The sequence below is a fragment of the Chryseobacterium gleum genome (assembly GCF_900636535.1).
GTDB lineage: Bacteria > Bacteroidota > Bacteroidia > Flavobacteriales > Weeksellaceae > Chryseobacterium > Chryseobacterium gleum.
Genome location: NZ_LR134289.1, coordinates 3422672 through 3538014, shown reverse-complemented (window position 1 = coordinate 3538014; position 115343 = coordinate 3422672). Strand labels below are relative to the sequence as shown.

General features: G+C 36.5%; 104 protein-coding genes and 5 tRNA genes (1 of these 109 cut by a window edge). 74 read left to right on the top strand and 35 right to left on the bottom strand.

The window, feature by feature from the left end; genetic code table 11:
• Positions 1-111: 111 nt before the first annotated feature.
• The 3 genes from EL165_RS16065 to EL165_RS16055 all read right to left on the bottom strand — a co-directional run bounded on the left by EL165_RS16065 (position 112) and on the right by EL165_RS16055 (position 3873).
• Positions 112-771, bottom strand: coding sequence for a hypothetical protein (locus EL165_RS16065; RefSeq protein WP_002982076.1), 660 nt, complete (start codon positions 769-771; stop codon positions 112-114).
• Positions 772-820: 49 nt separating this feature from the next.
• Positions 821-3067: a TonB-dependent receptor gene (locus EL165_RS16060; RefSeq protein WP_002982074.1), complete on the bottom strand. Its 2247-nt coding sequence runs from the start codon at positions 3065-3067 to the stop codon at positions 821-823.
• Positions 3068-3225: 158 nt separating this feature from the next.
• Complete coding sequence (locus EL165_RS16055; RefSeq protein ID WP_002982072.1) at positions 3226-3873, bottom strand: 4'-phosphopantetheinyl transferase family protein; 648 nt, start codon at positions 3871-3873, stop codon at positions 3226-3228.
• Between the two features lie 214 nt (positions 3874-4087).
• Here EL165_RS16055 and EL165_RS16050 point away from each other — a divergent pair, with 214 nt between their 5' ends.
• Entirely contained in the window at positions 4088-4591 is a 504-nt protein-coding gene (locus EL165_RS16050) for a superoxide dismutase family protein (protein WP_041461999.1), read from the top strand.
• Positions 4592-4646: 55 nt separating this feature from the next.
• On the opposite strand, the gene EL165_RS16045 is transcribed toward EL165_RS16050, so the two are convergent.
• Positions 4647-6776 carry a carboxy terminal-processing peptidase gene (locus EL165_RS16045; RefSeq protein WP_002982067.1) on the bottom strand — a complete coding sequence of 710 codons (2130 nt, stop codon included), beginning with the start codon at positions 6774-6776 and terminating at the stop codon, positions 4647-4649.
• A gap of 340 nt (positions 6777-7116) precedes the next feature.
• On the opposite strand from EL165_RS16045, the gene EL165_RS16040 reads away from it, so the two are divergent.
• On the top strand, positions 7117-7287 hold the full coding sequence (locus EL165_RS16040) for a lmo0937 family membrane protein (RefSeq protein WP_041461998.1): 171 nt from the start codon (positions 7117-7119) through the stop codon (positions 7285-7287).
• Positions 7288-7654: 367 nt separating this feature from the next.
• A complete protein-coding gene (gene surE, locus EL165_RS16035; protein WP_002982064.1) occupies positions 7655-8443 on the top strand; it encodes a 5'/3'-nucleotidase SurE in 789 nt (262 codons plus the stop codon).
• 53 nt (positions 8444-8496) lie between these two features.
• Here the strand turns inward: surE and EL165_RS16030 are convergent, their stop codons facing one another.
• From EL165_RS16030 to EL165_RS16020, 3 genes are read right to left on the bottom strand one after another with little or no spacing between them, the layout of a single operon-like run.
• Complete coding sequence (locus EL165_RS16030; RefSeq protein ID WP_002982062.1) at positions 8497-9900, bottom strand: radical SAM protein; 1404 nt, start codon at positions 9898-9900, stop codon at positions 8497-8499.
• Between the two features lie 10 nt (positions 9901-9910).
• A complete protein-coding gene (locus tag EL165_RS16025) occupies positions 9911-10147 on the bottom strand; it encodes a hypothetical protein (protein ID WP_002982061.1) in 237 nt (78 codons plus the stop codon).
• A complete protein-coding gene (locus EL165_RS16020) occupies positions 10144-10899 on the bottom strand; it encodes a prolipoprotein diacylglyceryl transferase (protein ID WP_002982060.1) in 756 nt (251 codons plus the stop codon). The genes EL165_RS16025 and EL165_RS16020 overlap by 4 nt, the downstream gene beginning before the upstream one ends.
• 61 nt (positions 10900-10960) lie before the next feature.
• Here EL165_RS16020 and EL165_RS16015 point away from each other — a divergent pair, with 61 nt between their 5' ends.
• Positions 10961-12001, top strand: coding sequence for a GMP reductase (locus EL165_RS16015; RefSeq protein ID WP_002982059.1), 1041 nt, complete (start codon positions 10961-10963; stop codon positions 11999-12001).
• Positions 12002-12040: 39 nt separating this feature from the next.
• Here EL165_RS16015 and EL165_RS16010 read toward each other — a convergent pair whose 3' ends face one another.
• The 5 genes from EL165_RS16010 to EL165_RS15990 form a co-directional block, all read right to left on the bottom strand.
• On the bottom strand, positions 12041-13360 hold the full coding sequence (locus EL165_RS16010) for a DUF6056 family protein (protein WP_002982058.1): 1320 nt from the start codon (positions 13358-13360) through the stop codon (positions 12041-12043).
• Positions 13361-13363: 3 nt separating this feature from the next.
• Positions 13364-14107 (bottom strand): 3-oxoacyl-[acyl-carrier-protein] reductase, encoded by a 744-nt coding sequence (gene fabG / locus EL165_RS16005; protein WP_041461954.1) that lies wholly within the window; start codon positions 14105-14107, stop codon positions 13364-13366.
• Positions 14108-14282: 175 nt separating this feature from the next.
• Positions 14283-15794 (bottom strand): WG repeat-containing protein, encoded by a 1512-nt coding sequence (locus EL165_RS16000; protein ID WP_126358661.1) that lies wholly within the window; start codon positions 15792-15794, stop codon positions 14283-14285.
• Positions 15795-15800: 6 nt separating this feature from the next.
• Complete coding sequence (rsmI, locus tag EL165_RS15995) at positions 15801-16475, bottom strand: 16S rRNA (cytidine(1402)-2'-O)-methyltransferase (protein WP_002982053.1); 675 nt, start codon at positions 16473-16475, stop codon at positions 15801-15803.
• Between the two features lie 2 nt (positions 16476-16477).
• Complete coding sequence (locus tag EL165_RS15990; RefSeq protein WP_002982052.1) at positions 16478-17944, bottom strand: ring-infected erythrocyte surface antigen domain-containing protein; 1467 nt, start codon at positions 17942-17944, stop codon at positions 16478-16480.
• A 61-nt stretch (positions 17945-18005) separates the two neighbouring features.
• On the opposite strand from EL165_RS15990, the gene EL165_RS15985 reads away from it, so the two are divergent.
• From EL165_RS15985 to EL165_RS15960, 6 genes are all read left to right on the top strand, one after another.
• Positions 18006-18593 (top strand): thymidine kinase, encoded by a 588-nt coding sequence (locus tag EL165_RS15985; RefSeq protein WP_002982051.1) that lies wholly within the window; start codon positions 18006-18008, stop codon positions 18591-18593.
• Positions 18594-18794: 201 nt separating this feature from the next.
• Positions 18795-21242 (top strand): bifunctional UDP-N-acetylmuramoyl-tripeptide:D-alanyl-D-alanine ligase/alanine racemase, encoded by a 2448-nt coding sequence (locus EL165_RS15980; protein WP_002982049.1) that lies wholly within the window; start codon positions 18795-18797, stop codon positions 21240-21242.
• 3 nt (positions 21243-21245) lie between these two features.
• A complete protein-coding gene (locus EL165_RS15975) occupies positions 21246-23405 on the top strand; it encodes a patatin-like phospholipase family protein (protein ID WP_002982048.1) in 2160 nt (719 codons plus the stop codon).
• A 4-nt stretch (positions 23406-23409) separates the two neighbouring features.
• A complete protein-coding gene (gene ybeY / locus EL165_RS15970; RefSeq protein ID WP_002982047.1) occupies positions 23410-23829 on the top strand; it encodes an rRNA maturation RNase YbeY in 420 nt (139 codons plus the stop codon).
• Positions 23830-23976: 147 nt separating this feature from the next.
• A complete protein-coding gene (gene mnmG, locus EL165_RS15965) occupies positions 23977-25839 on the top strand; it encodes a tRNA uridine-5-carboxymethylaminomethyl(34) synthesis enzyme MnmG (protein WP_002982046.1) in 1863 nt (620 codons plus the stop codon).
• A 113-nt stretch (positions 25840-25952) separates the two neighbouring features.
• Positions 25953-26774 carry a class I SAM-dependent methyltransferase gene (locus tag EL165_RS15960; RefSeq protein WP_002982044.1) on the top strand — a complete coding sequence of 274 codons (822 nt, stop codon included), beginning with the start codon at positions 25953-25955 and terminating at the stop codon, positions 26772-26774.
• Between the two features lie 1367 nt (positions 26775-28141).
• On the opposite strand, the gene EL165_RS15955 is transcribed toward EL165_RS15960, so the two are convergent.
• Positions 28142-29332 (bottom strand): phosphoglycerate kinase, encoded by a 1191-nt coding sequence (locus EL165_RS15955; protein ID WP_002982041.1) that lies wholly within the window; start codon positions 29330-29332, stop codon positions 28142-28144.
• Positions 29333-29976: 644 nt separating this feature from the next.
• Between EL165_RS15955 and rpiB the strand changes: the two genes are divergently transcribed.
• From rpiB to tsaB, 9 genes are all read left to right on the top strand, one after another.
• Positions 29977-30411, top strand: coding sequence for a ribose 5-phosphate isomerase B (rpiB, locus tag EL165_RS15950; RefSeq protein WP_002982040.1), 435 nt, complete (start codon positions 29977-29979; stop codon positions 30409-30411).
• 337 nt (positions 30412-30748) lie between these two features.
• A complete protein-coding gene (gene rnr, locus EL165_RS15945) occupies positions 30749-32902 on the top strand; it encodes a ribonuclease R (RefSeq protein WP_002982038.1) in 2154 nt (717 codons plus the stop codon).
• Between the two features lie 223 nt (positions 32903-33125).
• On the top strand, positions 33126-33413 hold the full coding sequence (locus tag EL165_RS15940) for a hypothetical protein (protein ID WP_041461953.1): 288 nt from the start codon (positions 33126-33128) through the stop codon (positions 33411-33413).
• A 279-nt stretch (positions 33414-33692) separates the two neighbouring features.
• Complete coding sequence (locus tag EL165_RS15935) at positions 33693-34379, top strand: LysE family translocator (protein WP_002982035.1); 687 nt, start codon at positions 33693-33695, stop codon at positions 34377-34379.
• The gene (locus tag EL165_RS15930; RefSeq protein WP_002982034.1) at positions 34376-35305 is read left to right on the top strand and encodes a S66 peptidase family protein; all 930 of its coding nucleotides are present in this window, start codon (positions 34376-34378) and stop codon (positions 35303-35305) included. Before EL165_RS15935 ends, EL165_RS15930 begins: the two co-directional genes overlap by 4 nt.
• Before the next feature lie 41 nt (positions 35306-35346).
• A complete protein-coding gene (locus EL165_RS15925) occupies positions 35347-35718 on the top strand; it encodes a YraN family protein (protein WP_041461997.1) in 372 nt (123 codons plus the stop codon).
• A 42-nt stretch (positions 35719-35760) separates the two neighbouring features.
• On the top strand, positions 35761-36156 hold the full coding sequence (locus EL165_RS15920; RefSeq protein ID WP_002982032.1) for a tautomerase family protein: 396 nt from the start codon (positions 35761-35763) through the stop codon (positions 36154-36156).
• An 11-nt stretch (positions 36157-36167) separates the two neighbouring features.
• Complete coding sequence (locus EL165_RS15915; RefSeq protein WP_002982031.1) at positions 36168-36917, top strand: SDR family NAD(P)-dependent oxidoreductase; 750 nt, start codon at positions 36168-36170, stop codon at positions 36915-36917.
• A gap of 81 nt (positions 36918-36998) precedes the next feature.
• The gene (tsaB, locus tag EL165_RS15910) at positions 36999-37679 is read left to right on the top strand and encodes a tRNA (adenosine(37)-N6)-threonylcarbamoyltransferase complex dimerization subunit type 1 TsaB (protein WP_002982030.1); all 681 of its coding nucleotides are present in this window, start codon (positions 36999-37001) and stop codon (positions 37677-37679) included.
• Between the two features lie 17 nt (positions 37680-37696).
• Here tsaB and porW read toward each other — a convergent pair whose 3' ends face one another.
• The 4 genes from porW to EL165_RS15890 form a co-directional block, all read right to left on the bottom strand.
• Entirely contained in the window at positions 37697-40270 is a 2574-nt protein-coding gene (porW, locus tag EL165_RS15905) for a type IX secretion system periplasmic lipoprotein PorW/SprE (RefSeq protein WP_002982028.1), read from the bottom strand.
• A gap of 148 nt (positions 40271-40418) precedes the next feature.
• The gene (locus EL165_RS15900) at positions 40419-40982 is read right to left on the bottom strand and encodes a Maf family protein (RefSeq protein ID WP_002982026.1); all 564 of its coding nucleotides are present in this window, start codon (positions 40980-40982) and stop codon (positions 40419-40421) included.
• Positions 40983-40990: 8 nt separating this feature from the next.
• On the bottom strand, positions 40991-41509 hold the full coding sequence (locus tag EL165_RS15895; protein ID WP_002982025.1) for a KdsC family phosphatase: 519 nt from the start codon (positions 41507-41509) through the stop codon (positions 40991-40993).
• Positions 41499-42248, bottom strand: coding sequence for a Rossmann-like and DUF2520 domain-containing protein (locus EL165_RS15890; protein WP_002982022.1), 750 nt, complete (start codon positions 42246-42248; stop codon positions 41499-41501). Before EL165_RS15890 ends, EL165_RS15895 begins: the two co-directional genes overlap by 11 nt.
• Before the next feature lie 182 nt (positions 42249-42430).
• On the opposite strand from EL165_RS15890, the gene EL165_RS15885 reads away from it, so the two are divergent.
• The 5 genes from EL165_RS15885 to lepA all read left to right on the top strand — a co-directional run bounded on the left by EL165_RS15885 (position 42431) and on the right by lepA (position 47091).
• Positions 42431-42982 carry an RNA polymerase sigma factor gene (locus EL165_RS15885; protein WP_002982020.1) on the top strand — a complete coding sequence of 184 codons (552 nt, stop codon included), beginning with the start codon at positions 42431-42433 and terminating at the stop codon, positions 42980-42982.
• Between the two features lie 17 nt (positions 42983-42999).
• Positions 43000-43542 (top strand): hypothetical protein, encoded by a 543-nt coding sequence (locus EL165_RS15880; protein ID WP_002982015.1) that lies wholly within the window; start codon positions 43000-43002, stop codon positions 43540-43542.
• A 6-nt stretch (positions 43543-43548) separates the two neighbouring features.
• Positions 43549-44061, top strand: a complete 513-nt coding sequence (locus EL165_RS15875; RefSeq protein WP_002982012.1) for a hypothetical protein — start codon at positions 43549-43551, stop codon at positions 44059-44061.
• Positions 44062-44157: 96 nt separating this feature from the next.
• Entirely contained in the window at positions 44158-45195 is a 1038-nt protein-coding gene (locus EL165_RS15870) for a glycine zipper 2TM domain-containing protein (RefSeq protein ID WP_002982009.1), read from the top strand.
• 99 nt (positions 45196-45294) lie between these two features.
• Positions 45295-47091 carry a translation elongation factor 4 gene (gene lepA, locus EL165_RS15865; RefSeq protein WP_002982007.1) on the top strand — a complete coding sequence of 599 codons (1797 nt, stop codon included), beginning with the start codon at positions 45295-45297 and terminating at the stop codon, positions 47089-47091.
• Positions 47092-47145: 54 nt separating this feature from the next.
• Here the strand turns inward: lepA and EL165_RS15860 are convergent, their stop codons facing one another.
• Positions 47146-47790 (bottom strand): DUF1579 domain-containing protein, encoded by a 645-nt coding sequence (locus tag EL165_RS15860; protein WP_002982005.1) that lies wholly within the window; start codon positions 47788-47790, stop codon positions 47146-47148.
• A gap of 124 nt (positions 47791-47914) precedes the next feature.
• Here EL165_RS15860 and EL165_RS15855 point away from each other — a divergent pair, with 124 nt between their 5' ends.
• The 17 genes from EL165_RS15855 (at position 47915) to EL165_RS15775 (ending at position 61208) form a co-directional block, all read left to right on the top strand.
• A complete protein-coding gene (locus tag EL165_RS15855; RefSeq protein ID WP_002982003.1) occupies positions 47915-48610 on the top strand; it encodes an NUDIX hydrolase in 696 nt (231 codons plus the stop codon).
• A 330-nt stretch (positions 48611-48940) separates the two neighbouring features.
• Positions 48941-49483: a riboflavin biosynthesis intermediates N-glycosidase gene (ybiA, locus tag EL165_RS15850; RefSeq protein ID WP_002982001.1), complete on the top strand. Its 543-nt coding sequence runs from the start codon at positions 48941-48943 to the stop codon at positions 49481-49483.
• Between the two features lie 28 nt (positions 49484-49511).
• Positions 49512-50066, top strand: coding sequence for a 2OG-Fe(II) oxygenase (locus EL165_RS15845; protein WP_002981999.1), 555 nt, complete (start codon positions 49512-49514; stop codon positions 50064-50066).
• Positions 50063-50467, top strand: a complete 405-nt coding sequence (locus EL165_RS15840; RefSeq protein ID WP_002981997.1) for a hypothetical protein — start codon at positions 50063-50065, stop codon at positions 50465-50467. The genes EL165_RS15845 and EL165_RS15840 overlap by 4 nt, the downstream gene beginning before the upstream one ends.
• 50 nt (positions 50468-50517) lie before the next feature.
• Positions 50518-50853, top strand: a complete 336-nt coding sequence (locus EL165_RS15835; protein WP_002981995.1) for a hypothetical protein — start codon at positions 50518-50520, stop codon at positions 50851-50853.
• A gap of 2 nt (positions 50854-50855) precedes the next feature.
• Positions 50856-51701 carry a hypothetical protein gene (locus EL165_RS15830; RefSeq protein WP_002981993.1) on the top strand — a complete coding sequence of 282 codons (846 nt, stop codon included), beginning with the start codon at positions 50856-50858 and terminating at the stop codon, positions 51699-51701.
• Positions 51702-51760: 59 nt separating this feature from the next.
• Positions 51761-52840, top strand: a complete 1080-nt coding sequence (locus EL165_RS15825) for an adenylosuccinate synthetase (protein ID WP_041461952.1) — start codon at positions 51761-51763, stop codon at positions 52838-52840.
• Between the two features lie 68 nt (positions 52841-52908).
• On the top strand, positions 52909-53247 hold the full coding sequence (locus tag EL165_RS15820) for a hypothetical protein (protein WP_002981990.1): 339 nt from the start codon (positions 52909-52911) through the stop codon (positions 53245-53247).
• 64 nt (positions 53248-53311) lie between these two features.
• Complete coding sequence (locus EL165_RS15815) at positions 53312-54127, top strand: TIGR02452 family protein (RefSeq protein WP_041461995.1); 816 nt, start codon at positions 53312-53314, stop codon at positions 54125-54127.
• Positions 54124-54756, top strand: a complete 633-nt coding sequence (locus EL165_RS15810) for a DUF4291 domain-containing protein (protein WP_002981985.1) — start codon at positions 54124-54126, stop codon at positions 54754-54756. The genes EL165_RS15815 and EL165_RS15810 overlap by 4 nt, the downstream gene beginning before the upstream one ends.
• A gap of 16 nt (positions 54757-54772) precedes the next feature.
• Positions 54773-55357, top strand: coding sequence for a hypothetical protein (locus EL165_RS15805; protein ID WP_002981983.1), 585 nt, complete (start codon positions 54773-54775; stop codon positions 55355-55357).
• Positions 55354-56040, top strand: a complete 687-nt coding sequence (locus EL165_RS15800; RefSeq protein WP_002981981.1) for an SIR2 family NAD-dependent protein deacylase — start codon at positions 55354-55356, stop codon at positions 56038-56040. The genes EL165_RS15805 and EL165_RS15800 overlap by 4 nt, the downstream gene beginning before the upstream one ends.
• On the top strand, positions 56040-56996 hold the full coding sequence (locus EL165_RS15795) for an ADP-ribosylglycohydrolase family protein (RefSeq protein ID WP_002981978.1): 957 nt from the start codon (positions 56040-56042) through the stop codon (positions 56994-56996). The genes EL165_RS15800 and EL165_RS15795 overlap by 1 nt, the downstream gene beginning before the upstream one ends.
• 91 nt (positions 56997-57087) lie before the next feature.
• Positions 57088-58059 (top strand): hypothetical protein, encoded by a 972-nt coding sequence (locus EL165_RS15790; protein ID WP_126358660.1) that lies wholly within the window; start codon positions 57088-57090, stop codon positions 58057-58059.
• Complete coding sequence (locus tag EL165_RS15785) at positions 58056-58598, top strand: RNA 2'-phosphotransferase (RefSeq protein WP_002981973.1); 543 nt, start codon at positions 58056-58058, stop codon at positions 58596-58598. The genes EL165_RS15790 and EL165_RS15785 overlap by 4 nt, the downstream gene beginning before the upstream one ends.
• Positions 58599-58600: 2 nt before the next feature.
• Positions 58601-59329 carry a metallophosphoesterase family protein gene (locus tag EL165_RS15780; RefSeq protein ID WP_002981971.1) on the top strand — a complete coding sequence of 243 codons (729 nt, stop codon included), beginning with the start codon at positions 58601-58603 and terminating at the stop codon, positions 59327-59329.
• Positions 59330-59483: 154 nt separating this feature from the next.
• The gene (locus tag EL165_RS15775; RefSeq protein WP_002981968.1) at positions 59484-61208 is read left to right on the top strand and encodes a M14 family metallopeptidase; all 1725 of its coding nucleotides are present in this window, start codon (positions 59484-59486) and stop codon (positions 61206-61208) included.
• Positions 61209-61267: 59 nt separating this feature from the next.
• Here the strand turns inward: EL165_RS15775 and EL165_RS15770 are convergent, their stop codons facing one another.
• On the bottom strand, positions 61268-62149 hold the full coding sequence (locus tag EL165_RS15770) for a cupin-like domain-containing protein (RefSeq protein WP_002981966.1): 882 nt from the start codon (positions 62147-62149) through the stop codon (positions 61268-61270).
• Positions 62150-62595: 446 nt separating this feature from the next.
• Here EL165_RS15770 and EL165_RS15765 point away from each other — a divergent pair, with 446 nt between their 5' ends.
• Positions 62596-65352, top strand: coding sequence for a Plug and carboxypeptidase regulatory-like domain-containing protein (locus EL165_RS15765; RefSeq protein ID WP_002981963.1), 2757 nt, complete (start codon positions 62596-62598; stop codon positions 65350-65352).
• Positions 65353-65407: 55 nt separating this feature from the next.
• Here EL165_RS15765 and EL165_RS15760 read toward each other — a convergent pair whose 3' ends face one another.
• Positions 65408-65905, bottom strand: coding sequence for a DinB family protein (locus EL165_RS15760; RefSeq protein ID WP_002981961.1), 498 nt, complete (start codon positions 65903-65905; stop codon positions 65408-65410).
• A gap of 180 nt (positions 65906-66085) precedes the next feature.
• Here EL165_RS15760 and EL165_RS15755 point away from each other — a divergent pair, with 180 nt between their 5' ends.
• The 9 genes from EL165_RS15755 (at position 66086) to EL165_RS15715 (ending at position 76130) form a co-directional block, all read left to right on the top strand.
• Positions 66086-66991 (top strand): GLPGLI family protein, encoded by a 906-nt coding sequence (locus tag EL165_RS15755; protein WP_002981959.1) that lies wholly within the window; start codon positions 66086-66088, stop codon positions 66989-66991.
• Between the two features lie 242 nt (positions 66992-67233).
• Complete coding sequence (locus tag EL165_RS15750) at positions 67234-67521, top strand: hypothetical protein (RefSeq protein ID WP_002981958.1); 288 nt, start codon at positions 67234-67236, stop codon at positions 67519-67521.
• A 176-nt stretch (positions 67522-67697) separates the two neighbouring features.
• On the top strand, positions 67698-67904 hold the full coding sequence (locus EL165_RS15745) for a FeoA family protein (RefSeq protein WP_050791170.1): 207 nt from the start codon (positions 67698-67700) through the stop codon (positions 67902-67904).
• Complete coding sequence (gene feoB / locus EL165_RS15740; RefSeq protein ID WP_002981956.1) at positions 67904-69937, top strand: ferrous iron transport protein B; 2034 nt, start codon at positions 67904-67906, stop codon at positions 69935-69937. The genes EL165_RS15745 and feoB overlap by 1 nt, the downstream gene beginning before the upstream one ends.
• 217 nt (positions 69938-70154) lie before the next feature.
• Complete coding sequence (locus tag EL165_RS15735) at positions 70155-71171, top strand: DUF4421 family protein (protein ID WP_002981954.1); 1017 nt, start codon at positions 70155-70157, stop codon at positions 71169-71171.
• Positions 71172-71234: 63 nt separating this feature from the next.
• On the top strand, positions 71235-72617 hold the full coding sequence (gene glmM / locus EL165_RS15730) for a phosphoglucosamine mutase (protein ID WP_002981953.1): 1383 nt from the start codon (positions 71235-71237) through the stop codon (positions 72615-72617).
• A gap of 49 nt (positions 72618-72666) precedes the next feature.
• Positions 72667-73248: a Crp/Fnr family transcriptional regulator gene (locus EL165_RS15725; protein ID WP_002981952.1), complete on the top strand. Its 582-nt coding sequence runs from the start codon at positions 72667-72669 to the stop codon at positions 73246-73248.
• Positions 73249-73571: 323 nt separating this feature from the next.
• Positions 73572-74540, top strand: a complete 969-nt coding sequence (locus EL165_RS15720) for a quinone oxidoreductase family protein (RefSeq protein WP_002981951.1) — start codon at positions 73572-73574, stop codon at positions 74538-74540.
• Positions 74541-74747: 207 nt separating this feature from the next.
• Positions 74748-76130: a tetratricopeptide repeat protein gene (locus EL165_RS15715; RefSeq protein ID WP_002981950.1), complete on the top strand. Its 1383-nt coding sequence runs from the start codon at positions 74748-74750 to the stop codon at positions 76128-76130.
• Between the two features lie 46 nt (positions 76131-76176).
• On the opposite strand, the gene EL165_RS15710 is transcribed toward EL165_RS15715, so the two are convergent.
• Genes EL165_RS15710 through EL165_RS15695 form a run of 4 tightly spaced genes read right to left on the bottom strand, consistent with a single transcriptional unit; the run spans position 76177 to position 79046 of the window.
• Positions 76177-77043, bottom strand: coding sequence for a hypothetical protein (locus EL165_RS15710; protein ID WP_002981949.1), 867 nt, complete (start codon positions 77041-77043; stop codon positions 76177-76179).
• Positions 77044-77091: 48 nt separating this feature from the next.
• On the bottom strand, positions 77092-77970 hold the full coding sequence (locus EL165_RS15705; RefSeq protein WP_002981948.1) for a DMT family transporter: 879 nt from the start codon (positions 77968-77970) through the stop codon (positions 77092-77094).
• Positions 77957-78610, bottom strand: coding sequence for a leucyl/phenylalanyl-tRNA--protein transferase (gene aat / locus EL165_RS15700; protein ID WP_002981946.1), 654 nt, complete (start codon positions 78608-78610; stop codon positions 77957-77959). The genes EL165_RS15705 and aat overlap by 14 nt, the downstream gene beginning before the upstream one ends.
• Positions 78611-78668: 58 nt before the next feature.
• Positions 78669-79046 (bottom strand): DUF3127 domain-containing protein, encoded by a 378-nt coding sequence (locus EL165_RS15695; protein WP_041461994.1) that lies wholly within the window; start codon positions 79044-79046, stop codon positions 78669-78671.
• Between the two features lie 179 nt (positions 79047-79225).
• Here EL165_RS15695 and EL165_RS15690 point away from each other — a divergent pair.
• The 5 genes from EL165_RS15690 to EL165_RS15670 all read left to right on the top strand — a co-directional run bounded on the left by EL165_RS15690 (position 79226) and on the right by EL165_RS15670 (position 79841).
• A tRNA-Leu gene (locus EL165_RS15690) sits at positions 79226-79307 on the top strand.
• A gap of 4 nt (positions 79308-79311) precedes the next feature.
• Positions 79312-79387 (top strand) — tRNA-Gly (locus EL165_RS15685).
• Between the two features lie 6 nt (positions 79388-79393).
• A tRNA-Leu gene (locus tag EL165_RS15680) sits at positions 79394-79477 on the top strand.
• Positions 79478-79597: 120 nt separating this feature from the next.
• Positions 79598-79679, top strand: a tRNA-Leu gene (locus tag EL165_RS15675).
• 78 nt (positions 79680-79757) lie between these two features.
• A tRNA-Leu gene (locus EL165_RS15670) sits at positions 79758-79841 on the top strand.
• Between the two features lie 84 nt (positions 79842-79925).
• Here the strand turns inward: EL165_RS15670 and EL165_RS15665 are convergent.
• Positions 79926-80555 carry a helix-turn-helix domain-containing protein gene (locus EL165_RS15665; protein ID WP_002981944.1) on the bottom strand — a complete coding sequence of 210 codons (630 nt, stop codon included), beginning with the start codon at positions 80553-80555 and terminating at the stop codon, positions 79926-79928.
• A gap of 121 nt (positions 80556-80676) precedes the next feature.
• On the opposite strand from EL165_RS15665, the gene EL165_RS15660 reads away from it, so the two are divergent.
• The 8 genes from EL165_RS15660 to EL165_RS15625 all read left to right on the top strand — a co-directional run bounded on the left by EL165_RS15660 (position 80677) and on the right by EL165_RS15625 (position 92087).
• Positions 80677-81072, top strand: a complete 396-nt coding sequence (locus EL165_RS15660) for a type III secretion system chaperone family protein (protein ID WP_002981943.1) — start codon at positions 80677-80679, stop codon at positions 81070-81072.
• Between the two features lie 19 nt (positions 81073-81091).
• Positions 81092-81793 carry a PspA/IM30 family protein gene (locus EL165_RS15655; RefSeq protein WP_002981942.1) on the top strand — a complete coding sequence of 234 codons (702 nt, stop codon included), beginning with the start codon at positions 81092-81094 and terminating at the stop codon, positions 81791-81793.
• A gap of 1 nt (position 81794) precedes the next feature.
• Positions 81795-82451: a hypothetical protein gene (locus EL165_RS15650; RefSeq protein WP_002981941.1), complete on the top strand. Its 657-nt coding sequence runs from the start codon at positions 81795-81797 to the stop codon at positions 82449-82451.
• 124 nt (positions 82452-82575) lie between these two features.
• Complete coding sequence (locus tag EL165_RS15645) at positions 82576-84597, top strand: flotillin family protein (RefSeq protein WP_002981940.1); 2022 nt, start codon at positions 82576-82578, stop codon at positions 84595-84597.
• Positions 84598-84742: 145 nt separating this feature from the next.
• On the top strand, positions 84743-89542 hold the full coding sequence (locus EL165_RS15640) for a DNA repair ATPase (RefSeq protein WP_002981938.1): 4800 nt from the start codon (positions 84743-84745) through the stop codon (positions 89540-89542).
• Between the two features lie 224 nt (positions 89543-89766).
• Positions 89767-90132 carry a hypothetical protein gene (locus EL165_RS15635; RefSeq protein WP_002981936.1) on the top strand — a complete coding sequence of 122 codons (366 nt, stop codon included), beginning with the start codon at positions 89767-89769 and terminating at the stop codon, positions 90130-90132.
• Positions 90133-90171: 39 nt separating this feature from the next.
• Positions 90172-91587 carry an aminotransferase-like domain-containing protein gene (locus EL165_RS15630; protein ID WP_002981934.1) on the top strand — a complete coding sequence of 472 codons (1416 nt, stop codon included), beginning with the start codon at positions 90172-90174 and terminating at the stop codon, positions 91585-91587.
• A 14-nt stretch (positions 91588-91601) separates the two neighbouring features.
• Complete coding sequence (locus tag EL165_RS15625; protein ID WP_002981932.1) at positions 91602-92087, top strand: GNAT family N-acetyltransferase; 486 nt, start codon at positions 91602-91604, stop codon at positions 92085-92087.
• 75 nt (positions 92088-92162) lie between these two features.
• Here the strand turns inward: EL165_RS15625 and EL165_RS15620 are convergent, their stop codons facing one another.
• The 6 genes from EL165_RS15620 to EL165_RS15595 all read right to left on the bottom strand — a co-directional run bounded on the left by EL165_RS15620 (position 92163) and on the right by EL165_RS15595 (position 101450).
• Complete coding sequence (locus EL165_RS15620; RefSeq protein WP_002981931.1) at positions 92163-94016, bottom strand: alkaline phosphatase family protein; 1854 nt, start codon at positions 94014-94016, stop codon at positions 92163-92165.
• 345 nt (positions 94017-94361) lie between these two features.
• Complete coding sequence (locus EL165_RS15615) at positions 94362-95030, bottom strand: HAD-IA family hydrolase (RefSeq protein WP_041461993.1); 669 nt, start codon at positions 95028-95030, stop codon at positions 94362-94364.
• A gap of 7 nt (positions 95031-95037) precedes the next feature.
• Positions 95038-96192 (bottom strand): TIGR03364 family FAD-dependent oxidoreductase, encoded by a 1155-nt coding sequence (locus EL165_RS15610; protein ID WP_002981926.1) that lies wholly within the window; start codon positions 96190-96192, stop codon positions 95038-95040.
• An 11-nt stretch (positions 96193-96203) separates the two neighbouring features.
• Complete coding sequence (locus tag EL165_RS15605) at positions 96204-97502, bottom strand: DUF5690 family protein (protein WP_002981925.1); 1299 nt, start codon at positions 97500-97502, stop codon at positions 96204-96206.
• 9 nt (positions 97503-97511) lie between these two features.
• Positions 97512-100337: a TonB-dependent receptor gene (locus EL165_RS15600; protein ID WP_002981923.1), complete on the bottom strand. Its 2826-nt coding sequence runs from the start codon at positions 100335-100337 to the stop codon at positions 97512-97514.
• Between the two features lie 543 nt (positions 100338-100880).
• Complete coding sequence (locus tag EL165_RS15595) at positions 100881-101450, bottom strand: helix-turn-helix domain-containing protein (protein WP_002981921.1); 570 nt, start codon at positions 101448-101450, stop codon at positions 100881-100883.
• Between the two features lie 236 nt (positions 101451-101686).
• Here EL165_RS15595 and EL165_RS15590 point away from each other — a divergent pair, with 236 nt between their 5' ends.
• The 10 genes from EL165_RS15590 (at position 101687) to EL165_RS15545 (ending at position 111080) form a co-directional block, all read left to right on the top strand.
• The gene (locus EL165_RS15590; protein WP_002981919.1) at positions 101687-102394 is read left to right on the top strand and encodes a response regulator transcription factor; all 708 of its coding nucleotides are present in this window, start codon (positions 101687-101689) and stop codon (positions 102392-102394) included.
• A 3-nt stretch (positions 102395-102397) separates the two neighbouring features.
• Positions 102398-103810 carry a sensor histidine kinase gene (locus tag EL165_RS15585; protein WP_002981917.1) on the top strand — a complete coding sequence of 471 codons (1413 nt, stop codon included), beginning with the start codon at positions 102398-102400 and terminating at the stop codon, positions 103808-103810.
• 225 nt (positions 103811-104035) lie between these two features.
• Positions 104036-104530: a hypothetical protein gene (locus tag EL165_RS15580; RefSeq protein ID WP_002981915.1), complete on the top strand. Its 495-nt coding sequence runs from the start codon at positions 104036-104038 to the stop codon at positions 104528-104530.
• A gap of 28 nt (positions 104531-104558) precedes the next feature.
• Positions 104559-105386, top strand: a complete 828-nt coding sequence (locus EL165_RS15575; protein WP_002981914.1) for a YoaK family protein — start codon at positions 104559-104561, stop codon at positions 105384-105386.
• A 314-nt stretch (positions 105387-105700) separates the two neighbouring features.
• Complete coding sequence (mutL, locus tag EL165_RS15570; RefSeq protein ID WP_002981911.1) at positions 105701-107494, top strand: DNA mismatch repair endonuclease MutL; 1794 nt, start codon at positions 105701-105703, stop codon at positions 107492-107494.
• A gap of 5 nt (positions 107495-107499) precedes the next feature.
• Entirely contained in the window at positions 107500-108228 is a 729-nt protein-coding gene (locus EL165_RS15565; protein ID WP_002981910.1) for a rhomboid family intramembrane serine protease, read from the top strand.
• A 9-nt stretch (positions 108229-108237) separates the two neighbouring features.
• Complete coding sequence (locus EL165_RS15560; RefSeq protein ID WP_041461950.1) at positions 108238-109227, top strand: endonuclease/exonuclease/phosphatase family protein; 990 nt, start codon at positions 108238-108240, stop codon at positions 109225-109227.
• A gap of 74 nt (positions 109228-109301) precedes the next feature.
• Positions 109302-110273, top strand: coding sequence for an endonuclease/exonuclease/phosphatase family protein (locus tag EL165_RS15555; protein WP_041461949.1), 972 nt, complete (start codon positions 109302-109304; stop codon positions 110271-110273).
• A 4-nt stretch (positions 110274-110277) separates the two neighbouring features.
• Positions 110278-110640: a hypothetical protein gene (locus EL165_RS15550; RefSeq protein WP_002981906.1), complete on the top strand. Its 363-nt coding sequence runs from the start codon at positions 110278-110280 to the stop codon at positions 110638-110640.
• A 29-nt stretch (positions 110641-110669) separates the two neighbouring features.
• Positions 110670-111080, top strand: coding sequence for a hypothetical protein (locus EL165_RS15545; protein ID WP_002981905.1), 411 nt, complete (start codon positions 110670-110672; stop codon positions 111078-111080).
• A 61-nt stretch (positions 111081-111141) separates the two neighbouring features.
• On the opposite strand, the gene EL165_RS15540 is transcribed toward EL165_RS15545, so the two are convergent.
• The 4 genes from EL165_RS15540 to ftsZ form a co-directional block, all read right to left on the bottom strand.
• Positions 111142-112656, bottom strand: coding sequence for a GH3 auxin-responsive promoter family protein (locus EL165_RS15540; protein WP_002981904.1), 1515 nt, complete (start codon positions 112654-112656; stop codon positions 111142-111144).
• A 105-nt stretch (positions 112657-112761) separates the two neighbouring features.
• A complete protein-coding gene (locus EL165_RS15535) occupies positions 112762-113172 on the bottom strand; it encodes a BrxA/BrxB family bacilliredoxin (protein WP_002981903.1) in 411 nt (136 codons plus the stop codon).
• 453 nt (positions 113173-113625) lie between these two features.
• Complete coding sequence (locus EL165_RS15530) at positions 113626-114072, bottom strand: GatB/YqeY domain-containing protein (RefSeq protein WP_002981902.1); 447 nt, start codon at positions 114070-114072, stop codon at positions 113626-113628.
• 87 nt (positions 114073-114159) lie between these two features.
• Positions 114160-115343: the 3' portion of a cell division protein FtsZ gene (ftsZ, locus tag EL165_RS15525; protein WP_002981900.1), read on the bottom strand. It continues 724 nt past the right edge of the window; the window shows 1184 of its 1908 coding nt (coding positions 725-1908); the start codon falls outside the window, past its right edge; it ends in the stop codon at positions 114160-114162.

The following is a 115343-nucleotide window of genomic DNA, read 5'->3' as shown; positions in this document are numbered from 1 at the left end:
TTTATTAAAGGTATCAAAAATTAATTCTTACCGAAGGGCTGATTTTCTTTTCTGAATGGTATAAAAAAACCTTCACGAATGAAGGTTGATTTTTTACGTAAAAAAAGAAAACTATTTTGCTTTTTCTGCAGGCAAGCTCAGGAAATAATCTGCTTCAGCTTTTCCCCAGTTAGGATCTAAAGCTGTTTTGGGTTTGTAGGCTTTAAATTTTGCCTGAGCATCTTTAAACATTTCCAGTCCTTTCGTTTTGCTTCCCCCGTACTGTTCAGGAGTAAAATAAGTATCTTCTGCCTTGATCAGCGCAATTCTTGGATTGGAAGGATCTAATTTCTCTGCAACATTAAGCTCTTCAGCAGCTCTTGCTCCGTCTGTCATATAACGCTGTGCAGGATTTACCATCATTCTCAGGGAATAAGACATTTTTCTCAGCAGATGAATTTCCGCATTATCAGTTCCGGCAAGATTCTGAGCCATTGAAAGATGTTTCTCCGCCTGATCAGCGATAACATCAAGCTCCTGCATTTTACCCTCTCTCATCAGGACTCTTCCTTTCTGAATTAAAGAAAAAGCTGCGTAGTATGCCGGAAGCCATCTCGTACTTTCTTTGCTTCCTATTCTCTGGAAGTCGTTAGACAGAGCCTGGAAATCTTCCGGTGTTTTACAGGTTTCAATTCTGGCGATTTTGTCAGACATTATTTTGTCGTAATCTGCCTGTGCAAAAGCAGTTAGACTCATAAAAGCTAAAGCAAAGCTTAAAAGGTATTTTTTCATGATTCAAATTTTAAAAGTTAGTGATGTTTATGGGTTCTAAGTTATGTTTTTATAAATTATTATTGATGGCATCGTCCGTTTTGTCTACTCCGAAGCTTATGAATGCTCCTATGAATACAAAAGTATTGACCGGTGGCACAATTGCAGAGCTTCTGGAACCATTTGCTGAAAAATTATAGCCATATACATTTTTTGATCCTAAAATATTACTGATACTCAGTACAAATACAGGAAAAGATTTCGCATCCTTTTTACCAATATTCGGAAGATAATTGATACTGAAATTCAATGCGTTGTAATCTTTTAATCTGCCTTCATTTCGGATAAAATTTACGGCTTCTCCATTTTTAAATGTAGAGGCAATATCATAATAAGGACGGCCTTTTGCATAGGTATAAGACAGGTTTACCCCTAATTTCCATTCCGGAATAAATCTTTTTGCCACTGCTGAAAGTGTATGTTCTGCAGCAAAACCTGGCTGCAGGCTCACAGGATAATTCAGGAAATCTCTTTTTGAATCCAGATACGAATAACTGATCCAGTAATCAATATTTTCAAATGTTTTCTTATTATCTCTCCAGAAAAACTCCAGTCCTTTTGCATATCCGTATCCATTATTGTTCAATGCAGTCTGGATCTGCTGATTCTGCTCTTTATCCTGGGTAATATTGAAGGTTTTGATCAACTGATCATATTTTTTGTAAAACGCTTCAAAACGTAATGTTCTGCCTTCTGATGCTCTCTGAACCTGAAAGATATAATGCTGAGATTTCTGGAAACCAAGATTTGCAGGGCCATTGATGTATTTACTTTCCGGATTCTGATAAAAAAGTCCGTAAGCTAACGAAGTGGTCCAGTCTTTTGCCAGACGGTATGCAATTGCAAAACGTGGTGCAATATTGCTTTTTCCTAAAAATGATGAATGTTCTGTTCTTACTCCAATTTTCGCTGACAAAGCATTGCTGAAGCCAAGATCTGTTTCAACAAATGCTGATGAGATCAAATCTTTATAATGCTTATTTACGGCCTCAAAATTCAGATTTTCATCGGTATTATTAAGTTCAAAACCTCCCCTTACCGCACTGATTCTGTTGATTTTTCTTTCAAGAACTGCTTTAAAATTCAGGTAATTTCCATCAGTCAGAAGCTGGCTCCTGTTGGACTCAACATCATTGGTTTCTGTAGAAAAATGAAGATCTGATCTGTTATAAGAGTAAGAACCACCCACATTCAGCAGATATTTTCCAAATTTTTGTTTAAAAGACAGATTATGAAAAGTGTTTTTGCCATTAAGCTTTACCAGGCTGAAATCGGAACCGGGTTCAAGACTTTCCGACTTCACACCCATTCTATTGGAATTGAACATTCCGTAATATTTAAAAAATCCTCCTGATTTGGTTTTAAATCTGAAATTCAGGTCTCCGTTAAAACCTTGTGGCGCTTCAACAAAATCTGTATTAAAATTAAAAACTTTCTGCATAAGGCTTAAAAGGGAATACCCTGCTGTAGCTCCGTAGGAATAGTTTTTATTGTCTGACAGCTTCTGAAATCCGGCATTCAGGAAAATAGGTGAAATCCCAACATTATAAGAAGTTTCATCCGGAAGATCCACACTTTCCAGCATCAATGCTCCTGAAAGGGCTTGGCCGTACAGCGCAGAATAACCACCACTTGAAAATATATTTCCTTTAAAAAGAGAGGTATTGAACTGATCTCTTCCTGCAATTCCCGGAACCGAATTGGAAAAATAATTGTTGATAAGACTTCCATCCATAAAAATTTTAGACTCCGTTCCTGTACCTCCTCTGATGAAAAGACCTTCCGTTCCTCCCACTTTTTGTACACCGGGAAGATAAGTCAGTGCTGAAGAAATCTGTCCATCCGCTCCTGCTGTGGTATAAATATCAATGGGAGTAAGCAGTGCTGTTGCTCTTTTCTTATCGCTGGCTTCAATAGATCCGGCAGAAACGACAACGGCATCAATTTCGCTGATTTGTTCTTTAAGGTCGACATTCAAAGAGACATCCTGATTTTCAATAGAGACTGGTCTTTCTACGTTTTCATATTTCGGATGGGTAAAAGTAATGATATGAGCTCCTTTTTCTGAAGTTTCAAATGTAAAATTACCTTGTGCATCAGTGGTTGTCCCGTCGTAAGTATCTTTAAGTGTTACATTTACTTCAGCGACTCCTTTGTTTTTGAAGGAAACTTTCCCCGATATTTTCACCTGAGAATATCCCATGATGGAAGCGATCAGGAAAAAAAGAACCAGTATGTTTTGTCCTTGTGTTTTCATTTTTATTGTTTTCTGGATCAAAAATAGCACAGTAAATGCCTTTCTGTAAAAAAATTGTTACCGAAAGGCATTCTTTTGCTACCGAATGGTAATTAATGAACCGGGATACAAATTTGTTTGTCTGTTATTGCTATTCTCAGAAATTTCTGCATCATCAGTTATAAAACAGCTTCTTCCCAATGTTTAAAGAGAGGGACAGCTCTTTTAATTTCCGGATCTGAAGAGGCAATATATCCGTGGTAGCCTTCATGAATAAAAATCTCTCTAGTAAAGAACTTTTCCCCTTCAATAACACATTCGTTATTGGCTATTTCGAAAGATTCCAAGGGAATCATCATTCCGGCTCCATGCGCTTTGATTACAGCCTCCTTTCTAGTCCAATAGGTGAAAAATCCTTTTATTTTATCCTCAGTATTTTGAATTTCAAGAAGTTCTCTTGCTGTCATCTGAAATATATAATCCTGATAACTGATCTTCGGATCATTGAATTCCACATCTATTCCCAAAGGATATTCTGCAATAGCACAGGCAACCAGATCTTTGGAATGCGATATATTAAAATGAAGTTGCTGGCCTTTCAGATAAGGTTTTTTGTTGGGAAGAATACCCACTTCTATATCAGCGATATTATAATAAGATTTCAATCCGTATTGTAAAAGAACTTTTCCCAATAAAGAAAGCTGCGCATCCTGCCATCTTCTGTATTTCAGGATTGCCTGTTGAGTTTCCGGAGAAAAACCGGACAGATATCTGTCCAGAAGAGCCTGATGCTTTTCTTCACTGATAAAGGTGTACAGAATGACCATTTTTATGCCTATAATAATTCAACGTTAAAAATAAGCTTTTTCCGGGCTGTTTTTAAAGCCGTTAACAATCTGATCATAAGTTGTATGAACCGGGATTGAAAGAGAAGGAATAAAGCTGTAATACGCAGCATCTTTTGAAAAAAGCCCGGAATCATAAAGCGCATTGGAAAATCTTTTTTATTTTTATAGTAAAATCACTTTAAATCATTTAAAAATGAAAGTACAAACATTAGCATTACTGGCAGGGTGTGCATTTTTAGCTGCATCATGCGGAACTACAAAAACGTACTCTATAAATGCCAAAAGCGGAACACAGACAGGAGGAACAGCAAAGTTTACCCAAAACGGAAATGAGGTAACGATGAAGCTGGATGTTACCAACCTTACTCCCGGAATTCATGCCGTACACATTCACGAAAAAGGAGACTGCTCTGCAGCAGACGGAACCTCTGCGGGCGGACACTGGAATCCTTCCAAGAATGATCATGGTAAATGGGGAGCTGAACATTTCCATATGGGAGATATAGGAAACCTGGTTGCTGATCAGAACGGGACTGCAACATTGACTTTCAAAACAGATAAATGGTGCTTAGGCTGTACAGATGAGTCTAAAAACATTATCGGTAAAGGCCTTATTGTACACGCAGCAGCAGATGACTTCCATACTCAGCCTACAGGAAATGCAGGAGGAAGAGTGGGATGTGTAGAAATTAAATAATTTACTTTATTCAATAAAAAACCGCTAATCAAAAAGATTAGCGGTTTTTTTATGTTTAGGATTTAGCTCCCATATCTGATACAATATTCATTGCTTCCTGCAGGTAAAGATCTTTTTTCAGATTCTTGATCCACATTTCAGATTTTTTCTTGAATGCTTCATCTTTTTTCTCTCTTTCAATCTCACTTGGATACATGATAAACTGGAGTCCGTTCTCAAATTTTGTCAAAGCCTTGAACTTTTCGATCTGAGATTTTCTGTTTTTCATCAGTTCGTTGAACTTCGTTATATTCAGCGTAATGTTCTCTTCTTTATCCAGTTTTTCTCTCCATTGAGCAGATTCTAATAACAACTGATAATTGCTGTTTTTAGCCATTCTGTCAGCACTTGCTTTTTCCAGGGCCTGAATATTGAAATAGTTCAGTTTCTGGAATTTTGTAGGGGAAATTTTATCCCATGCCAATGCATAATCATCATATCGCTCTCCTACCTCAGCGTAAGTAAAGAAATCTTTCATCTGAATGTCAGATACAATTCCTTTTCTCTGGGTAGATTCTCCTGTAATTCTGTAGAATTTCTGGATGGTCAGTTTTAAGGACCCGAAATCATCCTCTGTATTCAGGAATCTGTTCAGATCAACAAAAGTCTGAACGGTTCCTTTTCCGAAAGACTGAGGAGACCCGATGATCATTGCTCTTCCGTAATCCTGCATTACTCCAGCAAGGATTTCTGAAGCGGATGCGGAAAGTTCGTTTTGCATGATTACCAGCGGACCAGTCCAGATAGGCGTTTCATTTTTATTTTTAAGCGTCTGTATTTTTCCGTTTCCATCTTTTACCTGAACATAAGGACCAGCTTCCATGAAAAGGCCCATAATATCTCCTACTTCAGTTAAAGATCCTCCACCATTATTTCTAAGGTCAAGAATGATTCCTTCAATATTCTGCGCCTTAAGCTTAACAATCTCATTCTTAATGTCATCAGAAGCATTTCTTCCTTTTGCATTTTCAAAATCTGCATTAAAGCTTGGAAGGTTGATGAAACCATATTTTTTACCGTTCGGAGCATTAACAACAATACTTCTTGCAAAAGTATCCTCAATAGCAACCTCCTCACGGATCATGGTTACATCTTTAATGGTACCATCTTTTTTCTGAACCGTTAAGGTTACCGGAGTTCCTTTTTCTCCTCTGATCAGCCTTACTGCCTCATCAGAAAGCATTCCTACAACATTTACTGCATCTTCCTTCGGTTTGGATCTTACTTTCAGGATTTTATCACCTTCTGAAAGCTGTTTAGACTTCCATGCCGGTGCACCAATAGTAAGAGCTCCCAGGTAAAGGTTTCCTTTTTTCTCCTGAATCAATGCCCCGATACCGATTACTTTTCCGGTAAACTGGGTATCAAAGTCTTCTTTATCTTTTGGAGAATAGTAATTGGTATGTGGATCAAATACTTCTGTATATGCATTCATATACACCGTAAACCAATCCATTTTCTTTCTCTTTTTGAATCTGGTAAAGGTATCTTTTACAAGATCTTTTACTTCATCTGTAGCTTTTTTGATCTTTTCGTCCTGAGTAAGCACCTTCAGTTTGATGGTATCTTTCAGTTTGAATTTCTGAACAGAATCTTTCTTTTCTTTCTGCGCTTCTTCCTTACTGTTCATCGATTCAACTTCCTGAAGGATATTGTATTTGATGAATTTTTTCCACTCGTTATACTGTTCCTGTTTGTTGGCAGGTACTTTTTTCAGTTTTGGCTCAAGGGTAAGGGTTTCATCTTCCTGAAGATTGATCGGTTTACTGAAGATATCCTGTGTGATTTTATCGATTTCATCCACTCTCTGGTATAATCTGTCGATAGTAAGTTTGTAAAATGTCAGATCACCTTGTCCTATATAATCATCAAGCTTTGTTTCATGCTTGCTGAATTCGTCCATATCAGATTGCAGGAAATATCTTTTGGCCGGGTCTACCAATTCGAAATAATGCTTATAAACGTCCTTCGAATAGGCATCATTGATCGTTTTCGGGCTGTAATGCAGATAAGAAAGTGTGTTTTTTACGCTCACCATTATTGTCTGCATCTTTTCATCGTCATTCTTTGGCGAGTTGAAACAAAACATTAGACTGGTTAATGGAATCAGGAGTAAAAATTTATTCAGTTTGAAATTTTTCCACATAAACTGTCTTTATTTATTAATTTTTTTAAAATAAGTATAGTAATTAGTAGCAGTAAGTTTGGTACTGTTACAAATGATCAAATTTAATACCTTATTTACAAATATCGACAGTTTTGATCATTTTTATTTAAAGAGATTTGCAAATAATTAAAACAGTGTTAGTCATTTCCTGCTGTCAGGCAGTTTCAATTCAAAACCAGATGATGATATTTCTTTTTACGATGTTTTTTCGATTTTTTTTCATTAAAAATCACAAAACAGGTACCACAAAAATATGTTTTCAACCATAAAGGCATAAAATATGATGGTATTGATGTATACAAATTCAAAATATTACGTTATGAAAAGTTTACTATGGTTAGTCGCAGTTATCTGCATCGTCGTTTGGCTTTTAGGAATGTTAGGAATAGTTCCGGGTATGAGTACCGGCTATTTAATTCATGTCTTACTGGTTATTGCCATTGTTGTTATTCTTTATAACATTATTTCCGGCAGAAAACCACTTGATTAATTCTTTGCAAATCACTTAACAAAACATCTTTACAGGTGCTTTTCCACAGAATTCAAAACAGACTCCTGCTGGAAATGCATCTGTAAATTTTTAAGATCAACTTAAAAAATTCTGTCTTTTTCAAAGTAATTATTTATTTTATTACTTTTTCTGAACATTGTATTTTACCAATAATATTCGTTTCCAATCTTCTTTTGTATTCAAAAAAGATGAAACTCAATTTTGATTGTAAAGAAATCAATACTTCATCTGCTGTTTTATCGCGTCTTATTTTTACCTACATTTGATGTGTTGAAAATCTTTCTGTTCCATTCTGAAAATGAACAGACTCACAATACTATTTGAACAAAAAAATTAAAGATAATTTATGGAAAGACCACTTATCCTGGTGACTAATGATGATGGAATTACAGCTCCCGGTATCAGAAATCTAGTAAGTTTTATGAACGAAATCGGAGAAGTAGTTGTTGTAGCACCCAACTCTCCTCAAAGTGGAAAAGGCCACGCTATTACCATTAATTCTACCCTAAGCTACGAGGAAGTTAATCTGGAAGGTCCTCAAACTGATTTTTCATGCAGCGGAACTCCTGTAGACTGTGTAAAAATGGCTCTTGATAAAATTCTGAAAAGAAGACCTGATATTGTTGTTTCAGGAATCAATCATGGTGCAAACTCTTCTATTAATGTAATCTATTCAGGAACCATGTCTGCTGCAGTAGAAGCTGGTGTGGAAGGGATTCCTGCGATCGGATTTTCATTACTTGATTTCAGCTGGGAAGCAGATTTTACCCAGGCTAAAGAATTTATTCAGAATATCGTAAGAAGAACTCTGGAAAACCCAATGCCAAAAGGAATTGTACTGAATGTCAATATTCCAAAACTCCCGGCGGAAGAAATAAAAGGCGTAAAAGTCTGTAAACAGGCGCATGCAAAATGGGAAGAAAGCTTCGATGAGAGAATTAATCCTCATGGTAAAAAATATTACTGGCTAACCGGATATTTCAACAATATGGATGATTCTGAGGATGCTGACGAAACGGCATTGGCTAACGGATATATTTCGATTGTTCCGGTAAAGTTTGACCTTACAGCATATGAATACATGAAAACGCTGGAAGAGGTGATGACTTTTGAAAATGTAAAAGAGGTAAAATAACCAAAGAAATAATAAAAGCGTGAAATCAGATTTCACGCTTTGTTTTTATATTATTAAAATAATACTTTATCTTCTTTTCTGAGCTCTTCCAGATAAGCCTTTTTCTCATCCCTGTAAAAAAGGTTCATCGTTTCAAAAGGGATTAACTTCAGATCTTTATTGACAATATGTACACATGACTTCTTCACAGCTCTTACATCAAAATCATGAGCATCCATAAAGTTCATGATAATTATTCTGAATAGGTTATCATAGTCAAGATCCGGAGCACAGACTTCAGGCAGACAGCACAGTAACTGATTGACTTTAGGCTGAACTTTATCTACGGAAATTCCGGTACTGAATATATCCAGCAGCTGCATATGCAATCCCTTATCCTGTTCGTAAACAATGGTATTCCTTGATTCATTATTCAGAAGATCGGCAGGATTGATGTATCGGGTTAAAGGAATTGTTTCGCCCTGAAGTTTTAAGATATATCCCATAGCAAGAGCATCCGGGTTACAAGGAACAGGAATAATATCATCAGGATTTAATAACGGAAACTGATTGATAATTTCCTGTCTTACCTCCGTTAAGGTAATTTTTTCATGGGCAGAATCTTCCCGGTTTCTTCCGGCAATTTCAACAGGCTGGAAGGTAATTCCTCTTACACATTTCTGTTTCAGGGCAAATTCTATAATTTTTCCTATTTCATCAATATTTTTACCTTTTTGAAGGACAATCACCAGTGTGGTAGAAAGATTAAGTTCATTGAGTTTTTCCAGTGCCTTCATTCTGACTGCAGTAAGATCCTTCCCTCTGAAATCTTCCAGAACTTCAGGTTTAAATGAATCAAACTGAAGGTATATTTCAAACTCAGGAGCATACGTTGCCAATTGTTCAGCAAATCCCGGATCATTGGCTATTCTGATTCCGTTGGTATTCAGCATGAGATGTTTGATCGGTTTTGACTTGGCAATATCCATAATTTTGAAAAATTCCGGATGAATGGTAGGTTCCCCTCCACTGATCTGCACGACGTCCGGTTCCCCTTCATTTTTTACAATAACATCAAACATGGCCTCAATTTCTTCCAGGCTTCTGTGACTTCCATAATGTGGTGAAGACATCGCATAGCATGTAGGACAAGTCAGATTACAACGGTCTGTAACTTCTACAATAGAAAGACAGCTGTGCTGTTCATGGTCAACACATAATCCACAATCATAAGGACAGCCATATTCCACATCGGTTCCGAAATGAAGAGGCATTTCCGAGGCTTTATTATAGTTTCTTATATTTTTATAATAATGTACATCAGAAGCTATTTTTGTTTTGAAAAATCCATGATCCGGACATCTTTTGGTCATAAAAACAGTTTCATCCTCAATAATGATTTTGGCTCCTACCCTTTTAAGACATTCCGGGCAAAGACTGATGGTATAATCGTAATAGGTATAATTTCTTACTGGCATAGCAAATTTTTTAAAGTCCTCCGCAAATGTAACCGCTGATCAGCCCACAGATCAGAAGGGATATAAGCATGGTCTGGATAAATTGTTTTTTGGTAAATTTCCGGTCTCCCTTTCTTTCGTAAATAAGTTTTGTAATAACTGTGACAATGAGGGAAAGAACCAGTGCAGCCAAAATAATTGCGCCAACAATCACTACCACTACTCCAGCCAGATTGATATTGCCTTCTAAAATAGTTAATGTTTTCATCTTGAATATTTTAAATATAAAGATCCGGTATTTTTAATTTTATAAATGTAGTAAATAATTACACAGATACAGACCCATTGAATAGTCCCCATATTTCCCAGGATTTCTACCTTTGGTTTTATAAAATCCAAAAAGAATCTGAATGTAAAATAACTAATCATAAACAGCTGAAAAATAAAACCAGAAGGGTATTTCTTACGATTCTGAATATACTTCAATCCTATCCAAAGAAAGATTAAAAAGGCTATTTCATACAAAGCAACAGGATGCCTGAGATATTGGTCCCCCAAATGCATACCAAAAACAGAATCAGTAGGAATACCATATGTTTCTTCACCAATACCGGTAAGAAAGCACCCTATTCTGCCTATAATCATGGCCAGCATCAGGGGAAAAACAATAAGATCTCCCGTACTTTCTTTATGATGTACTATCTTTTTTGCCAGCTCTACACCCAATAAGCCAAAAGCCAGCCCTCCGACGATGGTATTATTTGACCAGAACTTTCTGATAGAAAAATTTTCAAATAATGTATAAGGATTTTCAAGATTACCGATCAGCTTGGAACCTATCAAAGCTCCGGCAGTAGCACCTATTAAAACCGCAGCAGAAGTATTGAAAGAAAGTTTTTCCTTGGACTTACGTTTCAGATAAAAATAATATCTCATGCCCAAAAACATCCCGGCAGCCTCAAAAAGCGGATGCGCAAGGATTGTTTTGCCGAAAATATGAAAGGTTACAGGAAAATCCATTATTTCAAAAATACACTATTTCATATTATTCACTACCTTTATTCTGACAAATAATTACAAAATGCGTATAGAATATGACATAAAACTGGGGTTCAAGGATGTAATGTTCCGCCCTAAGCGTTCTACTTTAAAATCCCGTTCGGAAGTTGATCTCCAAAGAGAATTTACCTTTAAGCATACAAAGAAAAAGTGGACGGGAGTTCCGGTAATTGCCGCTAACATGGATACGGTAGGGACTTTTGAAATGGCAGTAGAACTGGCCAAAGAAAAAATTATTACTGCTGTTCACAAACATTATACTCCTGATGAATGGAGCCGGTTTCTCAATAGCCAGCCTGAAAGTATCCACCAGTATATTGCCTTAAGTACAGGAACAGGAAAGGCTGATGAAGAAAAAATAAGACAGATCCTCGAAAAGCATCCAAAAATTGAGTTTCTCTGTATAGATGTAGCCAATGGGTATTCTGAGCATTTCGTTGAATTTGTGAAGAAAGCAAGGGCAAATTTTCCGGATAAAATTATTATCGCAGGAAATGTGGTTACCGGAGAAATGGTGGAAGAGCTTCTTCTGGTAGGAGCAGATATCATAAAAGTAGGTATTGGCCCGGGATCCGTATGTACTACCAGAGTAAAAACCGGAGTGGGATATCCTCAGCTTTCTGCAATTATTGAATGTGCTGATGCCGCACACGGCCTAGGAGGACATATCATTGCCGACGGAGGCTGCAAAGTTCCCGGTGATGTTGCAAAAGCATTCGGTGGCGGTGCAGATTTCGTAATGCTGGGAGGAATGTTTGCCGGACATGATGAAAGCGGTGGAGAAATGATTGAAGAAAACGGTAAAAAATACCGCCTTTTCTATGGAATGAGCTCTAAAACAGCAATGGATAAGCATTCCGGAGGTGTTGCAGAATACCGTGCTTCTGAAGGAAAAACAGTGAAAGTAGCTTATAAAGGTCCGGTTTCTGAAACAGTAAAGGATATTTTAGGAGGTGTCCGGTCTACATGTACTTACGTAGGGGCTTCGAAACTGAAAGAGCTTTCCAAGAGAACTACTTTTATAAGGGTTCAGGAACAGGAAAATCAGGTTTTCAAAGATTAAAAAAACAAAGGCTTTAGAATTATGATCTAAAGCCTTTGTTTATTCTTTCGTTCTGATGTATTTTTTATTGAAATATTTCTGAAGCTGATCATTTACGTAAGTCTCCTGTTCTTTTACAGAAGCCATTTCATCCATATATAAAATCCTCGGAACCTCCTTTATCTTATCCACCACAACTGAGTCTTTAGGAGAGCTACTGATGGTATCTGTTCTTTGGTTCATTTCTCTTTCATATTCTTTCAGATCTGTATTCAGAACTTCCATTATTATATTTTCATTATTAAAATCAATATTAAAGTAAGAATATTTTTCGGGGAAAATTTTGAGCTCCGGAAGGAATACAATGAGTAGGGAAAGCCACCAGAGCTTTTTGACCTTTTCCCATTTGAAATATAATAACAGGGAAAAACTAAGCAGAAAATAAAAAAGGATACTTTCAAACTGTCTTGCAACCGAGGTGAGAATATAGCTTGTAAATAACAAAGGAATCAATGAAACTGACCAGAATAAAACAGCTTGCCTATATGTAACCTTATCAGCAATCTTTTTAAGTTCTTCTTCAAAAACCTTTATAAATAATGGCAGTATAAGAATAACCTTAAATACTACATATACAGTATCTGCCCCAAAAAGAGCAGCTCTTTTCAACCATTTAACAATTCCGCTTTCCACTTCGCCCATTCTGTTGAAATTTCCGGGTGCAAGAAAACAAACAAGCAGAAATACGGTTCCCAGCAATGCCAGAATCAGGCTTTCTTTATTGCGTTTCTGATAACAGGCTACTAATAAAAGACCTTCAAGAATTAATCCCAGAATCTCATTAGATCCCATCAGAATAATGATCAGCAAGGCTGAAAGATACAACCATATCTTCCTGTCTGTATCTTCATATTTTTTGAAAAAATAAAGTAAAATCCCGGATAGAATAACAGGAACAAAATAAACATTGGACCCCGTAATCCAGAAGTAATGCTCCGGTAAGCTTACCAGAAGGACTGTATAAAAGAAAAACAAAAGAAATCCTTTTTTAACGGATTCCTTCAGAGAATAGTTGAAATACTCTTTAAAGTTTAATGCTGAAACTCCAATAAAGGAAAGGATTAACAAGACAGGATATATTTTCGGGACAATATTATTGCTGTCGTAAAAGACAGGGTTAAACATATTGATGGAATATCCGAAATACCTTCCGCCCCATTGTGTATAGGTATCTGTAAAGCTTTGCAGCAATCCAAACTTTCTGGTAGTATAGGACCAGAAATAATCATCGGTCTGATATACATTAAAAAAACTAATGTACGTCAGACCGATGAATAGTAAAACTGACAAGAATACTATTATATTCTGTACTTTTTTCATTTCCTAAGTTAACATTCCACCGTCAACGTTTAAGGTCTGTCCGGTAATGTATGCTGACATTTCGCTGCCTAAGAATACACATGCATTGGCGATATCTGCAGGCTGTCCTCCTCTCTTCATCGGAATTTCTTCTCTCCACCCCTGAACTGTTTTTTCATCCAGAACAGCCGTCATTTCCGTTTCAATAAATCCAGGAGCAATAGCATTACATCTGATATTTCTTGATCCTAATTCCAGCGCCACAGATTTTGTAAACCCGATAACCCCTGCTTTAGAAGCTGCATAATTGGCTTGTCCGGCATTCCCTTTCACTCCTACTACAGAAGTCATATTGATGATAGATCCTGATCTTGCTTTCATCATCGGCTTGATAACCGCTTTTGTAAGGTTGAAAACTGAATCTAAATTTACTTTGATAACTTTATCCCAATCTTCTTTGGACATTCTCAATAACAGGTTATCTTTTGTAATCCCTGCATTGTTTACCAAAATATCAATCTGCCCGAACTCTGCCATTACTTCCTCCACCAATTTCTGAGCTGCATCATAATCTGATGCGTCAGACTGATATCCTTTAATTTGGGTTACAGAACTTAAAGCTGCTTCTAATTCTTTTGCTTTGTCTACAGAGCCGGCGTAGGTAAATGCTACTTTTGCTCCCTGCTGAGCAAACATTTCAGCAATCCCTTTACCGATTCCTCTTGTAGCTCCGGTAATTAGTGCTACTTTTCCTTCTAATATTTTCATATCTATTGACAATTATTTTCTTTTATAACTCATTCAGCTTGTGACAGCTGACTCTTGTAGTCTCTACAATTCCTTTCCGGAATTAAACGGTTTGCAAAGATATTATAAAATGTTATTCAACCCATTCAAATTGTCAAAATACTCATCTTTTTTTGATGATTATTTTGATATTTTACTAAAGTTGAGTGGAATTGTTTTTAAACCTGGTGAAATAGATAAAATCAGTTTTTTTGTTTTGGTCCAGCTTCAACACCTCTTTCTGCCAGAAATATTTATCATACACAATTTCTTTCAGAGGCTCATTCTGGAAATTGGAAACTCCGAATTTTCCTTCTTTTTTCACTACAATCTCATTTTCAGCATTCCCGAACGTTATAATATCTTCGTAAACAAAGGGTACAATTTCTGTTCCTTTCCCATCCAGAATACCATAAAGATTATCATTATTCCTGCAAACCAAAGGTTTGGAATACTGGTTAAGAGGATTAAAATATTCAACATCCTCATTCTTTATTTCAGTTACATTTTTTAGTGCGATCAATGACTGATCCGTCACTGAAAATCTGTAATACTTCCCTTCTTTTCCAATAATAAGGTTATCAGGATAGAAACCAAAAATATGAACTTCATCTCCCACAATATTCTTAAGATCTTTATCAAGAAATTTCTCTTCACTTCCTTTTTTAAGGTAAATAAAGTCTTTCCCGGAAATGGTAAAACTTCTGATGAAATCATATTCCTGAGGGAAAATAACCCTTCCCCCGAGGTCTATAACACCATATTTCTTTGTCTTTTCATTGTAAGCACTGAAATAATGATCCGGTAAAGGATTCAGATATTGATAAGGCAGAGGATACAGCTTCCTGTCTTTCTTACTGAAAACAGTTGTTTTACCATTTTTACTGAAGTATATATATTCCCTTCGTCCGAAATATTCAGGAGTGATATCATTAAAAATTTCTTCAGCAATGGTATTTCCGTCTGTATCAATCAAACCATATTTACCTGTGTTTTTATTCTTTGTAATCAGATAGGGATAAGCGCTGATGCTGATCACCTGTTGAGAAAATATATGTAAGGTCTGCCCATTGCTTCCAATGATTTCGCTTTCACCATCTTCATTAATGATGAGTGCTTTATCCTCTTCAAAATTGTAATCTTCTTTAAATTCCCTGGTACTTAGCTGCTTTCCGTTGAGATCATACAGGAACCACTTATTATCTTTTAAAACAAAAAACCTGTTCTTGCCTGAAAAACGGATCTTTTCCGAATAAGGAATAATTTGTTTTCCGTTAAAATCAAAAACAGCTTCTGCATTCTGTTTTGATGAAATAATCCGCTCCCTGCTCCACCACGGCGTATTAAATTCCTGATTGTCTAATGGAATAATCTCATTTCCTTTTTCATCAATAACTGCTGATTTTCGGCTGTTTCCTTCTTCAGAATTCAGGATAAAACGGTTTTTGAAAATGTGAAAAACATTTCCCCTGAAAGGAGATTCAAATGTAATATTGCCCAAAGAATCAATAATGCTCTGTTTTTTAGATCTGGGATCGTAGGCTGTTCCGTATCCTTCAGAATAAGAACTTACCTCTTTTCCTGTTTTTTTCGACAGGATGACTTTCATATATTGATTAGTCTGTGCTGTACAGACTACAGAACATAATACAAAAACTAATTTTTTCAAGGAAAATTAAATAGAATTATTGACAATAAGAACAATCTCTCCTTTTAAAGTTTTACTCTTGGAAAACTCAATTAATTCATTGATTGTCCCACGTTTGGTTTCTTCAAATTTCTTGGAAATCTCACGGCTTAAGCTTACTTTGGTTTCTTCTCCAAAGAACTCCTTAATCTGCTCCAGAGTAGTGTTGATCTTATGGGGACTTTCGTAAAGAACAATGGTCTTTTTTTCCTCAGCAAGCTGCTTCAGTTTGGTTTGTCTTCCTTTTTTCTGAGGCAGAAAACCTGCGAATAGAAATTCATTATTAGGAAGTCCTGAAACGACAAGAGCAGGAATCAAAGCTGTTGCTCCGGGAAGGCAGATCATTTCAATATTGTTGTCTGCACCCGCTTTTGCCAGCAGATATCCGGGATCCGAAATACCGGGAGTTCCCGCATCGGTAACAATAGCGATATTCTGGCCGTTTTTAAGGTCAGCAATCACTTTTTCCGTTGCCTGGTGCTCATTATGCAAATGATAAGATTTTAAAGGCTTGGAGATCTCAAAATGTTTTAAAAGAACACCGGAAGTTCTGGTATCTTCACATAAAATATAATCAACTTCTTTCAGGACATTTACTGCCCTGAAGGTCATATCTTCAAGGTTCCCGACGGGTGTGGGAACAAAATATAGGATTCCGCTCAAAATTATAAGAATTTATTTTCCACCAATATCCAAAGCCTCTGAGCATATTCATCCACTTTATTCCATTTTCTTTCATAGTACAGATCGCTCAGATATTCTTTGGCTTCATCCAGTGTTCTGAACTGATTCAGCTGGTATACCGTATCATTCAGATCTGCCTGGCTTCCTTCAAAAAGCATCTTCGTGAAGGCAAGCCTGTCATTAAGATCCAGCTTAAATTCAGGTTTCAGTTTGTCTGCTTCCATGAAGTTGGTTGGAATATTGGATTTCAGAATACTTCCCGTGTCTTCTTTCACAGCCGGAGCCGGTTTTTCTTCTTTAGGAAGGTCTCTTTCCAGGTGGTCGTCATCAAAAAGCGACTGAACAGCCTTCATTCCTTTGATATTGGCTAATTTTATTTTTTTCTCCCGATGGTATTCTTCTAAATTTTCGAAGCTTTCATCAGAAGGATTTTTATCTGTTTCTTCGCGAACAGGTTTGTCAATTTCAACAATTTTTCTCCGGTCATACACTTCAGCAAGGATGCTTTCTTCTTTTGTTTCTTCTGCTGAATGATCATTTTTTATCTCACTCAGAATATTTTCCACATTGGAAGTTTCTGAAGCCATCTCTCCCTGCTCTATCGAAACATTTGAAGCTACAAATTGTTCTTCATTTTCTTCGATCAGTATTTCGTCTTCCAGTGTTTCACTGTCAAAAATACTTGGAATTGTTTCCGATATTTGTGGTTTGGTATCATTTACAATTGCAGAATCAATCTCTTTTTTTGATTCCTGTTCAGAAATTTCCTCTTCGTCTTCAATCTCATTAAGCTGATTATTGAAAATCGCTTCTTCTTCTGTTACTTCATGGTAATACAGGTCTTCATTAAGATCTTCATCCGAATCCGGTGTGGAATGTGCGAGAATTTTATCTTCATCTACAAAGTTCAGAACAGCTCTTTCTTCTGCTGATATTTCTTCTTCATCAATTTCATTCAACGGATCATCAGACACCGTTTCTTCTTGTATTTCGTGATCAGAAGTCTGTTCCTCAGTATTTTCAGTGTAACTTTCTTCTACAAAGCTTACAATATTTTCATGGAATTCGTTTTCAACAATTTCATTCAGCTGACTATTGAAAACGGCTTCTTCTTCAGATGCATCTGGGAAAATTTCATTCTCGTCAATTTCGTTGAGTTCATTATTGAAAATAGCTTCCTCTTCCGTCACTTCATTTGTATCATGATGTTCTGCTTCCCCTGAAGCAAAAGAGACGTATTGACTGTCCGGATTCTGCACCGGATTGTCTGCTACGAAGTATTCAATATTTTTTTCCAGCAGTTTCAAAAAAGAAATCCTGTTAGCAAGCTCATCCACAAGATCTTGCTTAGAAAGTAATTCGTCTATGTGACTTATTTTGTCCAGATTATCAATGATATTCATGGATTCAAAAAAAATCTTTTCCTTTAAATCTTGGATATTCTGCATAATAAGATTCTTATTAAAATTGCTTACTTTTGATGTTAAAAATATACGGCTAATTTAACAAATGTTTTTAGAAAATACAATTAATCATTCCAAACAAAGCGGTTGGATGGAAGTGATTTGCGGCTCTATGTTTTCCGGTAAAACAGAGGAACTTATCCGCAGATTGCGAAGAGCAGAAATGGCAGGACAGAATGTGGAAATTTTTAAACCGAAGCTGGATGTACGGTATTCTGAAGAGGATGTAGTTTCCCATAACCAGAACAAAATCCGCAGCACTGCAGTAGAGAATCCAAATGAAATTCTTCTGCTGGCATCCAATTGTGATGTTGTAGGAATTGATGAAGCTCAGTTTTTCGATGAAAGCATTGTTGATATTGCCAATCAGCTGGCGAATAGCGGTATCAGAGTAGTTATTGCAGGTCTGGATATGGATTTTCTGGGCCGTCCGTTCGGGCCTATGCCTAATCTGATGGCTACTGCCGAATATGTTACAAAAGTGCATGCTATTTGTAAGAGAACGGGTAATCTCGCCAACTATTCCATGAGAATTTCCCAGGGAGATAATCTGGTAGAATTGGGAGAAACAGAAAGCTATGAAGCAGTAAGCCGCCGTGTTTTTATTGACGAAGTACTTTCAAAAAGAAAATAACTGGAAAGGTAAAGCTGCTGCATTATCAATCAGCTGTTGCTAAAGCCATAAGAAATATATTTAACTTAATATAAAATGAAAAGCGAAAAAGCTCTGTAAAATATTAAAAAAGGAAAAAAACCGGATGATGTTATAAATCTTAGCCCTTTTACTATTTTACCTTTTTGCGATTTCGCTCAAAATAAAGCAGAAAGGGTACCAATGAACTATACAGTACAACACATTGCAGAGATCACCAATGCACAGATCATTGGAGACGGAAATTTATTGATCAAAAATATAGCGTATGACAGCAGGATTATTTATTCTATCAAGAATACAGCTTTTATCGCAATTAATACTCATAAGAATTCCGGGGAAAAATTTATTGAATCTGCAATGGACAGGGGTATTAAGGTCATTATTTCTGAGCATCATTATCCTGAGTTTGAAAATATAACCTGGATCATTGTTGAAAATTCCGTAGCGTTTCTTCAGAAATTAGCAAAATATCATTTCGAAAATTCTCACTTACAATCTATCGGAATTACAGGAAGTAATGGAAAGACCATTTTAAAAGAATGGTTGTATCAATGTCTTTGGAATGAATTTCCTACGGTAAAAAGTCCAAAGAGTTTCAATTCCCAGATCGGGTTGCCATTATCTCTACTTCAGATCAATGATTCTCATCAGTTGGGTATTTTTGAAGTAGGAATCTCAAAACCGCACGAAATGGAAAAGCTTGAAAATATTTTCCATCCTCAGATCGGATTGCTTACCCATATTGGAACTGCCCATGCTGCCAACTTTTCTTCCGAGGAAGAATTGATTGATGAAAAAATCAGACTTTTTAAAAATTCTGAGGTGATCATTTACAATGGCGACAATGATTTGGTTGATCAAAAAATCAAAAATTCCTATTCTGATAAAAAATTAATTGCTTACGGTTTCAAAAAAGAGAATCAGGTTTTCATCAAAAGCAATATTTCTAAAGATGAAAATATCATTGTTGAATATTTTGGCGAAGAAATCAGTTTTCCGGCCCACCAGAGAGACGAAGCGACGTTAACCAATGCTATGGCGCTTATCACTGTTCTCAAGGAACTGAATATCGAAAATAAAAAGATCGTCGAAAAAATCAACCTTTTAAAGGCCGTCGAAATGAGGCTTGAAGCCATTGAAGGAAATAAAGGCAATATTGTCATCAATGATTCTTTCAACCTTGACCTCGATTCTTTGAAGACTGCCCTTCAGTTTTTGAATGAATATAATAAAGCAAAAAAATCTCTGGTTCTGACAGACATCGTAGGAGTAAGCACCAATGCCAAAGAATTATATGAAGAAGTAGCAGAATTGGTGAACGATCAGAATTTTGATTCTGTATTCCTGATCGGTAATGAAATTTCAAAATTCAGTGAATTATTTAAAGCTAAAACCTATACTTTTATTGATACTAAAGAGCTCATTGAAAGTAAACATCTTACTGAAATAGAAAATCAGATCATTCTGCTGAAAGGTGCAAGAAAATTCGAGATCGAAAAACTTAAAGATATCCTCGAACTCAGAAAGCATGATACGGTCCTGGAAGTAAATCTTAATGCTATACTTCATAACATCAATTATCATAAATCATTGCTGAAACCAGGAACTAAAATGATGGCAATGGTAAAAGCGAATGCCTACGGATTGGGAAGTTTCGAAGTATCAGAATTTCTTCAGCATCATCATATAGATTACCTAGGTGTTGCTTATGCCGATGAAGGTGTAGAGCTGAGAAAGAAAGGAATTACCACTCCTATTATTGTAATGAATCCTGAGCAGCACAGTTATCAGACTATCATAGAGTATAATCTTGAGCCCGAAATTTACAGCTTCAGGGTATTGGAATTATTTTATGAAGCCGTTCAGAAATCAGGATATGATAAAAAATATCCTATCCATATTAAACTGGAAACAGGAATGCACCGTCTTGGTTTTAAAGATTTTGAGCTGGATCAGTTAAGCGAAACTTTAAGCCACAAAAATGTAAAGGTCCAAAGTATGTTCAGCCATTTATCTTCTTCTGATATGCCTGAAGAAAAAGAATTTACTTTGAAACAACTGGAGGTTTTTGAGAAAAATTCAAGTTACCTTATTGAAAAACTGGGTTACACTTCTATCCGCCACATCCTGAATTCAGCAGGAATTACCAGCTATAAAGATCATCAACATGATATGGTGAGAATCGGTATTGGTATGCTGGGAGAATCAGCAGATCCTGAAATTCAGAAGCAATTGCGGTCCGTCGTAAGCTTTAAAACCGTAATTTCACAGATATCAACTGTGGAAAACGGAGAATCTGTAGGTTACAGCAGAAGATATAAGACAGATCATCCTACCAGAATCGCAACTATTCCCGTAGGATATGCAGACGGAATTCCAAGGCTGATAGGAAATCAGGTAGGAAATGTTGGTGTTAACAAAACACTGGCACCTATCGTTGGAAATATCTGTATGGATATGATGATGATAAATGTAGATCATATTCCGAATGTAAAAGAAGGTGATACGGTAACTGTTTTTAATGCACACCCAAGTTTAAAAGAATTCGCAGGATACTGCAAAACGATAACCTATGAAGTATTAACCTCCATTTCACCCCGGGTGAAACGGATCTATATAAAAGACTAACTTATGAGAAAACTCCTGATTCTGCTTTTCATATTCCCACTGTTATTGATCCATTCTCAGGTAAAAAAAGATCTGGTAATTCCTAAGAATCCAAAGATCGGGCTTTCCCTTGCCGGTGGCGGAGCCAAAGGTTTTTCACATGTCGGAGTTCTCAAAGTATTGGATTCGTTGGGAGTGAAAGTGGATTATATAGCAGGAACAAGTATGGGGGCCATTGTAGGAGGATTGTATGCCGCAGGATACTCCGGAAAAGAAATAGAAAAAATTGTCATGGATACAGATTTCTATTCTTTGATTATGGACCCGAAATCACGGCAGGAAGCCAGCTTTTTCAACAAATCAGTAGATAAATATCTTTTATCCATTCCGCTTAAAAACGGGAAAATCACTCTTCCTTCTTCCATCAGCACCGGCCAGAGAAATGTTTACCTTCTTAAAGAACTTTTTAAAAATGTTTCCAATATCGAAGATTTCTCTAAAATGCCCATTCCTTTTTTATGTGTTGCCACCAATCTTGAAAGCGGGAATATGCAGATCTTTGAAAAAGGAGATCTTGTACAGTCTATCATGGCAAGTTCGGCCTTTCCTTCTTTAATGGATCCTGTAAAGATTGGCGACAGTATTTATATTGACGGAGCTATGACGGTAAACTATCCTTCAAAGCCTTTAAAGGACAAAGGAATTGATATCGTCATTGGTGTGGACCTTAATCAGGATCTTTCAAAAAGAGAGGATTTAAACAATATTATAGCTATTCTCAATCAGGTTATCGATTTCGGAATAAAAAAAGATACCAGAAGACAGTATAAATATACAGACATCAATATCAAACCCAATCTGAAAGGAATGTCTGCCACAAGCTATGATGATAAAAAGAAAATTCTGGACAGCGGCTATGTGGAAGGGCTGAAATATACCCAGATACTTGACCAACTTCCAAAGCGGCCTTTTGACCGTCTCAGACAGCGCGTAAACCCAATTTATTCCAACGTATATAAGATAGACAGCATTTCTATTGAAGGAAGTAAAATCTACGGAAAAAACTATACACTTGGTAAAATGGGACTGCGTCTCCCCTCTCTGCAGACCTATGGAAGTATCAATAAAATGATAGATAAGCTTGTTGCTACAAACAACTACCGTTTTATTAACTATGATATTGTTCAGGAAAATGATGCCAATTATCTGAAGCTTTATGTTACAGAAGATGATGCCCGCCATTTTTTAAAATTCGGTCTGCATTATGATGAAGTTTTCAAGACCGGACTTTTATTAAATTACTCTGCAAAAAGACTTTTATTTAAAAATTCAAATCTTTCCCTGGACGTTGTTGTAGGAGACCGCCTGAGGTACTACCTGAATTATTTTATAGATAACGGATATATCCCCGGATTTGGGCTCTATTCATCGGGAATGAGCTTTGATATTAAGAATGTGGATAATTACAATATAGACCGCTGGGAATGGCTCAGAAATGAAGCTTATATACAGTCTGTATGGAAAGATAAATTCGCGATCGGAGGCGGTATCAGCCACGACTACTTTAAAGCAGAAAACCCAAATGGTGAAAACCAACGCTACAGTCGTTTTTTAAACCCTTATATTTTTATCAAAACAGACACTCAGGATGATAAAGAATTTCCAACAAAAGGGGTTTATTTTGCTGCAGAAGGAAAAGTAGTAGACCTTTTAAAGTCCGAGGTAGACAAAAGAATTATTCAGATTAAAGCTGATCTAAGACTTAATATTCCGCTTGGCAAACAGTTCAGTTACCGTCTGAATTTATTTGGAGGAGTTACCATTGGTGAAAATCTTCCCATTTATTATCAATACAGATTAGGTGGAATTTTTGAACAGAATCTGATTAATTTCAAAAGCTTCGGAGGGTTTTATTTCGCCCAGCTTTATACAAATAATGTTATACTGGCCTCTAATGATATCCAGTTTAAATTCAATAAAAACTATTTTATCAGTGGAAATTTCAGCTTTGCTAACCTATCAAACGATATCAAGTTTGAAGATGCAGTTAAAGTAAATTATAGCTCACTGGGAATAACGGCGGGTTACAAATCTCCTTTCGGGCAGATAAAAGTCAACTTCAGCCACTCACTTAAAAACAACCAAAAAGGTATATTCAGTGTTATTTTAGGACACTGGTTTTAAAAAAATGATACAGTTCTTTTACGAAAACTTACCGGAGTCAGTAAGTACAGATTACAAAAAATGGCTGGAAGACCTTATTCTTTCAGAAGGAAAAAAACTAGGAGAAATCAATTACATTTTTTGTGATGATGAATATCTTCTTAAGATCAATCAGGATTATTTACAGCATGATTATTATACAGACATCATCACTTTTGATTATGTAAAAGGGAAGACAATAAGCGCTGAGATTTTCGTATCTTTGCAGCGCATTTCTGATAACGCCTCTACCCTTTCCCGAGATTATGAAGAAGAATTAAGAAGGGTTTTAGCCCACGGAATTTTACATCTGGCAGGCTACAAAGACAAGACGGAAGAGGAAGAAAAAGAGATGCGGAGAATGGAAGATCTGTACCTGGATAAATACAGGAATTTAAAGTTTTAAAATTGAACAATCACTTAAAGTCCCATATCTAAAGTACTCTATTCTAGCAACAATATACATTTACCTAGAGTGCATTCTCCAAAAATGTTTCACGTGAAACATTGGTTATAAAGATAAGGTTTAAAGCTTAAAACAAGCGAGATAAAAATGATTTCAGAAATATATGATGTAATAGTAGTAGGTGCCGGACACGCAGGTTGTGAAGCAGCAGCAGCAGCAGCCAACCTCGGTTCTAAAACTTTACTTATTACAATGAATATGCAGACCATCGGACAGATGAGCTGCAACCCGGCAATGGGCGGAATCGCAAAAGGACAGATCGTAAGAGAGATTGATGCGATGGGAGGATATTCCGGAATTGTGGCAGACAAATCTGCTATCCAATTCAAGATGCTGAATCTTTCAAAAGGTCCTGCGATGTGGTCTCCGAGAACCCAGAATGATAGAATGCTTTTCGCCGAAGAATGGAGACTGGCATTAGAGAATACTCCTAATCTTGATTTCTTTCAGGATATGGTGAAGCAACTGATTATTGAAAATAATAAAGTAACCGGAGTGGTTACCTCTTTAGGAATTGAAATCAAAGGAAGATCTGTAGTTCTTACCAACGGAACTTTTCTTAACGGTTTAATTCACGTCGGAGATAAACAATTAGGCGGAGGAAGAATGGGTGAACCAAGAGCTTTTGGAATTACAGAACAATTGGTCACTTTAGGTTTCGAAGCAGGAAGAATGAAAACCGGTACTCCACCGAGAGTGGACGGAAGAAGTCTGGATTATTCAAAAATGGAAGAACAGAAAGGAGATCAAAATCCTCAAAAGTTCAGCTATCTCGATACACCGAAACTGACAAAACAATTAAGCTGCCATATTGTATATACTAACGAAACAGTACACGACATTTTAAGAGAAGGCTTCGACAGAAGTCCAATGTTCAACGGTACAATCCAAAGCTTAGGTCCAAGATATTGCCCAAGTATAGAAGATAAAATTAACCGTTTTGCAGAGAGAAACAGACACCAGCTTTTCGTAGAGCCGGAAGGATGGAAAACTGTTGAAATCTACGTCAATGGATTCAGCTCTTCTCTTCCGGAGGATGTACAGATCAAAGCAATGAAACACATTCCGGGATTTGAAAACGTAAAAGTTTTCCGCCCTGGTTATGCTATTGAATATGATTACTTCCCTCCTACCCAATTAAAGCACACACTTGAGACGAAAATAATCGATAATTTATATTTCGCAGGTCAGATCAACGGAACAACCGGATATGAAGAAGCAGCCGGTCAAGGTTTAATTGCAGGAATTAATGCTCACAATAAAGTTCACGAAAAAGATGAATTTATCCTGAACCGGGATGAAGCGTATATCGGAGTTTTGATTGACGATTTGATTACAAAAGGAACTGAAGAACCTTACAGAATGTTTACTTCACGTGCCGAATACAGACTTCTACTCAGACAGGATAACGCAGATATCCGTTTAACAGAAAAGGCGTTCAATCTTGGATTGGCAAAAGAAGACAGATTAAGACGTGTAGAAACTAAAGTATCTGAAAGCCAATCACTTGAAGAGTTTCTTCGCGAAACTTCTTTAAAACCAGGTATTATCAACCCAGTTCTGGAATCTATTGAAAGCAGTCCAGTAGATCAGGCTTACAGAGCAGCTCAAATCCTTACCAGACCTAATATGACATTAGAAAAACTGGATGAAATTGATTTCATTAAAGAAGTTTCTGAGCAATATAGCGATGAAGTCAGAGAGCAGGCAGAGATTAATATCAAATACAAAGGATATATTGAGAAAGAAAAAGAAAATGTTGCTAAATTAAATCGTTTGGAAAATATTAAAATTCCTGAAGACTTTGATTATAGCAAACTTTCAAGCCTTTCTGCAGAAGCTAAACAGAAGATGTCTAATGTACGTCCAAAAACAATTGCACAAGCTGGAAGAATAAGTGGAGTTTCTCCAGCCGATATCAATGTTCTATTAGTATATCTGGGACGTTAAAAAAATGTTTCACGTGAAACATCAAAAAATAAAAACAAAAATTAAGGTATTTACAAGCATAAAAGACTTATGAATATCTTAATTTTTTTATCATATAAAAGATATTTACTTCAATGAAAATAAAAGATCATTTTCTTTCACAGGAAATATTTGAAATTAAAGAAACAGAAACAAAAGGAGTCTTCAAAACCTCCCCTATTCCATCTGACATTTCAAGATATTATGAAAGCGAAGATTACATTTCTCATCACCAGGATTCCGGAAGCTTAAAAGAAAAACTCTACAAGTTTCTTCAGTCTTTCAATCTTCAGTACAAAAAAAACATACTGGTAGACAGAATCAAAAAAGGTTCAAATGTTCTGGATTACGGATGCGGAGCCGGAGAATTTGTAAAATATATTGAAAATGATTTTGAGACTTTCGGTTTTGAACCGGATGCGGATGCAAGAAAAGCTGCACAGGGAAAAATAACCAAAGCTTCCATTGTGGATGACATTAATAAGATTGAAGAAAACAGCCTGGATGCTATTACACTATGGCATGTATTTGAGCATATTGAGAACCAGAACGAGATGCTGAATATTTTTCATACCAAATTAAAAGAAAAAGGACTTCTTGTTATCGCTGTTCCCAACCCTACTTCATATGATGCAAAACATTATAAAGAATACTGGGCTGCTTATGATGTGCCGAGGCACATCTATCACTTCTCAAAAAATGGAATGGAAAATTTAATTTCAAAAAACCGCGACTGGAAATTAAGAAAAATAAAACCTTTAGTTCTTGACTCCTACTACATCTCCATGCTGAGCGAAAAATACAAAAAATCACCCCTATTTTGGCTAAAAGCAGTGATCTACGGAACGATTTCCAACGTAAAGGCGTTATTTTCGAACGAATTTTCTAGTTTGATATACATTATCGAAAAAAGATAGAAAATCGATTTTTGACCCATTTATGAAGGTCATTTTTCAGCGTTTTTGATTAAAAAATAAAACTCAGGGGAAAAATCTCTGAGTTTTTAATTTTTATGTAAGCTCATTTTTTTGGTTCTTGAAGTCTTAACTAAAATAATTTTGGTTCATTGAACTCTCCATTGAAATTTAGTAAGGCTCTCCCCTACTCCATTTTAAAAATTCAAAAAACAATTCTTTTGTAAACGTATTCAGATTTGACTTTACTACCTGTAAATTTAATACAGTCTCAAAAAGTCAAAAAAAAACAAAAAAAATGGTTTTTACAATTTGAATTCGTACAAAAACAAGGATAATTTCCAATAAAAAATATAATAATGTAAAATAACTCATTTGAATATAGAAATGCAATTTTTGCTACATTAATGAAAGGCGATTTTTCAGTATACCTAATGAAAATTGCCAGACAGGCAAATATCCTCTATCTTTATATCTGTGTCCAATAGAAAATAACCGGAGATATAAGACAAATAAAATATAAAGCTCCCCTACTCCCTTATCTGAATTTTTAAGCAGAGCCTAACATCTTATTCCGGATTCATTTTAAATATAAAGAAAAATGATCATGCTGGAAATCTTTCAAAATAAAATTGCAGATCAAAACCTAAAAATCAGTAGAAGCAATTTGAAAGTACTATCAAAATAAAAAGTCAATACTAAAATATCTCAACATTTGTTTTAGAATTCATTCTTACTGCAAATTAGATAAATAACTTTATAACCTATTCATTTTAAATTACTTAATACTATATAAAAATTAAAATAAATTAAATAAAAATAGGTTTATTAATTGATAATCAATATAATACAACATACTCACACATATATGAAATAAAATAAATATAAATTACTTATAAGAAATACATTTAAATTATTTCCAGAAACAAATAAAGAATTGCTCTGTTTAAGGTTATGGATTATAAAATCAGGAATCAAAGTTGATCCTTTACAATAATTGATCAGGCTAATCTCACCCTAGAGCATATACCAGAAAAAAATCGCAATGAAAGCATAATAAATGTTTCTAAAAAATGGATCTTTCATTGACAACACTCTGGTGAAAATCGAGCCATATATTTTCAAAAAAAGCCAATAAACAACAGGAAGAAATTTTTGAAATTACAGAATTACAGAGAAAAATACAGACAAAGAAATTTCAATAGAACACAAATAATTGATAAAGAAATAAAAATGTCTTTATATAACCATAAGTTATATCTAAAATACATTAGAATTACCGATGAATAAAGGATTTTCTTCAGGTTACGGAGATAAAAAAAGCCTGCTAATATAATTAGCAGGCTTTAAAATATTTATTTTATTTTGTATTAATTGTTGATTGCAGCTACACCTGGTAACTCTAGCCCTTCAAGACTTTCAAGCATTGCTCCGCCTCCAGTAGAAACATAACTTACTTTATCAGCATACCCAAATTGCTTAACGAATGCAACACTGTCCCCACCTCCAACTAAAGAGAAGGCACCAAGCTTAGTTGCTTCAGCAATACTATCACCTAAGGCAACAGTTCCACCCGCAAAGTTTGACATCTCGAAAACTCCAATTGGTCCATTCCAAAGAATAGTTCTTGAATTTAACAATACATCATTGAACTGATCTCTAGATTTGTGCCCTGCATCAAGTCCCATCCATCCTTCAGGAATTGCATAGATATCAGCTTCTTTTCTTTCCGCATCATTACTAAAACTTTCAGCAATAATTGTATCAGACGGAAGATAAACTTTCACTTTATGCTCCTTAGCTTTACCCAAAATCTCTAGAGCTAAAGGAAGCTTGTCTTCTTCAACAAGAGAATTTCCGATTTTTCCTCCAAGAGCCTTAATAAAGGTAAATGCCATACCTCCTCCAATGATCAGATTGTCTACTGCCGGAAGTATATTTTCTATAATGGTAATTTTAGTTGAAACTTTAGATCCTCCTAAAATAGCTGTAACCGGTCTTTCACCACTTTTTAATACTTTATCGATTGCCTGAAGCTCCTTAGCCATCAGTAAACCGAAATATTTAGTTGATGGAAAATACTGTGCAATTACTGCTGTGGAAGCATGAGCCCTGTGTGCAGTACCAAATGCATCATTTACATAAGCATCTCCAAGCTTAGCAAGTTTCTCTGCAAAAGCAGCATCACCTTTCTCTTCTTCATTATGAAAACGTACATTTTCCAGCAACAAGATCTCTCCTGGTTTCAGTTCAGCTGCAGCCTGCTCTGCTTTTTCACCGATACATTCATCAACAAACTTTACTTCACGTCCTAAGACATTGGAAACTTCGCCTACTATATGTTTAAGAGAAAATTCATCTTTAACCTCACCCTTTGGTCTTCCCAGGTGGGTAATTAAGATGACAGAACCACCATCATTAAGGATCTTATCCACTGTAGGTTTTACAGCAACAATTCTTGTATTGTCTGTCACTTTCAGTTGATCATCCTGCGGAACATTGAAGTCCACTCTTACCAGAGCCTTCTTATCTTTAAAATTAAGATCATTGATTGTTTTCATAAATAGATTTATTTTTTTCTAAGCCTTATGAAACCGCCGTGCTCAAAATCCGTTCTAGCTTCCGGTAAAATCTCGCAAGAGCAATTTCATAAATTTCACTGAATTTTTGTTTCACAAATGTAAGGTTTTAAACTTTTTCAACACTTTGATTAAAATAAAAGTTTTCAAAAACTTTCCCCGAACCCAATCACCCATTAATCAACAATTTTTTCTCTTTTAAAAAAAAGAATAATGTAGTTGTTGTTGAGTGTTGTTAGTTTCGGGGATAAGTTTCAGGCTAAAAGTTGGTAACACTCAACTTTTATTCAATTCATATTTAACTCACAATATAAATCCTTGTAAACCCGCTGTTTCACACACTTATTAACAAATGTTGATAACTTTGAAATGATGCCATTCTTAGTTATTTTATTATGGAAAAGACTGGGGATAGCTGAAGAAAACATCTGGAAAGTTGTGGTTAAATTTTGCGGAAACGTTTTCTATTACGAAATAAATTGATCTTTAAAAATAGAAAGTTGATAAAAGTTTTCCACAGTTATTCACAGACCTTTTCACAATTAACTCCCGGTTTACTAACACGAATTGTTATTATTCTTACCTTTGTAAGGAAATAGAATCTAAAAAAGCTTAATAAGAGTATTATGAAAAGAAAAATTGCTGTTGCAGCGGACCATGCAGGCTATGAATATAAGGAGATTGTTAAAAACTACCTTTCAGAACATTTTGAAGTTCAGGATTTTGGAACGTTTTCCACAAACAGTGTGGATTATCCGGACTTTGTACACCCTGCCGCAACTTCTGTGGAAAACGGAGAAAATGAACTGGGAATTTTGTTCTGTGGAAGCGGAAACGGAGTTCAGATCACTGCCAACAAACATCAGAAAATTAGATGTGCACTTTGCTGGATGCCGGAGATTGCAACGCTGGCAAGACAGCATAATGATGCCAACATGATTTCGATACCGGCGAGATTTATATCAAAGGAACTGGCCATTGAAATTGTAGATAAATTTCTTTCTACAGACTTTGAAGGCGGAAGACACCAGAACAGAGTTGATAAAATTGCATTTTGCTAATATATAATAAGGCTTGTAAATCATTTACAAGCCTTATTTATTTTTTATTCGTACATTTGCAGTGTCCAATAGAAATAACACTCTATTATTCTCTAAAGCCTTTTTTATATTGGAAACATATTTAACAGAAGGTTTTTCTCTTTTCTTCTCCAGAATTGTATTAAATTTATACAAAACTAAAGCTCCCGTTGTTAGCAAACCGAAAGATAATTTCTGATGATATACGGAAAGAATCTATGATGAAATTGAATAACCTTATATAAGGAATAAAGGAAGATTTAGAAAAAGGTTTTATTTGAATTGAGATAAAACCAAACATTTAAAAAAGAAAATTAACATGCCAAAAAAAAGAAAATATATAAGTCATAAAAATGATTTAAAACTGATGGAGATCGGAAGACTGATCCTCCGTTTTATGAATGCAAATTCATCCAAAATTTATAATTATAAACAAATCGCTGATGGTATAGATTACAAAAATCCGAGACAAAGGGAACTTGTTATCCAGGCATTGCATAAACTTCAGGCATCTGAAAAGATCAAAGAAGTGGAGCGCGGGAAATATATTGTTAACCTGAAAATAGCAGGAACATTAACCGGAATTATTGACTTCAACCAAAGCGGAAATGCCTACGTAAGTGTGGAAGGAATGGAAGATGATATCTTCATTCATGCCAAAAATGTGAAGGATGCACTGCAGGGAGACAAGGTTCTTATTATAACTTATCATTATAAAGGAAAGAAGCTGGAAGGCTCAGTTCTTGAAGTTTTGGAACGTAACAGAACAGAATTTGTAGGGACATTTCAGAAGGTGGCTCACAAAGATTTCGGGTTTGTTGTTTGTGATAAGAAATCAATCAATACGGATATTTTTATTCCGAAGACCAAATTCAATAATGCGGAAGACGGAGATAAGGTGATCGTAAAAATGACAGAGTGGAAACCAGGGGATAAAAATCCTGAAGGTGAAATTATCCAGGTACTGGGTGCTCCGGGTGAGCATGAAACAGAGATCCACTCTATCCTTGCAGAATATGGTTTACCGTATGAATTTCCACAGGAAGTGGAAGCTGATGCAGATAAAATTGACAGAAGCATTACTGACGAAGAGGTGGCGAAGCGTTGGGATATGCGTAAAATATGCACTTTTACCATTGACCCTAAAGATGCCAAGGATTTTGATGATGCCTTATCTATAAGAAAACTGGAAAACGGAAACTGGGAAATCGGGGTGCATATTGCAGATGTATCTCATTATGTGGTTCCCGGGACTATTCTTGATGATGAAGCCTATCAGAGAGCTACTTCGGTATATCTTGTTGACAGGGTGGTACCGATGCTTCCTGAAGTATTGAGCAATGATGTCTGTTCCCTGCGTCCAAACGAAGATAAATATACTTTTTCAGCAGTCTTTGAACTGAATGATCAAGCGGAAATCCAGAAACAGTGGTTTGGAAGAACAGTGATCCACTCAGACAGAAGATTTACCTATGAAGAAGCTCAGGAACGTATAGAAACCGGAAAGGGAGATCTGGCGGAAGAGATCAATACGCTTGATAAGCTGGCAAAAATCATGCGTAATGAACGTATCAGAAAAGGGGCTATTACTTTCGACAGAAGTGAAGTAAGATTTAACCTGGATGAAAATAATGAACCGGTTGGGGTTTATTTTAAAATAAGTAAAGATTCCAATCACCTGATCGAAGAATTCATGCTTTTAGCCAACAAAAAAGTATCGGAATTCGTATCGCTGACAAGGAAAGGTGAAATCACCAACAATACATTTATTTACAGGGTTCACGATGATCCGGATCCTGCAAAACTGGAATCACTGAGAGACTTTGTAGCGACTTTCGGATATAAAATGAATCTTGCCAATACCAAAAAAGTGGCTGAATCTCTGAATAAGCTTCTTCATGATGTAAAAGGTAAAGGTGAAGAAAATATGATCGAAACGCTAGCTATGAGAAGTATGAGTAAAGCGGTATATTCTACAGAACCTATCGGGCACTACGGATTAGGATTTGAATACTACAGTCACTTCACCTCTCCTATCCGTCGTTATCCGGATTTATTGGCCCATCGTCTTCTCCAGCATTATCTGGATGGTGGAAAATCTCCAAACAGAGGTGAGCTTGAAGAAAAGGCAAAACACTGCAGTGCCATGGAAAGACTGGCCGCAGATGCGGAAAGGGATTCTATCAAATACATGCAGGTGAAATTCATGGAAAAACATTTGGGAGAAACTTTCAAAGGTGTGATTTCCGGCGTGGCAGAATTCGGATTCTGGGTTGAAATCCCGGAAAACGGAGCCGAAGGTCTGATCAAACTGAGAGATCTTGTTGATGATTCGTACATGTTTGACGCCAAAACACATGCTGTATATGGAGTAAGACATGGTAATAAATACCAGTTGGGAGACGAAGTTCAGATTAAAGTGGTGAAAGCCAATCTGATTCAGAAGCAGCTGGATTTCCAGATTGTGAAGTAATGACGAGAATAGATAAATACATTGTATTTAGTATTTTAAACGTAATATTATTGATAACAGTTATTTTTAACACTGTTATCAATTTTTTTCTGTTTGTACTTGTTATAATCATTCTTGTAGTCACATGTAATATTTTGATCAAAAGGAATATTATTAATATTGATAAACAAGGGAAGAATTACTTTTTTGGAGTTACATTTCCACAGATAATTAATGTTTTTTTTTGATAAACTATCTTACAGGAATGAATCCTACCAAAGAAACATACTGTTTTAAAAACATGATTTCAGAGGTTGGAAGTGTACGCAGCCATGAGAAAGGAAAGACAACTTACATCTATTTAAGCGGAAATGCATATGAATATTCTTATATGACAAGGAGTTTTCTCATTGATTATAAAAGAATGTTGTTTAAAAATCAGATCACTTACACCTTTGAACGAGGAATTTTTGGACTTAAAATCAGAAAAGACTTTGAGTTTGTTTTTAATGAAAATTGCCTGGAAAAATAAGTGTGATAAATCATCAGAAAAATATAATGCAAAAAGATTATTCTAATAAGGAACAATCTTTTTCTTTTTTAAGGAGGTAAAGGATGGGCTAAAATTATTTTGGGATCTGTTCGCATTTTGGACTGTGTATTCTTGCTCCTCTCCTATTTCGTAAAATTTTTATATTAAACTCTGATTAAAATCCACTTGATATATCACAACTTTATTGAATAATTAAATCATAAAGTCTAACTTTGTATTAAACGAAATGAATTTTTATTCATTTTAAAACACCACTTAATGCTAGAACTTGTACTATCTGCCATCATATTAGGATTTATGCTGAGCCTGGTTTTCATAGGACCTATTTTTTTCCTGTTAATTGAAACCAGCTTTTCCCGAGGGCCCAGACATGCCCTATCCTTAGACCTTGGCGTTATTACGGCAGATTTATTATGCATTGTTGCGGCGTACTATGCCAGTACAGATATTGTAACTCTGATAGACAAGCATCCCGGATTTTACAGGATTACTTCCATTCTTATTTTCATCTACGGAATTGTGATGCTGGTTACCAAGACCAAAATGCATATGCCTGGTGAAGAAAAGATCATTGGCCAGAATTATATCAAGACATTTTTCAATGGTTTTTTCTTTAATCTTCTCAATGTTGGAGTTATCCTTTTCTGGCTGGTAACGGTAATTTCCGTAAGGAATCAATATCCGGACACCAGCAGTTTTATTTTATACATCAGTATAGTGCTGGCCACTTACCTATCTATAGACCTTGCCAAGATATTTCTTGCCAAGCAGTTTCACGATAAATTAACACAAAAACTGGCCAACCAGATCAGAAGAGTGGTTGGCTGTATTCTTATTATCTTCAGTTTCTTTATTTTCCTGCAGAGTTTTAAAAAGTTCAACCAGTTTGACAGACAGCTGGAGGAAGCAGAAAAAAAAGAAGTAAAATATCAAAAAACAAAATGAAAAAAATGATCTTTCCGAAGTCTCTTAAAAAAGGAGACAAAATAGCTGTTATTTCCCCTGCAGGAGCCGTAGATGCCACACAATTGGAAAAAGGGATTGAAATGATTAAAAGTAGAGGTTTTGAACCCGTTCCGGGAGAACATCTTTACAGTAAATTTTCAAACGGATACAATTATGCCGGAACAGAAAAGGAAAGAATTAAAGATATCAACTGGGCTTTAAATGACAAAGAAATAAGAGCTGTATGGGCTTCCAGAGGAGGTTATGGATGTCAACACCTTGTTCAGCATCTGAAGCTGAAAAATTTTACAGAAAACCCGAAATGGTATATCGGTTATTCAGATAATACTGTAATTCAAAGTTACCTTTTGAAAAAAGGTTTCGCTTCTATCCATGGACAAACCATCAAAACATCAAGTTTTGGAGTTACGGATGAAAGCTATGATCTTATTTTCGGTATCTTAAAAGGAGAAATGCCTAAATACAGCCTTAAATCCCATCAATTTAATAAAGAAGGGAATATCAAAGGTGAATTGGTTGGAGGTAATTTAGCCCTGATCTATGCCCTTCTAGGGACCAGATATTCTTTTGATTTTAAAGACAAAATCCTGTTTATTGAAGATATTGGTGAAAATTTTTATGCTCTGGACCGTATGATTATGAGTCTGGAACTGGCAGGAGTTTTTAACAAAATTAAAGGACTCATTGTTGGCGGTATGACCAATATGGGAGATGAAAAAGAAAACGCAAGCTATGAAGAAAGCTTTGATGAGCTGGCTTACAAACTGATTTCTGACAGAATTTCAAAATATAAATTCCCTGTGGTATTTGCCTTCCCGAACGGGCATATTAAGGACAACAGGCCATTAATTATCGGAAGTGAGGTTAAGATGAAGGTTGATGATAAAGTAAGAATAGATTTTTAAGTAGTACCACTCTCCTATCTCCAGGCTCTTAAATAATGAATATGGCAAACCATAACGATTTTGGAAAAATGGCAGAGGATCTAGCTGTTGAATATCTTAAGAAATGTGGCTATAAAATCCTGGTCAGGAACTTTCGTTTTCAGAAAGCTGAGATTGATGTTATTGCTGAAAAAGATAATCAGATTATCGTTGTGGAGGTGAAAGCAAGATCCACAGATGCCTTTATGCTCCCTCAGGAAGCTGTCACCAAAACAAAGATAAAGTCTATTGTTTCTGCAGCCAATCATTATATGGAGGAATTTAATAAAGATAATGAAGTAAGGTTTGATATTATTTCCGTTCTTCCTGACGAAAACAAAAATTTAATAATTGAGCATATTGAAGACGCTTTTGAGGCGTTTGATGCCAATTAGATATGTATTATCTTTGAGTATAAAATAATTAAAATTTACTACATGCCCTTTGTAAGAATTAGCCTGCCTAAAACGCTGCAACACGAAGAGAAAGATCAGATTTCTATTTCTGTACATCAGGCTCTTATGGAAGAATTTAATATCCCGGCTGATGATTATTTTCATGTTATAGAAGAATTGGAATCACACCAGGTTAAATTTCCTCAAAGCTATCTTGACATCCCACATACAAAAGAAATTATCTTTATACAGATAACTGCAGGAAAAGGGAGAGATTTCGAAAAGAAAAAAAGATTATATGCTTCTATTGCAGAAAAAATAGCAGCATCAACAACGATTACAAAAAATAATATCATTATTGTGTTAACTGAGAATAACGGACAGGAAGACTGGTCGTTTGGAAACGGTGGAATACAGGGAGCAAAGCATATCATTTAAGAGATAAAAATATGAAGACAATATTGATCACCGGAGCTACTTCCGGTATAGGAAAAGCCACTGCCGAACTTCTTGCAAAACAAGGAAACAGAATCATTATTTGCGGAAGGAGAAGTGAAGTGCTGGAATCTGTAAAAACTGAACTTTCTCAATTTACCGAAATATTTAGTTTAAAATTTGATGTAAGAAATCTTAATGAAGTGGAATCAGCCATCAATTCTCTTCCGGAGAACTGGAAAGATATTGATGTTCTGATCAATAATGCAGGGAATGCCCACGGATTAGATCCGCTATCGGCCGGTAAAACGGATGACTGGGATTCTATGATAGACGGAAATGTAAAGGGATTACTCTATGTTTCCAAAATGATCATTCCAACAATGAAAACTAAAAATTTAGGTCATATTGTAAACATCAGTTCCGTAGCAGCAAGACAAACCTATGCGAATGGAGTAGTGTACTGTGCGACGAAGAAAGCAGTAGATGTTATTTCCGAGGGAATGAGACTGGAGCTTACTGAATTTGGTATTAAAGTAACCAACATTCAGCCGGGCGCTGTAGAAACGGATTTTTCTTTGGTAAGATTCAAGGGAGACAGTGAGAGAGCTTCAACAGTGTATGCCGGCTATGAGGCTCTGAAAGCGGAAGATATTGCAGACTCAATTGCCTACTGTGTGAATGCTCCGAAGCATGTTACCATTTCAGACATGACGATCTATCCAAGTGCACAGGCTGAACCCAGAACGATTTATAGAAAATAGTCCAAAATAATGGAGTAAATTTGCAGAAGATTAAAAGCGGTTTGCCTTTTGTAATTTTGCAATTTAGTTTAAAAGAAAAAAATGAAAATTCTATATCTGGAAACATCATCCAAAAACTGTTCAGTAGCAGTTTCAGATAATGAGAAGCTGTTATGCCTTTGTGAAGAAGTTTCCGAAAATTATAAACAGTCCGAAAGTTTACACACCTATGTTGAATGGGCATTGGAAGGAGCAGGTATTTCTCTTAAAGAGATTGAGGCGGTTTCTTTAGGAAAAGGTCCGGGATCCTACACTGGTTTAAGAATAGGTGCTGCTTCGGCAAAAGGATTTTGTTACGGACTTAAAGTCCCTCTTGTAGCTGTTAATTCTCTTGAAAGCATGATAGAGCCGTTTTTAGGCGATAACTACGATCTCATAGTGCCTTTAGTCGATGCAAGGAGAATGGAGGTTTATACGGCCGTTTATGACGGTAAAACAGGGAAGGAGTTATCGGAGACAGAAGCTAAGATTTTAGATGAAGCTTCATTTGAAGAATTCAAAGATAAAAAAGTTCTGTTTGTAGGGGATGGTGCTAAAAAAGCAAAAGAGATTCTGAATCTTCCTGATGCTGTTTTTAAAGAAGATGTTTATCCTTCTGCACAATATCTGATCAGAAAGACACTGGAAAAGATAGAACAAAAAGAATTTGAAGACATGGCTTACTTTGAGCCTTTTTATCTCAAAGATTTCCATGGAGTAAAGAAAAAGAAAAGCGAAGAATAAATCTTCGCTTTTTTATTTTATTGAGGTCTTGGTGGTATTTTCGACCCTGATTTCGTTTCGTTTGCTTTCTTTGGATTTTGCTGCCCGGGACTTGATTGCGGAGCCGTATTATTCATATTAGGATTCTGGCCACTGTCCAGCTTCTGGATTTTCCCGCTATTCATTTGTGGAATACCCGTATTCTGGGCATTAGGCTGTACAGGAACTCCTGATGGCTGCTGAGGAATAGCATTTCCTTTATTATCCGTTGCCTGGAAACTCAGGTCGCTTTTCAGGTAATTCAGCATTTCTTTCGCTCTCACACCTTCCGGTGTTTTGGAATAGTTCAGGGCAATCTGTTCAAGCTGAAGAATCATTACTTCCTTACCACTGGATTTCCCGGCATTGAAGGCATTCAAAAGGTAGAGTTTAGGAACCAGCGCATCCTTCGGGAACTTCTGGATGGTCTGATCAATGACATCTTTACTTTCCGTAAACTTTTCCGACTCAAACAGGGCATATGCCTTTTTATATTCGTTTTCAACTTCTTCAGTTGATTTTACAAATGACTTATTTTTAGGATTTCTTGCAAACTCGGCATAAGAAGTATAAGGATAATCCGCTAACAGAATTTGTTTTGCTCTTTCAGAAGCCTGAGGATTTTTTTCATAATTCATGGCAAAAATCTCATACAATGCCTGTAACATTACCTTTTCTTCCGGCTTTACATCTACAAGGTCATAAAGCGTTTTAGTCGCCAGGGGAGTGTTAGTAAAATAGTTCTGATACATAATACCAAGTCCCAGTGAAGCGGTATCCCTGTCCTTTTTTAACTGGGATAATTTACCCTGATCAGTAGGAATCTGTTCGATATAATAAGCAGGCTCAAAACGTCTTGGATTAGGTGCTGAAGTAACTCCCAAAGCTTCATTCTTCATATCTTCAATAGACGCCATCTTCTTGGAAGAACGCCAGTTGTCAGCAAGAGCACGGTCTCCCCAGATCTGCTTAAATGAAGAAGTTCCTTTGCTTACAGTTCCTGTATTGCTGAAGTAGAAGCCTTTTGTCGTTACCCCAAAATCTTCAAAAGAATTACCACTGTTGGCAAAAACAGAATTGGCGCTGTAATCTCCAGTATCAAAACCTTTACTTCTTTCAGCACGTCTTCTTTCCTGTTCCGCCTTTTCTTCTTTGATCTTTAATTTTGCAATATATTTTGTGAAATAATCGGTCTTCTGAGCATCATCCATTCTTGCCAGAGAAAGAATACTGTCATTCTTTTTGATCAGATAGTAGTTTTTGGAAATCTTTTTAATGTATTCGGACTGGTCTTTCAATAAGATTTTTGAAGGCTCATAAGTCATTACTGCCAATGCGGAATCGTAATAACTTCCTGCCCCGATATAATCATTCTTATCCAGGTAGTTTTTCCCTATTTCATAATAAGTCAGTCCACGGATCTGGGGATCAGAAACTTTCTCAAACAGTGATTTTCTGAAGAATTGCTGAGCTTCATCTTTTTTCCCAGCCTTATTAGCCATGAGACCTAAGGCATAGTAAAATTCATTCTTTCTGGAACCATAAGTTCCTTTCTTACTTATTCCTTCCAGATAATTCTTCGCGCCGGCATAGTCTCCTTTACCGTTAAAAGTTTTGGCAATTGCAATCTGTGATTTTACTTCAAATTCGAAATCATTGGCATATTTGTATGCAGCAGCGTAGCTTTCTCTTGCCTTATCATTCTGGTTTAGATTTTCATAAACCTGGCCTCTCAGATACGCGATTCTACTTTTCAGTTTTCTGTTGTTATTCAGTTCAAAAGCATTGTCAAGTTCCCTGGCAGCCTCTTCTTTTTTTCCTGCATCAAGCAAAGATTCAGAATAGTAAATACTCAGGAGCTTTGCATAGCTTTTATTAATATCGTCTCCCTTCAGTTTTGCAAAAGTTTCATGCGCTCTGTGATAATCCTTGATCTTATCATAAGCAAGCCCCTGATAAATTCTTGCCAGTGCAATCCTTTTATCATCTTTCATATGCGTAAAGACATAATTAAGCGCATCAAGTGCTTCCAGGGATTTACCACGGTAAATTCTTGCCTGGGCAAGGATCATATAGGCATCAAAAATCTGTTTGTTTTTCTCTTCACCATTTCTGGTTACCGAATATTTATTAATAGCTTTTAAAGCTTTTGCTTCTGCAATTTCAAGGGTAGTAGCGCCTTTGCTCTCCTCACCGTCAGGTCTTGATGGTCCGCTTCCCGGAGGCCCGCCAGGAATATTAGGAACTCCCGAATTGCCTCTTCCCGAAGGTCTGTTGGCTACTTCAGCCATCTTCATAGAATTTTCTGCAAAAGCTTCAGTCTGTCCAAGGTCACTTCCCAAAGGCTGTTCTTCGTAAGTCAGAATAGGAATATAAGGTGCATAGAAATTATCCTTATGTCCTTTGTCTCTGGTTGTAAATTCACTGTTTAATGCATCTTTCGCATTAAAAAGAGTATTATAATATGTGGAAAATCCTTTCAATACTCTTGAACGCTGCTCCGGCTTTTTTGTTTTGGTAGCACAGGAAGCAACAAGGCATATGACTAAAAGGAATAATATATTCTTTTTCATTATTCAATATAACTCGCTAATCTGCTTTTTATTATCAGCAGTTTGATGATTTTGTAAAAATAATAAAATTTTATAATGAATAATATTTATATTTCCTGCGGAAATATTTTATTCTTCTTTAACAGATATCCGGAATCCTGAAAAACCTTTAAATCAATGCGGTTTCTTTCAAAATTTTGTAAACGAGATGAGTAGGAAGCCCCATAATCGTATAAAAACTTCCTGTAAGACTTGTGATCTTTGCCATTCCAAGCCATTCCTGAATACCGTAGCTTCCCGCTTTATCGAAAGGCTTGTAATTTTGAATATAATAGTTAATTTCTTCATCTGTAAGCACATCCAGTGTCACATCGGCTACATCGGTTTCTGTAAAAGACTGATTGGCAGTTTTGATGGTAATTCCTGTATACACCTGATGCGTTCTTCCTGAAAGGCTCTGGAGCATTTGAAAGGCATCCGCTTCATCTTTAGGCTTACCAAGAATCTGATGATCAATAGCTACTACGGTATCGGCAGTAAGAAGAACTTCATCCGCTTCCAGACTTCTAAAGGCATCTGATTTTAAATCAGAAAGATAAGCTGCGGCTTCTTCTATTTTAATGTGCTGAGGAAGTATTTCTTCACAATCTATTTTGACAACTTCAAATTCAAAACCAAGACTGGAAAGTAGCTCTTTTCTTCTTGGGGATTGTGATGCTAAAAGTAATTTCATGCCGTTAATTATACAGATTGGGTATTATCATCATGCCAGTTACCCTGAACTTTCATCACCTGTTCTATCACGTCACGAACCGCTCCGGTTCCTCCTTTTTTAGGAGAAATATAATCAGAGATTCCTTTTACCTCAGGAACTGCATTTTCAGGGCATGCAGCAATAGCTGAACTTTCCATAATATGAATATCCGGAAGATCATCACCCATAGTTAGAATTTCCTCATTTTTAAGATTGTATTTTTTCTTAAAATCTTCAAAATCAACTATTTTGTTGTGGGATTTCGGATAGTAATCCTGAATTCCAAGGTAATTGATTCTGTGTTTTACCATTTCATCATTTCCTCCCGTAATAACACCAATCAGATAATTATTTTTTAATGCCTTCACTACAGCATAACCATCCAGTACATTCATTACCCTGCACATATTTCCTCCGGGAAGCAGATATACACTTCCGTCTGTGAAAACTCCGTCAACATCAAATACAAATGCCTTAATATCTTTTAATTTCTCTTTATAGCTCATACATTTTCTGAATAGAATGATTCATTGTTTTATAAATCTCAAGACTCTCGTCCTTTAATAACTGTTCATGCAGCTGTAAAATCCTGACATCATTTCTTACGGCAGGTCCGGTTTGTGCTTCTTTAGGCTCAATTGTATGGATTTTCTGAACCGTTTCATCAATCAGCGGTAAGAAATAATCAAACGGAATTTCTTGAGAGTCTGAAATTTCCTTGGCCCTTGAAAAAAGGTGATTCACAAAATTGCAGGCAAAAACAGCCGTCAGATGAATATATTTTCTTTTTTCATGAGTACTTTCCATTACCCTTTCTGAAATTTTTGAAGCAAGATCCAACAACAGTTTTTGGTCTTCATCATTTTCAGCCTCTACAAAAAACGGAATTTTCTCATATTCAAGTTCTTTGGATTTTGAAAAGGTCTGTAAAGGATAGAAACTGGATTTCCGGTATTCGCCGGCAAGAATTTCCTTAGGAAGAGATCCTGAAGTATGCGCAACCAGAAAGTCTTTTCCGGGTATGATCTTTGAAACTTCTTCTACAGAGTGATCACTTACACAGATGATATAAAGATCTGCCTTTTCCAGATGATCTGTGGAATAAGGAATGTTTAATTCTTCGGAAATTTTACTTAATTCTTTTTCGTTCCTCCCAAATAGCTGGGCCACGGGAATACCTTTCAAAGTGAAAGCTTTTGCCAGATGATAGGCAACATTTCCGGAACCGATAATTACAATTTGCATATAACAAATATAAGATTTTAAGCCGAGCCGGGAAAGGAAGATCACTGTGAAAATCCTGTACTTCAATACAGGCACGTTTATTGCGTAAGTGTCTCATAATATTTTTAATATTTAAATTGAAAATTGAATAATTAATTTAACTTTCAGTTATTTTTGTAATCCAAAACAATGTAAGGCATCTTATGAAGATTAAGGACGCGGAAATTATTTCGTTGATGCAGAATCCACGGACCCAGGATAAAGGTGTCCGTGCCTTGATGGATGCCTATCAAAGCAGATTGTACTGGCACATAAGAAGAATTATTGTGGACGGAGATCTTGCACAGGATACTTTGCAGGAAACTTTTATTAAAGCTTATCAGAATTTTCATCAGTTCAAAAATGATAGCCAGCTGTATACCTGGTTGTACAGAATTGCTACCAACGAGGCACTACAGCAGGTCAATAAAATGAAAAAGATGCAGAAAACTGATGAAGACCCGGATTATCACATGCAGAATCTTGTAGCAGATAATACAGATGATGATGCTGAAGAAATACAGATTTTACTGCAGAACGCTATACAGAGCCTGCCTGAGAAGCAGAAACTGGTATTTATGATGCGGTATTATGATGATTTGCCTTATGAAGAAATATCAAAGATTGTAGATATGTCGGTAGGGACTTTGAAAACGAATTATCATTATGCCAAACAGAAAATAGAAGATTATATTAAAGAAAATTACGAAAAATAATTTTTGATCCAACAAAGATGAAAGAGTTCGACATAGAAAAATTAGAACGTAAAAACATTTACACAGTTCCTGAAAATTTATTCGAAAATATTCAGGAGAGCGTTATGAATGATATAAAGACAAGTAAAAAAGCACCTGTCTTTAAGCTGAACTGGATGTATGCAGCTGCGGCATCACTGGCTTTGATCTTTGGAGCAACTTTTGTTTTTAATTCAGATAACGATTCTACGGAACAAATACTGAACTCCAAAACAACGTATGTGGCCAATAACGGAGAGCCCAAAACAGAAAGTGAACTCGCCTATGAAACTTTAAAATCTGATTTAACTTCTGTTGAAAATAATAATCAAACAGTTGAAAATCAAAAAAATAACAATTCGTACGCTTCAAAAAGCGTTCACGAAACTGAAAAAACAACAGAGACACCAAAACCGGTGAAAACTGTAAATAAAAAAGAAGAAACACGAATGAATGACTATCTGGATTCGTTTTCTAATTCTGAAATTGCAGAATTAGCAAGTAATTCGACCCAGGACGTTTATTTGGATATTTATAATTAAAAGAAGATGAAAAAGATATTATTGACGTTTTTGATTATTTACGGCTTTGGATTAAATGCCCAAAGAACAGATTATGATTGGAAAAAGATGGATCCTAAACAAAGAAAGGAAGTCATCAATAACCTTTCTCCTGAAGAGAGAAAAGAACTTCTGAAAAAATTCAGAAACAATATGATCATGGATAATCTGAATGTCGATCCGGAAGATAAAGCCGAATTTACACAATTGTATAACGAATATCTGGATAGCCAGAAGCAGATAAAAAGTCAGTTTAATTCAAACTTTGATCCGGAAACCTTAACGGATGAGGAAGCTAAGGCCAAACTACAGCAAAGCTTTGAAGTAGGACAGAAGCTGCTTGATAACAGAAAAAAATATGCAGACAAAATGCAGCAGGTGATACCCTGCCAAAAAGTTCTGAAGCTGTTTCAATCAGAAAAAATGATGAAGGATAAAATGGATGAAAGAAGACCTCATGGAAACAATAATAATGCTTCAGGACCAAAACAAAACCCATAATAGTTTATTTTTTTAATGTTGGACGGCTCTCACAGATATTTCTGTGAGAGCCGTTTAATTTTGCTTCAAATTCCTATTTTTGCCGAAAATTTATAGATGAAAAAATTATTTTTCTTTTTTTTACTTTCGTCTCTATGGTCCGCACAAAAAACTGAAATAATTAAGATTAATGATAATCTTAGAGATAGAAAAGGACTGACAAAGTCACTTACTTTTATTGATAACAGATCAGATAAAAATATTGGAAGTATCCCGGATAAAAAAGATATAGTTGAACTGAAATTTGCAACTAATGATCTTCAGGGATTGATCGGAAACAAATTCAGAGAAGACAATAAAACAATGGGAAATAATGATATTGTCCTGATGTTGGAAGATCTTAAAGTTTATGAAGAACAGGATAATAACCGTACATTTACTTATGCAAAAGCGAGAATTAAACTTTCCAGCTTTATTAAAAGAAATGATAAATACTATTTTATCGGAAGATATAGTAATGTAATTGTCTGTAACCCGAATATTACAGTACATCCTTCTATATTTTTGTCTGGACAGATTTCTGAAATATTTACCCAGTTTATAAAAGCGTCTTATTATCCAAATATTAATCCCGGATATTATATTCCTGAAAATGAAATAAACAGATATGAAGAGTATTTAAACAAAGAGTATAAAGCATTAAACAATCCTGTTCTAAAGGAAGGTATTTACACAAACTTTCAGGAATTTCGTAACCAGAATCCAAATCCTGAGTATTCCCTCAAAAAAAATAAGAAAGGAAAAGTAGTGCAGTTAATGGACAAAGGCCTTGAGACTTCGCTCTCTAAAGTATATTGCTATGTAGAAAATGGAATAGCTTATAAAACGACACCTGTGGGCTTTGATGAAATAAAGAAAGATAATAAAGGCTTTTATATTTATTCTTCCAGAACTAATCTTTTTGCTTCAGCCCAAACCGGAGGCTTATTCGTTGGAGCAGTTGCAGGAGGTTTGGTAGGAGCTTTAATCGGTGCTGCAATTGATTCTTTATCCAATACCAATGCTGGAGCAGTTCAGGGAGTCGGTTTCAGATCTACTATGGAATCCAATGTGTATCTTGATTCTTTAACCGGGAGTTATATATTTGAAAAATAAAAAATTCAGCAGTAAAAATTAAATAAATTCATACAATAAGATAATGAAAGACAATAATCTCTCGCTTTTTTTTATCTTTGCAAACTACAAGATTCTTAAATGAAAAACATACGAAATTTTTGCATAATCGCCCATATCGACCACGGTAAAAGTACCCTGGCAGACCGTCTGTTGGAGTATACCAATACAGTTACCCAAAGAGAATTACAGTCTCAGACGCTTGATGATATGGATCTGGAAAAAGAACGTGGGATTACGATTAAGTCGCACGCTATCCAGATGGATTATGAATATAAAGGAGAAAAATATATTTTAAACCTTATTGATACACCGGGACACGTTGACTTTTCCTATGAAGTTTCCCGTTCTATTGCTGCCTGTGAAGGAGCGCTTCTGATTGTAGATGCTGCACAGAGTATTCAGGCACAAACCATCAGTAACCTCTATCTGGCACTGGAAAATGATCTGACAATCATTCCGATTCTCAATAAAATTGACCTTCCGTCTGCCAATCCTGAGGAAGTAACTGATGAGATTATGAATCTGATAGGGTGCGACTATGAAGATGTACTGAGAGTTTCCGGAAAAACAGGAGAAGGGGTTCATAACCTTTTAGAGCAGATCGTTGAAAGAATTCCTGCACCGGAAGGAGATCCTGACGGTCCGCTTCAGGCTTTGATCTTCGACTCTGTTTATAACCCTTTCAGAGGTATTGAAGCGTATTTCAAAGTAGTGAACGGAAGCATTACTAAAAATGAAAAGATCAAATTCTTCGCTACAGGAAAAGAATATGGAGCTGATGAAGTTGGAACGTTAAAACTTAAGCAGGTTCCTAAGAAAACAATCCATTGCGGAGATGTAGGTTACCTGGTGTCGGGGATCAAAGATGCCCGTGAAGTAAAAGTAGGAGATACCATTACTTCTTTTGACAGACCTGCAGCGGCTCCTATTGATGGATTTGAGGAAGTAAAACCAATGGTATTTGCAGGGATTTACCCAATTGATTCTGAGGACTTTGAAGAACTGAGATTCTCTCTTGAGAAATTAAGACTTAATGATGCTTCCCTGGTTTTCGAACCGGAAAGTTCTGCTGCTCTTGGTTTCGGTTTCCGTTGCGGATTCCTGGGAATGCTTCACATGGAAATCGTACAGGAACGTCTTGACAGAGAGTTTAATATGAACGTGATCACTACGGTACCGAACGTATCTTATTTTGGATATTCCAAAAAAGAACCGGAAGTTCCGATTCTGATCAACAACCCTTCGGAAATGATGGATCCGTCTATAATGGACAGAGTGGAAGAACCATTTATCAAGGCTTCTATCATTACCAAATCTGATTTCGTGGGGCCGGTAATGACTTTATGTATTGAAAAAAGAGGAGAAATTGTTAACCAAAGCTATTTAACTTCTGAAAGAGTGGAATTGGTGTTCAATATGCCGCTTGCTGAGGTAGTATTTGATTTCTATGACAGGTTAAAATCAATCTCTAAAGGATATGCTTCATTTGATTATCATCCAATCGGATTCAGAGCTTCCAAGCTTGTAAAAATGGACATCCTGATCAATGGTGATATGGTAGATGCACTTTCATCTTTGATTCATGACAGTAATGCCTATCACATTGGTAAAAAAATGTGTGAAAAACTTCGTGAGCTGATCCCGAGACAACAGTTTGATATTGCTGTTCAGGCTGCCTTGGGTACGAAAGTAATTGCAAGAGAAACCATTAAAGCCTTAAGAAAAGACGTTACCGCAAAATGTTATGGTGGAGATATCTCCAGAAAGCGTAAGCTATTGGAAAAGCAGAAAGAAGGTAAAAAGAAAATGAAGCAGATTGGTAGAGTAGAAGTACCGCAATCAGCGTTCATGGCTGTATTAAAGCTGAATGACTAATTCATTATAAAAATAAAAACCGCTTCTGAAAATGAAGCGGTTTTTTTGTTGATTCTATTTCTTACGGGTATATTTTATTTCCATGGTTTTGTACTCTTTTCCTGTCTTGGAGTCCGGGCCGTACATTTCCAGCTTTTGGGTATTGTCATCTACGAAAGTGAAAACTTCCCTGAAATCACAATCTTTTCCAGGTCTTGAAGGATCTGTCATTTTTCCTTTAAATTCAACCGATTTTGTTGAAGGATTCCATTCTCCTTCACCATGCATGATTCCGGTTCCCATATTGTCGATCCATGTACTGATAAATTTCTTTTTGGAATTGTCATATCCCACAATGCTCATTCCTTCGAAAGGCATTCCCATAAAGTTGCCTTTATGGTTACTGATCTGATAACGTCCGTCATACATCATTTTATTGGTCGTCTCAGATTTACTCATCATAGGCTTTCCTCCGTTTTCCATCCACATGGTGGTTTCTCCTGTCCATATTCCGTCAGATTTTGCCAGCATTTTATGCATTTCTCCCGGAGTAGAGTACTCCATCCACGCTTTCATAGCTGTTGCAGAATCTACAGGTTTCCATTCGGATTTTGCGGCTGTAGAATCGGCTTTATCAGCACTAGTGGCTGCTGTTGTTTTTCCCTTCTCACAAGCCGTTAATAAAAAAGCTGCGACAAGAATTGATAATAAATTTTTCATAATGGTTTAGTTTTAAGATGGTTAGAATGATAACTTAAAGATAGCAACTTTTATTATACCCCTGATTATTTTTTTACCTTGCACATAAATCGTAACTTTGTGTATTCATAACGCAAATCAATTTATGGAGTCTCCAAAAAAATTACAGGATATAAAAGTGGCTGTAGATGCCGTCATCTTCGGATATTTTGATAAAAAAGACCTTCAGATCCTTCTGATTAAAAGAAATATTGAACCTTTTAAAGGAGGATGGGCGCTGCCAGGCGGACTTGTTCTTGATGATGAAAGTGTGGATGATGCTGTAAAAAGAGAACTGTATGAAGAGGCGGGCATAAGACCCGATTTTCTGGAACAACTGTATACGTTTGGTAATCTGGGTCGCGATCCTAGAAACAGAGTTGTTTCTGTAGCCTATCTTGGGCTTGTGAACCCATCTTATCATGAACTTTTTGCAGACTCTGATGCTGAAGATGCACAATGGTTCAGTATTAATAAACTCCCTTCTTTGGCTTTCGACCACAAAACAATCATAGATACAGCTTTAAAAAGACTTCGTACAAAAATTCAGTATCAGCCAATCGGCTTCAATCTTCTCAACGAAGAATTCCCCTTTTCTGATCTTGAAAACCTTTATAAAACTATTGTGGGACAGGAAATCGACAGAAGAAACTTTCGTAAAAAAATTATGAGCTACGGGCTGCTAAACGAAACCAATAACGTTAAAAAAGAAGGCAGCGGCAGACCTGGGAAACTTTTTACTTTCAATAAGGAAAAATATAAAGAGCTTGAAGAGCAAGGCTTTTATTTCGAAATTAAATAGATTGTTTTAAACACAAATGACACAATTGTTTTTGCACAAATATTCACTAATATTTATGACATTCTTGAAGCCACAGTATAAAATATCAATGGAAAACATTCAATAGGAACGGGCTTTAGCCCGTTTTTTTATACCATATCATTCCATTGGCTTTAGCCTAAATACATCAAATTTGTGTTATTTGTAATCAAAGTTTGTGATATTCGTTGATTGGAATTAAATTTTTATCCTTGAAAATCAATTAATTATAATTATTAGCGTAAAATTAACGCAAATAAATTTGGTTACTAAAATGTTATTCTTTTAAATTTGTGTCAAAATAACGCAATCATGAAATACACCTTACAAAATATTACGGAACGTTTTCAGAAGAAAGAAAAGATAAAATTTCTGTTTTTCTGGGGTCACACGACGAAAGATACCATTACCAAATCATGTTTCAGCCAGTGGTTCCCCGGAAAGTTTGAAGAAAATGGTACCATTTACAAAACAGCAGAACATTATATGATGGCGGGAAAGGCCAGATTGTTTAATGATCCTGAAACAGAAGAGAAAATTTTAAAAGCAAATACATCCAATCAGGCAAAAGCTCTGGGTAGAAAAGTAAAAAACTTTGATCCGAAACAGTGGGACGAACATAAATTTGAAATTGTTACCCGGGGAAATCTTTTGAAATTCTCTCAAAATCAGAAATTTAAAGACTTTCTTTTGTCAACCGGAGACAAAGTTCTGGTAGAAGCGAGTCCTTATGACAGAATTTGGGGTATCGGAATGCTGGACACAGACAGCAGAGCAGAAAATCCTTTACTATGGAACGGAGAAAACCTGTTAGGATTTGCTTTGATGGAAGTAAGGGATGAATTAAGAGGGTAAAAACACAACCAGGCACAAAATATTAATTATGGAAAAAATAGAATTACATCCACAGATATTTCTAATTGAAGATTTTCTGACCGAATCAGAATGTGATCATTATATCAGTCTTTCACAGGAGAAAGTTTTTGAAGAAGCAAAGATCAATGTATTCGGCCGCCAGCAGATGAATAAAGGAATCAGAAATAATGACCGATTGATGATCTTTGATACAACAATTGCTGAAGAGCTTTTTAACAAGGTTGTAGAGTTTTTGCCTCAGGAACAGGATGAATACCAGGTCTTTAGCTTTAATGAAATGCTCAGGATTTATAAATATGCGCCCGGACAGCAGTTTAAAATGCACAGAGATGGAAGTTATATACGGAATGAAAATGAAAAAAGCTTTTACACCTTTATGATTTATCTGAATGATGATTTTGAAGGCGGAGAAACAGAATTTGAGAACTTATTTACTGTAGCTCCAAAGAAAGGAACAGCTCTTATTTTTTATCATCCCCTGAGACATGAAGGAAAGACTTTGATCAGCGGGCACAAATATGTGTTGAGAACAGATGTAATGTATTTAAGAAAAAGACCATGAAAAAGATATATGTTTTTGGGAACGGAAATATATCGTGGGATAATTTCCATCAGTTTTATATAGAACCTATCAAACAATTAGATTGGTCAAAGTGCGAATTTCTTATTGGAGATTTTAATGGTACAGATACCTTAATGATGGAATTTTTAAAAGATAAGACCTCTAACGTTACCATACTTCATATAGGAGAAAAACCTAGATATTTCGTAAATAGATTCAATTGTCAGGCTGGAAATTGGAAAACAATTGGAGGATTTCAGACGGATAAAGAAAGAGATAAATATGCCATGACAATGTGCACTCATTTTTTAGGTATTGATTTCAATTCTGATGAGAGAAGGAAAAGTGGAACTCTGCAGAACATTAAAGCATGCTTTGATTTAGGAAAAATAAAAATATAAAACTATGCTTTCTCTTTTTTGCGTAATAACAACACAAAGGAATATTAATTATGGAAGATGAATTAAAACCCAGATTTATCGAATCATTACAAAGAAATAATGATCAGATCAGAGAAGACCGGGCAAGGATCATCGGAGCAGATTCCGAATTGATCTATAGACGCAGAGTTGAAGACATTGAATTAAAAATCAAAAGACTTGAGCGTGAACAGGAAGGGCTTATTGATATCAGTCCTTTGGACAGGAACAGTCTGACTTTTGTGGATTTCAATCCCGAAGCATTCGTTCAGAAAGACATGGAATTATCATTAACAATCAGAAATCTGAATATTCAGCTTGAAGTAACCCGGAAAAGATTTGAATATTTATTTGGAAAAACATTATAGTCATGGGAAGTACAAGATATGATTTAGACGCTCGTTATGACAGAGCTAGAAAAGCAGGTTACAGAACAAAATCCGCAGGAGAAATTTTCACCCAGAATGCCAAAAGAATGGCTCATGAATCGATGAATCCACATGGAATATCTTTCAGGGAATCCAGAGACTCGGAAGTTCATCCGAATTCGGTTCCGATTATTTTAGGGCTGGATGTTACCGGAAGTATGGGCCATATTCCTTACGAGCTGATCAGGGATGGATTGCCCAAACTGATGGGCGGAATTATCCAAGGAGGCGTTCCCGATCCGGCCTTATTGTTCCTTGGAATCGGAGATCATGAATGTGATGGCTATCCGCTGCAGGTGGGGCAGTTTGAGTCCGGAGATGCAGAACTGGATATGTGGCTTACCCGTACTTATATTGAATCCGGTGGAGGAGGAAATGCTGGAGAAAGCTACCTGTTAGCATGGTATTTTGCAGCTTTCCATACCAGAACAGATGCCTTTGAAAAAAGAAAACAAAAAGGACTGCTGTTTACTGTTGGGGATGAACCTTGCTTAAAAACACTTCCTGCTTCCGCAATCAGGGAAATTATGGGGAAAGGGCAGCAAACCTACACTCATCTTGAATTGCTTGAAGAAGCAAAGAAAAAATATGAAGTATACCATATCAGCGTTTTGCATTCAGATCAGGCATTGAGAGCAGACAGAGGCTGGAGAGAATTATTAGGACAAAACTGTATCTCCATAGAAGATCACAGAGAAATTCCGAATGTTATTAAAGGAATTATCTGCGATAAATTTAAGAACTCAACCTTTGGAATAACAGGATTTGATCAGTTTAATATGTTTTAAAACAGAGCAAGTATCATCAGAGAAATTAAAACACAAATGATGATAGCAGGCTTTTCAAAATAAAAAGACATGAAAAGGCACAAATAGTAATAGGACTTGGTTTTGGTGATGAAGGAAAAGGAATTACCACAGATTTCCTGGCTTCTCAGAATCCGGAGGCTGTTGTAGTTCGGTTTTCAGGCGGTCAGCAGGCTGCTCATACGGTCATGATTGATGATAGAAAACATGTGCATTCCAGTTTTGGAAGTGGATCTCTTCGCGGGTTACCTTCCTACTTCACAGAACATTGTACTGTTCATCCTGTTTTTCTCCTTAATGAAAGAGAAGAACTGAAAACAAAGAATGGAAATATTGAGCTGCATATTCATCCATTGGCAAAGGTTACTACCCCTTTTGATGTCTGGCAGAACAGAACGAATGCAAGAAACCTGGAACACGGAACCTGTGGAAAAGGAGTGGGAGCCACTATGAAAAGAAATGAAAGTCCCTATAAACTGTTTGCTGCAGACCTGATTGCACCCCAAGAAATGTTGATAGAAAAGCTGAAAGGAATTGCCTATTACTATGGTTTTGCAGATGAAAACGAGATCGGAGAACTTTTACAGCCTTTTTTAGAAGCTATTGATAGAATTGATTGGAAAATAAATGATTATACCTGGTTGGCTTCGTTCAATCACCTTATTTTTGAAGGAAGCCAGGGTATTTTACTCGATATGAATCATGGCGTTTTTCCTAATGTAACCTATGCTCATACCACTTCAAAAAATGCTTACGAAATCTGTAAGCTTTTAAAAATTGAAGACATTGAAATGTATTATGTCACCAGAAGCTATGCAACCCGCCACGGAAACGGCTGGATGAGCAATGAAAAAGAAATGAAACTTAGAAATAATGAAGAAGAAACGTGTACATTTAATGAGTATCAGAAAGAATTCAGAACCGGGGAAATAGATTACAAACTGCTGAACTATGCCTTAAAGCTTGATGGAGCATATGTATTCCCGACTAAAAAAAATCTAGTTGTTACCTGTCTGGATCAGATTGATGAACAATTTAAATTAGAAAATCTTGAAGTTGAATTTAATGCTGTTTACGGATCCTATTCTCCGTATTCAAAAGATTTTAGACGGATTTTTTAAATCTTGCAAGTCCAAATATTAAATTAGACAAGTCAGAACAATATATTGATGGATAAAAGCAAATAACCATGAAAACAACAACATTATACAGACCGGTAGGAGAAAAGGAAATGATATTGATTATGGAAAGCGGATTTAAAAGTTTCCCTCCAAGATTGGAATGGCAGCCTATTTTTTATCCTGTTCTTAACGAAGAATATGCTTCAGAAATTGCTGAAAAATGGAATACCAGGGACGAAGCCGGAAACTATCTTGGTTTTGTAACGCAGTTTGAAGTGTTGGAAGAAGTTGCAGATCAATATCCGACACAGAATGTCGGAGCCAGAAACCATAATGAGTTATGGGTACCTTCTGAAGAATTAAATAGCTTTAATAAAGCAATTATAGGAGACATTAAATATAGGTGATAATTTTGAAAAAACAGAAAATACTGGTTTGGAAGAATTGATGTTTAACATTAAAAAACTAACTATGACCAATAAAGGAATGGCAAAAGATACCTTGGATATCCTTGCCAGAAAATATTATATCAACGAACATAACGAAAAAATAAATATAGAAAACGAGCTGGAAATCAGTAAAAAAGAAACCGTTCTTTTCACTCCGGAACACCTTTCCGAGATGATACAACTTCCAATGCCGGAAACTGATTTTGAAACAAAAATTGAAACCTGGAACTGCAGTTCTTTAAAAGCTATTTTACAATTGGCAAAAGAAGAAGATCAGCACAAACTCATGTGTCTGAACTTCGCTTCAGCAAAAAATCCTGGAGGAGGATTTATCAACGGGGCAGAAGCGCAGGAAGAAAGCCTGGCAAGAACTTCCGGACTGCATGAAAGTCTGCTTCAAGCCTGGGATTATTACAAAATTCACCGTGCGATGGAATCCTGTTTTTATACTGACACCATGATTTACAGCCCGAAAGTTCCTGTGTTCCGAAAAGACAAAGGAGAATTATTGGATAAGCCCGTTCTGTGCAATTTTATTACTTCTCCTGCAGTCAATGCAGGTGTGGTAAAGCGCCAGGAACCGGAAAAAGCTCATGAAATACTTGATGCAATGGATCTCAGGATGGATAAAATGCTTTCCCTCGCTTTGCATGAAGGAAATGAGGTATTAATTTTAGGAGCCTGGGGCTGTGGCGTGTTTAAAAATGATCCAAAAGAAATTGCAGGATTATTTAAAAAACACCTTCAGGGTAAATATAAAAATAAATTTAAAAGAGTGGTTTTTGCAGTACTTACAAAGAAAGAAGAAATGCTGAAACCGTTTGAAGAAATACAATGAATATTAAACTAAAAAAATATAAAGAACAGCTTCTGGAATGGCCACAACAAGGATATCATATCATGGCTCAATATGATGATGAAAAAATTATAGTATATCAATCCTATAGAAAAGAGATAGGTGAATTTGCAGTTAAAAATCAATTCTTTGGTGGAGGTTTCAGTCTTGAAAGAATGACATGGATAAAGCCTAATTTTCTTTGGATGATGTATCGGAATGGTTGGGGAAAAAAAGAAGGGCAGGAATGTGTTCTGGCTATTCATTTGAAGAAAGAAGCCTTCAAAAATTATCTGGAAAATGCAGTATACTCTTCTTACAATAAAAAGCTTGGAATTTCACGAGAAGAATGGCAAGATCAGATAAAAGAATCCTCAGTAAGGCTCCAGTGGGATCCGGATCATGACCCATTTGGAAATAAACTTGAACGGAGAGCAATCCAAATAGGTTTACGAAATGAATTTACCCGATCTTTTGCCAAAGACGATATTATTTTAATTAAAAATATTTCAGATTTTGTGAAAGAACAATACCAGTTCGTTTTAAATGATGATTTGGATAATCTGATTGTTCCGGAAGAAAAGCCCTTATTATTTGATGAAGTTCTAAATAAAAAACTCAATTTAAGATAAAAGAATTTTTAAAAAAGTGAAAAATTTTAACTTCAGATTTGTAGATCATCCTGAAGATCCAAATATTGGATTGACCAATGAGGAAATTGCTGTTCTTCAGAAAGAATTGAATCTGCAGTTTCCTGAAAACTATATTTATTATCTTCAGAACGCAGGAAAAAGATCAAATGTTTTTCCTGTGGAAAATGATATTGTAAAGCTGAAAAAATATCAAATACTACTCAAAGAAGCGCTGCAGAGAAGAAACATATTGGGTGGCGAAGATCTGTTTTGTTTCCAGTATAATATTGAGTATGAACCTCTGGTTGGACAGGATTTTGAAACATTTTATTTTTTCAATTTATCTGATCCAAAATCTCCTGATCTTTATATTTTTGGAGATTTTATCTCAAATTATGACTGGCAGGGATATAATAAAGAGCTTATAAATAAAGAAGATTTCGTAGATTTTATCAACCATAAAACAGAAGAGAAATTTGGAGCAAAGCAATTTATAATAGTAAGAAATATCCTTTTAGGAGTGCTGTTTTCTCCTTTTGTAATAATATTGTTGATTATTGCTGCCTTCCAAATGTTAAGAGAAAAAATTAAAAACCTATGAAAAAACTAACCATATTAAGCGGCGCCGGAATCAGTGCCGAAAGCGGAATAAAAACCTTCAGAGACGGAGACGGTCTTTGGGAAAATCATAATATAACAGATGTGGCAAGTCCGGAAGGATGGAGAAAAGACAGAGCGTTGGTTTTGGAATTTTACAACCAGAGAAGACGCCAGCTTCATGAGGTAAAGCCCAACGAAGCACATCAATTACTGGCAGAACTGGAAAAATATTTTGAGGTTCAGATTATTACCCAGAATATTGACGATCTTCATGAAAGAGCAGGATCTTCCAATATTCTTCATCTCCATGGAGAACTGTTTAAATCATGCTCATGCAATAATAAAAACCTGATTTATGAACAAAAAGATGATATTAAAATTGGAGATAAGGCCGAAGATGGGGCACAGTTAAGACCTTTCATCGTTTGGTTCGGAGAAGATGTTCCTTTGTATCATACTGCACAGGAAATTGTCAAAGAATCGGATATTTTACTCGTAATAGGAACTTCTTTGCAGGTATATCCGGCAGCCGGACTGATTCATGATATCAAAGACGATTGTCTTCTAATTGTAATCAATCCTAATGAAACAGGATTTGGTTACGGACAGAGAGCTGTTGTAATAAAAGAAACCGCAACACAGGGAATGAAACTGTTGTTTGATAAACTGGTAAACCTAGCCTGATGGAAAATATAGTAAAAGCAGGAATTATGGGTGTTTGCATCGGAGACGCTCTTGGGGTTCCGGTGGAATTTAAAAAAAGAGAAGATTTAAAACGTTTTCCGGTAACAAAAATGCTGGAGTATATGTCATGGAACCAACCCAAAGGAACCTGGAGTGATGACAGCTCTCTAACCCTTTGTCTTGCGGAAGAACTTATTAAAGGTTATGATCTGGAAAAAATCGGACAGAGCTTTGTAAAATGGAATAAATACGGTCACTGGACTGCTCATGGAAGACTTTTTGACATTGGAGGAACGACAAGACATTCTTTGGCGAGATTAATCAAAGGTGAGAGCGCCCGATTTTCAGGAAATATTTTTGAAGAAGATAATGGAAACGGTTCTTTGATGAGAATTCTTCCCTTAGCTTTTTATCTCAAAAAGGAAGATGATATTCAGAAACTCTATCTGATGGTAAAAGAGGTTTCCGCAATAACTCACGGGCATTTCCGTTCTGTTTTTGCCTGTTTCATCTATGTGATTTTTGCTATTCAACTGTTGAAAGGAAAGAATAAAAAAGAAGCATATGAGCAAACACAGAATGTCACTTTAAAATACGCTGAAGAGCAAGGTTTTAACCCAAAAGAAATTGAACTTTTCAATAGGATTTTGAAACATGATATTTCAGGATATGCTGAAGATGAAATCAAAAGTGGCGGCTATGTTCTCCACAGTCTGGAAGCCTCTTTATGGTGTTTTTTAAACTCAGAAAGCTATGCTGAAGCGGTTTTAAAAGCAGTCAACCTGGGAGAAGATACAGATACTACTGGAGCCATCACCGGAGGAATTGCCGGAATTTATTACGGATATGAAAACATTCCTGAGGAATGGATTGCTGAGCTGGTGAGAAAGGACGATATTGAAGAATTGTGCAAAAAAATGGCTAAAAAATTATATCACATTGATAACCCTTTATAAATTTATTTCAGAACAGGAACTGTTTGAAATTGCAACGAATAATTTTAAAAAATTTCCGTCTCATTTCCCATTGTATTTTTATACTAGGAAAATGTCGCAAACAAGTGAAGAACAATTGCAATTTATTGTAAAGTTTGAAACAGAAGAAAAAAAAATATTGAATCTTACTACGCTTAATGAAGGGAAATTAATTATTGATAATAGTAATAAATTAGATAGCATTAATGGTTTGATTAAAGATAAAATTAAGATAATTGAAATTTGTGGAAAAAATATTGAACTTAGCCAGAATAGCATAAGAATACTGGAGAAAGAAAAAAGGTTCTTCGAATTCAGATTAAAGACCTATCTGCATACCAATAACAGAGAAATTATTGCTTATGATTATTTTGAACAAAATTTTGATGAAAATGATATAACAGAATCAACTGTAGAAGAAATTTCAATTCAATATTATGATGAAAAGCGATCAAGAATAAATACAGTTGAAGAAGCCGTTGATTTTTTAATCAATGAAGAACTGAATGAAGGTCAAATCAATGAAATCAAGAATAAATCACTAGCTTCAAAGTTTGATGATATGGATAGTCTTTTCGGCCTAGGAATGTATCTTAGGAACGTATTCATTTATCCCAATAAAAATAAAAATTTTCTACAATATCTCAATAATTATGATCCACATTATATGGTAAATAGAGGAGAATTTGGGGAAGGTAGTATTGAAGACTTATTATGGAGAAAACTGAATTGCTGTCTGATAACAGATGAAAGTAAAAATAAAATTGCGGAACTGAAAAAGGAGCAATATGAAGAGAGTTCTTTTTGGAATAACTATATAAAAGAGCAATTGCTTTCATATAATCTTGATGAAGAGGATATCAGATTATATTTAGAAATGGAAGATAAAAAAGATTCTGACGATGAAGATTTTGAACGCAATTATTATGAACAGAAAAGACTTTTGGCAAAAATATCAAACGATGAAAGACTTATTTATAATCAATTAAGTGAAGACTATTTTAATGTAAGAAATCTTATTGAAAAATTAAAACACCAACCATGAACGAAGTAGAAAAGAAAAAAATAAGTAAATTTTTAAGCCTGATCTTACGGCATCAGCCGGAAAGTATAGGACTTACACTGGATGAAAACGGCTGGGCAGATGTTGAAGAGCTGAGAGAAAAATCTGCGAAAAGAAGGATACATTTTACTCCCGAAGAACTGGATGAGGTAGTAGAAACCAATAATAAAAAGCGTTTCGCTTTTAATGAAGATAAAACCATGATCAGAGCCAGTCAGGGGCATTCTGTTAATATTGACCTGGCTTTGGAAGCCTTACAGCCTCCTGACTTTTTGTACCACGGAACTGCAGAAACCAATATTGCATCGATTCTGGAAAAAGGAATTGAAAAGCGAACCCGCCAGCATGTACACTTAAGTGCTGATAAAGAAACGGCTGCAAAGGTCGGGATGAGACATGGCAAGCCTGTTATTCTTACCATCAGAACCGGAACAATGTATCAGGATGGATTAGCTTTCTTTCAGTCTGCAAACGGAGTTTGGCTGACAGATTTTGTAGATGCAAAATATATTTCAAAGTAAAAATGAGCAGAACATTAGTAGTTGGCGACATTCACGGAGGATTTAAAGCCTTACAACAGGTTCTTGAAAGAGCCGGGGTTATACAAAATGATCAGCTGATTTTCCTTGGAGATTATGTAGATGGCTGGAGTGAGTCTTCCGAAATTATACAGTTTTTAACAGAGTTATCAGAAAAACAGGAATGTATTTTCATCAAAGGAAATCATGATGCCTGGTGCGAAGATTGGCTGTCATCAGACCAAAGTCCTGATGTATGGCTTTTTAACGGAGGAAGAAGTACTGTTGAGAGTTACAAAGATTATCTCCCGGAAAATCTGGATCTTCATCTTGAGTTCTTTCAAAGAATGAAAAACTATCATATTGATGATGAGAACCGGTTGTTTATTCATGCAGGTTATGCATCCATGCATGGTCCTGAAAGAGAGGTTTATTCCAGTAATTATCGTTGGGACAGAACCCTTTGGGAAACCGCTGTTGCAATGGATAAAAAGCTGCAGAGAAACTCAGCATTATATCCCAAAAGGCTGCTATTGTACAAAGAAATATTCATCGGACATACGCCTACTCTTGATATTGGAATTACGGTTCCTGCCAATAAAGCCAATGTCTGGAATATGGATACCGGAGCAGCTTATACCGGAGCTTTATCCATCATGGATGTCGATTCCAAGGAATTCTGGCAAAGTGATCCGCTTCCTTCCTTATATCCTAAAGAAAAGGGCAGAAATTAATACTATTGAAAACAAACCTAATAGGTTTTCAAAACCTGTTAGGTTTCTGTTTTAAAGTAATTTTGCATTTTCACTTTTTCACAATTTTGCCTGTCAACAGATTCCTGTTTCTCACAAAAGATAACTACATTTAAAGTCTGAAAATATGACTTCAATGAAACTGAAATATCTTTTATTCACCCTGAGTTCCACCTTATTTTTTGCACAGAAATCATTTCAGACTCCTTTTGAAAAAGGAAATGGTAATCAGACGGTTACCTATGAAGAAATGAACAGCTACTATCAGAACCTGGCTAAAAATTTCAATACCATCCAATACCTTAAAAAAGGAGAAGATGACAATGGAAAACCCATTTATGTAGTGGTTTATAATCCCTTTCCTGAAAAGGACCTTGAAAAATTAAGAAAAGAAAAAGCGATTCTCTTTGTCAACAATGGTATTCACCCGGGAGAACCGGATGGTATAGATGCTACCATGATGCTGATGAGAGATCTTGCCACCCAAAAGATCAAAACTCCGCAGAACTTTATTATTGCTGCTATTTCTGCTTACAATGTCAGTGGAATGCTTAACAGGGGTTCTTACTCCCGAGCCAACCAGAATGGACCGGAGCAATACGGTTTCAGAGGAAATGCAAGGAATTATGATCTGAACAGGGATTTCATTAAAGCAGATTCCAAAAATGCCAGAAGCTTTCAGGAAATCTATCAGTGGCTGAAACCGGATGTCTTTATTGATAATCACGTCAGCAACGGAGCGGATTATCAGTATACATTTACCTATATTTCTACCTTTAAGGAGCGTCTGGGAAATACTCTCGGAAACTATTTCTACAATGAGTATCAGGCTAAAAATCTTGAGGATATGAAAAAACTGGGCTATGAAAGTACTCCTTATGTAAATATTCACGGAGATGTTCCGGAAGTGGGATTTGCCTCATTTGAAGACTCTCCCAGATATTCCACAGGATATACTTCCCTTTTCAATTCTTTAGGAACGGTTCCAGAAACCCATATGCTGAAGCCTTACGACAAGAGGGTGGATGCTACCTACAAATATATGCTGGTGAATCTGCAGAATTTAGATAAGGACTATCAAAAAATAAAACAGCTTCGAATTGAAAACTTAAAACAGTATCAGGCTGGAAAACAATACGGAATCCGCTGGAAAATTGATTCTACAAAATTTTCTACGATGGATTTTAAAGGCTATGAAGGAAAATACAAGCCAAGTGAAATTTCAGGTAAGCCAAGACTGTATTATGACAGAAACAAACCTTTTACAAAAAATATAAAGCTCTTTACTACCGCGGTCCCAACAGGATATATTACCATTCCTAAATATTATGTAATCCCTCAATCGCAATACAGGGTGCTGGAAGAGTTTAAAAGAAATCATATTCAGATGAAGCCGATTCAGAAGGACAGTACTTTAACGGTTGAGTCTTATAAAATCAAAGATTTCAAAACCGTTAAAAATCCTTACGAAGGGCATTATCTGCATTTTGAAACTACTGTGGATGCTTCAGCTAAAAATATGACATTTTCTGCAGGTGATTATCTGGTTTCTACCAATCAGCTTGGGGTAAAATATATTATAGAAACACTTGAACCTGAGGCATTAGACTCTTTTTTTAACTGGAATTTTTTTGATGGAATATTGGCACAAAAAGAATATTATTCCGCTTATATTTTCGAAGATACAGCCGCAGAGCTTCTGAAAAAAGATAAAAAGCTGAAACAGGCTTTCGATACAGCCAAGGCATCAGATAAAAAATTGTCGGAGGACGGAACAGCACAACTGGATTGGATTTACAGACACTCTCCTTATTTTGAGGAAAAAACATTCAGGCAATATCCTGTTTATAGAGTGTTGTAAATATTTGCCAATCAGTAAATAAGCTAAAAAAAGACGTTTCAAGTGAAACGTCTTTTTTTTTATTTTGGTAAACCTCTTTTCAAGGCTAGCTCAGCTCTTTTAATGGCCATTTTCTCTTTCCAGTCCATGTATTTCTTTTTGAAATTGGACTTCATAATGTCGTCAAATTTACGCTGTACAGTAAGGTTCCACAGAGAGTGTGCCTTTACTGCCCACGATTTGTCCCATGCTCTTAAAGAAATAGAGAAACTTCCGTCCAGATATTTCATCCAGTGCCACCAGCCTGTAGGCATGAATAAAGTATCGCCATGCTCGAGATAGCACTCAATACCTTCTACACCATCCAGTGCCGGGAATTTGGTGAAATCCGGGTTTTCAATATCATAATCTTCAAGTGCATAGGTTGCATATGGAATCTGATAAAGCCTTTCTTTCCATTTATAGTCAAACAGAAGAATATGTTTTCTTCCGTTGAAGTGAGTATGGAAAATATGAGCCATATCAATATCAAAGTGAAGGAACGTTACCGATCCCTTACCGCCAAAGAACATATTGGGATACTTATCCAGAAAACCTCCCATTAATTCTTTGGGAGAAATATAATCTTCCAGAAGTTTAGGGGCATATTTTATCGGGTCAAAAAGGAAGATTCTGAGATCAGTGGGCTCTCTTTGTATAAGGTCAATATAATCTCCAAACTTCATTTTTGCTGCAGATGCATTGATGGGAGCAGAGGGATCTGCCTTTGAGCTGTCATATAGCGGGACCTCCACATCTCCTACAACCTCCTTCATGTATTCCATCGTCCATTTTTGATAAGCAGGCCATTTTTTTGCCATATTTTTGATGACAACGGGCCTTCTTGGCTTCAGATATTTTTCGTAGAAATCTTCTTTCGAAATATCATCTACAACATCTATAGGCTTTAAAATAATTCCCATTTTATAAATTTTATGTTACAAAATTATTAAATATATATTGATGTACCAGTTTTTAATTTTTTTTTAATCTATGATTCAAATCAGATTTTACTATTTGGAACAGATAAAAATATCAAAATTTCTATTAATGTTAAGAATGTTCCTTTATTGATTTAATAAGACAAAATACATAAAGATTTTGTTACAGGATTTAAAAAATAATCAGCCTGTCGTTTTTGTAAAATTGATATGCCAAATATACTTTTTCAGGAAAATCATCAGTAGTTTATACATGTGTAAAGTGATGATGAGTCGATTTTAAATGTATATTTTAAAAAAAAATCAAAACTTTAATAAATATAACTAAATTTGTAGTGATAATGATTTAACCTTTATCCATAAAATTCATCTTTATAAAAAGTGTAACAAAAACCAATAACCATTAACTAATTGAGCAAATAATAAGTATGAAAAAAAATATTTCCTTATTTCTGATGCTTTTCTTTACGGTGCTTACTTTTGCACAAAAAACAGTTTCAGGAAAGATCACTGATGATGACGGGGTGGCAATACCAAGTGCCAGTGTGACGATAGAAGAACCTGGAAAAGATGCTATTCTGGCCTACGGAATTACGAATTCCAAAGGAGAATATAAAGTGACCTTTACTTCGGCAGAATCCAATGTAGATCTCAAAGTGAAGGCCTTTAACCAGAAACCTCTTACAAAACAGATCAGCAACAGCGATCAGACTCTGAATTTCAAAATGCAGTCTGAAGCAACAGAAATTAAAGAAGTACAGCTGAAAACCAAAATGATCACCGCAAGAGGAGACACCATCTCTTACGATCTTAAAGCGTTCAACAGCAAAAACGACAGAACCTTGGCAGATGTAATGAAAAAAATTCCCGGGATTGAAGTTAACAACGATGGTACGATCCTTTATCAAGGGAATGCCATCAATAAATTCTATGTCAACGGTAAAGACCTTATGGAAGGAGGTTATGGAACTATCAACAATTCTCTTCCAAAAGATGCAGTACAGAAAGTAGAAGTTCTTGAAAATCACCAGCCGGTAAAAATCCTTCAGGATAAAGTGCCTTCAGATCAGGCAGCGATCAATATCAAACTTAAAAACTCTGTAACCATGACCGGAAGAGGGGAAGTAGGAACCGGTTTCGGAGATCCGTGGCTTTGGAATGTAAAACTGACCCCAATGTTTTTCGGGCAGAAAAGCCAGTGGGTAGTCAATTATAAAACCAACAACATGGGTGAGCAGGTGGAAAATGAAGGGAATATTCTGGCATTCGGAAGCTCATGGGAAGGTAGAAGAAGTAATATCTCCCAGAATAACTGGTTGAGTGTAGAGAATGCAACGGTCCCTGATCTTCCGGTAAAAAGATATTTGATGAACAGTGTTCATTACCTTTCGGCAAATTACCTTACCAATATTGATAAAAAGAAAGAATGGGAACTTAAAGCCAATGCAAATTACACTAATAATGCTGTGGAAAGGGAATCAAACAGTATTACCAGAGATATCCAGCAGGGAACACAGTACACAACAAGATTCCTGAATAATTTCTATACGGATAAACTAAAAGGAGAATTGATCTTTACAAAAAATGCTAAAAAGGGATTCTTTAAAAATACAACAACATTCTCCCAATTCTGGAATGGGGATAGAGCTTTTGCCGAAAGAAATGATAAAAATGGTTACAGAATAGGAAACGAGGCTTTAGAATCACCCACAACATCTTTCCAGAACTCTTTAAGTACTATTATACCTTGGAAAGAAAAGATGGTGAACTTCAAATCCTATATCAGCTATCAGAATGATAATCAGAATTTAGAAATTTCTCCAGCGGGTTATTTGCAGTTGCCATACAAACTTCCAAAAGTAAACCCGAATGACCCGAATGAAAAAGATAGATATGGTATTGTAAATTTTGCACCAGGGACTTTAGCATTACAACAGTTCAGAATTAAATCTTTAGATACATCACATTCTGCAAATATCAGTTTCTCAACAAAAGGATGGACATTCACTCCCCAGGTAGGATTTGATTTTTCCACAGATAAACTGACAACAAATTTTGATGGACAGTCAATTCCAAATCCTTCTGTTCAAAATGATGTTCCACCAAATTTCAATCAAAACATTTATGAAAACGATTTAAAGTTTACCAGAGTTAATCCATCTGCTTCTGTGGGAATTAATTATAAATCTGAATCATGGAGCTTATTTTCAAGCTTCCCGGTTAATTTTAATAATATCAAAGCTGAAGACGCTTTCAGAAATGTTTCGAAATCTCTTAGCAAAGTAACATTTACTCCTAATATTTTTGCACAATATTCATTTGCTTCATTCTTCAAAGCTAGTGTGAATGGAGGAATCAGTAATAATTTCGGGGATATCCAAACTGCTTATGCCGGATATGTTTTGACAAGTCCGGGCGGATTTAATAAAATGAATCCTAACAATCCAATACCTGAAACCAATACCAAAAACGGAGGATTACGATTGGAGTACAGAAATCCACTGAACAATCTGTTTTTTAATGTAGGTTATAGGTTAAGTAATACAAAAAATAACCTGTTAGCCTCAAGCATAGTTAACGAATCAGGATTTAGTGAAATTGAATATATAGAAAAAGAAAATAAAAGAACAAACAACAGTTTATATGCAGAAATTGGAAAATATTTTCCGAAGTTTAAAACAAATGCATCATTCAGTTATAATAATAGCATATCAAAATCCCAATCTATAAGAAATACAGATCTTATTGATACCAAAACTAATGGTAATACCTTAGGATTTAAATTCAATAATACGTATTTCTCGTGGATGAGTATTGATTTCAATATGACCAAATCATGGAATAAACAAAGTAATGGAATCATTCAGGATGATCTTGGTAAAACAGAGGGGTATACTCATAATTTAAATGTGTTTTTCTATCCTTTGGAAAATCATACTATTGGTTTTTATTGGGATCAGATTAATTCAAAATTAGGGCAAACAAAATTAAACAATGGTTTTTTTGATGTTTCATACCAATTCAGCTGGTCTAAGAAAAAAGTTGATTTTGAATTAAAATGGATGAATATTGCAGATAGAAAAGTGTTTGAAAAAATAAATGTTGGAGATGCAACTATTACTCAGACAACTATGCAGCTCCGGCCTAGCCAGGTTATGCTAACCGTAAAATTCAACTTTAAGTAAAATAAAAACCAATCCGCAAGGATTGGTTTTTTGTTGAGATATACTTAGATATTAATTAAAAACTTTGCTGGTCTGCTGAAGGCCCATAGCTTCCCGGCAAAGGAATATTGTTCAGTCTGTAATACACTCCCAGTTGAGCTCTGTGATGGGTGATCTGGTTTAAAGCATGGCGTATTGCTCCGTATTTGCTCCAGCTCGCCAGCTCATGGCCGTCATTTTTAATCGTCCAGCTGGGGTTCAGATCCTCTTCTGTACTGTTTTCCAATGCTGTCTTTGCTGACTGATAGTCTTCCTCCAGTTTTTTCATGAGATCATCTCTGGTGGAAAGAACCGTAGGTTTGTAGTCTCCTTTGGCAAAATCCAGTTCGGTGGTCTTCAAAATAGTATTCGGCCATTCAAAAACTTCTACAAGATGGGTGGCAAGAGGCATCATTTTCATGCTTTTTTCATGAGGAGCATAATCGTTTTTTCCCTCAGGGAATCGTTCAATAAATTTTTTTGTGGTTTGGAATTCTCCCTCCAGTTCGGATTTTAATTGAGATAAAGTGTCCATAATATTTTGTTTTTTAGAAACTTAAAGGTAAGCGTTTTAAAAATGAAAATGTTTTAAGAGAATCATAATTTTTTGTAACCGACCTGCTATCAAAAGACACTGCTCAATCTTTAAAAATAAATTTCAAAAAAAATGTAACAAAAGAAGAAATAGGATTACTAATTATATAAACTTGCTACAATGAAAAAGTTATTCTCTATATTTCTTATTACACTTTTTGCTTTTGCAGGAGCTCAGGAATCTAAAGAAACAGCCAATCGTTTCTTTTATGAACTGACTTTTAAACCTAAGAAAGATTCAGCGAAACTGGATAAGGTGATTACAATTTTAGATATTACAGATAAAAACAGATCTATTTATCAGGATTATACTGTAATAGCACAAGATTCTATTATGAAAGTAGAATTCGAGGCAATGCAAAAAGCAGGTATGATGAAAGATCTTTCAAAATCTCTTAAAACCCCAAAGATTTCAGCAAGAATTTATAAGTTTTATCCAAGTATGAAGGTCCAATATGTTGATAAAGTTGCAAATGGATTTACACCAAGCAATATTGGATATAGTGAAGATTTAAAATTCAACTGGACTATCTTGGCAGATAAACAAAAAATAGGAGAATATAATGCCCAGAAGGCAACAACTGATTTTGGAGGAAGAAAATGGACAGCGTGGTTTAGTACAGATATTCCGTTTCAGGATGGACCTTATAAGTTTTATGGACTACCAGGTTTAATTGTGAAAATTGAAGATGCAGATAAAAATTATTCTTGGGTATTACAGGGAAATAAAAAAGTAAAAGATTATACAGAATTCTCTTATATTGAAAATCTAATGCATGCTTCAGGAGGAAAAGTGAATGAACTATCAAGAGAAAAATTTGAAAAAACATTTAGTGACTTTAAAAAAGATCCATTTGCCTCTGTGAGACCTATGATGACACAGGAAATGATGTCTAAAACCATACCTGGAATAGATGGAACGTTAGGAGATATGATGAAAAAACAGGAGAAGCAATATAAAGATTTTTACAATGCTAACGACAATCCAATAGAAAAAGAACAGCCTACAGACAAGAAGAAAAAATAAGACTTCATATCAACTAAATTATATTTTGAATCACCCCAGATACAGCAATGTGTTTGGGGTGATTTCTTTTTAAGACTAATTATATAATTTTTCGCAATAGTTATTAGTTTGAGTATAAGTTTCATTATTTTTCTTATTAATGTGCTGAATTACCAAAAGATTAATAAATTAAGCAATCGGGTTTGGATGTCTGATGAGCTTTTAATATTTTTGATTTAATAACCAATAAAAACAATATTATTATGAAAAAAATTATTTTTATGACATTAATAACAATGTCAACAATGTTATTCGCAAAAGAAGAAAATCCAAACGTAAGAAAAGATTTAAATAGTTCTCAAAAAGAAACTTTTTTGGTCGCTAAAAAGAATTTAAAGGATGAAAAAGAAGTAGTAAAAATTGCAAAAATAATGAAACCTGTAGAGATGAATCTGGAAGGATGCTTGGCAATTGCTTTTAATATAACAGCTGTTGATCCACCACTTGGTACAGCTATGGTAAGCAGTTGTTTGGAAACATATTCTAAATAAGCTAGAAATATAAACTAAAATATAATAATGGGTTGTTTTAAAATGAAACAGCCCATTATTTTTTTGTATGAAATCGTTATTTAGATTAAATTTAAATAGCGTATATTTGCAGGACTAAAAATTAGGCTTTGAAAGAGAACGGATTACATAAATTAAGTGGATTCCCTAAAAATAAAATGGGGAAGATATTGGGATATGATAACGACCATCTTAAAATGCCCAATAAAATTATTGAAATGGGACTTCTTCCGGAAACCACTTTCAGAATTTTGTATCAGGCTCCGTTCAGCGGGCCTATGTATGTAGAGTTTGGAACAGAGAAAAGCCGGATTGCTCTTCGTGAGGAAGAAGGAGATTACATCATTGTTGAAGAATTGAATTAATGCAGGAAAACAATAAAAAACAGATACTTTTAGTCGGAAATCCTAATGTAGGAAAGTCGACGGTTTTCAATACGCTTTGCAATAAAAAGCAGAAAACCGGAAACTATGCCGGCGTTACCGTTGCCAGTCACTCAGGGAACTATGTTTATAAGAACGAAGAAGTGGAGGTGATAGATCTTCCAGGTTCGTACAGCGTATACCCGAGTTCAGAAGACGAAGCTATTTTTTCCAAATACCTTATTGACGAGCAGGAAAACTATGCGGGGGTTGTTTACATTCTTGAAGCATTAAGTTTAAAAAGAGGGCTGCTTCTGTTTCAACAGATTCAGGACCTTGGAATTCCGATGATTCTGATTGTCAATCAGATTGATCAGGCAGAAAGAAGAGGCATTACTATAGATATCCAAAAGTTTTCACAAGCATTAGGCATTAAAATTATTCAGACCAATGCCAAAGAGCAGATCGGAATTGATGCAGTAAGAGAAGCCGTTTACAGCAATGAATTTGTAAAAACAGATAAAGTTTCTTTTGAAACCCCGAATGAATATAGAGATTTTATTCAGAAGCTGGCAGCCCATAAAGGTTTTGACAATGAATATAAAGCCTGGATGAGCCTCTCATTGGGGACAGATCTCGGAAGAATAGGCTCTGTGATGGAACAGCTCAATGAGCCTGATTCTAAAAGTTTGGTTCCTAAAAGATTACAGGTTCAGGAAACTGTTAGGAGATATCAGAATGTAGACAGAATCCTGGCTGATGTTATTTCTAAAAAAGCTCAGTTCAAGGAATTACTTACCGAAAAGCTGGATAAAGTTTTAGTTCATAAATTCTGGGGTTACGTTGTCTTTTTAGCGATTCTTCTTATTATTTTTCAAAGCGTTTTCTTCCTTGCAGAATATCCGATGAGCTGGATTGAAGATACTTTCTCATGGCTAGCCGCATTTACAAGCGGACACCTTCCTGAAGGTCCAGTTAATTCATTGATTTCAAATGGAATCGTTCCCGGAATAGGAGGAATCGTAGTTTTTGCACCACAGATCGGAATCCTGCTGTATTTCCTTTACCTGCTGGAAGATTCAGGATATATGGCAAGAGTCGTATTTCTGATGGACAGATTGCTTCGTCCTTTCGGGCTAAACGGTAAAAGTATCGTTCCGCTGGTATCCGGTACCGCCTGTGCTATCCCAGCAGTGATTTCTACCAGAAACATTGAGAATGTAAAAGAAAGATTGCTGACGATATTGGTAACGCCATTTATGACATGCTCGGCAAGACTTCCCGTATACAGTATTATCATCGGGTTGATTATTTCAGAAGGAACATTTTTGGGAATAAAATATAAAGCGCTGGTTTTGATGGGGATGTACCTTCTTGGCTTCCTTGTAGCGTTATTTTCAGCAGCAATTCTTAAAAGATTTATCAAAAGCAAAGGTAAAACTTATCTGGTAATGGACCTGCCAGCCTATAAAAAACCACTTTTCGGCTATGACTTTAAAATGGTTTTAGGGAAAGTATGGGACTTCATTACCGGAGCCGGAAAAATAATTTTCATTGTAAGTATCATCATCTGGTTCCTGAGCTACTTTGGACCAAGCCAGAAAGCAGATCAGTTTGTAGCTACAGATGTTCATCTTGATCATTCTTATCTTGCGAAAATGGGTAAAGGAATAGAGCCTGTAATTGCTCCGCTCGGCTACGACTGGAAAATGGGTGTAGGAATCCTTACAAGCTTTGTGGCAAGAGAAGTTTTCGTAGGGACAATGTCTACACTTTACAGTCTTGAAGATGACGCTCCTGAAATAAAAGTAATTGATAAAATGAGAAGAGATGTAAAGCCTAACGGAGAAAAAGTCTTCAGCTTTGCAACAGGAATCTCGGTTCTTCTTTTCTACGCATTTGCAATGCAGTGTGTTTCAACACTGGCAGTAGTCTACAGAGAAACCAAAAGCTGGAAATGGACCGGCTTTCAGGTGGTCATGATGACAGGTTTGGCATATTTTGTGTCGATGATAGTATATCAGATTTTAAAGTAATGGACTCATCATTAATTTTTCAATACGTACTTATCTTATTAATTGTAGCATTCGCCTGCTACTCTCTGTTTAAAGTACTTAAAAAGAACTTTGCTCCTAAGAAATTCAGTTCCAAAAGAACCAACTGCGATAAAGATTGCGGCTGTTCTTAATATTGGGTTCATCAGATAATTGAAAAAAATGTAGTAATTTCATTTTTCTAATGTAAATTATTAATTTGAATTTCTTAAAGGCAGGATTACCGGTATTATTTTCTTTATTTGTCCTTCAGGTAAAGGCACAGTCAGATACTGTCAATACTAAGTCTTATGCAGACCAGGTAATGATTCGCGCTAATCTTGATACTAACATTGAAAGCTATGTTTTTTCTGCAGGAGAAGGTAAGAACGCATTCAATATGGACCTGTCAATCAACAATAAAACAAAAACATCCCTTTCCATCGATTATAGAATCATAAGTGCAACAGTATCGTTTGCGCCCAGGTTTTTAGACGGAAATAATGATGATGAAATGAAAGGGAAAAGTTCTTATACCGATCTAAGCTTCAGGTTTTTCCCCGGAAGATTTATCCAGAATGTTTATTATAAAAATGTAAAAGGTTTTTATGTAGAAAATATGAAAGACCTTTCCCCCGGATGGCAGGAAGGAAGAGATCCGTACATTCAGTTTCCGGATTTAAGGGTTCAAACCTTTGGCGGTTCAACATCCTATATTCTCAAGAAAAATTTTTCAGCAAGAAGTATATACACCCAGGGAGAATGGCAAAAGAAAAGCAGTGGCAGCTGGATTCCGTTTGTGGATTATGATCTTACCATTTTCAGGAATACAATTGACGACGTCAAAAGCAAGGAAATACAGTATAATATCGGGGGAAATATCGGGTATTTCTATAATTGGGTGATTGGGAAAAAAGTAAATATTTCACCCTATCTGACCGTCGGGATCGGAGGAAAGTTTTCAAGCTACACAGATATTGAGAACGGAAGTGCTAAAAAAAATGCGCAGTATGCAACCATAAGAATGCAGGGAGGCCTTCATATAGGTTATAATACCGACCGGTTTTTATTCGGAGGTAAAATGAATTTTAAGAGCTATGCCTACGATCAGAAAGATAACCAGACTGTGGAAAATAATAACCTTTACGGACTGTTGTATATAGGCTATCGTTTTGCACCACCGAAAGTTGTAAAAAATACCTACGATAAAATTCAAAAAAAGATTCCCGGTCTATAAGTTCAAAGGTCTTTTAAGTATCTTTGCGATGGAAAATTTAGAAAAAACAAAATAAAAAACATCATGTCATTAATAAAATCTATTTCCGGAATTCGCGGAACCATTGGAGGAAGAGTAAATGATAACTTGACACCGCTGGATGTGGTAAAATTCGCATCCGCATTCGGAACATGGCTTCAGAATAATAAAAACAAAAAAGACCTTACCCTTATCATTGGAAGAGACGCCAGAATTTCTGGACAGATGGTTTCTTCCCTGGTTACTGCTACTTTGCAGGGGCTGGGAATTAATGTGATAGATCTTGGACTTTCTACAACACCAACTGTTGAAGTAATGGTTCCTGAGCTGAATGCAGACGGAGGAATCATCCTTACCGCTTCGCATAATCCAAAACAATGGAATGCCCTTAAATTATTAAACGAAAAAGGAGAATTCATCAGCGGTGAAAATGGAGCTGAAGTACTGGCTTTGGCAGAAAGTGAAGACTTCAACTATGCAGAAGTAGATGATCTTGGGAAATATGAAACAAGAGATGATGCTTTTGATATTCATATTCAGCAGATTCTGGATTTACCAATGGTAGATGTGGAAGCAATTAAAGCAAAGAAATTTAAAGTGGTTCTGGATGCTGTAAACTCTACAGGAGGAATCGCCATTCCTATGCTTTTAGATAAACTGGGTTGCGAAACCATTAAATTATACTGTGAACCTACAGGACACTTCCCGCATAATCCTGAACCGTTGAAAGAACATTTAGGAGATATCTGCGAATTGGTAAAAAATGAAAATGCAGACTTGGGAGTGGTGGTAGATCCGGATGTGGACAGACTTGCTTTAATTGATGAAAAAGGAGAAATGTTTGGAGAAGAATATACACTGGTAGCCGTTGCTGATTACTTATTGAAACATAAAAACGGAGTGGCTGTTTCTAACCTTTCTTCAAGCCGTGCTTTGAGAGATGTAGCACATTCGCACAACTCAGAATACTTTGCAAGCGCAGTAGGAGAAGTAAATGTAGTTACTCTGATGAAAGAGAAAAACGCGGTGATCGGAGGAGAAGGAAACGGAGGAATTATCTATCCTGACTTACACTACGGAAGAGATTCTTTAGTAGGAGTTGCACTATTCCTGACTCATTTAGCCAAAGAAAACAAAACCATTTCTGAACTAAGAGCAGGCTATCCAAGCTATTTTATGGGTAAAAAGAAAATAGAGCTTACGCCGGAGATTGATGTAGATGCTATCTTAAGCAAAATGGAACAGGAATATCAGAATGAAGAAGTTTCTACCGTGGATGGTGTTAAAATAGACTTTGAAAACAAGTGGGTTCACCTCAGAAAATCCAATACAGAGCCGATCATCAGAATTTATACTGAAGCTAAATCTCAGGAAGAAGCAGATCAGTTGGGAGATGATATCATTGCTAAAATCAAGAGTTTAATCTAAAAATATACGAAGAACGGACACATTGTCCGTTCTCTTTTTTATATCAGGAATGTTTGAACATATCAAAGACAGGTTTCCTTTCCCCAAAGAAAAGTGGAGAAAATTTATAAGCAGCTTCCAACGTATGGAAGTTCCTGCGAAAACTTTGCTTTTACAGGAAGGAGAGATTTCGTGTAATGCTTATTATATAGAAAAAGGGATGGCAAGAGCCTGGTACAATAACGATGGTAAAGACGTAACATTCCAGTTTTTTCTTGAAAACACAATGTTTTCTTCCCTTGAAAGCTTTAAAAAAGGCTTGCCAAGTATGGTGTCGTTCGAGACCATAGAACCTTGTATTTTATATAAAATCAGCAGATCTGATGTAGAGGCCTTCTTGGAAGAAGTTTATGAAAACCCTGAACTCAGAAATCTCTTTATGGATGCTCTTTTTGAAAGAATATTCGACTATATGAAACATTTCTTTTCATTCATAAAAGATACACCGCAGCAACGGTATTTGAATCTGGTCAGGCAAAAGCCGGAGATTATCAAAAGAGTTCCGCAGCATTATATTGCTTCCTATCTAGGTATTACCACGGTACATCTCAGCAGAATCAAAAGCAAAATATTAAAAGAAAGATTGGAATAAGCGGGAGGGCGGAAGTTTAAAAAGAAACTGCATAAATTCTGAATCATCTTAAACGCAATGTTCGCAAAAAATAATAGGTATTATTGAAAATGTTCGCAAAGGCATTCCACTCAGCGATGTTCATTGTTATTTGCTGAACGAAGTGCCCTTGCGAACGAATAATAATCACAATATCATATTTCTTAGCGTTCTCCGCGTTTTTAATCTGTTATCAGGGTTATAACCTTCCAACCTCCCTCTTACAGCTCCCCTTTCCAAAACTGATAACAAATGTTATCGTTCCATAGCATTCACTCCTCATAATTTTGTCTAAAATTAAAAGAATGAAAGCAGCAGTAGTATTTGAAAAAGGAAATATTCCTCAATACACAGATTTTCCGGAACCTGAAGCACAGGAAAATGAAATTATAGTTACAGTGAAAGCCGCGTCTATTAAAAACCTTGACAGAGCCAGAGCTGGTGGAAGTCACTATTCAGCAGATAATCGGGAGCATCAGCCAACGATTATAGGGACAGACGGAGCCGGATATCTGGAAAACGGAAATAAAGTCTATTTTTTCAGTAAAAAAGGAACTGTAGCAGAAAAAGCAGCAGCAGATAAAAAAATGATTATTCCGATTCCTGAAAAACTGGATTTCTCTATAGCAGCTGCATTGCCCAATGCGGTGATGGGTTCTGCAATGGCATTAAAATTCAAGGCAGGATTGCAACAGGGTAATACTGTTCTGATCAATGGGGCAACAGGAATTACAGGTAAAATTGCGGTTCAGATTGCCAGACTATACGGAGCGGGTAAGATTATCGTTACCGGAAGAAATGAAGAATCACTTTTAGCTTTACGTGAATTAGGCGCCGATGAGGTGATTTCTCTCAAACTGGACGAACATGATTTCAAACAAAAAATAAAAGAAATTCACAGGGAAAGTCCTATAGATGTTATTCTGGATTATATCTGGGGACATTCCGTAGAAATGATATTATCTGCCCTTAAAGGAGACGGCAACTTTTCCCATAAAACAAGGCTGGTCAATGTAGGAGGAATGAGTGGAGATACCATTCAGTTATCTTCACAGATTCTGCGGGGGACTGATATTCAGATTTCCGGATCAGGATTAGGAAGCTGGACCAGGGAAGAAACAATGCTTTTGTTTTCGGAAATTATTCCCGGAATGTTTCAGGCAGCCGTAGAAGGAAAAATAAAAATGGAAACACAGAACATTGATATTAAAAATATCGAAACTGTATGGAATGCTGAGATACAAAGCGGAAAACGCCTGGTCATAAGAATTTAACCCCAATTTCCGTTTTTTTATCCACAATCCTTTTATCGGTTTTCTTTTTTTACTATTTTTATAATAGAAATTTATGAAATGGAAAATTCAAAAAAAAGTTGCAACTTTGCATAAATATTTGAATATCAGTTTCAGATGTATTATTAACTAATCGTTTGCCGAGGTTTGTAAGCAAATTCAGACATCAGGCCGACAAAGAGGACACTATTGGAAGAGTATTTTGGAAATGAACTTGTAAAAAAGTTCGAGGAAATGATGGAAAACAATGACGAATTCTACTTCGATACCGAAGAACTGGAAGACATTATTGTTTATTATTTGGAGCTTGGTGATTTTAATTACGCAGATATGGCGGTTAATTATGGACTAAAGCTTCACCCTAATTCGTTGGATATTAAGATCAAAAGACTTGAGATCCTTCTGGAGTGGGAAGAGTATAATACGGCGAAAGAACTTATTGACGAACTGAAAGGCGCTTCTATGGAGAATACAGACTTTTTGGTTTGCTACGCCAAGTATTATTCGAACTTAGGAAATCCCAGAAAATCCATTGAAATCTGCAAAAAAGCTTTGACATTAGAGGAAGAAGAAAACTTTCTCCACAACTTTATTGCGGATGAATATGTGAATCTCGGAGATCCTTTTAACGCTCTTAAGCATTACAGGAAAGCATTGAAAGAAGATCCGGCGGATGAATATGCGCTGGAAAACTGTATGGTATGCTTCAGTGACCTGAATAAGAGTGAGGAGGCAATTGCCTTTCTTAATGAATATTTAGATGAATTCCCTTATTCTGAAACCGCCTGGTTTGAATACGGACAATTCTACTTCAACAGAAAAAATTATGATGAAGCGATAAGAGGTTATGATTATTTATTGGCAATCAACTCCAATTCAGTGGGAGTATATGCCAATAAAGCAGCCTGTTATGAAGCTTTGGGACAATACCAGAAGGCGATCGAAACGTATGAAGAAATGCTGGAGCTGGAATATACGAAAGCATTTACCTTCTATAAGATCGGATTATGCAACAAGGCTTTAAAACAGCCTATTCTGGCTTTGAATGCATTCCAGAAATCATTGAGAGAAGACCCTCAGTTTTATCTAGCCATGATGGAACAGTCTTACCTTTATGAAGAAATGGGAGGAATGTCCGAAGCATTGCATTTTGCCAAAGAAGCTACCCAGCTGAATGAAAACAACCTCGATTATCAGAAAAGACTTGCGTTTTTATTCATCGATTCCGGGAAGTTTGAAGAAAGCCTTTCATGTCTTAAAAAGCTGGTAGATGCAGAACCTTCAAGGTTTTACAACTGGTATGCTTATTCAGAAGTTTTGATGTTGGTAGGAGAATATGAAGATGCAGTGACAGTTTTGAATAAAGCTATTAAAAGGCATCACAGAGCTGAGCTGTTTTATCAGTTAAGCAACTGTTATTTCAATCTGAAAGAACAGGATAAAGGAATGGAATCACTTCAGAAAGCACTGGATCTTGATCCGTCTTTGGTTAAGGATATGCAGAAAAAATATCCTTTTATTAAAGATGAGGTAAAAAAAGTTAAGGCCGGTAAAGTGAAGAAAAAGAACTAGATTTATCTGAAAAATAACAAAAAACCTGCAATTTTGCAGGTTTTTTTTATTGATAATTATATTCGTAAAAAAACTTATCCGGAACACTGCTGTTCGGGTTTCCGTTTGCATCAAGCGATTGCCTGCTTTCTTCAGATGGATAACCGGCAGTATTAAAAGTTGTTGTATACTTATGCTGAGTTGTTCCGGTTGCTGTTCCTCCTCCGGCTGTGGTGCTGGTAAACTCGCCCTTATAAGTACTTAAGCTGTTTTTTATATTTGAAAATAACATGCTGACGCCGTCACTGCTTTCATTTCCATTGAATATGATCTTGTCAAAACCTTTCACATTTTTAAAAGGATAATTTTTATCCGTGTAAGTATAGGTTTCTTTTTCGGTATAATTAACTGTATTTCCATTTACGGTTCCTATGCCTGAACCTACGCTGCTTACCATATTTCCGTTGCTGTAGGTAAACACACTGTTGATGGTCGAAGAACCGGCAGTTCCTGAATTCGTCTGCCTTTTTACATTGATTTCTGTAGTACTGGCGTAGGTATATGTAAATGAAACAGTATTTTCTACTGTTCCTGTAGTAGAATATTCCTTAATGACCGCTGACGACATGCGTCCACTGGAATAACTATACTCAACAGTACTTTCTAGAACGTTATTTTCGTAATTTTTGATGCCAGTAATGTAATCATCGGTATACGAAAATTCTACTCTCTGCCCATGGTTAATGTTGTTGATCATGCTGATGATCTTCGTTCCATTGTAATTAACCTTCATGACAATACCATCTATTGTCATTTTAGTAGGAAGTATCACATTCTGAGCGGAAGGGTCGCTGTTGTCAAAAGGAATATCATCTGAATCAGAACAGGATAGGGTAAAAAAGGCTATGGAGCCACAAAGTAAAAGTTTTTTCATAGTTATAAGTTAAATCCACCCAAATATAATTTAATTTATAATATGATGTTACTTTTTGGGATTTGTTCTTAAAAATATCAGTCCGCCTATGATGATTCCTGCTCCTATAAATTGCAAATAAGTCAGCTTTTCACCATCTATAATTCCCCAGATAATGGCCACAATGGGCATTACCAAAGTTACTGTTGAAGCAAAAAGAGGACTAGAAACTTTCAATAAACGATAATTCATCATCATCGCCAGTCCGGTTCCGAAAATAGATAAAAGACTAACGAACATCAGTCCCAGCAGGTTATCTTTCGAAAAACTGAATTCAGAAAAAAATCCTGTACACGTCAATGCAATAATAGAAGGAAATATCAAAACAAACGAGAAAACAAAAGCAGACAAAACAGTAGAGGAGACCTCCATAAGTTTTGATTTTACAGTTGTTGTGCTCAGAGCATAGCATAAAGTAGCCAATAAGAGAAGAAGAATCGGAATCATTTTAAACTCTCCGCTGTCACCGCCTCCAAATGCCAGGATACAGACTCCTGTGAAGCTTATTAGCGTTCCGATGATCTGTTTTTTAGTCGTTTCAAACTTCCATACCAGCGCGCCGACAATGATCACGAAAATAGGCATCATGGAATTGATAATCCCTGCAATGCTGCTGCTAATCTCAGTTTCAGCAATCGGAAACAGGAACATTGGAATGAAATTTCCGGTAAAAGCTGCCAGAATCAACCATTTCAGGTGCTTTTTAGGGAAAAGTTTATAATTGGAAATTGCAACCGGAAGTAAAATGATCCCGGCAATAAGCACTCGCAAAGACCCTACCTGAAAAGGATTGAAATGTTCCAGTGATTTTTTGATCAAAATAAAGGATGATCCCCAGATAATACTCAGGACAATCAGAAGAACCCATTTTTCTTTATCTGCGTTCATTATTTTCGTGTAAGATTTTTAGAAATTCTTTTTTAGGAATCATTTTTGCCCCTAAGCTCTCAAGGTGCTCTGTATGGGATTGACAATCAATCAATTCAATCGTATTTTTATGACTTTCTACAAAATGGATAAACCCGGCTTTGGAAGCATTGCTCACCTTGGCAAACATGCTTTCTCCACAGAACACATTCCCGATCTGCAATCCGTAAAAACCTCCTACAAGTTTCCCATCCTGCCATACTTCAACACTTTTGGCAAGGCCATACTCATGAAGCTGGATAAAAGAATCCATCAGCTCATCGGAAAGCCATGTGCCTGATTGTCCTTTCCGGGTTGCCTGCTGGCAGTTTCTGATCACTTCTCTGAAATTCTTATTCTCAGAAAAAGTAAAAACATTCCTTTTCAGGATTTTTCTCATGGATTTTGAAACCTTCAGTTCTGTAGGAATAAGCACGAATCTCGGATCCGGGCACCACCAAAGAATCTCCTCTCCGGGATTGTACCATGGGAAAATCCCCAATTGATAGGCAAACCAAATACGTTCTACAGAGAGGTCACCTCCAAAGGCAATCACTCCCTCATGACCATCATACAGTTCAGGGTCTGGAAATGAAATCTCGTTTTCGTCTAATCGGACCATTTTTAGAAAAAAAATCCCACTTCAAAAAGCAGGATTTATATTGATCTTTATTCTTTAATTAAAAAGGCAAATCATCATCGTCATCACCAGCAAACGGATTCTCATTTGAAACTGGAGAAGCAGATTGCTGAGGCATTGCCTGAGTAGGTTCTGAAGCATTATCAAATACTTTCTCTACTCTCCATCCTGTAATAGAGTTGAAATATTTAGTCTCGCCCTGAGGAGAAACCCATTCCCTACCTCTGATGTTGATTCCTACTTTTACGTTTTCTCCTTCCTTAAGGTTATCTAATAAACTGATTTTATCAGATAAAAATTCTATGTTTATCGGCTGTGGATACTGTTCCTGGGTCAAAATAACCATTTCTCTTTTTTGAAACCCGCTCGCAAATGTTTGAGCATCAAAAAGTTTCTTTACCGTTCCTTGTAATTCCATATCGTAAATATTAACGTTGTAAAAGTAAGAAAATGAAATGTAATAAAAGGTGCCGTGAAAAAAAAATGTGGAAATTTTAATTTTTTTTCCTGAAAAGTTTGGTACTAAAGGAAATTGTCCTATATTTGCACTCACAAAAACGAAGCAAGCTCTTTAAAACTTACAATATAAAAAAACCAGCGGATGTGGTGTAATTGGTAGCCACGCCAGACTTAGGATCTGGTGCCGTGAGGCGTGGGGGTTCGAGTCCCTTCATCCGCACTATGCGAAAATAGCTCAGCTGGTAGAGCACAACCTTGCCAAGGTTGGGGTCGCGGGTTCGAATCCCGTTTTTCGCTCCACACCATGCCCTGGTGGTGGAACTGGTAGACACGCAGGACTTAAAATCCTGTGTCCGCAAGGACGTACGGGTTCAAGTCCCGTCTGGGGTACAAGACCCTCTGTAATATCTTACGGAGGGTTTTTTGTTTTAATAGAGAGCGTTCTTTAAATAAAATTTTTATATTTGTAAGAAATATAGCTAGAATCTGTAAATTCAGATCAGCAAACCAGCGGATGTGGTGTAATTGGTAGCCACGCCAGACTTAGGATCTGGTGCCGTGAGGCGTGGGGGTTCGAGTCCCTTCATCCGCACTATGCGAAAAAACTCTTTGGAGTTACCGGGAAGATTGGAACTTTTGTTCGAATCTTTTTTTTTTCGCCCTTCGCCATGCCCTGGTGGTGGAACTGGTAGACACGCAGGACTTAAAATCCTGTGTCCGCAAGGACGTACGGGTTCAAGTCCCGTCTGGGGTACAAAGCCCTCCGTATGAAAGTACGGAGGGCTTTTCTGTTTTATAATCTTCAACCTTTTTGCAAAGTCCATGAGCTGATGCTTTCTCAGTTGTTGAGCAGATCCGTTTTCTTTTCCAGTTTATCCAGTCTTTCAAAAATGCTTGTGAAAATATTTTTCTCAGCAGTTGAGACATAGCCTACAATCTTATAATATTCCTGATTGTTTATAAACTGATGGTCAGTTACATACTGAAGGTTTTTGTTGGTGTAAACCAGTAAATTGTTAATGGAGTCCGTTTTCGGATCTGTTTTATTCAGAAATAAAATATCACCGGATTGATATTGAGGAAGTGGAGCTTTTTCAGAAGTAAATTCATAAACCAGATCAACAGATGCTAATATTTTTTGCAATATTACTGAGTTGGGATTATTTTCTTCCGTTTTTAGCTGTATTTCTTTGCTGTTTTGAATGGCCAGCTCAGGAAAAAGCATTAACTGGTCAATGTCGGAAACGCTTGCAAGCTGGTTTACCGGCAGGATTTCAGTCAGCAATTGATCAAGATTAAGGTTAAAATGGCTGGCAACCTTTAATATGGTTTCAATCTTAGGCTCGGCGCGGCCTTCCTCATAAGAGCTTATTACTCCTCTGTTTAAATCAAATAAATCGGCAAAAGCCTTTTGGCTAAGTCCTTTCACCTGTCTTATTTTCTTAATATTAGTTCCAAAGAAGCTCATTTTTGTCTAATCTTTTTTGCAAAGATAGAGAATCTGAAATAAATAATTGCTAATAATATTTGCATTTTGAAAATTTTATTTTATATTTGTGTAGAGAAAATAAAACACTAAACCAGCCATTATGAGAAATCAAATATTCAGAACGGTCAAAGAGTGGTTGTTAGATTATGAGTTTAACATCACGCTGGAAGATGAAGCTCAGAGAATCTTAATCATTGAAAAAGAATCCAACGGGATCAAAAACATGATCCTGATCATATCAGACTCTATTCTGATCATGGAGCAGTTCCTTTTTGAAATCAAAAACCCATCCGAAAAAATATTCCTGAGACTGCTTCAGAAAAACAGAGACATTGTTCACGGAGCATTTGTGCTGGACGGAACCGGAAGACGGGTGATTTTCAGAGATACGCTTCCAACTGATAATATGGCACAAAACGAAGTGATGGCTTCCATCAATTCTTTAGGGATCCTTGTGGGGGAATTTACAACAGAAATGCTAGAAATGAGTAAGTAATTCACAAAAGATATTTAAAATGAACATTTTCAAAAGATTGCTAACAATAGGAAAAGCAGAGATCCATTCTGTGATCGAAAGCTTTGAAGACCCAATCAATTTAACGGAAGAGGGTATCCGTGAAATGAAAGAACAGCTGGCAAAAAGCATAGAAGCGCTTGCCCAGTTAAAAGCTCTTGCTATTCGGAAAAAGAATGAAGCAGAAACAGAAGAGCAAACGGCAAAAGATTATTATAATAAGGCCGTTGTGATTGTGCAGAAAGCCGAAAAAGGAGAAGTGGAAACTGCAGAGGCAGACCGTCTTGCCAAAGAAGCTCTGAAAAGACAGACTGCTTCTCTGGAAAATGCAAAAAATCTACAGAAAGAACACGAAAAACAATACGATGAATGTGAAAAGATGCAGGCCAATATCAATCATCTGAAATCCGATATTGCCAAGTGGGAAAACGAGCTCAAAACACTTAAAGCCAGGGTTCAGGTAAGTGAAGCCACAAAAGATATCAACCAGAAGATGACCCAAATGGATACCGGAAGTACAGTAAGTATGCTGGAAAAACTGAAAGATCGCGTGGTACAGCAGGAAGCTCTTGCGGAAGCTTATTCAGATATTTCAAAGGCAGGAAAAAGTATTGATGAGGAAATAGATGCCCTGGTCAATAATAACGATACAAAAGCTGAAGAAGCTTTAAACAGATTAAAAGAAACACTAAAAAAAGGCTAAGATGACCTTTCAGGAATTTTTAAATGTAGCATTTTCTCCGGTGAATACGGTGCTGACGGTCCTGCTAGGGCTTTCAGTGATCTATTGGCTCTTTACCATTCTTACCGGGCTGGATATAGATGTAGGAATTCATTCTGACGTGGATGCAGATGCAGATATAGACGTTCCGGATGGCCATGTTCATACCCCTGATCATGATCCTTCTGCATGGATGCATTTCCTGAAATTTCTGAATCTGGATATTGTTCCTATAACGTATTTTCTAACCCTTTCACTGCTGATTACCTGGCTGGGGTCATTTTATCTGAATTATTTTTTACCACTGCCAACATGGGTAGGTATTCTTATCATATTTCCATTATTAATTGGAGGAATGCTGTTAACCAAAATAATTCTGAAACCGCTGAATCCCTTTTTTAAGGAAATTAATCATAAAGGGGAATTGTCATATGCCTTTTTAGGACGGGAAGGCCGTATGAAATCAAGCATTCAGGATGATAAAATAGGAATGATGGAAGTCTTTATCGGAAGCGATCCTATGACGCTGATGGTGAGAAGCCAGGACGGCAGCAGGCTGGAATACGGAAGCCGCGTCATGATTGTAGATGAAGAGCCCAAAAAAAGGATTTTCTATGTGCAGCAGTCTGTAAGATATTAAAAATAAGAACTAATAACCATGATAACTATTTTTTTGATTCTGATGAACTATATCCTGGATCTCATCTGTCACTTTTTATAAAACAAAAACACAATCTATATATAAACTATAAACTTATAAAACTATGAACTTACCTTTAATTGCTGGAATTATTGTTGCTGTTGTAGCAACAGTCGGATTGATTTTCTGGATTTTATCGATGTATAAAAAAACCGTTCAGGGAATCGTTATTTTAAGAACTGGTTATGGAGGTACAAAGGTCTTCTTTAATGCTGGTATCGTGATTCCCATTATCCACCGTATGGAATCTATGGACATTTCCGTAAAAAAACTGGAGATTTCAAGAGAGGGAAGAGCAGGCCTGATCTGTAAAGACAATATGAGAGCAGATATTCAGGTGGCATTTTTTATCCGGGTCAACAAATCAGTAGATGATATCGTGAATGTAGGTCAAACCATTGGCTGTCAGCGTGCTTCAGATGCGCAGACATTAAGAGAACTGTTCGAAGCAAAATTTTCAGAAGCCCTTAAAACAGTAGGAAAGAAATTTGATTTTACCGAATTATACGAAGCAAGAAGTGAATTTCGTCAGGAAATCCTTGATATCATCGGAACAGACCTTAACGGATATGTACTGGATGACTGTGCGATAGACTACCTTGAGCAGACCTCAATTGATAAATTAGATAAAGATAATATCCTTGATTCTGAAGGGATTAAGAAAATTACCGAACTGACAGCTACCCAAAATATTAAAGCCAACCAGGTTCGTCGTGATGAGGAAAAAACCATTACAAAACAGAACGTAGAAGCCCGTGAAGCAATTCTTGAGCTTGAAAAACAGCTGGCTGAAAAAGAAGAATCTCAAAAAAGAGAGGTTGCCAATATCAAAGCCCGTGAAAATGCTGAAATTCTGAAAGTAGAAGAAGAAGAACGTCTGAGATATGAAACAGTTCGGATTGCAACAGAAGAAAAACTGCAGATTGCAGAAGAAAATAAACTTCGTCAGGTCGTGATCGCTGCTAAAAATAAAGAACGTGCAGATCTGGTAGAGACAGAAAGAGTCCTAAAAGATAAAGCGCTTGAAGCTACGGAAAGAGAAAGAATTGTCTCTCTTGCCCAAATTGAAAAGGAAAAAGCAATAGAGCTAGAGAAGAAAAGTATTCAGGATGCGATCCGTGAGCGTTTAACCATGGAGAAAACCGTAGTGGAAGAGCAGCAGGGAATCAAAGACCTGGAAGCCTTCAAAACAGCAGAAAGAAATAAGCAGGTAGAAATTACCGTTGCCACTCAGGAAGCAGAGAAAAAGCTGATCGAGGAAACAAGAGCCGCAGAAGCCCGCAGATTGGCTGCAGAAAAAGATGCGCAGAAATATGTAATTGAAGCACAGGCGAAAAGAGATGCTGCAGAAAAAGAAGCTGAAGCCCGTAAGATCATTGCAGACGCGAAAGCAAAAGAAGAAGCTACAATAGGACTGTCAGAAGCTCAGGTAATGCATGCGAAAGCAGATGCTGCAGAAAGACAAGGTCTTGCAGAAGCAACCGTTATTGAGAAAAAAGCAGATGCCAACAAAAAAGAAGGAATTGCCCAGGCGGAAGTCATCAAAGAAAAAGCATTGGCAGAGGCAGCAGGAATTACAGAGAAGGCAGAAGCGATGAAGAAACTGAACGATGCCGGAAAAGACCACGAAGAATTCCGTCTTCAGCTTGCCAAAGAAAAAGATGTGGAGCTGGCTCAGATCGCTATTCAGAAAGATATTGCAGAAGCACAGTCAATGGTACTGGCAGAAGCTTTCAAATCTGCAAAAATTGATATCGTAGGAGGTGACAATACATTCTTCGACAATGTTATCAGACAGGTTTCTGCAGGAAAAGGACTGGATAAGTTCATTAACCACAGTGAAAATGCACAGATTGTAAAAGAAAACCTTCTGGGGGATGGAGAAAATATCATTGGAAAAGTGATGGGAATGGTGGATAAATATAAAATCTCTTCTGACGACATCAAAAATATGAGCATAGCGTCCCTGATCTTTAAACTGAACAGTGTTGCCACTCAACAGGAAAAGGGAATTCTGGAAAGAGCTCTGGACATGGCTAAACACCTGGGAGTAGAGCACAAACCGGTGAATAACAAACATGTTTAATGCAAGAGTGCTTTAAAAGCTTCTAAAATTCAAACCTTATAGGTTTCCAAAACCTATAAGGTTTAGACTAAAAAATTTTCAAAGTACCACAAGTTATACAAAGACCTGCTGTCCTGCAGCAGCCATGACAACCTAAATAAAAACGATGTCAGAACAACTTAATTCCGGAACTTACGAAATTATTCAGAACCGTTTAAATGAGCAGAAGAATGATCTGATTCAGAGACTTCAGCAGCTTAATGAAAACCGTAAAAATATATTTGGCGGTGTAGATTTTTCTCTTATTGCCAATGAAAGAATTTCTACGGATCATAGCTGTATTGCCAAAGATATCTATTCACTGGGTGACCACCTGATTTTCGGGTCTAATGCACACCTTGGACTTCAGACGGAAATCAATATTTCGGACATTTTTTCAATATATACCATCAATAATGACCGGTTTGAACCTCAGGATCACAGCCTGATCAATGATGAGGTTTTCATTGACGAGTTTAAAAACCTTTACAAATATTACAGAAATACTTTCTTTGCCCGATTTACCTTCACGGAAAACTATCTTTATATGGTTTTTCAGCTGTCGGAAAGTACCACAGATATCAAAGCTTTTAAATGGCTGATCAAAGAGAATCAATTGACGTATATCGATTCTAGAAGTGCCTCCGAAACCTCATATCCTCAGCAGCATGGCTTTGTATGGACAAAGGCAACCAGAGATATGCAGAGATCCGGAAAACATCCTCATATTTCTTTAGCAGATAAAGTTTTTGTAGAAAGTATCGGTGGAGATATTACCATCAAAGTAGAAGACAATACAGATACCGGGAAGGGAATTTATTCTGAAGATGTCATTCACAAAGATCAGAATCTGGATGATGCAGAAATTCATTTCTGTGATCTGGATAATCTGGTTTTGTTTAAAATAAAGCCGTATCAGGAAACAGAACGCTATTTTATTTATAATCACAAAGAAAAAACCGTTTCCAGAGCAGATGCTCTTAAATATTCGGGGCTTTTGCTTCCGGAAAATCAAGGGGTATTGTTTTCAAACGGATATGCCCTTCAGACCGGAGGATTAAAAGTGATTTCTCAGGATCAGAACAGGCTTTACTATCTGAAAACCATTACGGAACCCAACGGAGAGAACTTTTTGTATGTTTTTTATGATGATAAAACGAATAACTATCAGCTTATTTCTTACAATATCATCACCCAGACCATAGAAACTCCGATCCGTTGTAGTGGATTTACGCTTTTGCAGGACGGGAAACTGATCTATCTTCGGGAAAGTATAGAAACCACGAAGCATCACCTGTCCCAGATCTGGCAGACTCCTTTTTCAAAAGAACTGTTGCCCAATATAGAAAAGGCAGACAGTTTACTTTACAAAATAGGAAATAAAGATATTGTACGCGTCATGGCAGAAAGCCAGGAGCTGATCACCCTTCTGAACAAAAAAGACTCTTACAGTGGCTTGTATGATGATATCGTAAAGCTCTCTACTTTTATTCTGGATACTTACTATTTTCTTGGTGAAGATGAGGTTCAGAAGCTTGATGTACCATTGAAAGAGATCAGAGCGATTGCACATTCGGCCATCAATGAATACGAAAAAGTAGTAGAGCAAAGGAAGAACACAGAAGAAGCTTTAGAAAAGATAAAACAGGCCTGTGGGAAAATTCTTGATGATACCAAAAGGCTTCACTATTCCCAGCTTACAGAATATATTGATGCTCTTTCTCAAATCAGAGCCTTAAGAGGAGAAGTGACAGGAGCAAGAGAGCTTAAATATGCAGACACAGCTTTGCTGGATAGACTGGAAAAATCCCTTGCAGACCGTTATACAGAACTGTCAAATGCCTGTGTAGAATTTCTGCTTCAGGAAGGTGCATTATTGCCATACGAAGAAAGAGCACAGCAGATTTCTGAAGATATCAATGGATTACAGAAAGCCATTGATGCCAGAACAATTGAAGAAAATATCAATACCCTTTCCGGGCGGCTGGAATTATTGGTGGATATTGTTAATAATCTTAAAATTGAAGACACCTCCCAGTCTACCCAGATTATTGAAAACATCTCTCTGATTTTTGCCAGACTGAATCAGGAAAGACTTGAGCTCAGCAAAAGAAAAAGAGAAATTTCGGGAAAAGAGCTTGCTTCGGATTTCCAGGCTCAGATTACCTTATTTGACCAGTCTGTGATCAACTTTCTGGAGCTTTCGCAAACTCCTGAGAAATGTGATGAATATCTGACCAAACTCTCCATCCAGTTGGAAGAAATGGAAACGAAATTTATTGATTTCGAAGAATTCATTCAGCAGATAGGAATCAAAAGAGAAGAGGTTTACGGGCATTTCCAGAATAAAAGGGTACAGCTTACCGAAGCAAGAAATAAAAGGACTCAGAATCTATTTGATGCTGCACAAAGAATACTGAAATCGGTACAGGCCAAAGCAGAATCTTTTGACTCAGAAAATGAGATCAATGGCTATTTTGCTGCAGATCTTATGGTGGAGAAAGTGAGGGATCTTTCCAGGCAGCTTGCAGAATTGGAGGATTCAGCAAAGTCAGAGGAGATTCAGACCTTGTTAAAAACCCAGCAGCAGGAAGCAGTAAGAAAGCTGAAAGATAAAAAAGAGATCTACGCAGACGGGGAAAGCGTTATTGCATTGGGAGACTATAAATTTGCAGTCAATCAGCAGAAGCAGGACCTTACTTTGGTGCTTAGAAATACTCAATATTACTACCACCTTACCGGAACAAGCTTTTATGAACCTTTAAACTTTACAGCTGATGAATTCAAAGAAGTATGGAATCAGGAATTTGTTTCAGAAAACAACAAGGTAAAAAGGTTTGAATATCTTGCCTGGAACGTATTTTCCGCTCATCAGGAGATAACCCCGGAAGCAGAGAATGAAAAGGCTGTACAGGATTTTACCTCAGAGCATTTTGGGGAAGGACTGGTAAAGGGGGTTCATGATAAAGATGCCGAAAAAATTGTTCTCAAACTGCAGCAGATACACAATGAGCTGGGACTAATGAGGTTTACAGCACAGGAAAGAACACTTGCCCAGCTTTTCTGGTTCTTTCTCGGAACCGAAAGAAAGGAATATTATACCAAACAGTTTGCGGCTGCATCTATTATTGCCCAGTCATTCGTTGTAAAGCAGGAATTTGAATATCTGAGCAGAGAGCTTTCGGAAGAAATGAAATCATTCGCATCAGCCAATAGTATTTTTAAAGAGACAGATTGTATCAATGCTGCCATCTACCTGAAAAAAGAAGACAAAGAGAACTTCCTGATCTCGGAAAAAGCCGCCACTCTGTACGGGCTTTTCATGAAAGAGCTCAAAGAAAAGGGTAAAGATCTGGAGTTTATGGCTCAGTTACAGGCTATGTATCAATATCCTTCAGCGTGTTATTATATTGCTGAAGGTGCATTACAGGCATTTGACTCTGATGCTGATCAAAATACGGTACAGGAAGCAGCAGGATTTTTGATCACCCAGAAGTTTGATCCGAAAAATATCAGACATATTGCGTATGAAGTAGCCATAAAAGAGCTGAAGTCTCTTGAAAAAGACACGGAATATCATCTTAACTACTTTGAATTTGTATCCCGACTGAATTACTTTAATACGGTTACCGTTCCGAAATACAAACGTCTTCAGGAATTGAAACACAGTTGGGTAGATGAAAAGAAAAAAGCACTGAAACTGGATACTTTTAAACCTCAGATATTAAGCTCATTTGTAAGAAATAAACTGATCAATGATGTCTATTTTCCTCTCATCGGAGCGAACCTTGCCAAGCAATTGGGAACAGCAGGTTCAGACAAAAGAACAGACAGGATGGGAATGCTTCTTCTGGTATCTCCACCAGGATACGGAAAGACAACCCTGATGGAGTATATGGCAGAACGTATGGGATTGGTTTTCATGAAAATAAACGGTCCATCACTAGGCTACGATATTGTATCAACGGATCCTTCTGAAGCCAGAAATGCAGGTGCCAGACAGGAACTTGAAAAACTAAATCTTGCGCTGGAAATGGGAGATAATGTCATGCTTTATCTGGATGATATTCAGCACTGTAATCCTGAGTTTTTACAGAAATTCATCTCTCTTGCAGACGGACAGAGAAAGATTGAAGGAATCTACAATGGTGAAAGTAAAACTTATGACCTTCGATCCAAAAGATTCTGCCTTGTCATGGCCGGAAATCCATACACAGAGAGTGGAGAAAAGTTTAAAATTCCCGACATGCTGGCTAACCGTTCAGATACCTACAATCTGGGAGAAATATCCGGATCGAAAACAGATCTTTTTGACCTGAGCCTTATTGAAAATGCTTTAATGTCTAATGAATACCTAACCAGATTAACAAATCCGGGAATGGAAAACCTGTATGAACTCTATGATTGTGTACTTACAGATAATCCTGCCGATAACCTGAAAGGAAACTTCAGCTCTAATGAAATATCAGATTTCAGAGCAGTCCTGAAAAATACGGTCAGGGTAAGAAATATGGTGTTAAAAGTGAACAGGGAATATATCGCATCCGCAGCCATGTCAGACGATTACCGAAATGAACCGCCATTCAAGCTGCAGGGATCTTACCGTAATATGAATAAGCTGATTGCACAAATACAGCCTATTCTTAAAGATAATGAAGTTACTCAGCTTGTCTTGAATCACTATCAAAATGAATCCCAGACGCTGACAACCGGAGCAGAAGCTAATATGCTGAAACTGAAAGAGCTGATAGGAATTCTTTCAGAAGAAGAAACCGAACGCTGGAATGAGATAAAGAAAACATTTGTTAAAAATAAAACCCTGAAAGGATTGGGTGAGAATGATAGAATGTCACAGATTGTAGCACTGCTTGCTCAGTTTGGAGACGGATTAGAAGGAATCAAAGAAGCCCTTAAAAAAGCAGAATAATAACCATGAAACTTTAAATAGTTTACAGGCTGTTTCTATCTGAAACAGCCTGTTTTTATATATATTTACATTTTAGAGCTAGCATTGATTAGAAATGGGCTTCACTTAATCTACAAGGCATCCATATAATGACGCATAAAAATCTGTACCCATAATATTCTATAGTTCTGTATCTGTGTCCAAAATTAAATACTCCATAATTTTGTTTAGCTAAAGAAGAAAATATGGAAACAATCACTCAACATCAGAAACAGTTTCAATATGCTGAGGCTTATATATCAGACATGCTGGTGCTGAAAAATATTTTTCTGGAAACACAGAATCTCAAATTAGCAGATCAAAGTTTCGGACTTCCTTTTCTTTTGGCTAAAAACGGAAGGGAAGTAGTTGCTTTTGCCAGTCTTATTGTAAATGAAAAGGATGAAATTTGCTTTAAAATATATGATAAAAACAAAATGACTGAAGCCGAGGAGAGAAACTTCTTTTCTCATGTTGAAAGATATTTTAAAAATAATAATAGCCCCAATTTTAAAAATCCTGCTCAATTAAAAAGCAGTATAAATAGTATGGTTAACTGGCTTAATCCTTAAACATAGGAAAAATTGTACATTTACTTAAAACCGGATTCTATGTCTAAAGATGTTCTGTACCTTAAAATAGCCAATTCTGTCACAGAGCAGATTAAAAGCGAAACCCTGCAGTTTGGAGACAGGCTGCCTTCATTGAGAAGTGCCCAGAAATTATATAATGTAAGTCTGAATACTATAAAACAAGCGTATATGGAACTGGAGAGCCGCTCTCTGGTAGAATCACGTCCCAAATATGGATATTATGTAAGCCAGACTTCCCAGCGAAAACTGGCGCTGCCTTCTGTGACACAGATGAAGGTTTCTGAAGGTAAAAATACCCCTCAGGATTTGATTGACAAGGTGTTCGGAAGTATAGGAGGGACAGATGTCACACAATTTGCGCTTGGAATTCCCGGTAAAAGTCTTCTTCCGGTAGCCAAGATGAAAAAATGCATGATTGATGTGATGAAAAGGAAAAGTGACAGCGGTACCAATTACGAACCCGTGCAGGGAAGCGAAGTGCTGCGCCGGGAAATCGCCAAATGGTCAATGGTTATGGAGGGGAAAATCACAGAAGATGATTTGGTGATCACTTCCGGAGCGATGAATGCCGTTTATAATTGCTTAATGGCCGTGACACAACCAGGAGATTCGGTCGCGGTAGAAAGTCCCGTGTATTTCGGAATTCTTCAGGCCATTCAATTATTGGGACTGAAGGCAGTAGAAATTCCTACGCATCCGATTACAGGAGTAGATCTGGATGCTCTAAAGAAAGTGCTTCCCAAGCTCTCTGCATGTTGTTTTGTGGTAAATTATAATAATCCATTGGGATTTCAGATGCCGGACGAGAACAAAAAAGAACTGGTTAAAATGCTTACCGAGCATAATGTTCCTTTGGTGGAAGATGATGTCTACGGAAACATCTATTTCGGAGCAGGAAGACCGAAACCTTGTAAGTTTTATGATGAAGCAGGCATTGTGATGTGGGTAGGCTCGGTGTCCAAGACATTGGCTCCAGGGTTTAGAGTAGGATGGGTAGCACCTGGAAAATTTAAAGAAAAAATTATCCGCCAAAAATTGGTTCAGACGGTGAGCGGACCTTCTTTATTCTCGGATGTGATTGCTGATTTCCTTGCTCATGGAAGGTATGATCATCACCTAAGAATGTTCAGAAAAAAATTGTACGCCAACTACCTTCAGATCCAGAAATCGGTGATTGAATATTTTCCGGATAATACAAAAATCTCAGAACCCAAAGGCGGTTTTATGCTCTGGCTGGAACTGGATAAGAGAATCTGTACGGAAGATCTTTATGATTTGGCGGTCAGTCAGAAAGTAAACTTTGCCCCGGGAAGAATCTTTTCACAATATAATCAGTATCAGAACTGTATGCGTTTAAACTATGCATTAGAATGGACAGACAGAGTGGAAAATGATCTGGAAAAGCTGGGAAAAATGATAAAAAACAGAATTTAATAAACCTTATAGCGATGAATGATAGTAAAAATGAAGTAAACATTATAGCCTATGAACCTCAGTATAAAGAAGCCTTCAAAGCTTTGAATGAAGAATGGATCAAAACATTTTTTGTGATGGAAGCAGGAGATTATAAACTGCTGGATCATCCGGAAGAAGAGATTTTAAATAAAGGAGGACATATAGCCTTTGCTTTGCTGGATGGAGAAGTTGTAGGAACCTGCGCATTGGTAAAAACAGAAGATCATCCTCTTACTTTTGAACTGTCAAAAATGGCAGTAAGTCCTAAAGCGCAAGGAAAAAAACTAGGCTATCTGCTGGGAAATGCCTTAGTAGAAAAAGCAAAAGAATTAAAGGCAGAAAAAGTTTTTCTAGTCACCAATTCTATCCTTGTTCCGGCTATTAAGTTGTATGAAAAGCTGGGCTTTATCCATACCCCTATCGGTCATGCTGAGTACGACCGTGCAGATGTCAGAATGGAATTGATTTTCAATACATAAACAAAAAAAATATTAGAACTCGGATAGGAATATCCTTGTTCTAATATCAAATTTAAATCTAATTGCTTTACTGTTTTATTTCTTGATGAATGTCTTGGTTAATGACTTTTTACTTCCATTGATTTTAATGAAATATACACCAGCCGGAAGATTTCCAATATTGATTTTTTCATCGTAAAAACCTCTTGAAGACTTTAAATGGGTTGTTAAAACATTTGAACCTCTACTGTCTATGATTTCAGCTTTAATTTCCTTATCTTCAGATTGATACTGGACTCCAATGAAGGTAGAAGCAGGATTCGGATAAATTTTAAAATCATCAGCGATTGCTTTCGTTTCTTTTGCTGCCAATATTTCTTTGGAACATGCCGGAATTCTATTCACTCCATCTATTCCCCATGAAGATTGCACCGGAATACAAAGCCAGTTCAATACCGTAGGGAAATGATCCGTTTCTCTTGTCGTTGAGGTGTAATCATACACTTTAAAATTATTCACTGTACCCGCATTATAAGTAGGAGAACCTGTCACAGTCATATGATTGGCGTTTGGACCAGAGTCTGTCAATGTAGTTCCTGAAGTTCCATTACACTTCCAGTTGGCTAATAATTGAGAATAATAAGGATGCGAAGTTGTAATATCCTGGTTCGCCCAATTCACGATCACATCATTGGGAAGAGCCGATTTCCAGATTCTTATATCTTTATAAGAAGCCGCCAGATTAATTCCGTAAGCATTCGTTCCATCCTGATTTAATGTTAGAGGAAGTCCGGAATCAATATTTCCGATCGTATTCATTTTGGCAAAAGTCACAGGAACACCATCTTCATATAATGTTACAAGGCCATCTCTGTCAAAGCTTGCTGCAATATGTTTCCATTTATTGGTTTCTACTTTTCCACCTACAAGGTCAATTCTGTTAGTTCCATCTCCAATATTCATTTTGAAAGTCTGCCCTGAATAACCTGAGAAAACAAATCCTTTATTTTTTCCGTTCGCCCAGTTTTTATTACTGATCATCACCGGATCACTGGAGTAAGCTGCATTGGGCTTTACCCAAAACTCGATGGTGAAATCCTGATTAGCTCCAAAATTAAAAGGAGTCTGATTGGCTGGCTTTGCATAAGTTCCCGCCGGGAAATTCAACTGATTGAATGTTTTATTGGATTCCAGAACAGTCTTGCTGATCTGTTGCGGTGTAAATCCAGAATTGGAATATACCGTGAAAATATTTCTTTCGGTAAGATTTCCACCTCCATGAGAACTTTCGATCGCTCCATGATCTGTGGTTAATACAACCAGCCAGTCTTCATTGTTATAAGAAGGTCTGTTTTTCATAGCGGTTACAATTTCTCCAATATAAGAGTCCGTAGTCTTAATAGAATTGACATATTGAGAAACAGTGGATGAGAATCCATAAGAATGCCCGGCATGGTCCACATCATCAAAATCTACAAAGAGAATATCCGGATTATCATTCTGTAAAGCCGTGACAGCTGCATTTTTAACGGCAAGATCCGTTGCCAGATTGGTTTTTACATCAGCCGTTTGGATGATTTTATCGTTGATAGGCGACCAATGAGCCAGAGAAATTGTTCTTAGAGCCGGGTTATAAGTCTCTGCCCTTGTTAAAAAATCCGGATAATTGACATAGTTCGGGCTGGTAAAATTATTGTCTTGAACATTGTGTTTGGTGTGCCATACACCCGTCAGCATGGTGCTCCACCCGTTTCCACTCCAGGTAGTGGCGGCACAAAGCCCGTCAATAGAATAAATGGACTGACTGATGAGGTTTTGAATGTTTGGTGTAGGGGTAGACATCATGACATCTGCACGGCATCCGTCAATTCCGATAAAAAGAACTTTTTTGGTCTGAGCTCCAAGGAAACAGCTCATTACAACAGCCATTGAGAATAGTTTTGTTTTCATGGGAAAAAAGGGTTTTTAGAATTGTAAACATTCGTGAACTGAAAGTTAATTTATTGATAATTAAAAAGTTAACAGGAAAAACTTTGAAACGAACCACAAAAGTCACAAAAGAAAATGACCTTGTTTATTTTAAGTTACATGCTTTGTGAATAGAGGATCACAAAAGGTTTCTGGAAATTTAGGTTATAACAAATACCTAATGATCCGTACTACATTCCCCTCCTCTGGAGAGCTGTCGAAAATTCAAAGAATTTTTGACAGGGTGGTAAAAACACAAACATTTCCAATAGAAGAACCATGAAAACATTTGTGTCAAGAAGTATTTAAAAATAATCTGAAAAGTGTTTAAAGAATACCTTCAGCCTCAGAAATGGTATTCAGAATATAATCGGGAGCTGCCTTTTCAAGCTCTGATTTACTTTGAGCTCCGGAAAGAACCGCTACTGTTAATCCGCAACCTGCATTTTTTCCCTCTTCAATATCAATCACAGAATCCCCTGCTTTTAACACTTTATGAGCCTCAGTGATATTAAATTTCTTCATCGCAAGATGAATCATTTCAGGGCTTGGACGGCTTTCTGAAACATCATCAGCGGTAATTAAAGCATCAAAATGAATACTTTCTTTCCAGTTGAGTTTATCCAAAAGCTGATGGGCGATTTCTGATGTATAGCCTGTATTCAAAACGATTTTCTTGTTTTGAGCTTTCATATTCAATAAGAAGTCTTCCGTTCCGTTGATTGGTTTTACATCCAGATTTTGATAAGATTCTTTCAGCTGGTCAGAAAAATTCTCAAAAATAGCAGGAGCATCTTCTTCGTTCCCATTGATTTCTTTTAAAAGACTTGTGATAGCTTCAAGTTTTTCCATTCCGGCACAGCTGGATAATACTTTTTCCAGGCTTACCACATAGCCGTAATCATTCACAGCTTTAGTAAGCGTTTTGTAAACTACATTATCCTCATCAATTGTTGTTCCGGCCATATCCAGAACGAGTAATTCTATATTTTTCATTTGAATTTTATGCGTAAATTTTTTCAATATTAAATTTGGAAAAGCCACCGCTTCCCGTCATTCCTTTTCCTCCGATCCCTGTTACAATATGAATATTGGCAGATGGGCTGTGCTCAAAAATATCTTTTGTTTTGCACTGAGAATAGATTCCGAACCATCTTCTCTGAATTTCATACGTAGGAAGATCAATAATTTTTTTAGCCTCAAGAATCAGGAATTCATCAATCTCCATATTAAGATCATATCCCAGATCATCTGCATTTTTAGCATCTGCATATTCGTGAGAATCTCCTATGATGACAGAACCGTCAAGAGCTTGCTTGAATAAAATATGAACACCATATTTCTTTTCGAATGAATTGGGATCTTCTAAAGCCTTGATTTTCTGAAAAGAAGGACACTCACTGAAAGACTCATATCTTCTCACAGAAAGACCTGTAAGAATATTTCCGTGAAGCGAATAAATGCCCTGCGGCTTTGTTTGAAGCATCTGAAGTTTACTCACTTCCAGATTACTGTCATTGAATACTTTAGGATATAAAGTTTTGAACTCGTGTCCACCGCAGATGATGATTTTAGAAGCATTAAATTCCGTTCCATCAGCTGTTACCGCTATACATTTCTGATCATCTTCATGGGTTTCCAGTACATTTGTATTGTAGAAGATCTGTAATCCCAATTTTTTCTGAAGCAGCTTGTGAAGTTTTACAATCATATCTGCAGAATCTACAGAAAGTTCCTGGGGGAAAAACAAACCACCTTTGCAATAGTCTGAACGAAGACCGTCAAATTTCTTGATGCAGTCATTTTTGGATAATAAAACAGATTCGTAATCATTATTTCTGTTGATTTCATATAGCTCTTCAATCAATTGAAGCTCTTCGTCATTTGAAGCAATATAGATGGAGCCATTTTGCCTGATGGTAAGGTCTGCCTGATCATGAAGTTCATTGTAGATGGCAAGACTTTCTCTCCCGAAGTTCTGCCATTTAAGATCCATTCCGGAAGGTACTACCTGTCCGAAATTTCTTACCGTGGCACCCTGAGGAACAGAATTTCTTTCCAGTAAAGCTATCTTAAGATTTTTCTTCAGCGCATGATAAGCATGGAATGTTCCTAAAATTCCACCTCCTACAACGAGTAAATCAAATTTTGTTGTCATTGTACTATAGTTTATAAAATTTTCGACGTATCGAAATTGATGAATTGATTAGATTTAGATTTGGGTTTTGACTTTTTTCTGAAGGCCAGAAAAGCAATCACGGAAAGAACGAAAACCGCTATGGTGATAATATAATTTAATTGGATATAGAAATTTAGCCAGGAAGTCCGAGCTGAACCGAAATTTTTATACAAAAGAATAAGAACACTTCCCAGGTAACCAAAAGAATCTACAATATAGATCAGAAAACCTACATTTCCCTTAATTTCAAAAGCGGCAATCATCCGGTCAAAATAAATTCCGTTGAAAGGAATATAGCAAATGTACATTCCGAAGCCTGAAACCGTCATCCATAAAAAAGGCGACAGAGAACCTTGCTGAAACAGATACGTAGAAAGTCCTACCGTAAGAATGCCTGCAAAAAGGATATAATGATAATAAGCAAATGCCTTTTTATTGTTTTTTACTTTTACCATAAAGCTTAAGATCACCAAAACCATTACGGCGATAGGAATTTCCGTTAAAGTGAAAATCGAACTGTCAAAAGTAAAATTCAGTCCGTCCCAGATCTCACGGTTAAAATTATCTCTGAAATCCCTTAAAACCGTTAAACTGATATATAAAAAAATGATACATACAATCGGAACAAAAAACTGCTGGATCAAAGCTTTTCTTTCTGATCCATTCAAAGGTTGTCTCTTGTTTTTAAGCAAAATATCTTCCTCTGAAGGTTGGGGAATTCTTTCAAGCAATAATCCGAAAAGAATCAGAGGAATAATGAAAATAAGTCCGGCTGAAAAAGGCATCCAGAATTCTGAAATGGAAAAAGTATCCATCAGAAATTTTCCTACAGATTTTGTAAAACCTGAAGAAACCACAAAGCTTGAACATAAAAATAATCCGATGATTTCGGTGGTTTTTCGTCCTTCAATATAAGAGAAAACAATTCCCCAGATCATTCCCAGCGGAATCCCGTTGATCAACATAAACAGAATATTGTAAGGAGCAGGAACCACAGCAAACCCTAACAAAGCAAGCTCAGCAATAGCAATGAAAGTAAAGAGATAAGTGATTCTTTTCTGAGGTTTCAGTTCCGAAATAAATTTGATTCCAATGAATTTTGAGATAAAATATCCTACTGCCTGCGCAATGATAATCAGAATCTTATAATCTATCCCGAAATAAGAAAGTCCTTCGAAAGAAGCTACGGTAAAAGGTTTCCTGAAACCGTACATGCAGAAGTAAACACCGAAAGCAGCAAATGCGGCCTTCAGTGTTACTAATGTTTTTTTATTGATGGTTCTGGCCATGATAATGGTTTAGAAATTCAGTTTTATTCCAAGATTGAATCGTACTCCATAATATTCCACCTGTTCAGGACGGTCTTCGCTTTTTCCGAAGTGATAAATCAGTGGTTTGTTAAGAATATTGTTCACATCCGCATACAAAGTCAGGTATTTGGTAAACTGATAAGAACCTCCGAAATCCAGATTGCTGTATTTACCATAATAAGAATCGTTAATATCCTCCTCAGCATATTCTACCGCATATTTTCCTTTGTAGTTGTAAGCCAGTCTTGCATTGAATCCTTTTTTCTCAAAGAAAAGCTGTGCATTGTACAATTCTTTGGCCTGATAGGGAAGAGCTACTTTTCTTCCGCCTGGCTTTTCCATTTCAGAGGTCATGAAGGTAGCATTCAATTGTACTCCGAAATATTGTAGAAACCCTGGAAGGAAGTCAAATCTTTTATTAATTCCCAACTCAATTCCTCCTAGCCATGCTGCTTTTCCATTATTAGGAGCTGTGAATTGTACGCCGTTGATTCCGTTATAATTTCCGATAAAAGAGTCCTGGAAAATAGGATCAGTAATTGATTTATAGAAGACACCACCACTCAGAATCCCGACATTGGAAAAGTAATATTCTCCCATCAGGTCAAAATTCAAAGAATACGTAGGATTAAGATTTGGGTTTCCGCCTTTGAACTCATTGTCTGCTTCAATATAAGTTCCTCCCGGAGTCAGGTCGCCAAAATTAGGTCTTGAAAAAGTTCTTGTCGCAGCAAAGCGAAGATTGGTTTTATCGTTCAACGTATATTTTAAATGAATCATCGGAAGAACAGCCAGATAGTTTTTGGTATTTTCTACCGGTGTGAGGACGTTATCATTCACGCTGTATCCTCTTACTTTGGTATTCGTATTTGATAATCTGATTCCTCCTAAAATGATGATTTTATCATTCAGTTTATAGGTTGCCATTCCATAAGCATCCGCATGTTTCTCAAACACATCAAAGTTTCTTCCTAATGCTTTATTGTATTCCAATGCTTCAGAATCAGCACTGTTGATCTTCAGGTTTCCCTGATTCTGAAACCAAAACTGATTCATTCCATTGGTTGAAAGTACCGGACCGAAAGTATTGCCGATGTGGGCATTCATTTCGCTTAAATATTTCGGGCCGTTGGGCTGTGTTGTGATATATTGAGAATAATCCGACAGAAGAGGTGCTGTTCCGCTGCTCCAGTTGTAGAAAATATCGGAGAATTTTGCATTACGTTCCTTATCACGGTATTTAAAACCATATTTTAAAGTCAGTTTCTCAGAAACATTGATTTCATGGTTGAAAGCCGCTACGATTTTATCCTTTTCCTCTACAAAGACTTTATAAAATTCAAGATCTGTAAATCTCATCTGAGAAGCATCCATTTTAAAGTTCGGATCACTATAGAAACCAAATAAAGCATCCGGATTTTTATAATCTAATTTTCCACCGTCAGCTTTCCAATAAGCTCTCGGACCATTTCCATGATTTGAAATATAATCAGGATTGATGCCTACTCCAGATTGAGTGTACTTGATGACATAGTAAGAATTGTTCTGTTTATCAGGGATATTGCCGTACTTAAATTTGTTGTCATAATAAGAGAGATCCCAGTCGATTTTTCCTTTATTTAAGTTATGAACTGCTCCCAAAGAAACAGAAGTAAGTTCTGTTATCAGTAAATTGTGGATATTCTGAAGCTCCACTCTTGCGGTATTGTTCGCACTGCTGAACTTATCAAACCGGATTCTATGTTTGTAATGGGTCTCGTCATCCGATAAGGTACCATACATTCCTTTTAAATAGAAAGTTGTTTTTGGAGATAGTACGTATTCAAAAGCAGTATTGATTCCTGTTGTTTTTCTAACACCGTTATAATCACGAAGTTCCAGCCTGAAAACCCCTTCGTCACCACTTCTTCTTGCTTCAAAATTATCTGTAGACCAGTTTCTGATAAAATGCGCAAAGTTGAATAGATACCCGAATTTTTTATCCTTTGTTCTTCCTCCATATAAAAATCCAAGGTTGTAAACTCCTTTATCAGACTTTGCATTATAGCCGCTTCCTACAGTGGCTTTGAACTCTGTTTTCATCGGCGGCGTTTTGGTGATAAAATTGACACCGCCGCCTATACCGTCTGCTTCTATATCCGGAGTAAAAGACTTGTTTACATGTACATAGGAGATCAGTTCTGTAGGAAAGAAATCAAATGCTGTTGCTCTGGAAGTTGTTTCCTCCTCTGCGGTGGGAAGTCTGTTTCCATTAATGGTTGTGGATGCCCAGAATGGCGGAAGTCCTCTCAGGGAAACAAACCTTCCTTCTCCCTGGTCTCTTTCAATAGAAACTCCCTGTACACGCTGTACGGTTTCGGCTGCATTTCTGTCCGGCAGCTTTCCGATTCCGTCTGAAGCGATTACATTGGTAATGTTGATGGCATTTTTCTGAAGGTTTAAAGCTCTTGCTTCCGTATTTTTCAACGTTCCGGTAACGACAATTTCGTCAATATTTTTTCTGGGTTGGGATAGTTTGATAATTCCTAAGTCAAGCGTCTGTTCCGGTTTCAGATCAATAGTAATATCTGAAGATTCATATCCTATATAGCTGATTTGTAACGTGTATTGGCCTTCTTTAATATCGTTGATGGTAAATTTTCCTTCAATATCAGTCGTTATATTTTTTGATAAGCCTTTTATTTTGATGGTGGCCCCGGGGAGAGGCTGGCTGTCGTCAAGAACAGTTCCTATAATTAACTGTTGTTGCGCTGAAACAAAGACTATGAAACAGACAAAAACAAGGGTGAATAATTTCTCTAATTTTGTTTTCATTTTTACATATATTAAATTTTTTATGCAAATCACGCTAATAATTTTAATATATATAAATATTTTGTATTAAGTATTGTTTAACAAATAAGCACGGTTTGTTACGATTTTTTTACTTTAAAACCAATAGAAGTTAACCTTTGAAAATTCAATAAAACAAGCTTTAAAGTGACTGTTTCAAAGTTTTTAGTACTATATTTACCAAAAATAACAGGAGTAGAAACTAGCTGAAAAAAGGCTTATTTTAGTTCATATTTCGTTCATTTTACAAGAAAACCGAAAAACAAAAGTTGCATATTTGTAAACTTTTATGTGTTTCGGAAATCCAAAATTGAAGAATGATGTAAAAATTGGAATAAGATGTAAATGCAAAGTTTAATAATTATAACGCCAAATTATAAGTGTGCAAAGATTACGACGCTGTCGCTGATAAAGCGTTAGTATTATGCATACGCTTAGAAAGAATCAATGAAATTGATTCCATTCTTTGCTCCCTTAAAAGTATGAAGTTTAAATAGTAAAACTTTGCGTTAAAAAAGAATGCAGTTAAGCCGTATAAAAATAAAGAACAAGCATCACACAGCTCTCATTACTGATGCTTACCGGAACGTGAGGAAACTTACCGTTGAAATACAAAGAATCCCCTTCTTTTAAACTGACTTCTTCATTATCAATTACGTATTTTACTTCTCCTTTAAGGATATACTTGAATTCCCAGGCGTCCGTAATTACTTTTTCCCTTTTAGAATTAGGTTCAAGAGTCAGTAGAACGGCTTCAAATCCTAAAGAATGAAGACTTTTGCTGAAGATGTGCATATACCTGAACCCTTCTGCTTCTACTTCTTTTTCAATGACTTGCTGACTTTCTTTCGGAACATAAATGAATTTGGCGTTGGATTTTTTCTCAACCCCTTCAAAAAAATAACTGGCATCAATCTCCAGCGACTGGATCAAATCTAAGAGAACAGGAAGTGAAGGAATCGTTCTTCCATTTTCAATCCTGGAAACAAGACCATTGCTCACATTCGCTTTGAAAGCCAGTTCGTTGATGGTTAAATTATTCTTTTTTCTAATATCTTTTAATCTCTTGCCGATACCTATTAAAAAGTCATTCATACTGTGTGCAATTTAACCGTGATTATTTTTTCACCATTATATTAAGAACAAAGGTAATATTATTCTATAGAGTTTAGATAGGGGAAAGGAATCAATTCATTGAAAATTATTATTAAGACAGAACACGGTATCGTTAAAAGTGGTTTTGCAGATTTGCCGGTTCACGATCCTGCCATTAGGCTTCCTTTTCTCCCCAGGAAAATTTCCCTATTTTTGTAAAACTCCTTATTTCATTTATGAAAAAAATTATTCTTATCGAAGACGAGACCAGTGTGGTATCCTTTATTAAAAAGGGACTTCAGGAAAACGGATATGAAATTTCTGTAGCATTTGACGGCCGTACAGGAGTGCAGCTGGTGCAGGCTAATGATTTCGATCTGGTCATTTTAGACATTATGCTTCCGGAAATGAATGGTCTGGACGTGTGTAAAGAGATAAGAAAAACCAATCAGAGTGTTCCTATTCTGTTTCTGACCGCCCTGGGGACTTCTGAAAATATAGTTCTGGGACTGGAAAGTGGCGGAGACGATTATCTGGTAAAGCCTTTCAAATTTATTGAGCTGGTGGCTCGTGTTAAATCTTTGCTGAGAAGAAGCAACAACAATGGGCCACAGGAAATCGCTGAACCGGAGCCGGATAATGAACATGTATTTCAGTTTTCGGATCTGATCGTGAATGATTATACCAAGAAAGTAACACGCGGAGGAGAAGAGATTTCACTCACTTCCACAGAATATAAATTACTGCTGTATTTTTTGAATAACCCTGAAAAAGTAATTTCCAGAGCTGAAATTCTTGATGCGGTGTGGGGAGTAAATTATGAGCTAGGCACCAATGTGGTGGATGTGTACGTTAACTATTTAAGGAAAAAGCTGGATAATCAGGAAGATAATAAACTGATTCATACCGTGATAGGAATGGGCTATGTATTGAAAAAAGCATAATGAATGTTTAATAAAGTCATTACAAATCAAACCAAAACGATGGTGCTTTTAATGTTGGTTTTTACAGCCATCATTTTGCTGTTCAGTGGTTTGGTGTACTTTTCTATCGTTAATTTTTCGCATCAGAGATTTTATGAGCTGCTGAAAATCAGAACGGCAACGATTGTTCAGATCGAAAAAAGCAAGGATCATCTCGATCTTCCGGAAAACTATATTCTCAGCAACCTGAATGATGAGGAGCTTCCGATGGAAAAAGACTATGTTTTCGCCGTTCCCACCGATTCCAATTTCAAAAAAATATCCCAGGAAGTTCATATTCCGGACTATTTCTTTAAAAATATCATTAAAGAAGGTGAATCTAACTATAATGACAAAGAATTCTATTATATCGGCCAAAGCTTCAGGTATGATGATAAGGATTATATAGCGATAGCTTCTGCAAAAAACCATTATGTTGTCTACTATCTTGGATTTTTAAAAAGAACGCTGATTACGTGTATTGTACTTTCCCTGTTCTTCAGTATGATCTTTTCTTTTTATCTGTCTAAAACTTTATTCAGACCCATCTTAAAAATCACAGGAAAAGTAAAGGAAATAAGTTCTGAAAACCTTCATTTAAGACTGGAATCACAGCCTGATAATAAAGAGCTTAATGAACTGGTGGATACCTTCAATGATATGCTCAACCGTATTGAAACTTCCTTTGAAACCCAGAATCATCTGATCGGAAATGTTTCCCACGAATTGAGAACACCTCTTACTTCTATTATGGGAGAAGCAGATGTTGCACTATCGATCAGCAGAACAGCCGCTGAATACAAAGAAACCCTCGGAATTATTCTGGACGAAGCCGAAAAACTTGACAAGAAAATCAAAGCTTTGCTAATGATTGCCCAAACCGGATTCGACGGAAAGATCCAGAAAATGGATAAGGTGAGAATTGACCAGCTGCTTTGGGATGTCATTGAAACCCTGCGAAGAATTGATTCCCGAAATAATATTTTCCTGGATATCAGCATGCTTCCTGATAATCCAAAAAAACTTAAAGTTCAGGGAAACGAACAGCTCCTGCATCTGGCAGTGGCCAATATCATCAGTAATGGCTGTAAATATTCTGATTTTCAGCAGGTTAAAGTTTCTCTGGGTGCCACTGATACAGACGTTTATATCATCGTAAAAGATAATGGTATCGGAATTCCGGAAGTGGAAATGAATAAAATCTACGATCCGTTCTTCAGAGCGTCCAATACAAACAACTATGAAGGCTACGGCATCGGACTTCCGCTGGCGAGAAATATTGTCAGAATGCATCATGGTGAACTCATCGTAAGCTCGCATGAGAATCAGGGAACAACGGTGCAGATGCGTTTTCCGAATTTCTATACCATGCAGAAAGACGAAGAAGTCAAAGGGTAAACCAGAAGGACAATAAGCAAAATCGCAAACGGCAAATTTGCGAAAGGCTCTTTCACCTTTTACTCTTTCAATTTTTCGCTATATTAACTCCTCTTAACAATTTTCTAATCTCATTTTAATCTCTTTAATCACATTTTAATTCCGTTCCAAAGGTCTTCTAATACCGTCGTTCTAATTTTGTATCATCAAAAAAGATAAAAACACAAATACAAAATAATAAAGAACATGGCTAAAACAATTTTAATTGCAACAGATTATTCTCTTGAGTCATTAAATATATTGAAGAAGGTTCTTAAAGAGAAGGATGCGGCAGAAGATCAGAACCAATATAATATTCTTCTGACTTCAGGATATGATTCCGGAGATTCTATCAGGGATCTTTTATTCAGCACCAAAACATCGGTCTTCAATAAAATCAGGCCGAAAGAGTTTTGTGACGCCTTAGGCATTATCAGTAATAAATATCCTCATCTCATTAATAAAATCATCTGCGACATTTTTACTGGTAGCTTCCAGAGAACTTTTAATCAATATGTAAAGGCAGAAAATATTGAAGAAGCTTATTATTCTCCATCTATCATAAGCAAAGGAAAAGGAAAATTCGATCTGATTCCTTATATCAGAAAATGCAAAGAGCTTCAGTCTTATGAAATTACCATTGAAGCAAGAGAAAGACTTCCGGAAAAAGGCAGACTGGCAGAGATCTTTGTAGAAGTTTAAAAGTATACACAATTTAAAAAGATAAAAAATGTTAAGAAATTATAGTAACAGCAGGACACTGGGAGACAATATCAGGTTGGGGACGCTGACTGCCTTCACCGCAGGTACTATAAATATTGCTTCCCTGTTGATATTTCTCTCTTTTACATCGAACGTAACGGGACACTATGCTATTCTGGCAGCAGAAATCAGTAAAGGAAACTGGACCCAGGTAGCTGTAGTGGGAGCATGGATTTTCCTCTTCTTCTTTGGAAGCTTTGTATCCAACTTCATTGTCATCAATTTTAATAAGAAAAGTAAATATTTTGCCCATGCCATGCCGATTGTGCTGGAGATTATATGTCTTCTTTTTGTAGGAGTATACGGGCAGTTTTATTATCAGAAAACATTAGAAGAAACGGAATATCTGGTAGCATTGATGCTTTTTGCGACGGGACTGCAAAACGGATTGACAGCAAGTATTTCTAATTTCTCTGTGAAAACCACCCACCTTACCGGAACAACCACCGACTTAGGAATTCTGGTATCTATGTTTACCCAGAAAAAATACAGAAAAAACGGAGAACTGATCGGCAGAGCCAAACTTCTGATGAGTATTATGGTAGCCTATGTGATGGGAGCTGTATTTTCAGGACTTACTTATTACTATCTGGAATTCAGGGTGTTTTATGTGATCAGTATATGTCTGCTGATTGTCATCGGATATGATGCCTATAAAATTCACGTCCGTCACTTCAATACAAAATACAGATACAACAGGATCTACAGAAAGCCTAATATTTTTGCTTACCTGTATGAGAAAATTCATGGAGCTCCTAAAAAAGAGAAGAAAAGAAAACTTGTCTTTGAGGATTAAAAATAAAACACAAGCGATTAATTTTTTGTATAAACTAGCTGTAAGTGCCCTTATTTTATCATAAAATAGGGGCATTTTTTTTAAAAATAACTTCAATATTTAAATGTGATTGTTTTATATCCTTTTTTTCGTGAGGGTTGAAATAAAAATTTACGGATCAAACAATAAACTTGCTAACGCCCTTCATTACAAACATTAAAAAAATCAGTTGGGGATAAATAGGGAAAAATGTTGATAATTAAATATTAAATCACGGTTTTTGTATTTTAATTCCCGTTTTCATTGACTATTTTTGTAAGTTGATTTACGTTTTTATGTCAGATATTATTCAGCTTTTACCGGATCATGTAGCCAACCAGATTGCAGCAGGAGAGGTGGTGCAGAGGCCTGCATCCATCGTGAAGGAACTTTTGGAAAATGCTATTGATGCAGATGCAACGAAAATTGAACTGATCATCAGAGATGCCGGGAAAAACCTTATTCAGGTAGTGGATGACGGAAAAGGAATGTCCGAGACAGATGCCCGTATGGCTTTTGAAAGACATGCAACCTCCAAAATCAAAGGGACGGAAGATATCTTCAGAATTGCCACAAAAGGATTCCGGGGTGAAGCGCTGGCCTCTATTGCAGCGGTTTCACAGGTGGAGCTGAGAACGAAACAGAAAGATACTTCCATTGGAACAAACATTTATATCGAAGGTGGAGTCTTTCAGTTTCAGGATCCTGTTCAGACAGCAGACGGATCAAACTTTTTAGTAAAAAATCTTTTCTATAACGTTCCTGCAAGAAGGAAGTTTTTGAAAAATAATAATATTGAATTCAGACACGTTATTGATGAATTTCAACGTGTTGCATTAGCTCATGAGAACCTGGAATTTTCGCTGTTCCATGATGATGAAGCTGTTTTCAGGCTCAGAAAAGGAAGTCAGATGCAGCGTATTGTGGATGTTTTCGGAAGAAAGCTGCAGCCGCTTCTGATCCCTATTAAAGAAGACATTATATGGTGTAAACTGCATGGTTTTGTTGCCAAGCCTGAAGGTGCGAAGAAAGCAAGGGGCGAGCAATTCCTTTTTGTGAATGGAAGGTATTTCAGAAGTCCGTACTTCAATAAAGCAGTGCAGGAGGCTTTTGAAGGGCTTCTGCAACCGGGATATGTGCCTTCATTTTTCCTTTTCCTGGAACTGGATCCGGAGAAAATTGATGTCAATATTCATCCGCAGAAAACAGAAGTGAAGTTTGAGGATGAGCATCTTATCTTTGCCTTGCTTCGTTCAACCATCAAAAGATCTCTGGGGATTTACAACGTGTCTCCAAGCCTTGATTTCGACAGAGATCCGGAACTGGATGAAATGATGAATAAACCGATTCCCAGCAAAAGTAACAGCGGTGGAAGCGGAAGTGTCATTAAAATGCCTGAAATTATTGTAGACAAAGATTATAATCCGTTCCTGGAAGAAAAAAATGTAGTGCATCCGGAAGAAATTCAGAACCTTACGGAAATGTATCATCAGAATATTACAGCAGAACCTTCAAAAATCAATTTATTTGAAGATGAAGATTTTGATGAAGATCTTATGAGGCTTCCAAACGGCTATTGGCTTTTTAACAAAGGAGATGTGACGCTTATGCTGGATCTTGGAAGAATGCACAGGCTTTTGATATCTGAAAGCAACAAATCTGTCAGAAAATCAAGTACAAACAGCCACGCTCTTCTCTTTTCTCTGGAGTATCATATGAATGAGATTGAGAAGACAAAATACAATGCGATTAAAAAATATCTTCCGGAATTAGGGTTTGACATGAAAATTGCTCATGAAAGTGTACTTCGCATAGATTCACTTCCGGAAGGGTTAAAAGAAACCCAGGCGATGAAGTTTCTGGAAAACCTTTTTGAGATCCTGGATTACAAGACGGAAGAAGAATTCATGCAGTATTACCATAATCAATGGAATAAAATGCAGTCTAAGTCAAGATTTGATTTTATTTATAAAAAAGATGCGGAACAGCTTATCAAAGATTTTACAGCATTAGGCTTCCCGGAATTTTTACCGGATGGCAAAAGATGCTTTTATGAGGTTCCGTTTAATGACTTTAAAAACAAATTTTAAAAATTATGTTTAACAATATACCGCCCATTACAAGGAATATTATTATCATCAATGTTGTAGTATTTATTTTGACTTACTTCATGGGAAACCAGATGATTGGCTATCTTGCGGGCTTTTATCCTTTCTCACCATTTTTCCATTCATGGCAGATTATTACTCATATGTTCATGCATGGAAGTATTATGCATATTTTATTCAATATGATGACACTCTTTAGTTTTGGGCCAATTCTGGAACAAACCTTAGGTGACAAAAAATATTTGCTTTTGTATTTTGCAAGTGGCTTAGGTGCATTTTTTCTTTTTAATGCATGGAATTTTGTTGAGGTTCAACAACTTTCCCGTGAACTGGAGCAGCTAGGATTCAATGTAAATGCTTATTTGTCCGGAGCAAGTGTTGAATTTGCAGGAAATACGAGCTCTGTTCTTAAACAGAAAGAATTACTGGAAAGTTTAAAAGCTATTGTTGCTACCCCAATGGTAGGTGCTTCCGGCGCTATTTTCGGAGTAGTCGCTGCATTTGCCACATTATATCCGGATGCGAAAATTGGGATTATGTTTATCCCGGTTCCTATGAAAGTAAAGTACCTGTTACCTGTTATTGTTGTGATTTCAATATATCTTGGGGTTTCAGGAAACGGCGGAGGCATTGCCCATCTGGCTCACGTAGGTGGTGCTCTGGTAGGATGGCTGTTAGCTCTAAACTGGAAAAAACACCTGTACCGGTTCAATTAAAATAATGTTGTGAAGATTTTCCGACTCATAGTATTGATTATCCACCTGGGAATTTTATTTCTATTGTTGGGTACCTTGTTAAATGCCTATGTACCACCAAAGATTTTTCCGTGGTTTAATCTGCTTTCTTTAGGGTTTCCGGTACTTATTATCTTGTATTTTATTCTGACCATATTCTGGATATTCAGCTGGAAAAAAAGAGCATTTGTATTTATGTTTGCCGGATTGGCTTTCATAAATCCTGTAAAAAGATGGGTTAATTATTCTGATCAGAAAGGAAACGCTGACATAAAGGTTGTTTCTTTCAATACAAGGGCAGGCGGCAGAGGAAACGAAGGGGTCGGGCCATACCTGAAATCTCAGGATGCTGATGTTTTTCTTTTACAGGAAGATGCAGGTATTAAATACCATTTTGATGGTTATCAAAAAGCAAATCCCGGAGGGGGCTTAACCATTCTGACCAAACATAAAATCATTAAACAGCAGATTATTGATCCACAAGATGAAGACGTAAGAATTCCCGGTGTGCTGGCTGATATTGAAATTAAAGGCAGGACCTATAGGTTCATTGATGTCTATCTCAATCCTTTTCGGTTTGAAAAAGACATGGTGAAACTTAATGGAGATACTGATACCGACGAACAAAAAATAAAAGATGTTATTAAAAGACTCATCCCCACCTTTAAAAAACATCAGGATCAGGTAGCGCTTATTCGTGAAGCCATTGAAAATTCTCCTTACCCTGTTATTCTTGCAGGTGATTTCAATTCTGTACCGAATTCTTATGAATATTACCATTTATCAGACGGACTTGAAGATACATTTTTAACAGCCGGAAAGGGAAGTGCAACGAGTTTTCATGATTATAAATTTCCAATCAGGATCGACTATGTTTTTTCTTCAAAATCTTTAAAGGCAATATCTTACAAAGTTGACCGTTCTGTAAGTATTTCAGATCATTATCCTGTCATTGTAAAATTTTCTTCAGAAAGTAAATAATCATAAAAATAGTTAAAATTTTTATGCTTGGTAGGATTTTTGTTGAAAGAAAACAGTACCAAGAACGTTTTTTCATGAAGTCGAATCAGATATTACTATTTATACATATCGTTGTTGCCGTTTTGCTCTTATGCACATTGGGGAATGCATGGATTCCACCCAATATTCTGGGCAACCTGAATCTTCTGTCTCTTGGATTTCCTTATCTGATCCTTGCCCATATCATCCTTACATTGATCTGGATCTTTAAAAAAGAAAAAATTGCGATAGCTTTTGCTTTAGGTACACTTATTTTCTATAATCCTATCAGACGATGGATTAACTTTTCCCCGAAAACAGAGAATTTAAAAACAATACGGGATATCAAAGTATTGACTTTTAATGTGAAATACGGCGAATACGGCTGGGATAAAGTAAAAGACTATATCAAGGCCCAGGATGCCGATATTATTCTTGTGCAGGAAAAAGATACAAACCGTGTTATAAAACGTGATCTTATTAAGTATCCGTCAGTTATTCTTAAAACGAAACATAAAATTGTAAGACAGGCAGAATTAATTGATGAGAAAGCGCGGGGAAATTCATTTTATGCTGATATAGACATTAATGGGAAAGTGGTTAGGATTATTAACGTTTATCTTGAGCCATTCAGACTTAATAAATCGATGTTTACAAAACTGGATGCATTAGGTCTGGGAAATGTTTCAACATTACTTTCTCATATGACTCCTACGTTTCAGGCTCATGAAGATCAGGTGAAAAGAATCAGAAAAATGGTTGACTTGTCACCATATCCTGTTATTCTGGCGGGAGATTTTAATTCCGTTCCCAATTCATATGAATATTATAACCTTGGAAAAGACCTTCAGGACGCATTCCTGGTAGCCGGAAAGGGTAGTGCCAGCAGTTTCCATGATTATAAGGTGCCTTTAAGAATTGATTATATTTTCAGTTCGAAATCTATCATTCCGCTAAGCTATAAAGTAGACCAGTCTGTGAAATTATCGGATCATTATCCTGTAATTGCAGAATTTCTGTTAAATTAGTTCCATGAAAAATTTATTGGCTGCAATTTTTATTTCTACTCTTTTTTTTACCGCTTGTTCCAAGAAAGAATCACCAGGATTCGGGGCTGAGCAGGAAGTTAAAATAAGTTATGATACCACTGCTGTTGACTCCTTTTCTACAGGGGCGGTTTCAGTGGATATTGCACGAAAAATAAGAATGTCTTCCCCACAGTATATTGATTCAGTAAAACAGGCTAAAAAGCTTCAGGACGAAGAAAATAAAATTAAAGCCGAGCTGGAAAAAGAAAATAAAGCAAAACTGGAGGAGGAAAAGAAAAAGGCAGAGGCAGAAAAGAAACAGAAAGCAACTGAAAAACCAGCTGCTCAGGAGACTAGATCAGAATAAATTCAAAAAACATTAAACAAATAAATAATATGAAAAAACAAATTTTCGCTGCAATAGTGATTTCAGTATTCACGGTAGCATGTACAAAATCAACAACGAAAACAGAACAGGTGGAAAACCCTGACGGTTCAGTTACAACCACAACCACTACGGTTACCGAAACCCCTAATGGTGTGGATACAGCAAAGATCAACAATGCTAAAGAAGATGTAAAGACTAAAGTAGATGCAGCAGGGAATAAGATCGACGAAGCTGCTCAAAAGGCAAAAGATAAAATTGATGCTACTGCAGATAAGACAAAACAGGATCTTAACAAAGCAGGTCAGGATATTAAAGCAGAGGCTGATAAAGTAGGAAAGGATGCTAAAGAAGCAGCAAAAAAAGGAGCTTCAAAAGTAGAGGAAGCCGCGAAGAAAGTAAAAGAAGATTTAAGCAAATAAAAAATGAAAGCCGTCAATTTGTGACGGCTTTTTTATTATACGCGAATGAATTAACATTCCTTTATTTATTCATTTCCAGCAGCGGATCAATATATTCTCTGTCATTGCTCAGTCGCGGAACCTTATTCTGTCCGCCAAGTTTTCCTTTGGCCTCCAGCCACTGATAGAAAAGGTTTTCTTTGGCTATATGTACAATAGGTCTTTTTAAAGTCATGTTATTGTACCTTTTTGCCTCATAATCTGAATTGATAGCTTTCAGGTGCTTGTCAAAGGCATCTATAAAGTTGTCCAGATTGTCCGGATGCTGGCTGAATTCAAAAATCCACTCATGAGCGCCGCCTTCATTTCCTTTCATAAAGACAGGTGCTCCTGTGAAATCGGTGATGTGTGCACCCGTTACTTCGCAGGCCTTTGAAAGAGCAGATTCTACATTGGTAATCATGAGTTCCTCTCCAAAAGCATTGATGTAGTGCTTTGTTCTTCCTGTTATTTTTATTCTGAAAGGATTGGTTGAGGTAAATACCACAGTATCACCAATCAGGTATCTCCAAAGCCCTCCGTTGGTGGTAATGACCATGGCATAATTTTTCCCTACTTCCACGTCTTCCAGGCTTACGACCTTCGGATTTGAAAAATGGAACTGGTCCATCGGAATAAATTCATAAAATATACCATAATCCAGCATCAGAAGCATTTCATCACTGTCTGATCTATCCTGGATACCGAAGAAGCCTTCAGAAGCATTATAGATTTCGTAGTAATTGATGTTTTTTCCGATGATCTGCCTGTATTGCTCCCTGTAGGGCTTAAAGCTGATTCCACCGTGAAAAAACACCTCCAGATTGGGCCATAGCTCGGAAATACTTCCTACATTGGTTTCCTTCAATACTCTTTGTAGAAGAACCATCATCCAGCTTGGTACACCAAGGATACTTCCTACGTCTTCATTTTTAACTTCGGAGGTAATCGCTTTCAGCTTACTTTCCCATTCTCCCATCAGAGAAACTTTCTTACTGGGCGTTGTGGTGATTTCTACCCAGAACGGAAGGTTATCAATTAAAATAGCAGATAAATCTCCAAATTTGGTGTTGAAATCGGCATACAGCTCAGAGCTGCCACCTAAACGTAGGTTTTTATAGTTAAAAAGCTGGTTTTCCGGATGGTTGTTGGCATAAATGGAAACCATGTCCTTTCCTGCTTTCATATGGCAGTACTCAAGGCTTTCAGCAGAGATAGGGATGAATTTGCTTCTGGCATTGGTAGTACCGGATGATTTGGCAAAATGCTTGATGAGGCCCGGCCAGCTTACGTCCTTATGTCCTTGTCTTGCTTTTTCAATATAAGGTTCCATTTCCTCATAAGTGACAATAGGAACTTTATTTTTAAAATCCTGATAGCTTGATATTGAATTGAATCCGTACAATTTTCCATATTCCGTGTCCTCTGCATGAAACAGCTGTGAAAAGAGAATCCCTTTTTGTGTTTCAATGGGATGGTCCATGAAATTCTGTATCTGATCAATCCTTTGACGGATAAACCAGTTGACTACGGTATTGAAAAGTGCTTTGGTTGCCATTCCAACAAATATAATGATATTTGAATTTTCAGAAAATTTTTTACGTGATTAAATAAAAAAACCGTTACAAAATTTGTAACGGTTTGATATCTAGTTTGTTGTATGTTAGCAATACTCATCGTAAGCAGCCTGAAGATTTGCTGCAATAGCACCTGCAGGGTTTCCTTCAATATGGTGTCTTTCCAGCATGTGAACCAATTCACCATCTTTGAAAAGCGCCACACATGGAGAACTTGGAGGGAATGGAGCAAGGTGTTTTCTTGCTTCTACTACCGCCTCAGTATCATATCCTGCGAATACGGTTGTTAAATGATCAGGCTTTTTATCGCCTGTTAAAGAGTATACTACTCCCGGTCTTGCCGCACCTGCTGCACATCCACATACGGAGTTGATTACCAATAATGTGGTTCCGGACTGCTTCAAAGCTTCTTCTACCTGAGCAGGAGTTGTTAAATCCTGGAAACCTTTATCTGTAAGCTCTGCCTTCATAGGCATTACTAAATCTGTTGGATACATATATTTTGTTTTTTATCTCTACAAAGTTAAGCAATTCTTTGCGTTTGTTCAATATATAAAAACTATCAATGGATTAGTCATACAAAATTAATAGAATATTAATAATGTAATAATATTCAAAAAAAAGTGAATTAAGATTAGGAATAATGAAATATTATTATTAAATTTGAAATGATTCTGAAAAACAAACGACCGTGAAAAAACATTTAAAAGCTTTCCCTCAAGCAATCAACCACTTAAACACTGTCTGAAATATGGTAGTATTTTAACACTTTTTTCAGTTTAGAATCAAACTGACTGACAAACTTTAATATCCAAAGAAATGAAGCCCTGAACCGAACAGTTCAGGGCTTCTTTAATCAAATCGATATGCAAAGGTTGTATATCCTATAGTTATGGTGTGAAACGTGCTGTTTGGGCTTCAGAATGATTCTGAATCAAACGCACATCACGTTAAGAAAGGAGCTTTTTAGCCATCTCGGAAATACTTTTTCCGTCAGATTTTCCGGCTAATGCTTTTGATGCCACTCCCATTACCTTCCCTAAATCTTTGACAGATTCAGCTCCGGTTTCAGAAATAATGTTTTTAATTTCTGTTTCCAGTTCTTCAGCAGAAAGCTGTTTCGGTAAAAACTGCTCAATAACTTTCATTTGAGCATCTTCTACTTCAGCAAGGTCATTTCTTCCCTGTGCTGTAAACTGGTCGTAAGAATCCTTACGCTGTTTTACCATTCTCTGAAGAATGGCAATTTCCTGTTCTGCTGTTACTTCAGCCCCTACAGCCTCAGTTTTAAGCAGTAATATCTGAGATTTTACAGCACGCAGAGAATCTAAAGCCACTTTGTCTTTAGCTCTCATGGCCGTTTTTATAGCTTCGTTTATTGTATTTTCTAAACTCATGTTTATATGCTTTTGGCTTCTGGCAGTTGGCTAATAGCTTTCATAGGGCCCGAGAGCCATTTGCTAATAGCCAATTGCCAATAGCATTTAATCTACGTCTTTATTTAAAAACCTGTTTTCTCTGATCTGCATGGAACCGTTGTTATCAGACAGGTATGTATTGATATTCTGGTCTGATGCATTGTTTCCGTCGATCGAAATATTTTTTCTTTTGAAAGCAGGAATAGATTCAAATTCACTGGTGCTGTCAAAGCTTTGATAGCGGGAGTTGAATTCTTTTAATTTATTTCTTCTTTCAATCACTCTTTCCTGATCAATTGTTTTGTTCACGAAAGTGAATTCCGATTCTTCAGTTTTCGGAGTTTCAATTTTGTTTTCAAAAGCCGGTTTTGTTTCAGCTTTAGGTTCTTCCTGTTTCTGATAGAATGTTTCAATCTTTTGAGCTGGTTCAGCTACAGCAGCATTTGTTGGTGTATTAAATTCTGCTTTTGGCTGTCCGAAATCCGTATTTGGCTCGTTTCTGACAGGCTCGTTTACAAAGAAGCTGAATTCAACAGGTTTTTCCTCTGAAAAAGAGCTTGTAAGCGGAGTTCCGGATTGTGGCTCATCTTTTTTATTTTCAAAATCAAATGAGAAAGACTGGATCTCAAGATCGTTAGGATCATCATGCTCTTCATCAATGGAAAATAAGCTGTATTCTTCTTCTCCGCCTTCTTCATTTCTCCAGTTCTGTTCAGGAGTATTTACCGTATCTTCTTCTTTATCAAAGAATTTTATTTCAGTTCTTGGCTGTTCTTCCTCAATGATCATTTTTTTTTCAGTAGACTTCACATTGAAAGAGATGTCGTGGTCTTCGTCATCTAGCCTGAAAAGATTCTTTCCTCCAAAATCGTGCGTAGTTTCTGTTGCAGATTCTCTTTCTTCTCTAGTTTTGAAAGGTGAATTTTTCGGAGCTTCAAAGCTGTCATTAAGACTGATTCTGATTTTCTCTGTAGGACCAGCAAATTTTTTATTATCGTTAGAGAATCCTGTTGCGATAACAAGAACGCTTACTGCATCTCCCAATTCTTCATCAGCACCTACCCCGAAAATAATATCGGCTGTGTTTCCTGCCTCCTTCTGGATGTGGTCCATGATCACACCGATTTCATCCATGGTAACTTCTTCAGCACCACTTCTGATCAATAAAAGAACGTTTTTCGCTCCTGTGATCTTATTGTCATTCAGCAATGGAGAGTCTAATGCCTTTCTTACTGCTTCTTCCGCTTTAT

Bases quoted from the DNA above. Each gene is read 5' to 3' on its own strand.
- fabG (WP_041461954.1), bottom strand. From the start codon at position 14,107: ATGAAAATATTAGAAGGAAAAGTAGCACTAATTACCGGAGCTACAAGA.
- EL165_RS15720 (WP_002981951.1), top strand. From the start codon at position 73,572: ATGAAAGCAGCAGTAGTATTTGAAAAAGGAAATATTCCTCAATACACA.
- EL165_RS15590 (WP_002981919.1), top strand. From the start codon at position 101,687: ATGAAAAAAATTATTCTTATCGAAGACGAGACCAGTGTGGTATCCTTT.
- EL165_RS15645 (WP_002981940.1), top strand. From the start codon at position 82,576: ATGAACTTACCTTTAATTGCTGGAATTATTGTTGCTGTTGTAGCAACA.
- EL165_RS15880 (WP_002982015.1), top strand. From the start codon at position 43,000: ATGAAAGAGTTCGACATAGAAAAATTAGAACGTAAAAACATTTACACA.
- EL165_RS15835 (WP_002981995.1), top strand. From the start codon at position 50,518: ATGGAAGATGAATTAAAACCCAGATTTATCGAATCATTACAAAGAAAT.
- EL165_RS16060 (WP_002982074.1), bottom strand. From the start codon at position 3,067: ATGAAAACACAAGGACAAAACATACTGGTTCTTTTTTTCCTGATCGCT.
- ybiA (WP_002982001.1), top strand. From the start codon at position 48,941: ATGAAATACACCTTACAAAATATTACGGAACGTTTTCAGAAGAAAGAA.
- EL165_RS15890 (WP_002982022.1), bottom strand. From the start codon at position 42,248: ATGCAAATTGTAATTATCGGTTCCGGAAATGTTGCCTATCATCTGGCA.
- EL165_RS15540 (WP_002981904.1), bottom strand. From the start codon at position 112,656: ATGGCAACCAAAGCACTTTTCAATACCGTAGTCAACTGGTTTATCCGT.
- EL165_RS16015 (WP_002982059.1), top strand. From the start codon at position 10,961: ATGCGTATAGAATATGACATAAAACTGGGGTTCAAGGATGTAATGTTC.
- EL165_RS15820 (WP_002981990.1), top strand. From the start codon at position 52,909: ATGAAAACAACAACATTATACAGACCGGTAGGAGAAAAGGAAATGATA.
- EL165_RS15790 (WP_126358660.1), top strand. From the start codon at position 57,088: ATGTCGCAAACAAGTGAAGAACAATTGCAATTTATTGTAAAGTTTGAA.
- EL165_RS15775 (WP_002981968.1), top strand. From the start codon at position 59,484: ATGAAACTGAAATATCTTTTATTCACCCTGAGTTCCACCTTATTTTTT.
- EL165_RS15695 (WP_041461994.1), bottom strand. From the start codon at position 79,046: ATGGAATTACAAGGAACGGTAAAGAAACTTTTTGATGCTCAAACATTT.
- feoB (WP_002981956.1), top strand. From the start codon at position 67,904: ATGCAGGAAAACAATAAAAAACAGATACTTTTAGTCGGAAATCCTAAT.
- EL165_RS15580 (WP_002981915.1), top strand. From the start codon at position 104,036: ATGGCTAAAACAATTTTAATTGCAACAGATTATTCTCTTGAGTCATTA.
- EL165_RS15745 (WP_050791170.1), top strand. From the start codon at position 67,698: ATGGGGAAGATATTGGGATATGATAACGACCATCTTAAAATGCCCAAT.
- surE (WP_002982064.1), top strand. From the start codon at position 7,655: ATGGAAAGACCACTTATCCTGGTGACTAATGATGATGGAATTACAGCT.
- EL165_RS15990 (WP_002982052.1), bottom strand. From the start codon at position 17,944: ATGCAGAATATCCAAGATTTAAAGGAAAAGATTTTTTTTGAATCCATG.
- EL165_RS15535 (WP_002981903.1), bottom strand. From the start codon at position 113,172: ATGTATCCAACAGATTTAGTAATGCCTATGAAGGCAGAGCTTACAGAT.
- EL165_RS15710 (WP_002981949.1), bottom strand. From the start codon at position 77,043: ATGAAAAAACTTTTACTTTGTGGCTCCATAGCCTTTTTTACCCTATCC.
- lepA (WP_002982007.1), top strand. From the start codon at position 45,295: ATGAAAAACATACGAAATTTTTGCATAATCGCCCATATCGACCACGGT.
- porW (WP_002982028.1), bottom strand. From the start codon at position 40,270: ATGAAAAAGAATATATTATTCCTTTTAGTCATATGCCTTGTTGCTTCC.
- EL165_RS16030 (WP_002982062.1), bottom strand. From the start codon at position 9,900: ATGCCAGTAAGAAATTATACCTATTACGATTATACCATCAGTCTTTGC.
- EL165_RS15920 (WP_002982032.1), top strand. From the start codon at position 35,761: ATGCCCTTTGTAAGAATTAGCCTGCCTAAAACGCTGCAACACGAAGAG.
- EL165_RS15895 (WP_002982025.1), bottom strand. From the start codon at position 41,509: ATGAGCTATAAAGAGAAATTAAAAGATATTAAGGCATTTGTATTTGAT.
- EL165_RS15605 (WP_002981925.1), bottom strand. From the start codon at position 97,502: ATGGCCAGAACCATCAATAAAAAAACATTAGTAACACTGAAGGCCGCA.
- EL165_RS15915 (WP_002982031.1), top strand. From the start codon at position 36,168: ATGAAGACAATATTGATCACCGGAGCTACTTCCGGTATAGGAAAAGCC.
- EL165_RS15810 (WP_002981985.1), top strand. From the start codon at position 54,124: ATGAATATTAAACTAAAAAAATATAAAGAACAGCTTCTGGAATGGCCA.
- EL165_RS16050 (WP_041461999.1), top strand. From the start codon at position 4,088: ATGAAAGTACAAACATTAGCATTACTGGCAGGGTGTGCATTTTTAGCT.
- mutL (WP_002981911.1), top strand. From the start codon at position 105,701: ATGTCAGATATTATTCAGCTTTTACCGGATCATGTAGCCAACCAGATT.
- EL165_RS15650 (WP_002981941.1), top strand. From the start codon at position 81,795: ATGACCTTTCAGGAATTTTTAAATGTAGCATTTTCTCCGGTGAATACG.
- EL165_RS15830 (WP_002981993.1), top strand. From the start codon at position 50,856: ATGGGAAGTACAAGATATGATTTAGACGCTCGTTATGACAGAGCTAGA.
- EL165_RS15725 (WP_002981952.1), top strand. From the start codon at position 72,667: ATGTTTGAACATATCAAAGACAGGTTTCCTTTCCCCAAAGAAAAGTGG.
- glmM (WP_002981953.1), top strand. From the start codon at position 71,235: ATGTCATTAATAAAATCTATTTCCGGAATTCGCGGAACCATTGGAGGA.
- EL165_RS15815 (WP_041461995.1), top strand. From the start codon at position 53,312: ATGACCAATAAAGGAATGGCAAAAGATACCTTGGATATCCTTGCCAGA.
- mnmG (WP_002982046.1), top strand. From the start codon at position 23,977: ATGATTTCAGAAATATATGATGTAATAGTAGTAGGTGCCGGACACGCA.
- EL165_RS15955 (WP_002982041.1), bottom strand. From the start codon at position 29,332: ATGAAAACAATCAATGATCTTAATTTTAAAGATAAGAAGGCTCTGGTA.
- EL165_RS15585 (WP_002981917.1), top strand. From the start codon at position 102,398: ATGTTTAATAAAGTCATTACAAATCAAACCAAAACGATGGTGCTTTTA.
- EL165_RS15625 (WP_002981932.1), top strand. From the start codon at position 91,602: ATGAATGATAGTAAAAATGAAGTAAACATTATAGCCTATGAACCTCAG.
- EL165_RS15780 (WP_002981971.1), top strand. From the start codon at position 58,601: ATGAGCAGAACATTAGTAGTTGGCGACATTCACGGAGGATTTAAAGCC.
- EL165_RS15595 (WP_002981921.1), bottom strand. From the start codon at position 101,450: ATGAATGACTTTTTAATAGGTATCGGCAAGAGATTAAAAGATATTAGA.
- EL165_RS15630 (WP_002981934.1), top strand. From the start codon at position 90,172: ATGTCTAAAGATGTTCTGTACCTTAAAATAGCCAATTCTGTCACAGAG.
- EL165_RS15870 (WP_002982009.1), top strand. From the start codon at position 44,158: ATGAAAAAATTATTTTTCTTTTTTTTACTTTCGTCTCTATGGTCCGCA.
- EL165_RS15985 (WP_002982051.1), top strand. From the start codon at position 18,006: ATGTTTTTAGAAAATACAATTAATCATTCCAAACAAAGCGGTTGGATG.
- EL165_RS16020 (WP_002982060.1), bottom strand. From the start codon at position 10,899: ATGGATTTTCCTGTAACCTTTCATATTTTCGGCAAAACAATCCTTGCG.
- EL165_RS15635 (WP_002981936.1), top strand. From the start codon at position 89,767: ATGGAAACAATCACTCAACATCAGAAACAGTTTCAATATGCTGAGGCT.
- EL165_RS15665 (WP_002981944.1), bottom strand. From the start codon at position 80,555: ATGAGCTTCTTTGGAACTAATATTAAGAAAATAAGACAGGTGAAAGGA.
- EL165_RS15960 (WP_002982044.1), top strand. From the start codon at position 25,953: ATGAAAATAAAAGATCATTTTCTTTCACAGGAAATATTTGAAATTAAA.
- EL165_RS15770 (WP_002981966.1), bottom strand. From the start codon at position 62,149: ATGGGAATTATTTTAAAGCCTATAGATGTTGTAGATGATATTTCGAAA.
- EL165_RS15875 (WP_002982012.1), top strand. From the start codon at position 43,549: ATGAAAAAGATATTATTGACGTTTTTGATTATTTACGGCTTTGGATTA.
- EL165_RS16025 (WP_002982061.1), bottom strand. From the start codon at position 10,147: ATGAAAACATTAACTATTTTAGAAGGCAATATCAATCTGGCTGGAGTA.
- EL165_RS16040 (WP_041461998.1), top strand. From the start codon at position 7,117: ATGAAAAGTTTACTATGGTTAGTCGCAGTTATCTGCATCGTCGTTTGG.
- EL165_RS15900 (WP_002982026.1), bottom strand. From the start codon at position 40,982: ATGAAATTACTTTTAGCATCACAATCCCCAAGAAGAAAAGAGCTACTT.
- EL165_RS15925 (WP_041461997.1), top strand. From the start codon at position 35,347: ATGGCAAACCATAACGATTTTGGAAAAATGGCAGAGGATCTAGCTGTT.
- tsaB (WP_002982030.1), top strand. From the start codon at position 36,999: ATGAAAATTCTATATCTGGAAACATCATCCAAAAACTGTTCAGTAGCA.
- EL165_RS15755 (WP_002981959.1), top strand. From the start codon at position 66,086: ATGAAAAAGTTATTCTCTATATTTCTTATTACACTTTTTGCTTTTGCA.
- EL165_RS15555 (WP_041461949.1), top strand. From the start codon at position 109,302: ATGAAGTCGAATCAGATATTACTATTTATACATATCGTTGTTGCCGTT.
- EL165_RS15610 (WP_002981926.1), bottom strand. From the start codon at position 96,192: ATGACAACAAAATTTGATTTACTCGTTGTAGGAGGTGGAATTTTAGGA.
- EL165_RS15750 (WP_002981958.1), top strand. From the start codon at position 67,234: ATGAAAAAAATTATTTTTATGACATTAATAACAATGTCAACAATGTTA.
- EL165_RS16010 (WP_002982058.1), bottom strand. From the start codon at position 13,360: ATGAAAAAAGTACAGAATATAATAGTATTCTTGTCAGTTTTACTATTC.
- EL165_RS15795 (WP_002981978.1), top strand. From the start codon at position 56,040: ATGGAAAATATAGTAAAAGCAGGAATTATGGGTGTTTGCATCGGAGAC.
- EL165_RS15615 (WP_041461993.1), bottom strand. From the start codon at position 95,030: ATGAAAAATATAGAATTACTCGTTCTGGATATGGCCGGAACAACAATT.
- EL165_RS15855 (WP_002982003.1), top strand. From the start codon at position 47,915: ATGGAGTCTCCAAAAAAATTACAGGATATAAAAGTGGCTGTAGATGCC.
- rnr (WP_002982038.1), top strand. From the start codon at position 30,749: ATGCCAAAAAAAAGAAAATATATAAGTCATAAAAATGATTTAAAACTG.
- EL165_RS15530 (WP_002981902.1), bottom strand. From the start codon at position 114,072: ATGAGTTTAGAAAATACAATAAACGAAGCTATAAAAACGGCCATGAGA.
- EL165_RS15640 (WP_002981938.1), top strand. From the start codon at position 84,743: ATGTCAGAACAACTTAATTCCGGAACTTACGAAATTATTCAGAACCGT.
- EL165_RS15800 (WP_002981981.1), top strand. From the start codon at position 55,354: ATGAAAAAACTAACCATATTAAGCGGCGCCGGAATCAGTGCCGAAAGC.
- EL165_RS15550 (WP_002981906.1), top strand. From the start codon at position 110,278: ATGAAAAATTTATTGGCTGCAATTTTTATTTCTACTCTTTTTTTTACC.
- EL165_RS15545 (WP_002981905.1), top strand. From the start codon at position 110,670: ATGAAAAAACAAATTTTCGCTGCAATAGTGATTTCAGTATTCACGGTA.
- EL165_RS15975 (WP_002982048.1), top strand. From the start codon at position 21,246: ATGAGAAAACTCCTGATTCTGCTTTTCATATTCCCACTGTTATTGATC.
- EL165_RS15845 (WP_002981999.1), top strand. From the start codon at position 49,512: ATGGAAAAAATAGAATTACATCCACAGATATTTCTAATTGAAGATTTT.
- EL165_RS16045 (WP_002982067.1), bottom strand. From the start codon at position 6,776: ATGTGGAAAAATTTCAAACTGAATAAATTTTTACTCCTGATTCCATTA.
- EL165_RS15930 (WP_002982034.1), top strand. From the start codon at position 34,376: ATGAAAAAAATGATCTTTCCGAAGTCTCTTAAAAAAGGAGACAAAATA.
- EL165_RS16065 (WP_002982076.1), bottom strand. From the start codon at position 771: ATGAAAAAATACCTTTTAAGCTTTGCTTTAGCTTTTATGAGTCTAACT.
- aat (WP_002981946.1), bottom strand. From the start codon at position 78,610: ATGGTCCGATTAGACGAAAACGAGATTTCATTTCCAGACCCTGAACTG.
- EL165_RS15705 (WP_002981948.1), bottom strand. From the start codon at position 77,970: ATGAACGCAGATAAAGAAAAATGGGTTCTTCTGATTGTCCTGAGTATT.
- EL165_RS15935 (WP_002982035.1), top strand. From the start codon at position 33,693: ATGCTAGAACTTGTACTATCTGCCATCATATTAGGATTTATGCTGAGC.
- ybeY (WP_002982047.1), top strand. From the start codon at position 23,410: ATGATACAGTTCTTTTACGAAAACTTACCGGAGTCAGTAAGTACAGAT.
- EL165_RS15760 (WP_002981961.1), bottom strand. From the start codon at position 65,905: ATGGACACTTTATCTCAATTAAAATCCGAACTGGAGGGAGAATTCCAA.
- EL165_RS15885 (WP_002982020.1), top strand. From the start codon at position 42,431: ATGAAGATTAAGGACGCGGAAATTATTTCGTTGATGCAGAATCCACGG.
- EL165_RS15785 (WP_002981973.1), top strand. From the start codon at position 58,056: ATGAACGAAGTAGAAAAGAAAAAAATAAGTAAATTTTTAAGCCTGATC.
- EL165_RS15600 (WP_002981923.1), bottom strand. From the start codon at position 100,337: ATGAAAACAAAATTAGAGAAATTATTCACCCTTGTTTTTGTCTGTTTC.
- EL165_RS15860 (WP_002982005.1), bottom strand. From the start codon at position 47,790: ATGAAAAATTTATTATCAATTCTTGTCGCAGCTTTTTTATTAACGGCT.
- EL165_RS15980 (WP_002982049.1), top strand. From the start codon at position 18,795: ATGAACTATACAGTACAACACATTGCAGAGATCACCAATGCACAGATC.
- EL165_RS16055 (WP_002982072.1), bottom strand. From the start codon at position 3,873: ATGGTCATTCTGTACACCTTTATCAGTGAAGAAAAGCATCAGGCTCTT.
- EL165_RS15565 (WP_002981910.1), top strand. From the start codon at position 107,500: ATGTTTAACAATATACCGCCCATTACAAGGAATATTATTATCATCAAT.
- EL165_RS15765 (WP_002981963.1), top strand. From the start codon at position 62,596: ATGAAAAAAAATATTTCCTTATTTCTGATGCTTTTCTTTACGGTGCTT.
- EL165_RS15620 (WP_002981931.1), bottom strand. From the start codon at position 94,016: ATGAAAACAAAACTATTCTCAATGGCTGTTGTAATGAGCTGTTTCCTT.
- EL165_RS15840 (WP_002981997.1), top strand. From the start codon at position 50,063: ATGAAAAAGATATATGTTTTTGGGAACGGAAATATATCGTGGGATAAT.
- EL165_RS15660 (WP_002981943.1), top strand. From the start codon at position 80,677: ATGAGAAATCAAATATTCAGAACGGTCAAAGAGTGGTTGTTAGATTAT.
- EL165_RS15655 (WP_002981942.1), top strand. From the start codon at position 81,092: ATGAACATTTTCAAAAGATTGCTAACAATAGGAAAAGCAGAGATCCAT.
- rpiB (WP_002982040.1), top strand. From the start codon at position 29,977: ATGAAAAGAAAAATTGCTGTTGCAGCGGACCATGCAGGCTATGAATAT.
- EL165_RS15575 (WP_002981914.1), top strand. From the start codon at position 104,559: ATGTTAAGAAATTATAGTAACAGCAGGACACTGGGAGACAATATCAGG.